This window comes from Faecalibacterium taiwanense (genome assembly GCF_036632915.2).
In the GTDB taxonomy this organism is placed as follows: Bacteria; Bacillota; Clostridia; order Oscillospirales; family Ruminococcaceae; genus Faecalibacterium; species Faecalibacterium taiwanense.
The window spans coordinates 1,201,938-1,314,823 of sequence record NZ_CP155552.1; the positions used below are offsets into that span (position 1 = coordinate 1,201,938).

At 56.3% G+C, this 112,886-nt stretch carries 115 protein-coding genes, 1 tRNA gene and 1 pseudogene (2 of these 117 cut by a window edge); 75 read left to right on the forward strand and 42 right to left on the reverse strand.

What is annotated here, in order from left to right; genetic code table 11:
• On the forward strand, positions 1-723 hold the 3' portion of the coding sequence (locus tag PXT33_RS06135) for a cyclase family protein (RefSeq protein ID WP_332376112.1). The gene continues 36 nt to the left of window position 1, outside the view; 723 of the gene's 759 nt are visible here — the last part of the coding sequence; its start codon lies off the left edge, out of view; the stop codon is at positions 721-723.
• 231 nt (positions 724-954) lie between these two features.
• Here PXT33_RS06135 and PXT33_RS06140 read toward each other — a convergent pair whose 3' ends face one another.
• The 4 genes from PXT33_RS06140 to PXT33_RS06155 form a co-directional block, all read right to left on the reverse strand.
• Positions 955-1,854, reverse strand: a complete 900-nt coding sequence (locus tag PXT33_RS06140; protein ID WP_332376113.1) for a 4Fe-4S binding protein — start codon at positions 1,852-1,854, stop codon at positions 955-957.
• Entirely contained in the window at positions 1,851-2,309 is a 459-nt protein-coding gene (locus PXT33_RS06145; protein WP_120080711.1) for an FMN-binding protein, read from the reverse strand. Before PXT33_RS06145 ends, PXT33_RS06140 begins: the two co-directional genes overlap by 4 nt.
• Positions 2,306-3,415, reverse strand: a complete 1,110-nt coding sequence (locus PXT33_RS06150; protein WP_332376114.1) for an FMN-binding protein — start codon at positions 3,413-3,415, stop codon at positions 2,306-2,308. Before PXT33_RS06150 ends, PXT33_RS06145 begins: the two co-directional genes overlap by 4 nt.
• 100 nt (positions 3,416-3,515) lie before the next feature.
• Positions 3,516-4,352, reverse strand: a complete 837-nt coding sequence (locus PXT33_RS06155; protein WP_332376115.1) for a hypothetical protein — start codon at positions 4,350-4,352, stop codon at positions 3,516-3,518.
• A gap of 288 nt (positions 4,353-4,640) precedes the next feature.
• Here PXT33_RS06155 and PXT33_RS06160 point away from each other — a divergent pair, with 288 nt between their 5' ends.
• From PXT33_RS06160 to PXT33_RS06170, 3 genes are all read left to right on the forward strand, one after another.
• A complete protein-coding gene (locus PXT33_RS06160; RefSeq protein WP_332376116.1) occupies positions 4,641-5,423 on the forward strand; it encodes a ZIP family metal transporter in 783 nt (260 codons plus the stop codon).
• A gap of 247 nt (positions 5,424-5,670) precedes the next feature.
• On the forward strand, positions 5,671-6,282 hold the full coding sequence (locus tag PXT33_RS06165) for a methyltransferase domain-containing protein (RefSeq protein ID WP_332376117.1): 612 nt from the start codon (positions 5,671-5,673) through the stop codon (positions 6,280-6,282).
• 22 nt (positions 6,283-6,304) lie between these two features.
• On the forward strand, positions 6,305-6,541 hold the full coding sequence (locus PXT33_RS06170) for a hypothetical protein (RefSeq protein ID WP_243139131.1): 237 nt from the start codon (positions 6,305-6,307) through the stop codon (positions 6,539-6,541).
• A gap of 87 nt (positions 6,542-6,628) precedes the next feature.
• Here PXT33_RS06170 and PXT33_RS06175 read toward each other — a convergent pair whose 3' ends face one another.
• The 3 genes from PXT33_RS06175 to PXT33_RS06185 all read right to left on the reverse strand — a co-directional run bounded on the left by PXT33_RS06175 (position 6,629) and on the right by PXT33_RS06185 (position 9,108).
• Entirely contained in the window at positions 6,629-7,759 is a 1,131-nt protein-coding gene (locus tag PXT33_RS06175) for an SLC13 family permease (RefSeq protein ID WP_332376118.1), read from the reverse strand.
• A 123-nt stretch (positions 7,760-7,882) separates the two neighbouring features.
• Complete coding sequence (locus tag PXT33_RS06180; RefSeq protein WP_332376119.1) at positions 7,883-8,341, reverse strand: threonine/serine exporter family protein; 459 nt, start codon at positions 8,339-8,341, stop codon at positions 7,883-7,885.
• Positions 8,338-9,108, reverse strand: a complete 771-nt coding sequence (locus PXT33_RS06185) for a threonine/serine exporter family protein (RefSeq protein ID WP_005939719.1) — start codon at positions 9,106-9,108, stop codon at positions 8,338-8,340. Before PXT33_RS06185 ends, PXT33_RS06180 begins: the two co-directional genes overlap by 4 nt.
• A 425-nt stretch (positions 9,109-9,533) precedes the next feature.
• Here PXT33_RS06185 and PXT33_RS06190 point away from each other — a divergent pair, with 425 nt between their 5' ends.
• Positions 9,534-10,004, forward strand: a complete 471-nt coding sequence (locus tag PXT33_RS06190; RefSeq protein WP_005939725.1) for an Hsp20/alpha crystallin family protein — start codon at positions 9,534-9,536, stop codon at positions 10,002-10,004.
• A gap of 342 nt (positions 10,005-10,346) precedes the next feature.
• Here the strand turns inward: PXT33_RS06190 and PXT33_RS06195 are convergent, their stop codons facing one another.
• Complete coding sequence (locus PXT33_RS06195) at positions 10,347-10,475, reverse strand: oxaloacetate decarboxylase (protein WP_097782029.1); 129 nt, start codon at positions 10,473-10,475, stop codon at positions 10,347-10,349.
• Positions 10,476-10,488: 13 nt separating this feature from the next.
• Complete coding sequence (locus PXT33_RS06200; RefSeq protein WP_005939727.1) at positions 10,489-11,619, reverse strand: sodium ion-translocating decarboxylase subunit beta; 1,131 nt, start codon at positions 11,617-11,619, stop codon at positions 10,489-10,491.
• Between the two features lie 464 nt (positions 11,620-12,083).
• Here PXT33_RS06200 and PXT33_RS06205 point away from each other — a divergent pair, with 464 nt between their 5' ends.
• Positions 12,084-12,566, forward strand: coding sequence for a peptide-methionine (S)-S-oxide reductase (locus PXT33_RS06205; protein WP_097774744.1), 483 nt, complete (start codon positions 12,084-12,086; stop codon positions 12,564-12,566).
• A 2-nt stretch (positions 12,567-12,568) separates the two neighbouring features.
• On the forward strand, positions 12,569-12,709 hold the full coding sequence (locus tag PXT33_RS06210; RefSeq protein WP_242959377.1) for a hypothetical protein: 141 nt from the start codon (positions 12,569-12,571) through the stop codon (positions 12,707-12,709).
• Positions 12,710-12,811: 102 nt separating this feature from the next.
• Here PXT33_RS06210 and fabZ read toward each other — a convergent pair whose 3' ends face one another.
• The 10 genes from fabZ to acpP (PXT33_RS06260) form a co-directional block, all read right to left on the reverse strand.
• Positions 12,812-13,282, reverse strand: a complete 471-nt coding sequence (gene fabZ, locus PXT33_RS06215; RefSeq protein ID WP_249235706.1) for a 3-hydroxyacyl-ACP dehydratase FabZ — start codon at positions 13,280-13,282, stop codon at positions 12,812-12,814.
• A gap of 3 nt (positions 13,283-13,285) precedes the next feature.
• Positions 13,286-14,524: a beta-ketoacyl-ACP synthase II gene (gene fabF / locus PXT33_RS06220; RefSeq protein WP_332376120.1), complete on the reverse strand. Its 1,239-nt coding sequence runs from the start codon at positions 14,522-14,524 to the stop codon at positions 13,286-13,288.
• Positions 14,525-14,539: 15 nt separating this feature from the next.
• Positions 14,540-15,289, reverse strand: coding sequence for a 3-oxoacyl-[acyl-carrier-protein] reductase (gene fabG / locus PXT33_RS06225; RefSeq protein ID WP_097774746.1), 750 nt, complete (start codon positions 15,287-15,289; stop codon positions 14,540-14,542).
• On the reverse strand, positions 15,286-16,218 hold the full coding sequence (fabD, locus tag PXT33_RS06230) for an ACP S-malonyltransferase (RefSeq protein ID WP_097782026.1): 933 nt from the start codon (positions 16,216-16,218) through the stop codon (positions 15,286-15,288). Before fabD ends, fabG begins: the two co-directional genes overlap by 4 nt.
• Entirely contained in the window at positions 16,215-17,282 is a 1,068-nt protein-coding gene (locus tag PXT33_RS06235) for a nitronate monooxygenase family protein (protein WP_332376677.1), read from the reverse strand. Before PXT33_RS06235 ends, fabD begins: the two co-directional genes overlap by 4 nt.
• On the reverse strand, positions 17,276-18,211 hold the full coding sequence (locus PXT33_RS06240) for a DUF561 domain-containing protein (protein WP_294648257.1): 936 nt from the start codon (positions 18,209-18,211) through the stop codon (positions 17,276-17,278). The genes PXT33_RS06235 and PXT33_RS06240 overlap by 7 nt, the downstream gene beginning before the upstream one ends.
• Positions 18,212-18,389: 178 nt before the next feature.
• The gene (locus PXT33_RS06245; RefSeq protein ID WP_005939758.1) at positions 18,390-19,334 is read right to left on the reverse strand and encodes a beta-ketoacyl-ACP synthase III; all 945 of its coding nucleotides are present in this window, start codon (positions 19,332-19,334) and stop codon (positions 18,390-18,392) included.
• Complete coding sequence (locus tag PXT33_RS06250) at positions 19,331-20,284, reverse strand: acetyl-CoA carboxylase carboxyltransferase subunit alpha (protein WP_005939761.1); 954 nt, start codon at positions 20,282-20,284, stop codon at positions 19,331-19,333. The genes PXT33_RS06245 and PXT33_RS06250 overlap by 4 nt, the downstream gene beginning before the upstream one ends.
• Positions 20,281-21,153, reverse strand: a complete 873-nt coding sequence (gene accD / locus PXT33_RS06255; protein WP_223387915.1) for an acetyl-CoA carboxylase, carboxyltransferase subunit beta — start codon at positions 21,151-21,153, stop codon at positions 20,281-20,283. The genes PXT33_RS06250 and accD overlap by 4 nt, the downstream gene beginning before the upstream one ends.
• A gap of 11 nt (positions 21,154-21,164) precedes the next feature.
• Positions 21,165-21,392 carry an acyl carrier protein gene (gene acpP / locus PXT33_RS06260; RefSeq protein ID WP_005939770.1) on the reverse strand — a complete coding sequence of 76 codons (228 nt, stop codon included), beginning with the start codon at positions 21,390-21,392 and terminating at the stop codon, positions 21,165-21,167.
• Positions 21,393-21,635: 243 nt separating this feature from the next.
• On the opposite strand from acpP (PXT33_RS06260), the gene PXT33_RS06265 reads away from it, so the two are divergent.
• From PXT33_RS06265 to PXT33_RS06420, 32 genes and pseudogenes are all read left to right on the forward strand, one after another.
• The gene (locus PXT33_RS06265; protein ID WP_097778254.1) at positions 21,636-22,316 is read left to right on the forward strand and encodes a GntR family transcriptional regulator; all 681 of its coding nucleotides are present in this window, start codon (positions 21,636-21,638) and stop codon (positions 22,314-22,316) included.
• Positions 22,317-22,489: 173 nt separating this feature from the next.
• Positions 22,490-23,530 carry an NAD(P)/FAD-dependent oxidoreductase gene (locus PXT33_RS06270; protein ID WP_347070528.1) on the forward strand — a complete coding sequence of 347 codons (1,041 nt, stop codon included), beginning with the start codon at positions 22,490-22,492 and terminating at the stop codon, positions 23,528-23,530.
• Positions 23,431-23,949 carry a (2Fe-2S)-binding protein gene (locus tag PXT33_RS06275; protein ID WP_347070529.1) on the forward strand — a complete coding sequence of 173 codons (519 nt, stop codon included), beginning with the start codon at positions 23,431-23,433 and terminating at the stop codon, positions 23,947-23,949. Before PXT33_RS06270 ends, PXT33_RS06275 begins: the two co-directional genes overlap by 100 nt.
• A gap of 3 nt (positions 23,950-23,952) precedes the next feature.
• A complete protein-coding gene (locus PXT33_RS06280; protein WP_291013907.1) occupies positions 23,953-25,185 on the forward strand; it encodes an NAD(P)/FAD-dependent oxidoreductase in 1,233 nt (410 codons plus the stop codon).
• A complete protein-coding gene (locus PXT33_RS06285) occupies positions 25,182-25,544 on the forward strand; it encodes a DUF1667 domain-containing protein (RefSeq protein WP_005939786.1) in 363 nt (120 codons plus the stop codon). Before PXT33_RS06280 ends, PXT33_RS06285 begins: the two co-directional genes overlap by 4 nt.
• A gap of 350 nt (positions 25,545-25,894) precedes the next feature.
• The gene (locus PXT33_RS06290; RefSeq protein ID WP_097774755.1) at positions 25,895-26,374 is read left to right on the forward strand and encodes a MarR family winged helix-turn-helix transcriptional regulator; all 480 of its coding nucleotides are present in this window, start codon (positions 25,895-25,897) and stop codon (positions 26,372-26,374) included.
• A complete protein-coding gene (locus PXT33_RS06295) occupies positions 26,361-28,106 on the forward strand; it encodes an ABC transporter ATP-binding protein (protein WP_332376123.1) in 1,746 nt (581 codons plus the stop codon). Before PXT33_RS06290 ends, PXT33_RS06295 begins: the two co-directional genes overlap by 14 nt.
• Positions 28,096-29,742: an ABC transporter ATP-binding protein gene (locus tag PXT33_RS06300; protein ID WP_332376124.1), complete on the forward strand. Its 1,647-nt coding sequence runs from the start codon at positions 28,096-28,098 to the stop codon at positions 29,740-29,742. The genes PXT33_RS06295 and PXT33_RS06300 overlap by 11 nt, the downstream gene beginning before the upstream one ends.
• Positions 29,743-30,112: 370 nt before the next feature.
• Entirely contained in the window at positions 30,113-31,024 is a 912-nt protein-coding gene (locus tag PXT33_RS06305) for a hypothetical protein (protein ID WP_332376125.1), read from the forward strand.
• A gap of 121 nt (positions 31,025-31,145) precedes the next feature.
• Positions 31,146-31,394 carry a hypothetical protein gene (locus PXT33_RS06310; RefSeq protein WP_044953420.1) on the forward strand — a complete coding sequence of 83 codons (249 nt, stop codon included), beginning with the start codon at positions 31,146-31,148 and terminating at the stop codon, positions 31,392-31,394.
• A 39-nt stretch (positions 31,395-31,433) separates the two neighbouring features.
• Positions 31,434-31,763: a TfoX/Sxy family protein gene (locus PXT33_RS06315; RefSeq protein WP_097782093.1), complete on the forward strand. Its 330-nt coding sequence runs from the start codon at positions 31,434-31,436 to the stop codon at positions 31,761-31,763.
• A 75-nt stretch (positions 31,764-31,838) separates the two neighbouring features.
• Complete coding sequence (locus tag PXT33_RS14770) at positions 31,839-31,922, forward strand: cysteine-rich KTR domain-containing protein (RefSeq protein WP_242959952.1); 84 nt, start codon at positions 31,839-31,841, stop codon at positions 31,920-31,922.
• Between the two features lie 20 nt (positions 31,923-31,942).
• Positions 31,943-32,683 (forward strand): N-acetyltransferase, encoded by a 741-nt coding sequence (locus PXT33_RS06320; protein WP_097782019.1) that lies wholly within the window; start codon positions 31,943-31,945, stop codon positions 32,681-32,683.
• Positions 32,684-33,215: 532 nt separating this feature from the next.
• Entirely contained in the window at positions 33,216-33,404 is a 189-nt protein-coding gene (locus tag PXT33_RS06325) for an antitoxin VbhA family protein (protein ID WP_005939815.1), read from the forward strand.
• A 2-nt stretch (positions 33,405-33,406) separates the two neighbouring features.
• Entirely contained in the window at positions 33,407-34,012 is a 606-nt protein-coding gene (locus PXT33_RS06330) for a Fic family protein (RefSeq protein ID WP_347070530.1), read from the forward strand.
• Positions 34,013-34,449: 437 nt separating this feature from the next.
• Positions 34,450-34,704 carry a hypothetical protein gene (locus PXT33_RS06335; RefSeq protein ID WP_117930362.1) on the forward strand — a complete coding sequence of 85 codons (255 nt, stop codon included), beginning with the start codon at positions 34,450-34,452 and terminating at the stop codon, positions 34,702-34,704.
• A 4-nt stretch (positions 34,705-34,708) separates the two neighbouring features.
• Positions 34,709-35,014 (forward strand): annotated as a pseudogene (locus PXT33_RS06340) (replication initiator protein A); the annotation flags it as partial.
• Positions 35,015-35,346: 332 nt separating this feature from the next.
• Positions 35,347-35,640, forward strand: a complete 294-nt coding sequence (locus tag PXT33_RS06345; protein ID WP_332376127.1) for a hypothetical protein — start codon at positions 35,347-35,349, stop codon at positions 35,638-35,640.
• Between the two features lie 7 nt (positions 35,641-35,647).
• A complete protein-coding gene (locus PXT33_RS06350; protein WP_332376128.1) occupies positions 35,648-36,265 on the forward strand; it encodes a DUF3846 domain-containing protein in 618 nt (205 codons plus the stop codon).
• A 29-nt stretch (positions 36,266-36,294) separates the two neighbouring features.
• Entirely contained in the window at positions 36,295-36,753 is a 459-nt protein-coding gene (locus PXT33_RS06355; protein WP_128117793.1) for a PcfB family protein, read from the forward strand.
• Positions 36,750-38,516: a VirD4-like conjugal transfer protein, CD1115 family gene (locus tag PXT33_RS06360; RefSeq protein WP_332376129.1), complete on the forward strand. Its 1,767-nt coding sequence runs from the start codon at positions 36,750-36,752 to the stop codon at positions 38,514-38,516. Before PXT33_RS06355 ends, PXT33_RS06360 begins: the two co-directional genes overlap by 4 nt.
• 140 nt (positions 38,517-38,656) lie before the next feature.
• Positions 38,657-38,797, forward strand: a complete 141-nt coding sequence (locus tag PXT33_RS06365; protein ID WP_044954258.1) for a Maff2 family mobile element protein — start codon at positions 38,657-38,659, stop codon at positions 38,795-38,797.
• Between the two features lie 641 nt (positions 38,798-39,438).
• Positions 39,439-41,358 carry a tetracycline resistance ribosomal protection protein Tet(W) gene (gene tet(W) / locus PXT33_RS06370; RefSeq protein WP_000691721.1) on the forward strand — a complete coding sequence of 640 codons (1,920 nt, stop codon included), beginning with the start codon at positions 39,439-39,441 and terminating at the stop codon, positions 41,356-41,358.
• A gap of 81 nt (positions 41,359-41,439) precedes the next feature.
• Positions 41,440-41,895 (forward strand): XRE family transcriptional regulator, encoded by a 456-nt coding sequence (locus tag PXT33_RS06375; protein ID WP_001071126.1) that lies wholly within the window; start codon positions 41,440-41,442, stop codon positions 41,893-41,895.
• 231 nt (positions 41,896-42,126) lie between these two features.
• Positions 42,127-42,894 (forward strand): class I SAM-dependent methyltransferase, encoded by a 768-nt coding sequence (locus PXT33_RS06380; protein ID WP_000456787.1) that lies wholly within the window; start codon positions 42,127-42,129, stop codon positions 42,892-42,894.
• Positions 42,895-43,065: 171 nt separating this feature from the next.
• Positions 43,066-43,245 carry a hypothetical protein gene (locus tag PXT33_RS14815; RefSeq protein WP_005924787.1) on the forward strand — a complete coding sequence of 60 codons (180 nt, stop codon included), beginning with the start codon at positions 43,066-43,068 and terminating at the stop codon, positions 43,243-43,245.
• A 1-nt stretch (position 43,246) separates the two neighbouring features.
• Positions 43,247-43,828 carry a hypothetical protein gene (locus PXT33_RS06390; RefSeq protein WP_405002401.1) on the forward strand — a complete coding sequence of 194 codons (582 nt, stop codon included), beginning with the start codon at positions 43,247-43,249 and terminating at the stop codon, positions 43,826-43,828.
• Between the two features lie 119 nt (positions 43,829-43,947).
• The gene (locus PXT33_RS06395) at positions 43,948-44,136 is read left to right on the forward strand and encodes a hypothetical protein (RefSeq protein ID WP_004611678.1); all 189 of its coding nucleotides are present in this window, start codon (positions 43,948-43,950) and stop codon (positions 44,134-44,136) included.
• Between the two features lie 79 nt (positions 44,137-44,215).
• A complete protein-coding gene (locus PXT33_RS06400) occupies positions 44,216-45,829 on the forward strand; it encodes a helicase C-terminal domain-containing protein (RefSeq protein WP_332376132.1) in 1,614 nt (537 codons plus the stop codon).
• The gene (locus PXT33_RS06405) at positions 45,826-46,158 is read left to right on the forward strand and encodes a plasmid mobilization protein (RefSeq protein WP_118554206.1); all 333 of its coding nucleotides are present in this window, start codon (positions 45,826-45,828) and stop codon (positions 46,156-46,158) included. The genes PXT33_RS06400 and PXT33_RS06405 overlap by 4 nt, the downstream gene beginning before the upstream one ends.
• A gap of 68 nt (positions 46,159-46,226) precedes the next feature.
• A complete protein-coding gene (locus tag PXT33_RS06410) occupies positions 46,227-47,267 on the forward strand; it encodes a relaxase/mobilization nuclease domain-containing protein (protein WP_332376133.1) in 1,041 nt (346 codons plus the stop codon).
• A gap of 139 nt (positions 47,268-47,406) precedes the next feature.
• Complete coding sequence (locus PXT33_RS06420; protein WP_113621230.1) at positions 47,407-47,625, forward strand: hypothetical protein; 219 nt, start codon at positions 47,407-47,409, stop codon at positions 47,623-47,625.
• 87 nt (positions 47,626-47,712) lie between these two features.
• On the opposite strand, the gene PXT33_RS06425 is transcribed toward PXT33_RS06420, so the two are convergent.
• A complete protein-coding gene (locus tag PXT33_RS06425; RefSeq protein WP_227612706.1) occupies positions 47,713-48,072 on the reverse strand; it encodes a helix-turn-helix domain-containing protein in 360 nt (119 codons plus the stop codon).
• 391 nt (positions 48,073-48,463) lie between these two features.
• Between PXT33_RS06425 and PXT33_RS06430 the strand changes: the two genes are divergently transcribed.
• Positions 48,464-50,077 carry a recombinase family protein gene (locus tag PXT33_RS06430; RefSeq protein ID WP_332376134.1) on the forward strand — a complete coding sequence of 538 codons (1,614 nt, stop codon included), beginning with the start codon at positions 48,464-48,466 and terminating at the stop codon, positions 50,075-50,077.
• Between the two features lie 187 nt (positions 50,078-50,264).
• Here the strand turns inward: PXT33_RS06430 and PXT33_RS06435 are convergent.
• Both PXT33_RS06435 and PXT33_RS06440 read right to left on the reverse strand, forming a co-directional pair.
• Positions 50,265-50,340 (reverse strand) — tRNA-Ala (locus PXT33_RS06435).
• Positions 50,341-50,646: 306 nt separating this feature from the next.
• Positions 50,647-51,474 (reverse strand): RNA methyltransferase, encoded by an 828-nt coding sequence (locus PXT33_RS06440; protein WP_005939817.1) that lies wholly within the window; start codon positions 51,472-51,474, stop codon positions 50,647-50,649.
• 186 nt (positions 51,475-51,660) lie between these two features.
• Between PXT33_RS06440 and PXT33_RS06445 the strand changes: the two genes are divergently transcribed.
• Complete coding sequence (locus PXT33_RS06445) at positions 51,661-52,461, forward strand: YoaK family protein (protein ID WP_332376135.1); 801 nt, start codon at positions 51,661-51,663, stop codon at positions 52,459-52,461.
• A 68-nt stretch (positions 52,462-52,529) separates the two neighbouring features.
• Here the strand turns inward: PXT33_RS06445 and PXT33_RS06450 are convergent, their stop codons facing one another.
• Positions 52,530-55,832 (reverse strand): ATP-binding cassette domain-containing protein, encoded by a 3,303-nt coding sequence (locus PXT33_RS06450; protein WP_332376136.1) that lies wholly within the window; start codon positions 55,830-55,832, stop codon positions 52,530-52,532.
• A gap of 223 nt (positions 55,833-56,055) precedes the next feature.
• Here PXT33_RS06450 and PXT33_RS06455 point away from each other — a divergent pair, with 223 nt between their 5' ends.
• From PXT33_RS06455 to PXT33_RS06480, 6 genes are all read left to right on the forward strand, one after another.
• Positions 56,056-56,283, forward strand: coding sequence for a hypothetical protein (locus PXT33_RS06455; RefSeq protein ID WP_332376139.1), 228 nt, complete (start codon positions 56,056-56,058; stop codon positions 56,281-56,283).
• 68 nt (positions 56,284-56,351) lie between these two features.
• Positions 56,352-56,657, forward strand: a complete 306-nt coding sequence (locus PXT33_RS06460; protein WP_101956483.1) for a hypothetical protein — start codon at positions 56,352-56,354, stop codon at positions 56,655-56,657.
• Entirely contained in the window at positions 56,647-57,384 is a 738-nt protein-coding gene (locus PXT33_RS06465) for a response regulator (RefSeq protein ID WP_332376140.1), read from the forward strand. The genes PXT33_RS06460 and PXT33_RS06465 overlap by 11 nt, the downstream gene beginning before the upstream one ends.
• A 26-nt stretch (positions 57,385-57,410) precedes the next feature.
• Positions 57,411-58,256 carry a HAMP domain-containing sensor histidine kinase gene (locus PXT33_RS06470; protein ID WP_294647774.1) on the forward strand — a complete coding sequence of 282 codons (846 nt, stop codon included), beginning with the start codon at positions 57,411-57,413 and terminating at the stop codon, positions 58,254-58,256.
• 352 nt (positions 58,257-58,608) lie between these two features.
• Positions 58,609-61,548, forward strand: a complete 2,940-nt coding sequence (locus PXT33_RS06475) for an acyl-CoA dehydratase activase (protein WP_207698282.1) — start codon at positions 58,609-58,611, stop codon at positions 61,546-61,548.
• Between the two features lie 50 nt (positions 61,549-61,598).
• Entirely contained in the window at positions 61,599-62,915 is a 1,317-nt protein-coding gene (locus PXT33_RS06480) for a 2-hydroxyacyl-CoA dehydratase (RefSeq protein WP_118528096.1), read from the forward strand.
• Between the two features lie 99 nt (positions 62,916-63,014).
• Here PXT33_RS06480 and PXT33_RS06485 read toward each other — a convergent pair whose 3' ends face one another.
• Positions 63,015-64,247: a 6-phosphofructokinase gene (locus PXT33_RS06485; RefSeq protein ID WP_097781973.1), complete on the reverse strand. Its 1,233-nt coding sequence runs from the start codon at positions 64,245-64,247 to the stop codon at positions 63,015-63,017.
• A gap of 83 nt (positions 64,248-64,330) precedes the next feature.
• Positions 64,331-65,554 (reverse strand): 6-phosphofructokinase, encoded by a 1,224-nt coding sequence (locus tag PXT33_RS06490; RefSeq protein ID WP_120079423.1) that lies wholly within the window; start codon positions 65,552-65,554, stop codon positions 64,331-64,333.
• 345 nt (positions 65,555-65,899) lie between these two features.
• On the opposite strand from PXT33_RS06490, the gene PXT33_RS06495 reads away from it, so the two are divergent.
• The gene (locus PXT33_RS06495) at positions 65,900-66,907 is read left to right on the forward strand and encodes a GDSL-type esterase/lipase family protein (RefSeq protein WP_097774767.1); all 1,008 of its coding nucleotides are present in this window, start codon (positions 65,900-65,902) and stop codon (positions 66,905-66,907) included.
• A 198-nt stretch (positions 66,908-67,105) separates the two neighbouring features.
• Here PXT33_RS06495 and PXT33_RS06500 read toward each other — a convergent pair whose 3' ends face one another.
• Positions 67,106-67,579, reverse strand: a complete 474-nt coding sequence (locus tag PXT33_RS06500; protein ID WP_332376147.1) for a methylated-DNA--[protein]-cysteine S-methyltransferase — start codon at positions 67,577-67,579, stop codon at positions 67,106-67,108.
• An 87-nt stretch (positions 67,580-67,666) separates the two neighbouring features.
• Here PXT33_RS06500 and PXT33_RS06505 point away from each other — a divergent pair, with 87 nt between their 5' ends.
• From PXT33_RS06505 to PXT33_RS06515, 3 genes are all read left to right on the forward strand, one after another.
• Positions 67,667-68,392, forward strand: coding sequence for an NAD-dependent protein deacylase (locus PXT33_RS06505; RefSeq protein WP_332376148.1), 726 nt, complete (start codon positions 67,667-67,669; stop codon positions 68,390-68,392).
• Positions 68,393-68,479: 87 nt separating this feature from the next.
• Positions 68,480-69,118 (forward strand): hypothetical protein, encoded by a 639-nt coding sequence (locus PXT33_RS06510; protein ID WP_207698277.1) that lies wholly within the window; start codon positions 68,480-68,482, stop codon positions 69,116-69,118.
• A gap of 21 nt (positions 69,119-69,139) precedes the next feature.
• Positions 69,140-70,102, forward strand: a complete 963-nt coding sequence (locus tag PXT33_RS06515) for a D-2-hydroxyacid dehydrogenase (protein ID WP_332376149.1) — start codon at positions 69,140-69,142, stop codon at positions 70,100-70,102.
• 37 nt (positions 70,103-70,139) lie between these two features.
• Here the strand turns inward: PXT33_RS06515 and PXT33_RS06520 are convergent, their stop codons facing one another.
• The 3 genes from PXT33_RS06520 to PXT33_RS06530 all read right to left on the reverse strand — a co-directional run bounded on the left by PXT33_RS06520 (position 70,140) and on the right by PXT33_RS06530 (position 74,385).
• Positions 70,140-71,303, reverse strand: coding sequence for a pyridoxal phosphate-dependent aminotransferase (locus tag PXT33_RS06520; RefSeq protein ID WP_223387891.1), 1,164 nt, complete (start codon positions 71,301-71,303; stop codon positions 70,140-70,142).
• A gap of 289 nt (positions 71,304-71,592) precedes the next feature.
• A complete protein-coding gene (locus PXT33_RS06525) occupies positions 71,593-72,285 on the reverse strand; it encodes a peptidoglycan-binding protein (RefSeq protein ID WP_005939873.1) in 693 nt (230 codons plus the stop codon).
• 3 nt (positions 72,286-72,288) lie between these two features.
• Positions 72,289-74,385 carry a peptidoglycan-binding protein gene (locus tag PXT33_RS06530; RefSeq protein ID WP_347070531.1) on the reverse strand — a complete coding sequence of 699 codons (2,097 nt, stop codon included), beginning with the start codon at positions 74,383-74,385 and terminating at the stop codon, positions 72,289-72,291.
• Positions 74,386-74,691: 306 nt separating this feature from the next.
• Between PXT33_RS06530 and PXT33_RS06535 the strand changes: the two genes are divergently transcribed.
• The 6 genes from PXT33_RS06535 to PXT33_RS06560 all read left to right on the forward strand — a co-directional run bounded on the left by PXT33_RS06535 (position 74,692) and on the right by PXT33_RS06560 (position 83,666).
• On the forward strand, positions 74,692-75,510 hold the full coding sequence (locus PXT33_RS06535) for a MerR family transcriptional regulator (RefSeq protein WP_120079433.1): 819 nt from the start codon (positions 74,692-74,694) through the stop codon (positions 75,508-75,510).
• Between the two features lie 180 nt (positions 75,511-75,690).
• On the forward strand, positions 75,691-77,754 hold the full coding sequence (locus tag PXT33_RS06540) for an FAD-binding protein (protein ID WP_298637965.1): 2,064 nt from the start codon (positions 75,691-75,693) through the stop codon (positions 77,752-77,754).
• Between the two features lie 663 nt (positions 77,755-78,417).
• Positions 78,418-79,266, forward strand: a complete 849-nt coding sequence (locus PXT33_RS06545) for a PRD domain-containing protein (protein WP_120121159.1) — start codon at positions 78,418-78,420, stop codon at positions 79,264-79,266.
• A gap of 88 nt (positions 79,267-79,354) precedes the next feature.
• On the forward strand, positions 79,355-81,454 hold the full coding sequence (locus tag PXT33_RS06550; protein WP_298637967.1) for a PTS transporter subunit IIABC: 2,100 nt from the start codon (positions 79,355-79,357) through the stop codon (positions 81,452-81,454).
• A gap of 427 nt (positions 81,455-81,881) precedes the next feature.
• Positions 81,882-82,022, forward strand: a complete 141-nt coding sequence (locus PXT33_RS06555) for a hypothetical protein (RefSeq protein ID WP_332376156.1) — start codon at positions 81,882-81,884, stop codon at positions 82,020-82,022.
• A gap of 78 nt (positions 82,023-82,100) precedes the next feature.
• Complete coding sequence (locus tag PXT33_RS06560) at positions 82,101-83,666, forward strand: recombinase family protein (RefSeq protein WP_332376157.1); 1,566 nt, start codon at positions 82,101-82,103, stop codon at positions 83,664-83,666.
• Here the strand turns inward: PXT33_RS06560 and PXT33_RS06565 are convergent.
• From PXT33_RS06565 to PXT33_RS06580, 4 genes are all read right to left on the reverse strand, one after another.
• Entirely contained in the window at positions 83,663-84,268 is a 606-nt protein-coding gene (locus PXT33_RS06565; protein WP_332376158.1) for a hypothetical protein, read from the reverse strand. The two genes, PXT33_RS06560 and PXT33_RS06565, sit on opposite strands and share 4 nt — an antisense overlap.
• Positions 84,269-84,396: 128 nt before the next feature.
• On the reverse strand, positions 84,397-85,296 hold the full coding sequence (locus tag PXT33_RS06570; RefSeq protein WP_332376159.1) for a TlpA disulfide reductase family protein: 900 nt from the start codon (positions 85,294-85,296) through the stop codon (positions 84,397-84,399).
• A 4-nt stretch (positions 85,297-85,300) separates the two neighbouring features.
• A complete protein-coding gene (locus PXT33_RS06575; RefSeq protein ID WP_180806616.1) occupies positions 85,301-86,191 on the reverse strand; it encodes a 4Fe-4S binding protein in 891 nt (296 codons plus the stop codon).
• Positions 86,184-86,321 carry a CD1871A family CXXC motif-containing protein gene (locus PXT33_RS06580; protein WP_242959926.1) on the reverse strand — a complete coding sequence of 46 codons (138 nt, stop codon included), beginning with the start codon at positions 86,319-86,321 and terminating at the stop codon, positions 86,184-86,186. The genes PXT33_RS06575 and PXT33_RS06580 overlap by 8 nt, the downstream gene beginning before the upstream one ends.
• 157 nt (positions 86,322-86,478) lie before the next feature.
• On the opposite strand from PXT33_RS06580, the gene PXT33_RS06585 reads away from it, so the two are divergent.
• The 3 genes from PXT33_RS06585 (at position 86,479) to PXT33_RS06595 (ending at position 89,273) form a co-directional block, all read left to right on the forward strand.
• Complete coding sequence (locus PXT33_RS06585) at positions 86,479-87,156, forward strand: response regulator transcription factor (RefSeq protein WP_044953424.1); 678 nt, start codon at positions 86,479-86,481, stop codon at positions 87,154-87,156.
• Positions 87,153-88,301, forward strand: coding sequence for a cell wall metabolism sensor histidine kinase WalK (locus PXT33_RS06590; RefSeq protein WP_097781961.1), 1,149 nt, complete (start codon positions 87,153-87,155; stop codon positions 88,299-88,301). The genes PXT33_RS06585 and PXT33_RS06590 overlap by 4 nt, the downstream gene beginning before the upstream one ends.
• Before the next feature lie 90 nt (positions 88,302-88,391).
• Entirely contained in the window at positions 88,392-89,273 is an 882-nt protein-coding gene (locus PXT33_RS06595; protein WP_332376161.1) for an aldose 1-epimerase family protein, read from the forward strand.
• A gap of 186 nt (positions 89,274-89,459) precedes the next feature.
• On the opposite strand, the gene proS is transcribed toward PXT33_RS06595, so the two are convergent.
• Together proS and acpP (PXT33_RS06605) are read right to left on the reverse strand one after the other, a co-directional pair.
• Entirely contained in the window at positions 89,460-90,899 is a 1,440-nt protein-coding gene (gene proS, locus PXT33_RS06600; protein WP_332376162.1) for a proline--tRNA ligase, read from the reverse strand.
• Between the two features lie 122 nt (positions 90,900-91,021).
• The gene (gene acpP, locus PXT33_RS06605) at positions 91,022-91,258 is read right to left on the reverse strand and encodes an acyl carrier protein (RefSeq protein ID WP_044953468.1); all 237 of its coding nucleotides are present in this window, start codon (positions 91,256-91,258) and stop codon (positions 91,022-91,024) included.
• A 299-nt stretch (positions 91,259-91,557) separates the two neighbouring features.
• Here acpP (PXT33_RS06605) and dapF point away from each other — a divergent pair, with 299 nt between their 5' ends.
• From dapF to PXT33_RS06635, 6 genes are all read left to right on the forward strand, one after another.
• A complete protein-coding gene (dapF, locus tag PXT33_RS06610; RefSeq protein ID WP_332376163.1) occupies positions 91,558-92,397 on the forward strand; it encodes a diaminopimelate epimerase in 840 nt (279 codons plus the stop codon).
• Positions 92,398-92,580: 183 nt separating this feature from the next.
• On the forward strand, positions 92,581-93,768 hold the full coding sequence (locus PXT33_RS06615; protein ID WP_097774778.1) for an LL-diaminopimelate aminotransferase: 1,188 nt from the start codon (positions 92,581-92,583) through the stop codon (positions 93,766-93,768).
• Between the two features lie 131 nt (positions 93,769-93,899).
• On the forward strand, positions 93,900-94,271 hold the full coding sequence (locus tag PXT33_RS06620) for a GntR family transcriptional regulator (RefSeq protein WP_005939906.1): 372 nt from the start codon (positions 93,900-93,902) through the stop codon (positions 94,269-94,271).
• A gap of 2 nt (positions 94,272-94,273) precedes the next feature.
• Positions 94,274-95,119 (forward strand): ABC transporter ATP-binding protein, encoded by an 846-nt coding sequence (locus PXT33_RS06625; protein WP_097781958.1) that lies wholly within the window; start codon positions 94,274-94,276, stop codon positions 95,117-95,119.
• Positions 95,116-95,760: an ABC-2 transporter permease gene (locus PXT33_RS06630; RefSeq protein ID WP_005939912.1), complete on the forward strand. Its 645-nt coding sequence runs from the start codon at positions 95,116-95,118 to the stop codon at positions 95,758-95,760. The genes PXT33_RS06625 and PXT33_RS06630 overlap by 4 nt, the downstream gene beginning before the upstream one ends.
• Before the next feature lies 1 nt (position 95,761).
• Positions 95,762-95,920 (forward strand): hypothetical protein, encoded by a 159-nt coding sequence (locus PXT33_RS06635; RefSeq protein ID WP_165852545.1) that lies wholly within the window; start codon positions 95,762-95,764, stop codon positions 95,918-95,920.
• Positions 95,921-95,979: 59 nt separating this feature from the next.
• Here the strand turns inward: PXT33_RS06635 and PXT33_RS06640 are convergent, their stop codons facing one another.
• From PXT33_RS06640 to PXT33_RS06665, 6 genes are all read right to left on the reverse strand, one after another.
• On the reverse strand, positions 95,980-96,219 hold the full coding sequence (locus PXT33_RS06640) for a hypothetical protein (protein ID WP_120079451.1): 240 nt from the start codon (positions 96,217-96,219) through the stop codon (positions 95,980-95,982).
• A 19-nt stretch (positions 96,220-96,238) separates the two neighbouring features.
• Entirely contained in the window at positions 96,239-96,718 is a 480-nt protein-coding gene (locus tag PXT33_RS06645; protein ID WP_120079453.1) for a YhcH/YjgK/YiaL family protein, read from the reverse strand.
• A gap of 76 nt (positions 96,719-96,794) precedes the next feature.
• Positions 96,795-97,700: an SPFH domain-containing protein gene (locus PXT33_RS06650; protein WP_005939926.1), complete on the reverse strand. Its 906-nt coding sequence runs from the start codon at positions 97,698-97,700 to the stop codon at positions 96,795-96,797.
• A 50-nt stretch (positions 97,701-97,750) separates the two neighbouring features.
• Complete coding sequence (locus tag PXT33_RS06655) at positions 97,751-98,200, reverse strand: NfeD family protein (protein WP_120079455.1); 450 nt, start codon at positions 98,198-98,200, stop codon at positions 97,751-97,753.
• 267 nt (positions 98,201-98,467) lie between these two features.
• A complete protein-coding gene (locus PXT33_RS06660; protein ID WP_332376164.1) occupies positions 98,468-100,324 on the reverse strand; it encodes a glycoside hydrolase family 13 protein in 1,857 nt (618 codons plus the stop codon).
• Positions 100,325-100,399: 75 nt separating this feature from the next.
• Positions 100,400-102,805 (reverse strand): glycogen/starch/alpha-glucan phosphorylase, encoded by a 2,406-nt coding sequence (locus PXT33_RS06665; RefSeq protein ID WP_332376167.1) that lies wholly within the window; start codon positions 102,803-102,805, stop codon positions 100,400-100,402.
• A 426-nt stretch (positions 102,806-103,231) separates the two neighbouring features.
• Between PXT33_RS06665 and PXT33_RS06670 the strand changes: the two genes are divergently transcribed.
• The 9 genes from PXT33_RS06670 (at position 103,232) to mgsA (ending at position 112,509) form a co-directional block, all read left to right on the forward strand.
• A complete protein-coding gene (locus PXT33_RS06670) occupies positions 103,232-103,663 on the forward strand; it encodes a cell division protein ZapA (protein WP_097774784.1) in 432 nt (143 codons plus the stop codon).
• Between the two features lie 25 nt (positions 103,664-103,688).
• Entirely contained in the window at positions 103,689-105,764 is a 2,076-nt protein-coding gene (locus PXT33_RS06675) for a DUF3656 domain-containing protein (protein ID WP_332376168.1), read from the forward strand.
• A 101-nt stretch (positions 105,765-105,865) separates the two neighbouring features.
• A complete protein-coding gene (gene dut / locus PXT33_RS06680; protein WP_332376171.1) occupies positions 105,866-106,312 on the forward strand; it encodes a dUTP diphosphatase in 447 nt (148 codons plus the stop codon).
• 9 nt (positions 106,313-106,321) lie between these two features.
• Positions 106,322-106,876 (forward strand): nucleoside triphosphate pyrophosphatase, encoded by a 555-nt coding sequence (locus PXT33_RS06685; RefSeq protein ID WP_005939951.1) that lies wholly within the window; start codon positions 106,322-106,324, stop codon positions 106,874-106,876.
• Positions 106,877-107,036: 160 nt separating this feature from the next.
• Entirely contained in the window at positions 107,037-108,059 is a 1,023-nt protein-coding gene (locus tag PXT33_RS06690) for a rod shape-determining protein (protein ID WP_005939954.1), read from the forward strand.
• Between the two features lie 149 nt (positions 108,060-108,208).
• A complete protein-coding gene (gene mreC / locus PXT33_RS06695; protein ID WP_101956484.1) occupies positions 108,209-109,039 on the forward strand; it encodes a rod shape-determining protein MreC in 831 nt (276 codons plus the stop codon).
• 14 nt (positions 109,040-109,053) lie between these two features.
• Positions 109,054-109,587 carry a rod shape-determining protein MreD gene (gene mreD / locus PXT33_RS06700; protein ID WP_223387866.1) on the forward strand — a complete coding sequence of 178 codons (534 nt, stop codon included), beginning with the start codon at positions 109,054-109,056 and terminating at the stop codon, positions 109,585-109,587.
• Between the two features lie 19 nt (positions 109,588-109,606).
• Positions 109,607-111,910: a penicillin-binding transpeptidase domain-containing protein gene (locus PXT33_RS06705; protein ID WP_332376172.1), complete on the forward strand. Its 2,304-nt coding sequence runs from the start codon at positions 109,607-109,609 to the stop codon at positions 111,908-111,910.
• Between the two features lie 194 nt (positions 111,911-112,104).
• A complete protein-coding gene (mgsA, locus tag PXT33_RS06710; protein ID WP_005939970.1) occupies positions 112,105-112,509 on the forward strand; it encodes a methylglyoxal synthase in 405 nt (134 codons plus the stop codon).
• Between the two features lie 317 nt (positions 112,510-112,826).
• On the opposite strand, the gene PXT33_RS06715 is transcribed toward mgsA, so the two are convergent.
• Positions 112,827-112,886: the final stretch of a hypothetical protein gene (locus tag PXT33_RS06715; protein ID WP_097778181.1), read on the reverse strand. It continues 471 nt past the right edge of the window; the window shows 60 of its 531 coding nt (coding positions 472-531); its start codon lies beyond the right edge, outside the window — the gene reads right to left on this strand; it ends in the stop codon at positions 112,827-112,829.

A 112,886-nucleotide genomic window follows, 5' to 3' on the forward strand; every position in this document is an offset into this window, starting at 1 on the left:
GCTAAAAAATATCGCTGGGTGGAACTTTCTCACTCGCTGAACAACGAAAGCCCCTACTGGTCCGGCATCCCGGAAGGCTCTGTGGAGCTGGCAAAGACCGTGTGGGACTGGGGCAAGCCGGAACTGGAATGCCTGATCCAGACTTTCAAATTCCCCGGACAGTTTGGTACCCATATCGACTTCCCGGGTCACTTCATCAAGGGCAAAGCACTGTCCGAAAAGTATGATGTGAACGACCTGATTTTCCCGCTGGTGGTCATCGATATTTCCCAGCAGGCCAAGAAAGACCCCCGCTATGCTGTGACGGTGGAGGACATCAAGGCCTATGAAGCAAAGTACGGTCCTATCCCGGATGGTGCGCTGGTGGCTCTGCGCAGCGACTGGTACAAGAAGTGGCCGGATATGGATGCGCTGTCCGGCATCGACGCAGAGGGCAAAGAAAATGCCCCCGGCTGGTCGCTGGAAGCATTGGAGTATATCTACAAGGTGCGCAATGCCGCCGCCAACGGCCACGAAACGCTGGATACCGATTCCTCTGCGGTGGCGGAGGAAAAGGGCGACCTTGCCTGCGAGCGCTATGTTCTGGACAACGACAAGCTGCAGGTGGAGGTGCTTGCAAATCTGGATAAAGTTCAGCCTGCCGGTGCGGTGGTCATCGTTTCTTATCCCCGCATTGAAGGTGCAACTGGTCTGCCTGCGCGGGTCTGGGCTGTTACCGAATAAGAGCGGAGAAGTGGGAAAATGTCCTTTCCCCTGCCACCAGCGCCATGCTGCATAACCTTTCCACCCTTGGCATCAGCCTGCGCAGCATGACAGACCTGTTGGAGCAGAAGTCTTCCCTGTAAAAATGGTACGCCGGAGCGTCCGCAGATGCTCCGGCGTATCGAAATGATAGATCTCCCAGCCAAAAGGAGGCTGCTGCACAAATACTGCGCAGCAGCCTCCTTTTTTAGTTCAGATGAATCGGCAAAAGCCCAGCCAGCAGCCCAGCAGGAAAAAGAGCAGCGCCTTGCCCAGCACCGGCAGCCACGGGTGCTTGCAAAGGGCCAAATCCCACCGGTGGATGTTCTGCTTGGGGCAGGTGCCAACGCAGGCTTCACAGGCGATGCATTCCCCGCTGCGCAGGCTGTTTTCCTCCAGCTTCAGGCACACCGGGCACTGCTGCTTGCAGGCATTGCAGCCCGGGATGCAGCCGTCGCTCTGCCGGTGCAGCCGCGCAAATGGCAGCACCGGCAGCAGGGCAAACACCGCTCCCATGGGGCAGAGGAACTGACAGAAGAACTGGGGCTGCACCGCCATACCCAGCAAAATGAGCACAAGCAGCCCGATGCCCACACCAAAGCCCTCCGGCGGCAGATGCAGGGCCGTCAGGCAGGAAAACACCTCCCACGGGCTTGCGCCGGTCAGCATCTTTTCCTGCCGGGTCACATACAGTGCTACCAGCCCTGCCAGCAGCAGATATTTGACCTTCTGCCCCAAAAGCACCGCTCGCTCCGGCAGACGGAGCTGCTTTTTGCGGTGGAACAGCTTTTTTTGAATAAGCCCGGAAAGCGCCCAGACGGCATCGCCCAAGCTGCCGAAGGCGCAGGCATACCCACAGAAAAAACGGTCGAAAAGCAGGGTGAAGCCGCACAGCCCCAGCAGGGAAAGTGTGAAGCTGTCCACAGAGAGCACCTCGCCTGCACCGATGTGCAGAAAGATCTGTTTTACCCCGGAAAACCCGGCCACGAATGCGCCCGGCATGGACACAAAGAAGAACAACTGCACCCCGGTGCGCAGCCATGTATGGCGCTTTTTGTCCCGCTGACGCTGCTGCGCCGCTGTTAAAGGCTTTGCCTGTGTTTTTTCCATCATCCTGCCGCCTTTCCCAGTGCGTTCTCTACCGCACCGATAAGTCCTTCTGCCGTGAGGGTAGCGCCGGAAACGGTATCCACCTCAGCAGACTGCACTGCCAGCATCTCGTCCAGCAAAGGCAGCGCCTGCTTATAGTAGGGCTTATCCTCGCCGGAAGCATCCAGCACCGCAATATCGGTCATTTTTCCGTTCTGGATAGTCACCGACACCTGAATGACATCGCCAAAACCATAGGCGCTGCCCTCATAGATGCCGTCCCGGTAGCCGCTCTGCTCTGCCTGTGCTGCGCTCTGCGCCTGCAAAACGGAAGCATTGTAGGCTTCAACTTCGGCAATTTCCTGCTTGCGCTGGCTTACCGCTGTCGCCCGAATCAGCGCCACCTGCTGGTATTGCCACAGTACCCCCAAAATGAGCAGCAGGTTCACCGCCCGGAGGAGAAAATTTTTGTATTTCATTCTGCTGCTCCTTCCGTTTCAGATTCAATCCCGGTCTCTTCCGGCGGCAGTGCCGGCTCGGATGTCGGCAGCACTTCCTCAGAAGATGCCGGTTCCGGTTCAGAGGATGCCGGTGCATCTGCCGGGAAAAGCTGCTGCCATACTTCCTTGAGCCACACGGGAACGGCGCTCTTTTCCTCCGGCTGCACCACCTCCACGGTGGGCGCGGTGACCGGCGTTTCCCCGGGCTCTGCTGCTTCAGACGGTGCGGTTCCCTCTGCCGTCTCTTCCGATGCAGTCTGCTCCGGAGCGGTTTTCTCTGCCGGGGCAACAGCGGCCTTTGCCAGTGCCAGCTTGACTGCGTTCAGAATTCCGGTGGAGGAGTAGGTGGCGCCGGAAACAGTATCCACGTTGGGGCTTTGTCCCTCCAGAATGGCGGGGATGACCTGTTTTGCCCGGGAGAGATATTCCTCCTCGTCCTCGGCGCTCAGGATCGTGATATCGGTAATTTTATCCTCTGCCACCGTGACCTGCACTGTGATCTGCCCCTCAAAGCCCATGGCTTCGGCAGTGTAGATGCCGTCCAAGTAGATGGAGGGAGCCGTAAATTCCTCCACCACAAGCGTTGCAGCGGGCTTTGGCTGGGGCGGCAGGGGATTGTTGACCACCTCGCCGGTCAGGGCGTTCTGCACTGCGCCCAGAATGCCCCGGCTGGTATAGGTGGCCTCGGAAACGGCATCCACCTCCCAGCTCTGAGTCTCCACCACGGTGGTCAAAAGCCGCTTGGCACGCCGCAGAAACTGCTTGGTCTCGTGGGATGCGTCCAAGATCTCCGCCTCCGTGATGCTGCCGTTTTCCATGGTGACCTGTACTCGGACGGCACCGCCGTAGCCCCGGGAAGAGCCGACGTAAACGCCGTCGGCATAGGGCAGCTTGGGCAGGGTTTCTTCCTCCGCTTCGGAGGAAGCGGCTTCCACAGGCTGCTCCACCACGGTTGTCAGCTTTTCCGGCACGGCGGCCAGCACCGGAACGGTGCGGGGCAGGGCAAAAAGTACAGCTGCCGCTGCCGCCACCGTCGGGAAAAGCTGCACCAGCGGCAGCAGTGTATGGCATCGTTTTTTGTTCATTCCCACTCCTCCTGACACGGAAAAGCAAGGCCGCCTGATGCCAAGCGACCTTGCCGTTTTGTGTTATATTTTACAATAAATTAGGCAGTTTCCCGTGTATTCACAGCGCCACATTGACCGGCAGGACATACACGCCGTCGGCGGCGTAGAAGGTGATCTGAGTAATCGTTTTGCCGATGATGGATGCAAAGTAAGGATCATCGGCATTGAAGCCCAGCTTGGTACCATGCCAGATGTTGGTCACATGATGCAGGCCGTACTCACTGCCATCGGCGGTGGTCAGAACTACGCCGTAGACCTTGTTGGCCTTGTAGTCCAGATCAAAGCCGGAGATTTTCATCTCGTAGGTGGCATGGTGACCGTTGGTATTCAGCTCCACAGTGGTGCCCTCTACGGTGGTCTCGGTGGCGTGGACCTTGCCAAACTCCCACTTGCCGCTCAGCAGGTTATACCATGCGGTGATGTAGTAGGCAGGGGTCTCACTGAGATTGTAGTAAGCGTAGCTCTCGTTCTCAAACAAGGCATCTGCGCCGGTGTAGGTGGTGGTGGATTCCTTGCCCTTCAGGGTAACGGTAATGTCGTAGCTGTCGGCATCGGTGACCTGCTTTGCATTCTTCAGCGCCCACGGGGTCAGCACCTTGACCGGGAAGGAAACGCCGGTGATGTCGGAGCCGTCCGCGTTGACGTGGTAGGAACCGGCGGCAAGGTTGCCTGCACGGGTCTTGTTCCTGGTGGCGCTGGTCACAGCGTCGATCTCAGATGCGTTGTCCACACCGGCGGCCTTGTAGAAGTCGGCGTAGGGGATGTTCATCTGGACATAGCTGGAGGTCAGGCAGTTTTCCTGTTCCACCTCTTCCGCAGCGAAGGCCGGGACTGCCACAGCGCATACCAGCATAGCGGCCGCAAGTGCACCTGCAAATACTTTTTTCAATCTCATGGTAACACACCTCTATCTCAGTTTTGAAAAAATAGTTAGCTTTGTCTAACAATTGGCGCAAAAAATACAGGGGAAAACCCCTCAGATGGTTAGGTAAAACAAATTCGCGAAGTAAAAATAGCACTCCCACAGGGCGTTGTCAAGTAGAAACCGGAAAGTTTGCAGGGGTGAATTTTTCGATGCAGGAAACGATCTGCATCCTCTATACCGCAAAGCCCTTGACCTTTTTGCCGGAGCGCAGTATACTTTTTGCGGAGTTAGTTGCGAATAACCGCAAGGAGGTACTACATGATACAAGACGCGTTCTGGGGGATCCTGATTCCATTTCTAGGCACAAGCCTTGGAGCGGGCTGTGTGTTCTTTTTGAAAAACTCTTTGCGCGACAGCGTCCAGCGGGCGTTGACCGGCTTTGCCGCCGGGGTCATGGTGGCGGCATCGGTATGGAGCTTGCTGATCCCGGCTATGGAGCAGGCCGCAGATCTGGGCAGGCTGGCGTTTTTCCCGGCGGTGGTGGGTTTCTGGCTGGGCATCCTGTTTTTGCTGCTGCTGGACCATCTCATCCCGCATCTGCACCAGAACAGCTTGCAGGCCGAAGGGCCAAAAAGCCAGCTCCAGCGCACCACCATGATGGTTCTGGCGGTGACGCTGCACAACATCCCGGAGGGTATGGCAGTGGGCGTGGTCTATGCCGGCTACCTTGCTGGAACGGCTCAGATCACCGCCGCCGGGGCGCTGGCACTTTCCCTTGGCATTGCCATCCAGAACTTCCCGGAGGGGGCTATCATCTCCATGCCACTGCGGGCGGAAGGAATGAAAAAAGGCCGGGCGTTCTGGGGCGGCGTACTGTCCGGCATCGTAGAGCCCATCGGGGCAGTGTTGACGATTCTGGCGGCAGGCATCGTGGTGCCCGCGTTGCCCTATCTGCTCAGCTTTGCCGCCGGAGCCATGCTGTATGTGGTGGTGGAGGAACTAATCCCGGAAATGTCGCAGAGGCAGCACTCCAACGTTGGCACGGTGTTTTTCGCGGTGGGCTTCAGCGTGATGATGGTGCTGGATGTGGCACTGGGGTGACGGTTGGGGGTTCCCAAAAGCGAAATCTCTTTCGGAATACCCGAAAATGCCTAAACTCCTTGACAGAGGAGACGGCAGGGCGTATTATTTTGGCAGAAGGACCGCTGAGAAGCGGCTTTTTATAGAATGAAAAGTTAGCATTGCCTAACTCACAGCACGAGGAATTGCGGGCCTGTCATCCGGTGCAGTGGGCGCATCTGGTAAAAAGCATTGCATTGTGAACGGTAAACAGAAAGAGGGTGGCGTTATGTCCTTTTTTGAAAATACCCGAAAGCCCGTAGGCCTTGGCGGGAAGATCATGGTTGCTATGATGAACTTTGGACACAGCGCAATGGCAGAATGGGGGCTGCGCTTTTTACAGCCTGCCCCGGATGCCATGGTGCTGGACTGCGGCTGCGGCGGTGGAGCGAACATTAAAACGTTGTTGAAACTGTGCCCCAACGGCAAGGTGCAGGGCATCGACTACTCAGCCGTCAGTGTGGAAAAAGCGCGAAAGGTCAATGCCAGAGCCATTGCAGCAGGACGGTGTACCGTGCAACAGGCAAGCGTGGCAGAACTGCCGTTTAAAGCGGAGCAGTTTGATGTGGTGACCGCCTTTGAAACGGTCTACTTCTGGCCGGAGCTTGCACAGAATTTCAGAGAGGTTTATCGAGTGCTGAAGCCCGGCGGGGTCTTTTTCATCTGTAACGAAGCGAACGGCGAAACGACAAAAGACGACAAATGGACGCAGATCATCAATGGCATGACCATCTATACGGATACTGCACTGAAAGCGTATCTGGAACAAGCAGGATTCTGTCAGATCCAAAGCCACAAAAATAAAAAGGGCTGGCTGTGCGTTACGGCGCAAAAGCGGTGAAAGAGTGTAAGGAGGACGGAGCATGGAACGAAAAGAAGCGATTCGCAGCGCCTATCGGCTGACGGGCGGCAACAATTTTTATGATGGTATGATCACCTGCTCCACCCTGAGCGGGAAAGCGGTGTGCCGTCTGGTGTGGGACATGAACAAGGTGGAAAACGATGCCTATCTGGAAAAGGCACTGTCCGGCATCCCGGAGCATTTTTCCGGCAAGCTGCTGGAGGTGCCGGTGGGCACCGGCATTCTGACCATACGATAAAACCAAAGGGAGTTCTGCCTGGACATTCGTCCGTGACGGAACTTCCCTTTTTAGCTTTATAGAAAAACCATAAGTCATCTGCCACGGTCAGCGGAGCAAAAACCACACACCCAGCAGGATCGCAAGGAAGATCAGGTTGGACAGGGTGAACAGCCCAAAATACTGCTTCTTCCCCTGTGGCAGCTCCCGTGCGATCTGTCGGTAGGAAATAAGACTGGCCATGGATGCGATCAAAGTGCCAAGACCTCCCAGATTGGTGCCGATGATGAGGGCTTGTGTCTCTGCCGTGAACCCGGACAGCAGCAGGGCGGCGGGAACATTACTGGTGACCTGCGAAGCAAGAACCGCCACAAGAACTTCCCGGCCGGTCAGAAACTCCTGCAGCCAGCCGGAAAAGGCCGGAATGCGCCCCAGATTGCCAATGAAGATGAAAAAAGCCACAAAGGTCAAAAGCAGGGAATAGTCCACTGCCCGTAAGGTGTGCGGGTCTGCAAAAAGGGCGCAGACGAGTACAGCGACAAAGGCAATGCCATAAGGCAACACCCGGATCACGGACAGCAGGCAAACGGCAAACAGAACCAGATACAGCAGGATGATCTTCTGATCTCCCTGAGATGCAGAAGAAGAAACAAGCTCGTCCACGGAGAGGGCGGCAGAGGCTTTCCGGCAGACCAGCGCTGCCCAAGCCAGCAGCAGGAGCAGAGAGACCAGGGTGTAGGGCAGCATAAGAAGAACAAATTCCCCGGTGCTCATGCCGCTTTTTCCGTAAAGATAGAGGTTCTGCGGGTTGCCGATGGGGGTCAGCATACTGCCAAGGTTTGCCGCAATGGTCTGCATACAGACCACCGGGATCAGAAGGGAGCGGCGGACATCCGCTCCCAGACGGCTCAGGACCACGAACGTAAAGGGAACGAAGGTCAGCAGGGAAACATCGTTGGTGATGAACATGCTTCCGAAAAAGCACAGCCCGACCAGTACCAGCGTCAGCTGAAAGGTGCTGTGGGTACGGGACAGCAATGCCCGGCCCAGTCCATCAAAAAAGCCCTGCCGCCGCAGCCCGGCCATGACCGTCATCAGGGAAAACAAAATCGCCAGCGTGCGCAGGTTGATGTAGCCGAGATACTGCGCATCCGGCAGAACAAAGAAGGCGGAGACAACGGCCAGCACAGCGGCTGCGGTGAGGACCGTTTCCTGCTGAATGAATTGTTTGAGTTTCATAGAGACACATCCTTGTAATTGTAAAGGCAGCCCTGCTGCGGTGCCGGACGGCCTTTTTCCGTATTTCAGAGCAGCAGCTCAAACGACCCGATCATCAGGGGCATTCTTCAATGTGGAAGATCGCTACTTTCCCGAAGAACGGATTGCAAGTGCGTGCAGCTTCCGGCTCAAATCGGCCAGGCACCATGCGATTGCCATACCGCCGGCAATTCCAAGAGCGGCCAGAAAGGTCTGCTCTCCGAAATGCTCTGCAGCAGACAAATCATTGGAGACGACTGCGTTCATGCAGTAGTAGAGGGTGCTTCCGGGAATGAGGGGAATGGCAGCAGTGATGAAGAAAGGCGTAGAGGGTGCATTGCAGCATCGGGCAAGAATTTCGGCATACAGAGCGGCACAGAAACCGGCCAACAGATTGGCAAGAAAGACGCTGTGCAGGGTGTTGGCGGCAAGAAGATAAGCCAGCCATGCCAGAAGTCCGCCTACACCGGCGGCGAGTAAGTAGCGCCGGTTCAGATTGAAGATCAGTCCGAAACCGACCGAACCAAGGGCAGCACTGAGCAACTGCGAAAAAACCTGTATCATGCGGAAATTCCTCCCATCAACCAGATGGCGGCCATCATGCCGAGTGCAAGGGTGGCGGCCATCAGAATGGCTTCCACCAGTCGAAGAGAGCCGGAAATAATGTCCCCAAGTAAGATGTCCCGGATGGAATTTGTCAGCATGATGCCGGGAATCAGCAGCATGATGATACCAATCAGAACTTTATCGGCATGAAACTGCATCCCAAAGCGGCAGAGCAGCAGAGTGGAGACACCGCTGAGAAATGATGCTATAAACTGAAATTCTACGCCATTCATACAAAAAGGCGAGAGATAGCGCTCCATCCAGCAAATCAGAACGGCAATGCCGCCGGCCAGCAGGCCGTCCCAGAGATTTCCACCAAAGAAGATGGCAAAACTGGAAGCAGCCAACACACTGCCGGCAAGATGCAGTCTTGGGTCCGGATGCTGTGCCAGAATGGCATTCAGCTGGCGCTGAAACTCTTCTATGGAAGGAGGCGCTGTGCAGATACGGCGGCTGAGCGCATTGAGCTTTTCCAATGTCAGCAGGTCATTGCTGGCAGCGTGACGCAGGCGGCGGGTCTCGGTCTGCGGCGGCAGCGAGGGCATGGTAAGCGTGACCACGATGCTGGATGTGATCACGAATACATTCACATCTTCTGCCCCATAGGCGATTGCGATCCGGTTCAAAGTGTCCTCAACGCGGAATACTTCTGCGCCGCTGTTTTGTAAAGCTTCGCCCATTCGGACCAGAATGTGGAGAAAATGACTGATCTCGGTCTCTTCCACAATATCACGCTCTTTTCATCTCGGTTTCTACATTATTATAGCGGGTGGACCGGCAGAACGCAAGACGCTGCAAGGACAGAGAGACTTTTTGATAACTGCATTGTTTACGCGGGCAATGGATCGCCTGGTTCTGAAAAAACGGCTTGCATCCGTTCTGTCACAGCGAAAGACTACGATTGGAGAAGAAAAAATTGAATCCAGTGCAAACGATTTTGCCGAGAATTGCATGAAATATTATAAAAGTATTATTCTTTTGTGAATTTTAGCACTCTACTATTGACACTGCTAATAAACAGTGTTATAACAGTGGCGTGCTCAGGAGAAAGGGGCATGAGGGAACCGCAAGGCTCCCGGGAAGACTCCGCTTCTGATGCACGATCTTGATTTTATGCCCGACCCGAACGCCGGGATTGGAGGGTTGTTTTATGTTTATGCCTGCTGTTTTCCATGAAAATCTGTTCGATGATTTCTTTGATCCGTTCTGGAACGACGGTGCGCTGGAGCGTGCAATGAATCGTGAAGAGCGTGAGACCTTCGGCAAGCGCGGCGCAAACATGATGAAAACCGATGTGAAGCAGACCGCCGATGGCAACTATGATGTGGCTGTTGACCTGCCCGGCTGCAAGAAGGAAGACGTTCAGATGGAGCTGAGTGACGGCTACCTGACCATTCAGGCCGTCCGCAACCACTCCAATGACGAGAAGGACAACAATGGCCGTTATCTGCGCCGTGAGACCTTCTCCGGTACCTGTGCCCGCAGCTTCTATGTGGGTGATGCCGTGAAGAAGGAGGACATCCACGCAAAGTTCGAGGATGGCATCCTGCACATCGTACTGCCCGCACCGCAGCAGCAGAAGGCTCTGCCTGCGAATCCCAATCTCATTGAAATCGAATAACGTTTGTGCATCGGTGTGAGGAACACCGGCGCATAGAACCAACCCTCGGAGAACCGTAAAAAGCTCTTCGGGGGTTTTTGTATTCTGACATCTTTTCGGAAGTGAAAAAGCGTGGTACCCACAACACCGACACGCAAGAGGACGCAGCAGTCAATCTTTTTGAAACCGCCGTCAAACACGCATAAAAGCGAAAAGAACCCGCTTTCAACATCAAATTGAAGTGAAAGCGGGTTCTTTATTGAAGTGACACCAAGTTGTCACAAAATCACAGTTTTAGAAGGCCTGTGCATCATATTTATAGCGATATTTCGCCGTAAATTCGTTTCTACTTGATGGGGTGAATTATTTCCGACTTGTCAGCCGGTTGAGCAGCATCACAGCCAGGACAATAACACCAATGACGAGAAGAATGCCGACCATGCCGATGAGCATCATGGGCAGGGTGGTCATCCACGAAGAAAGATGAAGCATAAGTGTACCTCCGTTAAGCCATCAGGGTCAGAATCAGGCCGCCTGCAATGACGGATGCGATCTGCCCCGAAACGTTGACGCTGATGGAGTACATCAGCAGGAAATTCTGGTTATCTTCTTCCAATCCCATCTTGTTGACCACACGGCCGCTCATGGGGAAGGCGGAGATGCCGGCTGCACCGATCATCGGGTTCAGTTTTTTGCCTTCGGGCAGGAACAGGTTCAGCAGCTTTGCAAACAGCACGCCGCCTGCGGTATCAAAAACGAAGGCTACCAGACCCAGTGCAAGGATGAGCAGGGTATCGGGCCGGACAAACTTGTCAGCGGTCATCTGTCCGGCCACGGTCAGGCCCAGCACGATGGTGATGAGGTTTGCCAGCACATTCTGCGCGGTTTCGCTGAGGGCGTTCAGTACGCCGCACTCCCGCAGCAGGTTGCCGAACATCAGAAAACCAACTAGAGCTACACTGGCAGGAGCTACCATACCGGCAATGATGGTTACCACAATGGGGAACAGAATCTTCGTCAGCTGGCTGACATTGCCCTTTTCATAGGGCATCCGGATGCGGCGGTCCTTCTGGGTGGTCAGCAGTTTAATGACCGGCGGCTGCACGATGGGCACCAGAGCCATGTAACTGTACGCTGCCACCATGATGGCACCAAGGTACTGGGAGTTGAGGGTGTTAGCTACAAAAATGGCGGTGGGACCGTCCGCTGCACCAATGACAGCGATGGAAGCAGCATCCTTCAAATCAAAGAAGAAGCCTGCCAGAAACAGGGTGAAGAAAATACCAAACTGCGCTGCGGCACCAAAGAGCATGAGCCACGGTTTTTCCAGCAGGGGGCCAAAGTCGATCATAGCACCAATGCCGATGAAAAGCAGCAGGGGAAACAGCTCGTTGGACATGCCTGCTTCAAACAGGGCAGAAATGGGGCCTACGGTATCGCCCTGCGTGATGGCACCGGACAGCGGAAGATTGACCAGAATGGCACCAAAGCCCATGGGTAAAAGCAGGCTCGGCTCCATTTTTTTGGCGATGGCAAGGTAGATGAGCAATGCACCAATGCCCCACATCACCACCATCTGCCAAGTCAGGTTTCCAAAATTGGAAAACAGACTTGCGAATGTGTTCAGAAAGTTCATAGTTTTCTTGCCTCCTATTGTGCTCCGGTACGGTGACAAGAAAAAGAGACTCCTGCCACAGCACCTTGTCTGTGACAAAAGTCTCAAGCGAACACATGACATCGGGCATTTCTGCCGTGATGACGCTGCCATGCAGCAGTCTCCCGAAGAATAAGCCGGAACACTGCCCTTTACTCCCTTTTATCAGATGTATTAAAACAGAATATGGGAAAACTGTCAAGAAAAATACAGAAATCTTTTCTGTATCTTATGAGGGTTCTTCCGCTGTGGTTCATGCAAGCTGATTACAGCAAAGCATTTCTGGAAGCCCATCGAGAGAAAATCACTCTGCATAAGGCGGCCCCGGAGAGCTGCGATAAGCCCTCCGGGGCCATTTTTGTTTTCCGATATCTTTCCGACAGTGGAAAAGCGTGGTAGAATAGGAGCAAAGCTGATATATGATCAACAGGAAGGGGAAAATCAAGATGGAAACGGTCTATATCGCAGGCGGATGCCTTTGGGGCGTACAGCATTTTTTTGACACAGTGCCTGGTGTACAGATGACTGAAGCCGGCAGAGCCAACGGAACAACGAGTTCTCTGGATGGCCCATACGATGGATATGCAGAATGCGTAAAAGTGGTCTATGATGAGAAAAACACAAGCATTTCAGAACTGATGGCACACCTGTTTGAGATCATCGACCCCTACAGCCTGAACAAACAGGGCGTGGACGTTGGAAAAAAGTACCGGACAGGGCTGTACAGTACAGATCCCAGACATCTGGAAGAAGCAAGAGCTTTTATAAACGGCCGGGAGGACCGGGACAAGATCATGCTGGAAGTGCTGCCGCTGACAAATTATGTCCGGAGCGCTGAGGAGCATCAGCACCATCTGGAACGGCACCCTGAAGACTGCAGTTACTGCCATATCCCGGATGCTGTCCTGAACAGATACAGAAATCAGTAAATATGCGATCCTACCATTGCAGTAACACCAATGGAAAGTATCAGGAGCAGGAGAGTGCCCCGCTGGTGCGGGAATTTCTGGCGGATACTGGCATGACGGCGGCGCAGATCGACCGGGTGGCCTATCTGGTGGGGCACCACTGATGGTTCTGGATGTGGCGCTTGGCTGAGAGAGCGAAGCGGCTTCTCAATGGTAAAATAACGGAAAACACCCCTGTGAGCTTTTTTAAACTCACAGGGGTGTTTTTAGGCGTTGGGGTCGGTCAGCACAAAGGTCAGCTCAGCGGTGGCGGCGCACTTGCCGTCCACCCACGCCGAGGCTTTGCCCACGCCCACCGGGCCGTGCTGCTCTACCAGTTCACAGTGCAGGGTGAGCACATCGCCGGGGGTGACCTGCTTGCGGAAGCGGGCATTCTTGATGCCGCCGAAGAGGGCCAGTTTGCCCTTGTTCTCCGGCAGGCTGAGCGCCGCAACGGCACCGGTCTGGGCCAGTGCTTCCAGAATGAGCACTCCCGGCATCACCGGCTGGCCGGGAAAATGTCCGCAGAAAAATTCCTCATTGCGGCTCACGCACTTGCGGCCGATGGCCCACTGGCCCGGCTCGTAGTCCAGAATGCGGTCCACAAGAGCAAAGGGATAGCGGTGCGGCAGAAGCGCCGCGATCTCCTCGCTGTTCAGGGTGTTTGCGTCTGCACGCACGGTGCGGGGTTCTGCCATGGGTCAGCCCTCCCATCTGCGCAGGGCGATGCAGGCGTTGTGCCCGCCAAAGCCCAGACTGTTGCTCAGTGCGTAGATCATGGCCTGCGCACGGCCAGTGTTCGGCACATAGTCCAGATCACATTCGGGATCGGGCTGCTCATAGTGGATGGTGGGCGGCGCAAACTGGTCATGCAGGGCCAGCGCTGTAAATACGGCTTCAATGCCGCCCGCACCGCCCAGCAGATGGCCGGTCATGCTCTTGGTGCTCACCACAGTCAGCTGCTTTGCGTGTTCGCCGAACACCGCATGGATGGCGGCGGTCTCGCAGGCATCGTTCATGTGGGTGCCGGTGCCGTGGGCGTTGATGTGGTCCACCTGCTCCGGTGCGATGCCTGCATCCGCCAGCGTCAGCGCCATGCAGTCGATGGCACCTGCGCCGCCGGGGGCGGGAGCGGTGAAGTGGTAGGCGTCGCAGTTGGCACCGTAGCCCACCACCTCAGCGTAGATGCGCGCACCACGGGCACGGGCATGCTCCAACTCTTCCAGCACCAGCACGCCGCTGCCTTCGCCCATCACGAAGCCGCCGCGCCGTGCGTCAAAGGGCAGGCTGGCTGCATCCGGATCGGTCGCAGTGGAAAGCGCTTTCATGCTGGTAAAGCCGCCGATGCCCAGAGGGCTGATGCAGCTCTCTGCACCGCCGCAGACCATGGCGGTCTCGTAGCCGTCACGGATGCGGTGGAAGGCATCGCCTACGGCATTGGTGCCGCCGGCGCAGGCCGTCACCGGGCAGGTGCACATGCCCTTCAGGCCAAAGCGGATGGCCACCTGTGCCGCTGCCATGTTGGCAATGGACATGGGCACGAAATAGGGGCTTACCTTTTCCATGCCCTTCTCTTCACCACGGGTGTGCTGCTCCTCAATGGTGGGCAGACCGCCGATGCCGCTGGAAAGGATGACACCGATCTGTTTGGCTTCCGCTTCGGTGTCCAGACCGCTGTCTGCAACTGCTTCAGCGGCGGCAGCAAGGGCCAGAACGGTAAAGCGGGCCATCTTGCGGGCTTCCTTTTTGTCCACGATGGTTTCCGGGTCAAAGCCCTTCACCTCGCCTGCCAGCTTACATTTAAAATCGGTGGTATCGAACTGGGTAATGGGGCCGATGCCGCATTTGCCCGCTTTGGCAGCGGCCCAGCTGTCGGCGGTGTTGTTGCCCAGCGGGTTCACGGTGCCAAGGCCGGTGATCACGACTCTGCGTTTTTCCATGAGAGTTTTCTCCTTTTACATTGCCATGCCGCCGTCTGCACAGAGCACCTGCCCGGTGAGATAGCTGCTTTGTTCTGCGGCAAAAAATGCCACTGCATTTGCCACATCCTCCGGCTTTCCTGCGCGGCCTGCGGGGATGCCCTTTGCCATTTCGGCACGGACGGCTTCCGGCAGGGCGGCGGTCATGTCGGTCTCGATAAAGCCCGGCGCGACCGCATTCACGGTCACATTGCGGCTTGCCAGCTCGCGGGCAAGGCTTTTGGTCAGGCCGATCAGGCCCGCCTTGCTGGCGGCGTAATTGGTCTGGCCGGCGTTGCCCCGCAGGGCCACCACACTGGAAAGGTTCACGATGCGGCCCCAGCGCTGGCGCACCATGCGGCGGGCGGCCTCCTTGCAGCAGAGGAACGCACCCTTGAGGTTTGCGTTCAGCACTGCATCGAAGTCCTCTTCGCTCATGCGCAGGATCAGATTATCGCGGGTAATGCCCGCGTTGTTCACAAGGATATCCACCCGGCCAAAGGCATTCACCGCCTGTTCAAAGAGCGCTTTGCAGCCCTCGGCAGTGGAAACATCGGCCTGCACAGCCACGGCATTTGCGTTTTCGGCCTTGCACAGAGCCACCGTCTCGGCAGCTGCAGCTTCGCCGTGGCAGTAATTCACCACGACATTGCAGCCCTGCTTTGCCAGCTGGATGCACACAGCCCGGCCAATGCCCCGGCTTCCGCCAGTAACAACGGCGGTGCGGATGATCGTTTCTTCGCTCATAGCTCTTCCTTCCATGCTGTCAGTGCGGCGCTCAGCTGCTCCGGGGTCTCCACCGAAGCGCAGACCACGCCGGGCAGGGTCTTTTTCACAAAGCCAGCCAGAGCACTGCCCGGGCCAACTTCCAGAATATGGTCTACGCCCAGCTCACCGAGGCGGTGGAGCGTATCTTCCATGTAAACGCTGCTCTGCACCTGCTTCACGAGCAGGGCGGGGATGCTGTCCTGCTCAGCTTTTTCACGGCCAAGGCAGTTGAACAGCACCGGCACCTGCATCTCGCCAAAGGGCTCAGACGCAAAACGCTTTGCCAGTGCATCCCCGGCGGGGGCCATGAGACGGGTGTGGAACGGGCCGCTCACCTTGAGCGGGATGCAGCGGCGGGCACCGGCTTCTTTGGCCAGTGCGGCGGCTTTGTCCACAGCGGCTTTCTCGCCGCCGATGACCAGCTGACCCGGGCAGTTGTAGTTGCAGATCTGCACACAGCCGAGCTGTGCAGCCTGCTCACAGCAGGCTGCAAGTGCCTGCCGGTCAAGGTTCAGCACGGCGGTCATGCCGCAGTCGATGCCCTTTGCAGCTTCGGCCATGGCTTTGCCGCGGTAAGCGGCCAGCTCGATAGCCTGCTTTGCGGTGAACACCCCGGCAGCTTCCAGCGCGGAGTATTCGCCCAGCGAAAGCCCGGCCACATAAGCGGGTTTCACGCCCTGCTGGGCCAGCACTGCGGTCACGCCGCAGGCAAAGGCCACCATGCAGGGCTGGGTGTATTCGGTCTGATTCAAAAGGCCGTCCGGGTCCTCAAAGCAGACGCGGTGCAGATCGAAGTCCAGCTCTGCACTGTCAAATGCCGCCCGGAACGCGGGAGAGCCTTCGTAAAATTCTTTGCCCATGCCGGGGTGCTGTGCCCCCTGACCGGCATATAAAACGGCAAGCTTCATTGATTTTGCCTCCATTCGGTCACAAGTTCATCCATCAGCTCCTGTACCGTGCGCATCCGGTCCAGCCTGCCCACGTTGGCCCCGCAGAAGAACAGGCCCTCCTCCACATTGCCCTTTACGGCTTCGATGAGCGCGTGGGTGATGCAGTAGGGCACCTTGGCGGGGTCGCAGGTCTTCAGGCAGCGGGCACAGTGCCGGGGAGGGAAGCGGGTCCCCTCTGCCAGCGCCTGCACCAGCGGGGTGTTCAGTGCACGGCCCGGCATTCCCACCGGGCTGTGGATGATCCGTACATCCTCGGGCCGGGCGTTCAGCAGAACGTCCTTGTAGCCCTGGGATGCGTCGCACTCGTAGGTGGTGATAAAGCGGGTGGCAAGCTGTACGCCCGCAGCGCCCATTGCGGTAAAGTGGGCCATATCGGCACCGGTATACACGCCGCCTGCCACAAACACGGGGATGCTGTGGCCAAACTGTGCTTCAAAGGGCTTTACCTCGGCCAGCACCTCGGGCAGGATGTCGTCGAGGGTCTGGCATTTGCCTGCCAGCAGATCATCTTCGGCAAAGCCGAGGTGTCCGCCTGCCTTGCAGCCTTCGATCACCACAAAATCAGCGGTGCGGCCAAACTCTTTGGCCCAGCGGCGCAGGATGAGCTTTGCGGCTCTTCCGCTGGAAACGATGGGCGCGATGGCAACATCCGTTGTGCCCACGATGCCGGGCAGCTCCAACGGCAGGCCCGCGCCGGACACCACCGCGTCCACGCCCGCTTCCACAGCGGTGCGGATCGCGGCCGCATAATCCTGCGTTGCCACCATGGCGTTGATGGCTACCATGCCCGCGCCCTTTGCGATCTCCTTTGCCTTCCGGATCTCGGCGGTCAGTGCACGGTGGTTGGCACTTGCCGGGTCGCGGGCAAAGTCCGGCTCCCGGTAGCCTGCATCGGCGGTGGAGATGCACCCCATGCCGCCGCAGGCTGCAACAGCACCGGCCAGCCCGCCAAGGGAAACGCCCACACCCATGCCGCCCTGTAAGATGGGCACAGACAGGGTCTTTCTGCCGAGGGTCAGCATTCGGTGCTCAGCGCGGCAATGCGCTGCCTCCCGCTGTTCCACAGGTCTGCAAGAATATCCGCCACCGGGCGCACCTCGTGCAGCATGCCTGCCACCTGACCGGCCATCAGGCTTCCGGTGGTGGTGTCGCCCTCAAACACGGCGCGGCGCAGGCTGCCAAGGGTGTACTTTTCCAGCTCCATCTTGTCGGCACCGGCGTTTTCCTGCCGGACATATTCGCGGCTCATTCGGTTTTTCAGCACTCGCACCGGCGCACCCACGCTTCGGCCGGTCACGATGGTATCGCTGTCCTTGGCCTTGAGCAGGGCGGCTTTGTAGTTTTCATGGATGGGGCACTCCTCGCTCACCAGCAGGCAGGTGCCTACCTGCACGCCGCAGGCACCCAGAGCCAGAGCTGCTGCCAGCTGGCGGCCATCGGCGATGCCGCCAGCCGCAATGACGGGTACATTTACGGCATCCACCACCTGCGGCACCAGCGCCATGGTAGCCATTTCGCCCACATGGCCGCCGCTCTCGGTGCCCTCAGCAATGACAGCATCGATGCCCAGCGGCTCCAGATGCTTTGCCAGAACGGCGGCGGCGACAACCGGGATCACCTTGATGCCTGCCGCTTTCCACGCGGGGATATATTTGCCCGGGTTGCCTGCACCGGTGGTTACAACGGGCACGCCCTCTTCCACCACGATCTTGGCAAACTCATCTGCCTGCGGATGCATGAGCATGATGTTCACGCCAAAAGGCTTGTCGGTCAGCTCTTTGCAGCGGCGGATGTTCTGGCGCAGGGTGTCGGCGTTCATGCCGCCCGCACCAATGATGCCCAGCGCACCCGCGTTGGAGCAGGCGGCGGCAAACTCGCCGGTGGCAATGTTGGCCATGCCGCCCTGAATGATGGGGTATTTTGTGCCTAGAATTTCATTTAAAAGTTTCATAGTTTTATCCTATCGGTAAGCGTCCTCGCCCTCTCAGTCTCGCTCTGCTCGACAGCTCTCCCAAGGGTAGAGCCCTTGGCAGTACGGTAAACTTTTCGGTTTTGCCAAAGGCTCCCACTTTGGGGGAGCTGTCACCGAAGGTGACTGAGAGGGCGAGCCCGTTTGCCGAACATGATTTTTACTCTTTGTATTGAAAAATTGCGCCGCCCCATGTCAGGCCGCCGCCAAAGCCGATGCAGGCCAGAAGCTGGCCCGGCTGCAGCTGCCCGTTCTCGGCAAGCTCGTTCAGGGCTACCGGGATGCTGGCGGCGCTGGTGTTGCCGTGGCGGTCCATGTTCTTGTAGAACTTTGCCGGGTCGGCCTTCAGCGCCCGCACGCAGTGGTCGATGATGCGGCTGTTGGCCTGATGGCAGACCACCCACTCAAGATCATCGAGGGTCAGCTGTGTTTCATCCAGCACAGTGTGCAGGCACTTGGGCAGGGCATCCACTGCAAAGCGGAATACGGCCTTGCCGTCCATGGTGATGGGCGCAGAACCTGTGCGGTTCGGCCCGCCCGCATGGAGAACATCGCTGCCGCGCGCGCCCAGCGTCAGAGCAAAGGGAGTGTCCGACAGCTGAAAAATGGCAGCACCGGCTCCATCCCCAAACAGTACACAGGTGGAGCGGTCGGCGGGGTCCATCAGGCGGGAAAGGGCTTCGCACCCAATGACGAGGGCATACTGTCCACCCAAAGTTGTCAGCAGTCCCCGCGCCACGGCTATGCCGTAGAGGAAGCCGGAACAGGCCGCGTTGACATCCAGCGCAGGCCGGTCCTCGGGAAGGCCCAGCGCCGCCTGCACCTGACAGGCTACACTGGGGGTCGCGTCTGGGGCGGACAGGGTGGCACAGATGCAGCACCCGATCTGCGCAGGGGCAAGGCCGCTGCGGGCCAAAGCCTGCTTTGCGGCGGAAATGGCCAGCGTGGCGGCAGATTCATCCTCCGTGCACCAGTGCCGGGTGCGGATGCCGGTGCGGCTGGTGATCCACTCGTCACTGGTATCCACCATGCGGCTCAGATCTTCGTTGGTGACCGTTCGGCCGGGGATGGCCCCGCCGGTGGCGATCAGCTGTAAACCACTCATGCGTTCCTCGTTTCTCCGATCTGGCGGTATTTTTTATAGCGCTGGTCGGCCAGCTGGCGGCCGCTCATGCGGCACAGCTCTTTCAGGTGCACCCGCAAAGCAACATCCAACTGTTCAAACAAGGCTGCGTGGCTGCGCTGTGCGCCGCCCAACGGTTCCGGGATCACCTGCTCCACGATGCCATCGCTGTACAGATCCTGCGCGGTCAGCTTCATCATCTCGCAGGCTTCGCCACTGCGGGAAGCATCCTTCCATAGAATGCTGGCAAAGCCCTCGGGGCTGAGCACCGAGTAAACGGCATTTTCCAGCATGAGGATGTGGTTTGCCACACCCAGTGCCAGCGCACCGCCGGAAGAGCCTTCGCCGGTGACAACGGCAATGACCGGCACGGTCAGGCCGCTCATTTCCATCAGGTTGCGTGCAATGGCTTCGCCCTGACCGCGCTCCTCGGCATCCTTGCCGGGGTAAGCGCCCGGCGTGTCAATGAAGGTGATGATGGGCCGGCCAAACTTTTCGGCCTGCTTCATCAGGCGCAGGGCCTTGCGGTAGCCCTCCGGCCCCGGCATACCAAAGTTACAGGCCAGATTTTCTTCCAGTGTGCTGCCCTTGCGGTGGCCGATGACCGTCACCGGCAATCCGTGAAAACGGGCGATGCCGCCCAGAATGGCAGGGTCTTCCTTGCACTGACGGTCGCCGCGCTGCTCAAAGAAGTCGGTGAACAGGGCAGAAACAGTCTCATCAATGTGGGGGCGCTCCGGGTGCCGGGCTAGAAATACCCGATCCTCGGCGGTCAGCGGGCCGCAGGTACGCAGGATCTCGTCCTCTTCCACAGCCAGCTCTGCCAGCTCGGAGGCATGGGCCGTGATGGCATCCATCTCGTTGCCGCTGCCTTTCAGCGCGGCGATCTGGGCATCCAGCGGAGCCAGCTGCTCTAAAATTTCCTTGATCATTCGTGTTTTCCTCCTGCATGGAGCTGCAAGACCTGGATCAGGGTATCCCGCAGCTGGCTGCGGGGCACCACCTGATCCACAAAGCCGTGCTCCATCTGGAACTCGCTGCGCTGGAATCCGGCAGGCAGCTTTTCGCCAATGGTCTGCTCAATGACCCGCGGACCTGCAAAGCCGATCAGCGCGCCAGGCTCTGCCAGCATGATGTCACCAAGGCTTGCAAAGCTGGCCGTCACACCGCCGGTGGTGGGGTGGGTGAGCACACTGATGTACAACCCGCCCTTTGCCGAAAAGCGCTGGATGGCGGCACTGGTCTTTGCCATCTGCATCAGGCTGAAAATGCCCTCCTGCATCCGCGCGCCGCCGCTGGCCGAAAAAATAACCAGCGGCAGGTGCTTTGCGGCGGCGTACTCGATGGCGCGGGTGATCTTGTCGCCCACGGCAGTGCTCATGCTGCCCATGAAAAAGCGGCTGTCCAGCACGGCAGCCACGCAGGCCACCCCGCCGATGCGGCCGGTGGCCGTTACAGCGGCTTCGCGCAGGCCGGTCTTGTTCTGGGCGGCGGCAAGCTTTTCAGGGTAGCCCGGAAAATGCAGCACATCCTGCGGAGCAAGGTCGGCATCCAGTTCCCGGAAGCTGCCGTGGTCCAGCACCAGACTGAGCCGGTAGTACCCGCCAATGGGCATGTGGTAGCCGCAGTTTGGGCAGACGTAAAGGCTTCTTGCCCACAGGGTGCGTGCGGCGCGGCGGCCGCACTGCTTGCACTCCACAAACTGCTGCTCGTGCCAGACGGCACCGGCATCCCGCTTGGCCTTCAGCTGGAAGGTGCGCTCCCGCATTCGGCCGGGGAAAAGATCTCGGATATCGTTCATTGCTTTTTGCCTCAGATATGTGCAGTGATGTAGTTGTAGATATCGCCCACGGTCTTGAGCTTTGCCAGCTCTTCGTCCGGGATGGACACGCCGCAGGCATCTTCCAGAGCCATGTTCAGCTCCACGGCATCCAGACTGTCGGCCTCCAGATCCTCGGTCAGGCTGGCCTCCATGGTCACCTTGTCCTCGTCGCAGTTCAGGGTATCAACAACAATCTTCTTCATTTCTTCAAACGTCATGGTAGTAGTCTCCTTTAATTTGTTTTGAATATCTAAATTTTTTGAAGCTTCTTGCGAACACGACCATTATAGCCGAATCGTTGGATAAGTCAAGAATAATAGTTAAAATATTTTATCTTTTACAATTCTGACACAGTTTTCTTCCTTTTATATATTGTCCTCTTTTACGCCGGTGTGCAGTGTGGTATACTTGACCCAGCAGTCTGAGAACAGTGTTTCCCTGTGAGGGAAAGGAGCCTTCCGATGATTACGATTTCAGAGCGCAGAGAGCATGAATCTGCAAAAAGTTTTGTTCTGCGGGTATTGATCGATAATATTATCAATACCCGTCTGGAGCCGGGTGAAAAACTGAACGAGCCGGAATTGTGCGAACAGCTGGGGGTGAGCCGCACCCCCTTCCGGGAAGCAGAGCTGGAGCTGGCGCAGCGGCGGCTCATTGAGATCCGGCCCAAGATCGGCACCTATGTTTCTCTCATCGATGCAGAGCTGGTGGAAGAAGTGCGCCATCTGCGCGCTGTGCTGGAAGCAGAGATCGCCCGCATGGCGTGCGAAAAGCTGACCCCGGCGGATATCGACCAGCTGTGGGAGAACGTGGCGCTCTGGCGCATGTACATTGAGCGTGCACAGGAAGAAAAGATCTTTGAGCTGGACAAGGGGTTCCACCGGCTGCTTTATGTGCAGTGCGGCTGCCCGTACTGGTACGATCTGGTGGAAAATCTGGCTCCGCATTTTGACCGCACCACCATCCTCAGCTTCCGCTGCAGGCCCGCAAAAACGATCTACGAAGATCACGTCAGCCTGCTGAAAGCCATTGAACAGAAGGATGCGGCGGCAGCACACCGCATTGCCGGGCAGCATATGCAGCGCTACACGGAGAACCTTTCTGCGATCCGGGAAGCATTCCCACACTATTTCAAAGCCTGAAACAACCGTATCACGTTCAGAAATGCCGTATCTATGCCAAAAGATGCGGCATATTTTTGTGCAGTTTTTTGCCGGAAACGGCTTGACAGAGATTATGAAATGTTATATATTTTAGTCAATGAAATATATAACACAAAAGCCGGATCTCCAAATCAGGAAGAAAGGTGGATACCATGAAAAAACAATACGATGTGGTCATCATCGGTGCGGGTGTCGTGGGCAGCGCCATTGCACGCGAACTTTCGCGCTACAAATTGAGCATTGCAGTGCTGGAAAAAAATCTGGATGTCTGCAACGAGACCAGCGGCCGCAACTCTGCGGTGGTGCACGGCGGCTTTGCCAACCCCATTGGAAGCCTGAAAGCAAAATGCTGCGTAGAAGGCAACCGCATCATGGATCAGCTGGCCGAAGAGCTGAACTTCCCGTTCAAGCGTTGCGGCAAGGTGCTGGTGGGCAACACCCCCGAGGACATGGAGCAGCTGGAGCGCACCATGAAGCAGGGCGCTGTCAACGGCTGCACCGGCCTTGAGATGATCGATGAAGCAAAGCTGCACGAGCTGGTGCCCGCCGTGGTGGGCAAGTTTGCCATGTGGTCCAAAAACAGCGGCATCATGGACCCGTTCCTGTACACGGTGGCTCTGGCCGAGAACGCACACGCCAACAGCGTGGACTTCTTCTTTGACCACAAGGTAGAGGCTATCACCCGGGAAAATGAGCTGTACTACCTGCATACTGCCCATGGCGATTTCTGCACCCGCTGGGTGGTCAACGCCGCTGGTCTGGGCGCAAAGCAGATCTCCGACCTGCTGGGCCTGACAGGCTACCGTGTCATCGGCTCCCGCAGCAACTACATCATCCTGCACAAGCGCATGGGCAAGCTGCTGCCCATGCCGGTGTACCCGGTGCCCAGCAACACCTATATGGGCATCCACATCACCCCCACCGTGGACGGCAACGTGACTGTTGGCCCGGACGCGGAGAACACCGATGTGCTGGACGACTACAGCGTGCCGCAGGCCAACATGGACAGTCTGGCCGTGGAGGGCGCAAAGCTGTGGCCCCACATCTTTAAAAGGATCAGATCCGCACCTTCGCCGGCATCCAGCCCAAGTGGGTGGATGAAAACGGTGCCATTCAGGACTGGAAGGTGGAGATCCGGGACGACGTGGCACCCAATGCCGTCAACCTCGTGGGCATTGAATCCCCGGGCCTGACCGGCAGCGTGCCGCTGGCCCGCTACGTCATCGGTCTGATGCAGGAGCGCGAAAAGTTTGAGGAAAACCCAGACTTTGACCCGCACCACAAGGGCATCGTCAAGTTTGCCGAGTGCACGCCGGAACAGCAGGCAGAGCTCATCGCGCAGGACCCCGATTACGGCGAGATGATCTGCAGCTGTGAGGAAGTGACCAAGGCCGAGATCCTGCAGGCCATCCACAACCCGCTGGGCGTTTCCACCATGACCGGCATCAAGTACCGCACCCGCGCCATGATGGGCGGCTGTCAGGGCGGCTTCTGCCAGATGAAGATCGAACACTTCATTGAGCAGGAGCTGGGCACCGAGCCGGAGAATGTGCGTTACAGCCGTCAGGGGTCATGGGTACTCACCGGCAATATGCGAAAGGAGGAGAACTGAGCGATGGAACAGAAAGACGTTGTGATTATCGGCGGCGGCCCTGCAGGTCTTGCCGCAGCGGTGGAGCTGCACAAGCAGGGCATTCGCAACATGATCATTCTGGAGCGCGAGGCGATGCTGGGCGGCATCCTGCGCCAGTGCATCCATGACGGTTTCGGTCTGGGCCGCTTCGGCGAGAGCCTGTCCGGCCCGGAATATGCACAGGCGTTCATGGATGAAGTGAACAAGCGCGAGATCCCTTACGAGACCAGCGCCACGGTGCTGAGCCTGACGGAGGATCGTGTCGTCACCGCCTCCACCCGCAGCGGCCTGCGCCAGTATCAGGCAAAGGCTGTGGTGCTTGCCATGGGCTGCAAGGAGCGCAGCCGCGGCGCACTGGGCATTCCCGGCGAGCGTCCGGCGGGCGTGTTCACCGCAGGCACCGCGCAGGCTTACATGAACCTCTACAACCGGATGCCCGGCAAGGAGGTCGTCATCCTCGGCTCCGGCGATATCGGCATGATCATGGCACGCCGCATGACGCTGGAAGGTGCTCATGTGCAGGCAGTGTTCGAGCTGATGCCTTACCCCTCCGGCCTGCCGCGCAACATCGTGCAGTGTCTGGATGACTACAATATCCCGCTCTATCTCAGCCACACCGTCACCGAGATCCATGGCCGTGACCGTCTGACCGGCGTGACCATCTCCGAGGTGGACGCGAACCGTCGGCCCATCCCCGGCACCGAGAAGGAGTACAAGTGTGATACGCTGATCCTCTCCGTGGGCCTGATCCCGGAGAACAAGCTGCTGGAGGATGCCGGCATCGCCATTGACCCCCACACCAACGGCGCTGTGGTGGACGAGAACCTGCAGACCAACGTGCCCGGCGTGTTCTCTGCCGGCAATGTGCTGCATGTGCATGATCTGGTGGACTTTGTTTCCATGGAGTCCGAGGCACTGGCACGCCACGCTGCCGCCTACGTTGAGGGCAAGGGCATCGACCCCTGCACGCTGGACGTGAAGTGCGGCGAGGGCGTGGGCCACACCATTCCGCAGAAGGTCAGCGGCAAGAACGACTTCAGCCTGTCGCTGCGCGTGCGGAACCACTACCGTGACTGCCGCATCGTGGTGCGCCAGAACGGTGTGGAAGTTGCTGCCAAGAAGATGAAGAAAGCCATTCCTGCGGAGATGATCCAGTTCAAGGTCTCTGCTGCCAAGCTGCAGGAAACGGGCGCACTGGAGGTGTCGGTGGAATGAAAAAGCAATTTACCTGTATCGTCTGCCCCAACGGCTGCGAGATCGAAGCCGAAGTTGAAAATGGTCAGGTGATCTCGGTCACCGGTCACACCTGCCCTCGCGGCGAACAGTATGTCCGTCAGGAGCTGACTGCGCCCCGCCGCACCATCGCCAGCTCAGTGCTGGTTAAGGGCGGCGAACTGCCTGTCACCAGCGTCCGCCTGACCAAGGCCATCCCCAAGGATATGATCTTTCCGGTGATGGACGAGATCCGCAAGGTGGTGCTGACCGCCCCCGTCAAGGCGGGCACCATCGTGCTGCACAACGTCTGCGGGCTGGACAGTGACGTGATGGTCACCAAGAATGTGGATGCCTGCTGACCGGCTGAAATAAAGAAATACGGAAAAACAGTCCTGATCGTCTGCCTGCTTTTACAGCGGACACGGTCAGGGCTGTTTTGATGCTATAAACCTGTTGACATGATATGGAAATGGGCTTGTGATGGCCCCGACGTGGGAAAGGACTGCGGCAAACGCCAAAAGCGGGCAATGCCGCAGCACATGGCTGGTCTGTACAGGCGCGGCCCATGCACTGGGTGTGGAGCCTGCCGGCATTGCAAAAATACGGGCACAAAAAGAACTGTTTGCATTTTGGAAACGAGATGCTATACTATTGATTGTACATACAACGATGTAGATACAACTTCCTGCAATGAAGCCCGGAGGAGCCTATGGATATTACGGAACGAAAAATCACAAAGATCGCACGCGAAGCGGAAAAACTGGTCCTGCTCACGATGCGGGAGGAAGGGGTCGGCACAGCAGAGATCGACCTGATCCATGCAGTGCGGCATCACCCCGGCTGTACGCAGGCGCAGCTGGCGGAACTGCTGCACGCAGATAAGGCTGCCATTGCGCGGCGGACAAAAAATCTGGAAGCAAAGGGTCTTCTGATCCGCAGAGATGCCCCCAGCGACCGGCGCAGCCAGCTACTGTACCCCACCAAAAAGGCGGAAAGCCTGAGATCCTCCAAGGCAGAGATCGAAGCGGCCTTTTACGAATACCTGACCAATGTGCTCACCGCCGAGGAAGCCGCTGCCTTTGCCGCTGCGCTGAACAAGCTGTACACAGCATCCAAGACCGAGAGCCGCGCGGGCTTCCCGCATTTCCGGAAAGCTGCAGGAGGTGAGGCTGCTCATGAAAAAGGATAAAACGTTCCGCCCGGACAGGGTGCTCTCCTATTTCAAAGCAGAGTGGCTCCCGCTGGTCTTTGTCACGCTGTCGGGCCTTGTGTATAACATCGGCCTGCTGGCAACGCCTTGGTTCGAGGGCCGGCTGGCCCAGTGCCTTGCCGACATTCTGGGCGGCAGCGAGACGGCGGCAAAAATGGCCATGCTGGTGCTGGCCTATATCGTGGTCACGCTGGCGGTGCAGGCGGCGCGCTTTATCAAGCGCTTTTATGTCCGCCGCTTTGCCAACAACATCAACCGCCGGATGAAGGGCATCCTGTATGCCAATCTGGTGCGGCAGAGCCGGGCGGCGCTGGAAAAAGAAGGTGCCGGTGAACTGATGACCAAGGCCATCTCGGATGTGGATGACTGCGTAGAGGGGATGCGCAAGTTCACCACCGAGATCTTTGATACCGGCGTGGCGCTGGTGGGCTATGCTGTGATGCTGCTGGTGTACGACTGGCGGCTGGCGCTGCTCAGCCTGCTGTTCACGCCGTTTTCCTACATGTGCGCGGCATGGATGAAAAAGCCGGTGCAGCGCGCCGGCGCGGCGTACAAAAAGGCGGCAAGTGCGCTGAGCGCTGCCACCCTCGACCGCGCCCGGAATGCTGTGACCTACCGCATTTACGGCTGTGAGGATGCCCGCGTAGAAAAGTACGAGGAAGCCCTGAACACCTACGAAAAAACAGCCGTGCGCAACAATGTGTGGCAGTCCGCTCTGCCGCCGCTGTATCTGGCAGCGTCTGAGGCAGGCGTGCTGTTCATTTTGTGGTTCGGCGCTAAAAATGTGCTCGGTTCCGGCTGGAGCACATGGGACATTGCGGCGTTCACCACCTTCCTTTCCTGCTTCACGAAACTGGTGGTCAAATCCTCCAAGGTGGCAAAGCTGTTCAACTCGGTGCAGAAAGCCGAGGTCTCGTGGAAGCGCATCAAGCCGCTGATGAAGCAGCCGGAACAGCTGGAAGCCCTGCATATCCCGGCGGCGCAGGACGTGACGCTGGAAAACCTCTCCTTTGCCTATGGCGAAGGACCCATCTTTTCCGGCCTGAGCCTGACGGCGCACCCCGGCGATATCATTGGCATCACCGGCCCGGTGGCCTGCGGCAAATCCACCTTTGGCAGGGTGTTCCTGTGCGAAGCACCCTACGGCGGCTCGGCAAAATTTGGCAAAACGGAATTTGCTGCCCTGACCCCGCGGCAGATCTCCGCCACCGTTGGTTACTTGGGCCATGATCCGGAGCTGAGCGCCGATACAGTGCAGAACAATGTTCTCTGCGGCAGTGAACAGGATGCCATGCCGTGGCTTGCTGCCGCCGCGTTGGACGGCGAAGTGCTGGCCATGGAAAACGGTGTGGATACCGTCATCGGCCCCAGCGGCACCCGCCTTTCCGGCGGTCAGGCCCAGCGCTTGGCACTGGCAAGAACGCTGGCCCACCCGCGCCCGGTGCTGATCCTGGACGACCCGTTCTCTGCGCTGGACCGCCATACCGAGGATACCGTGTTTGCCGATTTGCAGAGCGATGCAAAGGATAAGGTGGTCTTCCTCATCTCGCACCGGCTGTACCACTTCCCGCAGATGCAGAAGGTGATCTTTATGGACGGCGGTGAAACCACCGTTGGTACCCATGCCCAGCTGATGGAAACGGTTCCGCTGTACCGCCAGCTGTACGAGAGCCAGACGGTGCAGAAAGAAGGCGATCTGGATGAAGAGTAAAAAGGATAACGGTGTATTTGAAGCCATCCGCATGGCCGCCATGTCGCATCATCTGCTCACGGCGGGCACCATCCTGTGCGTGGCGGCATCGGTGGTGGCATCACTGCTGCCGCCGCTGCTGCTGGCCGGTATCATTGACCGGCTCACCGCAGGCATCCCGCTCACCTTTGCAGCAGTGCTGCTTTACTTTGGCAGTCTGGCGCTGGAAGGGGGGCTTTCCTCCGCGCAGGAAAGCCTGCTGGTGCTCTTTGGCCAGAAAATGACCCACGCGCTGCGGTCGGAAATGTCCCGGAAGCTTACCCGGCTGCCCGCAAGCACGCTGGCAGGCCAGAACCCCGGCGAGGTGGCGGCACGCTTTTCCGGCGATGTGGACACGGTGGAAGCGCTGTTCACCTCCGGCATCATCAGCATGGCAGCAGATGCCTGCCGCATCATTTCCATCATGGCGGTCATCGCGGTAAAAAACACCGGCATTGCGCTGGTGCTGCTGCTGGTGCTGCCGCTGTTTGCGGTGTTCACCCGCCATGTGCAAAAGCGGATGCTGGCCGCACAACTGGATAACCGCCGTGCCGTTGCGGCTGTCTCCGGTCAGGTGCCGGAGACGCTGCACAACATCCGTACCATCCGGGCGCTGGGGCTGGAAAGCTATAGGGAACGCCGCTATGACCGCTGCATCGGCGAGAGCTACGCCGCTATGGAGCGCACCAATTTTTACGATGCCATCTATTCGCCGGTGGTGCTGGCGCTGAACGCGGTGGTGGCAGGCATCGTGATGCTGCTTTCCGCTTCCGGCAATGCCATGGTGCTTACATTCTTTGGAATGTCGGTGGGTACCTCGGTGGCGATCATCAACTACATTTCCCGCATTTTTGCTCCCATTGAAAGCCTTGGCATGGAGATCCAGACCATCCAGTCGGCCATGGCGGGCGTCAAGCGCATCGATGCCTTTCTCGCTCAGCCGGAGCGCACGATCCCTGCCGAGCGCCGGACCGCTGCGCGCGGGGATGTGGAGCTTGCGCATGTGACCTTCGGCTATGGCGAAAAGCCCATCCTGAGTGATTTCTCCATGACGGTAAAGCAGGGCGGGCAGGTCACGCTGGTGGGCCGCACCGGTGCGGGCAAGAGCACGGTGTTCAAGCTTCTGCTGGGCCTGTACCAGCCGCAGGCGGGCACTGTTACCATTGGTGGCGTGGATGTGGCACGCATCACCGACCGCGAGCGCCGCACCTGCATCGGCTGCGTGGAGCAGCATTTCTCCCGTGTGCCGGGCACCGTGCTGGAGCAGATCACGCTGGGCGATCCGCAGATCACTGCAGAGATGGCACGGAATGCGGCAAAGCTTGCGGGCATTGACGAAGCCATTCAGGCCCTGCCGGAAGGCTGCGACACCGTTTGCAGCGATGGCATGTTTTCGCAGGGCGAGTGGCAGCTGCTGTCCATTGCCCGCGCTGCTGCGGCGGACCCGGCTGTGCTTTTGCTGGACGAGGTCACGGCAAATCTGGACGCTGAAACGGAAGCCCGTGTGCTGGAAGCACTGCGCCGCGCCTCTGCAGGCCGCACGGTGCTCTCAGTCTCCCACCGCATTTACGAAAACCTGGGCGGCAGAACGGTGAAGATCGAGCCGCAGAGCATGTGAACCGAAACATTTTTCGCAATGCACGAAAAACGTTTCATCTCTTGACAGAACAGGCGCTGTGATGTAAAGCAAGGCGCGAAAGCTGGGCAAAGCTCGTCTCATTCTTTCAGGAGTGGTAAGGAAGATCAAAATCTGTTTTTTCATGTCAGACATGAAGATACTTCTTGTTCTTTCGCAGAGAAAGGAATATAATGGGAGAGATAAGATCACCAGCATGCACATGATAAAACTTGGAGTGCGCGCAAAGTCAAGAGGAAGATGATTTCTTTCCCGGCAGGACTGTGCTATACTGGCAAAAAGATCTCCGGGTGCAGCGCAAAAGCTGCTGCAGGGAAGCTGAAACTTACAGAAATGAGGAACACACACGGCAATGGCACAGCACGAACGCGGCACGGCATATTATCATCTTCCGGGACTGTTTGAATTTTATGAACTGTACCGTGTGTTTCTGCCGCTGTTCCGTGAACACAGGGAATATTTTTACGACTGGTGCGAGATCGGTTCGGTCTACGGTGCACCGGCCGACTGCATCTGGGGCGGGGGCCGCACTGGCTTTGGCGATGCACAGCCGCACCGGGTGCTTGCACTGATGCAGGAATATGGCATATCGGCCCGGCTCACCTTCAGCAATTCGCTGCTCCGGGAAGAGCACCTTGCAGACCGGAAATGCAATGCCCTCTGTGCGCTGTTTGAAAAAGAAAACCGTGTGCAGAATGGTGTCATCGTCCATTCGGACCTGCTGCTGAACTACCTGAAAAGGCAGTATCCGGGCCTTTATTTCGTGTCCTCCACAACAAAAGTCCTTACAGATTTTCAGCAGCTCCGCAGAGAGACGGAACGGGAAGAGTTCCGCTATGTTGTGCCGGATTTCCGCCTGAACAAGTCGTTTGCAGAGCTGGATACCCTGCCGCAGGATCAGAAGGACAAGGTGGAATTTCTGTGCAACGAATGCTGCTGGTACGGCTGCCGGGACAGAAAGCACTGCTACGAGAATGTCAGCCGCAAAAATCTGGGCGAGGACTGCCCGGACCACCGTTGCACAGCGCCGGGCGCACAGCAGGGCTATCGTTTTTCAAAGGCAATGGAAAACCCCGGCTTCATCGGGGCCGGGGATATCCGCAAAATTTATCTGCCCGGCGGCTTTTCCAACTTCAAGATCGAGGGGCGGGGACTGGGCAGCGCGTTGATACTGGAATTTCTGCTTTACTACATGACAAAGCCTGAGTATCAGCTGCGCGTCCGGGAAGAAATTTATCTGGACAACATGCTGGATCTGTTCTGATGGCCCTGAGCCGCGTTCATATTTGCTTCCGTGATGTATCCTGCCGTCTTCGGGCGGCTTTTGTTTTAGGATGTACGGATTGACACCCTCAAAAGCATCCTGCAGGGAGGTGCAGCCTGCATTGTTCTCGGAACGCTATGTGGACCGTATGATCTCTTACCATGCAGGAATTTTCCGTTCCCTGATCGCAGGCGGCGAAATTCGGGATGAGGACCCGGATACATTGGCATGGATGTACGTTTCCCCGGTCATCACCCTGCTCAGCGTCTGCGACCGCCAGCCGGAACGAGAAGCCGAAAGCCTTGAAAAGTTGGACGCTCATGTAAAGCTGTTCTTCCGTACCTTTAACATTGAACGAGGTGAAAAATGAAATCATCCGATGAATCAATACGAAGGGTGGTGTGAAATAATGGCTTCCAGCAAAGAATATCTTCATTTTATTTTGGAACAGCTATCAGATTTGGATGATATCTCGTATCGGTCTATGATGGGAGAATACATCCTCTATTATCATGGCAAAATCGTCGGCGGAATCTATGATGACAGATTGCTTGTGAAGAAAACAAAATCTGCTTTGGAATGTATGCCTGCGGCGGTTTGTGATTTTCCGTATGCAGGAGCGAAAGAAATGCTGTTGGTGGAGGAGGTTGACAACAAAGAATTTCTCACAAAACTGGTTGAGGCAATGCACGATGAATTGCCGTCACCAAAACCAAGGCGAAGGAAGGAGGCTCGATAATATCAGTACACGTTAATCGAACCCCCAAAACCGAATTTTACCGTACAAAAATATACGATACTGGAAGATTTTCAGCTGTTCTGCCCCAAGTGCAGGTATACCTGCGTGATCCGCTTCAAAGACGGGAAAATGGAAGAAACTGTGCCGGAAAAGGCATAAGGATATAGGGGGACGCTTCGATGGAGTATATCCGAATCACAAAAGAAAACATCGACAAGGAACACATCTGTTGTGCCATGTCCGGCAAACAGAGCCTTGCCAAGAAGGAATGGCTTAAGCAGCGATTTGAGGAGGGGCTTGTCTTTTACCGCAGTGCGGAGCGCGGCAAATGCTTTATCGAGTACATCCCGGCAGAAAACGCATGGGTGCCCATTGAAGCGGCAGGATGGCTTTATATCAACTGTCTGTGGGTCTCCGGCTCCTTGAAAGGGCACGGCTATTCCAGCGAGCTGCTGGAAGAATGCCTTCGGGATGCCAAGGCGCAGGGCAAAAACGGCGTTTGTATTCTGTGTGCAGAGGGGCGCAAACGAGAATTCCTTGCTGACCCAAAGTTTTTGAACCATAAGGGCTTTAAGGTTTCGGACATCTCCGATTGCGGGATCAACCTCATGTGCCTGCCCCTTGCAGAGAATGCCCAGCCGCCAAAATTCAAGGCCTGCGCCAAGCATCCCAAGGTGGAGGAAAACGGCTTTGTCCTCTACTATACCGACCAGTGCCCCTACACCTATTATTGGGTGCCAAAGGTGCAGGAGGTTGCAAGGGAACACGGGATTCCGTTCAAAGCCATCCACATCACCGAGAAAGAGACGGCACAGAATGTGCCCGCACCCGTCACAACATACGCGTTGTTCCGGGATGGGAAGTTTGTGACCCAGAGCATCCAGTCGGACAAGAAATTTTTGAAATTGGCGGCAGAATAATTCCATCAAGCAAAACGCCAGACGCTCAGACGCAGTGCAGCCCATAGAATTGGGGTGCGCTGCGTTTTTTATTTTGGAAGATAAAGAATAGGAGACCCTGCAATGAAAAAAATAAGGACGGCTTCGCTTCTCCTGCTTATGGTTCTGGGAACCGGGCTGGTGCTGATGGCTCCAAGGTGAAGGAAAAGCGGTTCCGTTATAGCTGCCATTATAATGTACGGCATCCGGGTCAATGCGATGGACAGTCCGGCTACGGTGTAACAAAACTGGACGCAATCGTAGAGAGTATCGTATGCACCAAGTTTTCGGAGATTTTAGAGTGTTCCAAAAGCAAGCTGCTTCAGGATATGCTTCGCAGGGACATGGAAGTAGCGCAGAAAGAAGTATCACGTGCAAAGAGTGAACTCGACCTCAAGGGCGACGAACGGAATGCATGCACTTTTTATATTTGGCATCAAGTTATAGATTGACAAGAGTACGCATACACGATAAACTTTATATAGTACCATGTGGATTAAAAGGAGACTCAACCATGAGTGTCAAGTATACTACCCCTGCCCAGCACAAGAGCAACCTCCGCAATGTGTATGGAACCTTTGCCATTGAGGGCATGACCATCAGCAAAGATACACGCAGCAACCTTGACCGCATTGGCAGCGGTCAAGCCAGCTATCAGCAGGTCGTGAATGAACTGCGCGCAAAGTACGCGAAGAAGGGCTGATTATGTTCTCAAAGTATGATGTCTACACCACAGTGCAGTCCATGTACTGCTACCCGGATACGGATGTTCTGATCAACAAGTTGAACATTCATGATAAAGCCGAACTCAAACAGGCCGAAGAAGAATTTACGGCTGTAAAACAGATGGCTCTGTTACAGGAGCCAATCAAGGGACGTTTTACCAAAACTCACCTATTTCGGATTCACCGCTTCCTTTTTGAAGATGTGTACCCGTTTGCAGGGCACATCCGCAAGGAGCAAATCAGCAAGGGCGACACGATGTTCTACCCGCCAGACCTGATTGACCGAGAATTAGAGCGGGTGTTCAAAACCATTCACTCCAAGAAGCTGCTTGCCGAACAGGATAAAGAAAAGCAGATTCAAAATCTGTCGCAGACGATGGCCGAACTGAACATCATCCATCCATTCCGTGAGGGAAATGGCCGTAGCACCCGTGAATTGATTCGCTGCATGGCGTTGGAATATGGTCTACATATTAACTGGGGCAACACTGATCGAGAGACTTTGATCAACGCTGCAATCGCTGCTGTAGATGATGATATGGCGTGCTGTGATGTTCTAAGACAGTGCGTTGAAACGGAAAACTAGCGAAAAACGCCCTGCCGAGATACGGCAGGACGTTTTGTTTTTTATGGACCTAGAGGGATTCGAACCCTTGACCTCTCGGATGCGAACCGAACGCTCTCCCAACAGTCTCGCTTTTGTGCACACCTTATGCACCGTGAGAAAAGAAAAATCAACGTATATTCGTCCATATAAAACGACCTGCCATCCCAACGGCCTTTCTTGGTCGCAAGTATGGTTTCCAATCCGCTGATTTTCAAAAGGAAGCGATTTGGGATGTAATATGGTTGGCGGACAAGTGAGCTACAGGCCCTTGAGATGTAACTCACTTGGGGTTCAGATGTATCGCATCTCAATTTACAATAAAATACGATGTACCGTAAAAGCGCAACTTCTACTCGGAAAGAATGAAAGCTGCGCTTTTATTTTTACCCACAAAACATTTCAAAAGGAGAATGCCCATGGATAAAGACTTTATGCTGAACTACTACGACAAAATGGTACGTCCAATATGGACGGAGCTGATGAAGACACCTCGCTATCAGAGGGTGGCTTGCGAACACGACAAGCTCGAACGTGAGTTCCGGCGGCTGTTGGATGAAAAGCTGGGGCGGAAGTATCTTGAACTGGACGATGCACTGTTCCGAGTGATGGATGACATCGCAGAAGCTATGTATATGAAAGGTGCCGCAGACCGTGAGTTGATGATCCGTTAATACCATGAGTTACGACTACTTCTATGGGCAGTCGGGCGAACTGTTTTCCTACTTCCGTATTCCGAAAGCACTCTTTCAGGACAGCCGTTTCCGGCAGCTTTCCACGGACGCCCGAACACTGTATGGCATCCTGCTTGACCGTATGAGCCTTTCCGCAAAGAACAACTGGTTGGATGAGCAAGGGCGCGTGTATATCATCTACACTGTCCGGGAAGTGCAGGAATCTCTCTGCTGCGCCGAACACAAGGCGGTCAAGCTGTTCCGGGAACTGGAACAGGCCAATCTTATTGAGCGCAAACGGCGAGGGCTGGCCGTCAGCAATTTTTATCGTGACGTGCTTGGATATGATGCCTTTGGCGATGACAATAAGGCAGTGGCAATCGTTGCAAATGATCATAGAGGAGGTAAGGATTCGAATAATGCCTCAGCAGGTTATGGGAGAAGCAAGATTTTCACGCGAATTTCTGTTGGAGCAACCTGCTCGCCGACAATAGATACTTTAGGACACGAAGTCACACATGCAGTTGAGCAATCGACGATACGGTGTCCGGCTTCTTCTCTTTCATGCACATGGTCATGCAGAACGAACTTGGCAATGCAGAGCCATACTTTGCAGCAGTTTCTCCCGTTCTGGATTTGACCGTGATCCGGCCTGACGATGCGCCGCATATCCTGCCCTGCTTCGATGAAGCAGATGAGGGCATCGGCATTTCCGAAGATGAACCGCTGGGCTTCCGCTACAACCCCAAGCAGGTCATTAAGCTGATGGGCAAGCGGTATCTGGTCGGCCCGGTGATTTTCCACCGCTTCGATGATGAGAGGAATTTTGCATCTCTGACGATGAGCGATATGTACACCATCCAGAAATATCTGGAAAGCAACAGTGTTACTCTGATGATCGACCGCGACAAGCTGACCTGCATCTGCATCGACTGAGGTGTGCATGAAGAAGTTTGATGTGGAAATTACAGAAACGCTCCAACGCACGGTTTCTGTTGAAGCCGATTCGCGGGCAGAAGCAGAGCGGCTCGTTACAGAAGCGTGGAACAATGAGGACTATGTTCTCGATTCCACAGATTTTGTCGGTGTCGATTTCAAAACCGTGGGTGAGCAGGAGCTTTCCGAGAACAGAAAAATGGAGATTCTTTTGGTTCAGCCCGGTATGTATCCGCAGAAAGCCACCATTGGCACGGAACTGAAAGATTTTCAGGATGCTGTCGGTGGCACCATTGCGGCAAGCTATCCTTTCGATGATCCGGTTGCTATCGTGTATAACGATGAAGGTAAGCTGACGGGGCTGCCCTTGAATCGTGCCTTGCGTGATGAGCATGGTCAAATGTATGATGTTGTTGCCGGAACTTTTCTGGTTGTCGGAGAGGGTGCGGAGGATTTTGAATCGCTTTCCCCGGAACTGGCACAGAAGTATGAGAAGCATTTTCACCAGCCTGAAACCTTTTTGAAGTTAGGAAATCGTCTGTTGGTGATTCCTATCCCGGACGACGCTGTGAAGTCCGCCGAGAATAAAGCCGTGAACAAGCCCCCAGCGGAACATGACCGTTAAATCCAAACTTCTGCACGGGAGGTGGTAAAATGCAGGAAGAAGTCGAGCAGAAAACATTCAACATCGTGGTGTCTACTACAAAGTTGACCGCCCGGACAATTCTTAATGCCGGAAAAGCTGCCATTCAACAGCAGCAAGCGAAGATGGCTGGCGGCAAACAGAGCGTCCGAATGCTACTGCGGCAGAATCGTGGTGTTTCCAGTGTGGAAATCGACAAAACAAATATCCGTGGGTTTGAACGGTATGCAAAAAAATATGGCATTGACTATGCTATTCGCAAGGATAACTCTGAAATGCCGCCCCGGTATCTGGTCTTTTTCAAAGCCCCAGATGTGGAGGCATTTAATGCGGCTTTTAAAGAATATTCCGCATCCCTTCTGAGTAAAACCAAGCGACCCTCTGTACTGGAAAAGCTGCATGAGCTGGTGCAAGCCGCAGCAGAACTTCCCGGCAAGGTGCGCCGCAAGGAACAGGAGCGCGGACTATGACCACAAAAAAGCTGACGAAGCTGCTTGCTCTGTATCTACCCTATATCCTGCTGGGACTGGTGGCAACAAATTTCGGTGAAGCATGGCGGCTGGCCGAGGGCAAAGAACTGGGCGATAAAATCATGTCTATAGTGGGAACGCTGCCTTTAGCCTTTGCGAATCCGCTGCCCAGTTTGCACCCATTGGATTTGCTTATCGGCTTTTTCTGCGGCGCAGGGTTACGGCTTGCCGTATATTTGCGAAGCAAAAATGCAAAGAAATATCGGCACGGCATGGAATATGGCTCTGCCCGATGGGGTACACCCAAGGACATTGAACTTTTTCAAGCTCCGAAGTTTGCCGACAACATTATTTTAACCAAAACAGAGCGGTTAATGATGAGCAACCGCCCACCTGACCCCAAGAACGCGAGAAACAAAAACGTGCTGGTGGTCGGCGGCTCTGGCTCCGGCAAAACGAGATTTTGGCTCAAGCCCAACCTTTTACAATGTCACAGCTCCTATGTGGTCACTGACCCGAAAGGTAGTATCGTGGTCGAGTGCGGGAACGCACTTCTGAAAAACGGCTACAAGGTCAAGATCCTGAACACCATAAACTTCAAAAAGTCCATGCACTATAATCCGTTCAGCTACGTCCACAGCGAAAAGGACATTCTGAAACTCGTCACTACCCTGATGACCAACACGAAGGGCGAAGGCAGCGGTGGGGACCCTTTCTGGGAGAAAAGCGAACGTCTTTTGCTCACTGCCCTGATCGCCTATCTGCATTATGAAGCCCCGGTGGAGGAGCAGAATTTTGCGACCCTTCTGGAAATGCTGAACACCATGCAGGTGCTGGAGGATGACGAGGAATACCAGAACCCGGTGGATCTGCTGTTTGAGGAACTGGCAAAAAAGAAGCCCAACAGCTTTGCAGGGCGGCAGTACAAACTTTACAAGCTGGCCGCAGGTAAGACTGCAAAATCCATCCTGATTTCCTGCGGTGCCCGGCTCGCCCCCTTCGACATCCAAGAGCTGCGGGACCTCACCATGTACGATGAGCTGCAATTGGACACGTTGGGCGATAAGCAAACGGCGTTGTTCCTCATCATGTCGGACACGGATTCCACCTTCAACTTCCTCATCAGCATGGTGTACACCCAGCTTTTCAACCTCCTGTGCGACAAAGCAGACGATGTGTACGGCGGCAAGCTGCCCATCCATGTGCGGTGTCTCATTGACGAGTGCGCCAACATCGGGCAGATTCCCAATCTGGAAAAGCTGGTGGCGACTATCCGCAGCCGTGAGATCTCAGCTTGCCTTGTTTTGCAGGCGAGAAGCCAGCTAAAGGCTATCTACAAGGACAATGCGGACACCATCGTAGGCAACATGGACAGCCAGATATTTCTGGGCGGCAGCGAGCCTACCACTCTGAAAGACCTGTCCGAAATGCTGGGCAAAGAAACAATTGATTCGTTTAACACTTCGGACACCCGTGGCAACAGCCCCAGCTATGGCACTACGTTCCAAAAGATGGGACACGAATTATTGAGCCGGGACGAACTTGCGGTGCTGGACGGCGGCAAGTGCATCCTGCAACTGCGTGGTGTCAGACCGTTTCTTTCAGACAAGTACGACCTGACCCAGCACCCCAATTACAGGCTGACCTCCGACTATGACCCCAAAAACACCTTCGATATTGAAAAGTATCTGAACCGCAAAGAAAAAATCCACCCCGATGATGAGTTCATCGTGGTGGACGCTGATTCGCTCCCGTCTGCCTGATTCGGTAGGCGGCTTTATTTTTACCCGGCCAGAGAGGTACACCAGCAAGTCAACTCCCACCGCAGCTTGCGGCTCAACTATTATGGCTTCAGGTGTGTACGGACGGTCTACAAGTTTTCAATTATAAAGGAGAAACGACTATGGAATTCTTTAACTCTGCTATCGAAGTTCTTCAGACTCTGGTTGTCGCTCTGGGTGCTGGCCTCGGCGTTTGGGGTGCCATCAACCTGCTGGAAGGTTATGGCAACGATAACCCCGGCAGCAATGCTCATGTACGGTAAAGAAGCAAGCAACCGAAAACAATAGATAGACCGCCAGCACTACACTATTCCGAACCAAAGACCAAAAGATAAGCATTTTGAGAAAATCTAAACTTTTGGATTTTCCTACAATGCCGACTACGGCGGAATCCCTCCCACTCCTTATATCTTTCTGTATACATTGAATTTGTATTTAGTAAAATGCAGACAACACCACGGATCGGCTTTTGGCTGGACAATTCCAACCAAACACCGCAGCAGACAGTAGAAACCATTCTGAACGTTAGGAAGCCGGTATGATTGTTACATATAAGGGGAAGAAAAATTTCTTTTAGATACTTGTTTTCCTAAAACTGATGTGATATAATAATTCAATTCCAGAAAAGGAGTAAAAAATATGCGGCAAGGTATTCTTAAATAAAACTATAATCAAATAGTGGGAACAAAGGATTATGATAGTCCCTTTTGTAGGGGCTTAGTTTTTTGTACCCAATTTAAGAATACTTTTGCCTTATCAATTTTGACATATCCCCAAAAACAGCACTCACAAACAGGTGTATGCTGTATATGTGTATGTCCGCAAATTATCATCCCCAGTGGTAAAAGTATTTTACTGCTGGGGATTTTTATGCCCTTCGGGGCAGTAAAGGGAGGACAATCACATGAAAATAATCAATATTGGAATTCTTGCCCATGTAGACGCTGGAAAGACGACCTTGACGGAGAGCCTGCTATATGCCAGCGGAGCCATTTCAGAACCGGGGAGCGTCGAAAAAGGGACAACGAGGACGGACACCATGTTTTTGGAGCGGCAGCGTGGGATTACCATTCAAGCGGCAGTCACTTCCTTCCAGTGGCACAGATGTAAAGTCAACATTGTGGATACGCCCGGCCACATGGATTTTTTGGCGGAGGTGTACCGCTCTTTGGCTGTTTTAGATGGGGCCATCTTGGTGATCTCCGCTAAAGATGGCGTGCAGGCCCAGACCCGTATTCTGTTCCATGCCCTGCGGAAAATGAACATTCCCACCGTTATCTTTATCAACAAGATCGACCAGGCTGGCGTTGATTTGCAGAGCGTGGTTCAGTCTGTTCGGGATAAGCTCTCCGCCGATATTATCATCAAGCAGACGGTGTCGCTGTCCCCGGAAATAGTCCTGGAGGAAAATACCGACATAGAAGCATGGGATGCGGTCATCGAAAATAACGATAAATTATTGGAAAAGTATATCGCAGGAGAACCAATCAGCCGGGAAAAACTTGTGCGGGAGGAACAGCGGCGGGTTCAAGACGCCTCCCTGTTCCCGGTCTATTATGGCAGCGCCAAAAAGGGCCTTGGCATTCAACCGTTGATGGATGCGGTGACAGGGCTGTTCCAACCGATTGGGGAACAGGGGAGCGCCGCCCTATGCGGCAGCGTTTTCAAGGTGGAGTATACAGATTGCGGCCAGCGGCGTGTCTATCTACGGCTATACAGCGGAACGCTGCGCCTGCGGGATACGGTGGCCCTGGCCGGGAGAGAAAAGCTGAAAATCACAGAGATGCGTATTCCATCCAAAGGGGAAATTGTTCGGACAGACACCGCTTATCCGGGTGAAATTGTTATCCTTCCCAGCGACAGCGTGAGGTTAAACGATGTATTAGGGGACCCAACCCGGCTCCCTCGTAAAAGGTGGCGTGAGGACCCCCTCCCCATGCTGCGGACGTCGATTGCGCCGAAAACGGCAGCGCAAAGAGAACGGCTGCTGGACGCTCTTACGCAACTTGCGGATACTGACCCGCTTTTGCGCTGCGAGGTGGATTCCATCACCCATGAGATCATTCTTTCTTTTTTGGGCCGGGTGCAGTTGGAGGTTGTTTCCGCTTTGCTGTCGGAAAAATACAAGCTTGAAACAGTGGTAAAGGAACCCACCGTCATTTATATGGAGCGGCCGCTCAAAGCAGCCAGCCACACCATCCATATCGAGGTGCCGCCCAACCCGTTTTGGGCATCCATCGGACTGTCTGTTACACCACTCCCGCTTGGCTCCGGTGTACAATACGAGAGCCGGGTTTCGCTGGGATACTTGAACCAGAGTTTTCAAAACGCTGTCAGGGATGGTATCCGTTACGGGCTGGAGCAGGGCTTGTTCGGCTGGAACGTAACGGACTGTAAGATTTGCTTTGAATACGGGCTTTATTACAGTCCGGTCAGCACGCCGGCGGACTTCCGCTCATTGGCCCCGATTGTATTGGAACAGGCATTGAAGGAATCAGGGACGCAACTGCTGGAACCTTATCTCTCCTTCACCCTCTATGCGCCCCGGGAATATCTTTCCAGGGCTTATCATGATGCACCGAAATACTGTGCCACCATCGAAACGGTCCAGGTAAAAAAGGATGAAGTTGTCTTTACTGGCGAGATTCCCGCCCGCTGTATACAGGCATACCGTACTGATCTGGCCTTTTACACCAACGGGCAGAGCGTATGCCTTACAGAACTGAAAGGGTATCAGGCCGCTGTCGGCAAGCCAGTCATCCAGCCCCGCCGTCCAAACAGCCGCCTGGACAAGGTGCGCTATATGTTTCAGAAGATAATGTAACGTCTTGCGCAATGCAAGCGTTCATTGCTGGCTATTGCGAAATATCATTGATAAAATCAGTATCAGAGAGGAGAAACTATTTTGAACCAGGAACAGACGAATATTACAACAGGAAAGCAAATACGTCATCTGCGAACACAATTGGGAATGACACAGGAAGAACTAGCCGGGGAATTGAATGTTACCCGGCAGGCACTATCGAATTGGGAGAGAGATGTTAATGAACCCGATTTAAATATGTTGAAAAAAATTTGCTTTCTTTTTGGAGTCAACATGGACGATTTTGCGAAGGAGGTAATAACAAAGATGGAAACATATGAAAAAAAGGAGAAACGACAATTTAATAAGTACGATATGGCAATTGGACTTTTTTATGGTGTTGGTATATTTCTTGGCATTGGTATTTTCTTTGTTGGCGGTTTTATGACAATGTCAGGTGCAGGGTGGGGAGCATCACTATTTGGCGGTGGCTGTTTTTCTCTTGTATTTGGCTTGATATGCCATGCAGTTATTACATTGAGAAGAAATGACAAATGATGACATATCCTGCTTTCTATACTTTTCGGTAATACCGAGTAAAAAAAGCCGCTGCTTTTGGCTTTCCAATAGCGGCGGCTTAATGCAAGCGGCGGCAAAGGGAAATATCCTTTGAATACCTTACAGAAGAAAAGTTTTGCAGCATTACAAAAATAAAAGCCTATACCATTTTGGAAAGAAAAGATACATAATAGTCAAGACGACAACAATCAGAAGTTATGGAGGGTAACAATGGAATATAGTAAGGAAGATTTAATGGAAGCAAAAAAGCAAATTTTGGGAGTGGGAGAGAACATGGGAACAGAGGAAAGTAAAAAAATCTGGGAGGAGAACGCACAATTTTGGGATAATGCAATGGGTGACGAATCTAATGAATTTCACAGAGAGGTAGTGCGCCCCAAAGTAACGGAACTTCTATCTCCTAATCCTGCGGATTACATTTTGGATATTGCGTGTGGCAATGGAAATTATTCTTCGTATCTTGCACAAAGAGGTGCTTCGGTTGTCGCTTTTGATTACAGCAAAAAAATGATAGAATTGGCTAAAAGACGGCAATCACAATATGCAAAACAAATTGAATTTTGTGTGGCGGATGCGACCGATAGAAAAAGTATATTAGAATTAAAAAGAAATCGAGCCTTTACGAAAGCAGTTTCTAATATGGCAATTATGGATATTACGGACATTGAACCACTTCTTATGGCTGTTTATGAACTGTTGCAGGAAAGCGGAATTTTTGTCTTTGCAACGCAACACCCTTGTTTTGTCACGTTGACTGAAAAATATATGACACCGCACAGTTACTATGATATAGCGATTGAAGGGCAACCGAAAGAGCAGATTTATTATCATCGTTCCATACAAGATATTTTTAACCTTTGTTTTAGAGCTGGATTTGTCATTGATGGATTTTATGAAGAATGTTTCAAAACCAACAAAGAAATTCCTATGGTAATGATAGTAAGGCTTAAGAAGGTAAAACGTGATAGCTTAAAATAAATTCAAGTTTGTCGGGTAAATAGCAAACCCAGCCGAGCCAGTCAACGATCAAAATGAACGCCGCATTCGCGCCGTCGTTGACAGCCCCGCCCGTCTTTGCTGGTAGGCAATCAAGGGGCGACAGCAAGGAGTACTGCCGCCCCGCACTATTATTCAGAGAGGGGAATTTCCATGACCGAAGATGAAGCCTACAAGGTGCATATCCAGTACACATTCAATGCCTTTTGCAAGGTAGTCATTCGTCACGCAGCCATAGATAAAATCTTGAAGCTGCGCCGGAGGTGGGAACGGGAAGTTTCCCTTGATTATCTGATGAGTGAAAAGTTTGTCCAGCTTGCCGAGCCGGAGTAGCTTGAAGAATATCTTTTTACCGCCTGCGGCCAGACCGCCGTTCTGTATCATGCGGAGCTTGCCGCCGCCCTTGCCCTTTGCCGGAGCAGACGCAGGAAGAAATTTTTCGTTAGAGAAGTTGCAGAAGCGTATTCAGCGTGAACAGATAAAGTATGAGCCTGCCCGTAATGTTTCCAAAACCTATAACGAGATTGACCGTATGGGGCAGAAAACAATCACGGGGAAAATGGCAATCTCCAAAGAGGATTATTCTGAGCTTACTGCCCTTGCTAAAGAGGGCATTACCAGTCGTGCGGAAATCAGCGAATTAGAACAGAGTGCAAACTATTACCGACAGAAATATTTTGACAGTGCAAACGCACTTGAAAGAATGAAAACCAAATACGACGAACTGAAAGAAAAGTGCAGACCTTTTCTTCAAGCGTTGGAGCATTTCCCCGAAGTTGCTAAACTTTTTACCGAGAAAGTGAAGCAACTTTTTTCTTTTAAGGAAGCGCAGGAACGAGCCGAAAAAGAAGCAAGGGAAAAAGAACGACAGGAGCGTATCAAGGCTCGAAGAAACAAGCGTGGTATGGAAAGATAACCTTTTCCATTATACTCACGACTTAATGACTTGTTGATATATTGAAAATCTGCGGTTGATGGGTGTTCTAATGTGAATACCCATCAATCAAAATTTTATGAAAGAGAGGAACGGACTATATGAAAGAACAGAAACATTCTTATTCACAATGCATTGGAAAGACAACATTCATCGTAAATGTAAAGCAGTCTGAAAGTGCCAAAAAGCCTTTGAATACGGTGTTTCAAGACATCTGCAAGCACGAGGTTTTGGGCGATTTCTTTACGGACAAATCGTTTAATTTAGAAAATCCACAAAAAGTATCTTGACAAACTCGACCCCGAGGGTACGGGCTATCGTGCGCGCACCCGGTTTGCGAAGTTTTTCAACCTCCCGGAACTGATGTCGATGTTCAAAGAGGTTGCCGACATTAAAACCAGCGACCAGCTTCATCTACCTGTGCCGGATGCAAAGTTTGAAACCGTGGTGGCGAAACCGTCCGAAATTCAGAAAGAAATGGTGCAGGAACTGAGCAAGCGCGCTGCGAAAATCCACTCCGGCGCGGTGGATGCGTCCGAGGATAATATGCTCTGTGTCACCAACGATGGCCGAAAGATCGGTCTGGATGTTCGCCTGATGAATCCCTTGCTGCCGGATGACCCCAACAGCAAACTGAACACCTGCGTTCGGAACGTGCTGCAAATTTGGGAAGATGGCAAGGAGCAAAAGCTGACACAGCTTTTGTTCTGCGACCTCTCGACACCGAAGAATGATGGCAATTTCAATGTCTACGATGATATTCGCAAAAAACTGGTCGCCGCCGGGGTGCCGGAAAGCGAAATTGAGTTCATCCACGATGCCGATACCGAAGCAAAAAAGGCTGCATTATTCTCCAAAGTGCGCTCCGGCGATGTGCGGATTCTGCTCGGAAGCACGGCAAAAATGGGGGCAGGAACGAACGTGCAATCGCGGCTTGTGGCGGTGCATCACTTGGATGTTGGCTGGAAGCCCAGCGACATGACCCAGCGCAATGGACGCATTATCCGGCAGGGTAACCAAAATAAGCAAGTCCGGATTTATAACTATGTCACGGAGGGTACGTTTGATTCGTACTTGTTCCAGACCCTTGAGAATAAACAGCGATTTATCAGCCAAATCATGACCTCCAAATCCCCGGTGCGTTCCTGCGATGATGTGGACGAACAGGCTCTTTCCTATGCAGAAATCAAGGCATTGTGCGCAGGAAATCCGCTCATCAAGGAAAAGATGGATTTGGATGTTCAGGTCGCAAAACTCAAGGTGCTGAAAGCCGACCATCAGAGCCAGAAGTTCCGTCTGGAAGATAAGCTGCTCACAAAGTTCCCGGCTGACATTCAGGAAACCACCGCCTATATTGCTGGCGTGAAATCGGATGCCGAACTTGCCGCCGCACACCCACAGGTGCAAGAGGGATTCTGCGGCATGACCATCAGGGGCGTGGCCTACGATGAAAAAAAGACTGCTGGCGAGCGGCTTCTTCTCGCTTGCTCCGAGCTGCCTAACAGTGAGGAAAAAGTGATCGGCAGTTATCGCGGCTTTGAACTGTCGTTGCGGTTCGACACCTACCACAGCGAATATCAGGCTCTTTTGAAAGGTCAGCGGAAATACCCGGTAGCACTGGGCAAAGACCCTCTTGGCTGTATCATCCGTCTGGATCATTCTCTGAACGATTTCCCGGAACGCATCACTTCTGCTGAATATGAACTGGCCACGCTGAAACAGCAGCAAGCGGCGGCGCAGATCGAAGTGGAAAAGCCGTTCCCGCAGGAAGAAGAACTGGCTGAAAAGTCGGCTCGTCTTGCCGAACTGAATGCCCAGTTAGATGTGGACGAAAAGCACCATGAGCCGGAGCAGGATGAGGAAGAAAGGGAGGATGAACCTCGCCGCCCCTCGGTGCTGGCAGCTCTGGAAGAAAAGGCAGACAAAACAGAAATCGTCAAGCCGTTCAAGAGCTATCTCGACAAGGATGGTGATGCCCGATGAATGACCGCCGCGACCAGCAGCTTCATTTCCGGGTCAGCAAGCAGGAGCTGGAACGGATTCGGAAGAAGATGGAATCCAGCGGCATTTTAAGCATCGGTTCTTATCTGCGCAAGATGGCACTGGATGGCTACTGTTTGCATCTCGATTTGCAGGAGCTGCGCCGCATGGCCTATCTCCTGCAAATGTGCAGCAACAATCTCAACCAGTATGCCAAAGCCGCCAATGAAAACGGTCAGGTCTATGCCGCCGATTTGGAGGATTTGCGCACTCGGTTGGATGAACTGATTGATATTGGCAAGCAGATTCTTTCCCGGCTGGCTGACCTCTGATTTTTTGCCCTGCGGCTTCGGCTGTGGGGCTACATATTATAAAGATAAAACTGTGGGAGGTGGTGGACATGGCCGCAACACGTTTGATTGCGCTGCACAAAAATAAGGGGAAAACCGTTGTGGCCTGCTTGAAAAGCCGCACGGACTATGCGCAGAATCCAGACAAAACCAAGCGGGGCGAATTGGTCAGCAGCTACGAGTGCAGCCCTCTAACAGTAGATGAAGAATTTATGCTGTCCAAGCGGCAGTATGAACTTGCCACGGGTCGTAGGCAGAAAAGTGATGTGATCGCCTATCAGATTCGGCAATCTTTCAAGCCCGGTGAGATCACCGCCGAGGAAGCCAACAAGGTGGGCTACGAACTTGCGATGCGGTTTACCAAAGGCAAATATGCTTTTATCGTTGCCACCCATACAGACCGGGAGCATATTCATAACCACATTATCTACAACTCCACTGCACTGGACAGCACCCGGAAATTCCGGGATTTTTTATTGTCCGGGCTGGCCGTGCAGCGATTGAGCGACTTGATCTGCTTGGAGCATCAGCTTTCTGTCATTGAAACAAAGCCCTACCGGGAACGGCAAAAGCGGACACTCTACCCGCCCAAAGAAAGCAATCGTGACCGTCTATGCAGCGTGATCGACACCATTCTGGCCGGCAAGCCTAAAGGCTACGAAGATTTTCTGCAAAAGCTGGAGCAGCAGGGCTATGAAGTCAAACGCGGAAAATATACTTCCGTCAAGGGAAAGCGGCAGAAACGCTTCATCCGCTTCAAAACGCTGGGTGCAGGATACAGCGAAGAAGAAATGAAAGCTGTGATTGCTGGAGAAGCCGAACATCGTCCGCGCCAGAAGCAGACGGTGAAAGAAAAACCGTTCAATCTTCTGGTGGATCCGGGCAAACTGTTTACAAAGGAGCAGATCTTTGAAGCAGTCTGGCATAAGGACAGCGAAAGCTATTTGAGAGCCGTCACCAGCACGATCGGTCGAATCCGCCAGAAAATAGAGGATGACAAAGATCACCCCCGTTATATTAAAACGGTTTCCAACATTGGATATCAATTTGTCCCATCATCGGAATCGGTGCGATTGAATCGCAATCTGTAATAAAAGCCATACCGTGAGATCCTAGTAGGATTCTTCGGTATGGCTTTTATCGTTTTCTGTGCTGTACAAAATCGGCATCCTTGCATAGATGACCAAGAATATTCTAAAATAGAGATAGCTTAATTCAGGAGGTCGAACCATGCGAACATTTGAAGAAGTATTGACCCACTTCCATAGCTTTTTAGAGTCTGCGACCTATTTGGACGTTGTTCCATGCCGCTGGGGATATGTAAGGCTTTTCAATGAGGGCGACCCTATCAATTTCAATGCAATTCTTTGCCGCACACCACAAGAACTATATACGGCATTGGCAAATGATTTGGAAACAGAGATTCAGGTCAGCTTGGGAATCGACTGAATTGGTATAAAATTGGTTTGCTTTTGGGTTCGTTTTGGTATAGTGACTTTGAAAAATATGCTATACTGTACCACAAGCAAAACATTTTCAGGGATTTTCAATTTTACTGTAAAACTCTGTCAGGTGCTTTGCCAGTGTGCGGATCGAGTCCATTAAGGTTTCCCGCACTGCTTCTGGACAGGAAAGATAGATTCGATTGAACTCTTTTAACTCTATTTCCGTTTTGCCCATCCCCGGAGTGATCAGCGCATCAAGCGAAACCGGCAAAACACGAGCAATCGCCAAAAGAATTTCGTAAGATGGATTCATGCTGCCTTTTTCAATGTTGGCGATATGCTTCGTTGAAACATGGCAGCGTTCAGCAAGTTGTTCTTGTGTTAAACCTGCCAGCTTGCGCTCCTTGCGAACCTTTTCTCCAAGTACTTTCAAGTCAGAATTCGGCATCATCGTTCACCTCAATAGTATTGTATCGTTCTGGTGAATGACGCGGTATAACCTTGTATTTCCTGTGAGTAGGAAGTATAGTGCCGATTTTTGCGTTTCCCGGTCGAGTTATAAAAAAACGGTAACTCGTCCGGGCGATTTCACGCGCTATCCAATCACAGTTGCCGTTTGTGGAGGTAACTGTGATTTTTTATTGGGGTAACGCATCAAAAAAAGCCTGTCTGCTGCCGTAGACCAGACCGCTCCGAAACAGGCACAATCGTTCCGTTTTGCCACCCACAATCGTGCCGATATGCTGTACTGCGCCAGCTTCCCTCAATGGGAACCTTGAAAACAAAATATGGACGAAGCACGTTTGATTTTTCCTTTCTCACTCAAAGAAAGAGAGATTGAAATGAAAAAACGTGTTTATACCTTATACCGTGTTTCGACCAAGGGACAGGTCGAGAAAGACGACATCCCCATGCAGAAAGAAGCCTGCCGCAACTTTGCAGAAAGTCAGGGCTGGGAGATCGTCAAGGAATTTTCCGAAAAAGGCGTTTCCGGCTTCAAAAAATCTGCCAAAGAGCGTGACGAACTCCAGAAAATTCAACAGGCCGCGATGGAGGGCAAGTTTGACATCCTGCTGGTGTTCATGTTTGACCGTCTCGGTCGCCGTGATGATGAAACGCCCTTTATCGTGGAATGGTTCACGAAGCAGGGCATCGAGGTCTGGAGCGTGAACGAGGGACAGCAGCGGTTCGACACCCATGTGGACAAGCTGATGAACTACATCCGCTACTGGCAGGCATCCGGCGAAAGTCTGAAAACCTCTGTCCGTACCCGGACAAGGCTGGAACAGCTCACCGGGGAAGGTCACTACACGGGCGGCACCGTGGCTTTTGGCTACAAGCGTGTCCGCCTTGGTCGGGTGAACAAGAAAAACCAAGAGGTCTGCGACCTTGTGATTGATGAAGCGGAAGCTGAGATCGTCCGGCTGATTTTCCACAAGTACGTTTACGAGGGCTACGGCGCACAGAAGCTGAGCCACTATCTTTATGAACAGGGAGTCGTAGGACGGAACAACAAAAATATCCCCAACACCAGCATCGTTCGGATGATCAAGAATAAAGGATACACGGGGTACCTCATCAACGGTGCGGTGGAGACGGAGTGCCCACAGCTCCGCATCATCGAACCAGAGCTGTTCGAGCAGGCACAGGAACTGCGGCAGGCACGCACCTGTGAGCGTGGCGGCACTTCACTGGGCACCAGCTCCAAAGCCCTGTTGACCGGGCTGGTTTACTGCGGTCACTGCGGCAACCGCTTGAGCCTGACCAGCAGCGGACGGACACACACCTACGCAGATGGGCATACGGTGAAAGAAGTCCGGCCCCGGTATAGCTGCTTTTATAAGATCCGGCATCCGGGTGACTGCGATGGGCAGTCCGGCTATGGTGTTTCCAAGCTGGATTCCATTGTGGAAGAAGTTGTCCGGCAGATCTTCGCACAGTTCCGGGAGGTTTCCCGGAAGAAGCTGCTGGAATCGGTCAAGACCAACGATGCCGCCCGCATCCAGAAGAAAATCAAGAAAATCCAGAAAGACTTGGAAGCCAAGCAGAAAGAGCTGGACGACCTGAAAGCCGAAACCATTCTGGTCATTCGGGGCGTAAGTGCCTTGGACAAAGAACTGCTCGGCACACTGGTGGCCGAAGCAAAAGATGCACTGGAAACTCTGGAAAAGCAACTCGTGCAGGCACAGGAAGAATACGAAGAAGCCACCAAAACAGCAAAGCGTAGCAACTACATCTGCAACGAGCTGTTTACATGGGCGGATGTTTACGACACCGCCAACCACGATGAACGCCGCGCCATTTTGCAGCAGTTCATTAAGGAGATTCGCGTCCGAAAAGACTATGAAATCTCGATCACCCTGAATGCCAGCTTCAATCAAGTGGAGCAGCTCAAGTCTGTATCAATCTACGATGGTGCGGAAATTTTTGAAGAAATTTCCGAGAAGGGGGCATAAAAGCGATGCGCTTGCCCGCAGCACTCTGCAAAACGCAAAGAAAGAAGCGTGAAACCGATGGATTTTCAAAAAGTACATGGATGACCCCGCCCGGTTCGCATCCGACTTCAGGGTTCGGAGCCCGGCACGGTCCGCCAAAGTTTTTGGGCATAAAAAACGCCGCATCGTACAAAACGATGCGGCAAATTGGTGGACCTAGAGGGATTCGAACCCTTGACCTCTCGGATGCGAACCGAACGCTCTCCCAGCTGAGCTATAGGCCCATATTTAGGGGCGTGACGCGGTTGGGCGACCAACCGACATACTCCCTATTCTAAAGCCCACAACTCTGTGGGGCACAAAAGCGATACGCTTGCACTCCCAGCTGAGCTATAGGCCCATATTTAGGGGCGTGACGCGGTTGGGCGACCAACCGACATACTCCCTATTCTAAAGCCCACAACTCTGTGGGGCACAAAAGCGATACGCTTGCACTCCCAACTGAGCTATAGGCCCATGTGATGACCCTGTAAGTGTAACTCTGTTCGGGAAATTTGTCAAGTATTTTGGGCAGGGCCAAAAAGCATCGCTCAGCGGTTGCCTAGCTGCCAGAAAGCAACAGCGCTGGCAGCGGCAACGTTCAGGGAATCCACACCGTGGGACATAGGGATTTTTACGGTGTAGTCACAGGCGGCAATGGTGCTGTGGGCAAGGCCGTCACCCTCTGTGCCCAGCACGATGGCGAGCTTCGGCTCGGCGGAAAGAGCGCTGTCGTCAATGCTTACGGAACGGTCGCTCAGAGCCATGGCAGCAGTCTTGAAGCCAAGACTGTGCAGCTGAGCAATGCCGTTTTCCGGCCAGTCGGCAGGGCAGGTGCCGATCTGCGCCCAGGGCACCTGAAACACGGTGCCCATGCTCACACGCACGGCACGGCGGCACAGCGGGTCGCAGCAGGAAGGAGTAACGAGCACGGCATCCATGTTCAGTGCAGCGGCGCTGCGGAAGATCGCTCCCACATTGGTGGAGTCCACAATGCCCTCCAGAACGGCCACCCGGCGGGCATTGCGGCAGACCTCTTCCACGCTGCGCGGCAGCGGGCGGCGGAAGGCGCACAGCACGCCGCGGGTCAGCTCGAAGCCGGTCAGGCTGGCAAGGGTCTCGCGGTCGGCTGTGTACACCGGGGCATCCCCGCAACGGGTCAGGATATCGGCAGCCGGGCCGGTGATCTGTTTACGCTCCATGAGCAGGGAGAGCGGTGTGTATCCGGCATCCAGCGCGCGGGCGATCACCTTGGGGCTTTCGGCAATAAAGATGCCTTTTTCCGGTTCCAGACGATTGCGCAGCTGCGCCTGCGTCAGGCGGGCATAGACATCCAGCTCCGGTGCGGAAAGGTCTGTGATCTCGACAATATTCGGCATAAGGAAGTTCTCCTTTGGAAAAGCTTTTTTCTTATTCTAACACAACCTGTGAGGGAATGCAAAGTGCGGGCCGTATTTTTGGCGCTGGCAGAGCGCAAGGATACACATGCCGGATATGTAAAACTGATATGGACCAAGCTGTAAAAATATATTATAATAGGGTACGAAAAGAGGGGAAAAGGTAATATGAAAACAAAACATCATGGGCAGATGTCAGAGTCCTTCCTGACGGCGGTGTTCCTTTCGCTTTCGGGCGGGCTGCAGGATGCCTATACGTATCTGTTCCGCGGTAAGGTGTTTGCAAATGCACAGACCGGCAACATCGTGCTGCTGAGTTCCAACATCATGGATGGTCAGTGGGATCGGGTGCTGCACTATCTGGTTCCTCTGTGTGCTTTTGCGCTGGGCGTACTGGTGGCAGAAAAGATGCGGGAGAGCTTTTGCAACATGCAGCGGCTTCACTGGCGGCAGCTGGTGGTGCTGGGCGAAGTGCTTCTGCTGTTCATTGTTGGCTTTCTGCCACAGGAGCAAAACCTGCTGGCAAACGCCACCGTTTCCTTCTCCTGCGCAATGCAGGTGCAGGCGTTCCGCAAGGTGAACGGCTATGCATTTGCCAGCACCATGTGCATTGGTGACCTGCGCAGCGGTGTGGAAGCATTCTGCATCTGGAGCAAGACCCATGAACCGAAAGTTAAGGACCGGATGATGCGTTATTTTGGCATCATTCTGTTGTTCGCGGTGGGTGCCGGTATTGGAAGCATGGGCGCAGCGCGGCTGGCAGGAAAGACCATCTGGATCTCCTGCGGGCTGCTGCTGGTAAGCTTTGCGCTCATGTTCATCCGGGAAGAAATCGAAGAAAACCCTGCGATCGAAAAGGATCTGGCTGAGATCCGGCAGGAGACACGGGAGATCGACCGGACTCTCAAGCAGGAACTGAAGGAAGAGCGCGAGGAACTGCATGAGGAATTACACGAGAAATTGAGATAAAGCACCGGACATCAAAAAAGGAGCCGCTGCGTGATGCAGCGACTCCTTTTGCTTGTCGAGAAAGAAAATTACTCAGAACGCAGGGCGGTGACGGGGTTGCACTTGGCTGCGCTGCGGGCGGGAATCAGACCGCCAAGGATCGTGAGCAGGGTAGCCAGAACGATCAGGACCAGTGCAGCCTTGGGCGGCAGCACAGCGGTGACGCTGGTGGTTCCTGCAATGGAGTGGATGAGCATGTTGCCGGGGATCAGCAGCAGCAGGCACAGGCCCACGCCGATCACGCCGGAGCACATTCCGATAATGAAGGTCTCGGCATTGAACACCTCGGAGACATTGTGCTTGGATGCACCGATGGCACGCAGAATACCGATCTCCTTGCGGCGTTCCAGCACGCTGATATAGGTGATGACACCGATCATGATGGAAGAAACCGCCAGCGAGATGGCAACAAAGGCCACCAGCACATTGCTGACCATATCCACGATCTTGGTCACGGCGCTCATCAGGGTGCCGACCGTATCCGAGAATACGATCACCTTGTCCTCTTCGCCCTGCGCACGCATGGCGGCGTTGTAGGCGTTCAGGCTGTCCACGATGCGGTTCTTGGCCTCAAAGCTCTTGGGGTAGATCCAGATGCTGCCGGGCTTTGCATAATCCGAATAGCCCAGTGCACCAAGAACACTGCTGTAGGAGGTGGTGCTGGACTGCAGGTTCATCTTGACCAGATCCACAAGGTCGTCGGTGCTCATGTTCACCTGCACGGCACTCTGGAACACGGTGGGGTCGATCTTCAGGGCATCTTCCACCTGACTGCTGAGCTGAGCGATGTTGTTCTGGATGGCGGACTGGATCTGCTGGCTGAACTGAGTGGTCAGCTGGGTCATCAGCTGCTGCATCACGGTGCTCATCTGGGTCTGAATGGCAGCGGTGAGTTTGGTCTGCAGAGCTTCGCCCAGCTTCTGGCTCAGCTGTTCCGAGTAGCTTTGCAGATAGCTCGTCATGATGCCCTGCAGGTTCTGCTGCAGCGAAGCGGTGAACTGCTCCTGCAGGCCGGTGGTGTCCAGCAGGTCGCCCATGGATTCGGACAGAAGCTGTTTGAACTGGTCGCTCTCCATATAGGAAGAGAAACCAATCTTATCCAGATTCAAGATGCCGTTGCCGATGATATAGCGCTTATAGCCATTCATGATCTTCTTCATCAGGCTCTGCAGCGCATCCTCCGAGACGGACAGGTCCATATCGGCAAACAACTGGCTCAGATCCAGCGCGTCCATGTCCGGAAGCTCCACATCGCTCATGTCGATGTCGCTCAGGTCCAGATCGCTCAGATCCAGCTGGAATGCGGACGGATCAAGGATGGAGGAAAAGTCAAAGCTGCCATCCTGCAGATCAAATGCACCGCTCAGGTCGAACTGCAGCTTGCTTGCATCGAACTGGAAGGCATCCTTCAGCATATCGGTATCCACCGAGAACAGGGAAGAAATGTCAAGATCGGTTTCGCGCTGGTCGGCATCAAAGCGCTCGCCGGTCAGCACGTTCACTTCCGGGTCGGCAAGCTGCTGCTTTACCACTTCACTTTCGGCTGCATGGTCGATGGCGTAGTAGGTGAGTGCATGGGTATAGGCAACGCCTATGGGCAGAATGGTGGAGCTGGCATCTGCGCGGGGCTGCACCACGCCCACGATGGTCAGATCCGGACTGTTTTCCACAAGCTGCTCCACATACGCTTCATCGTCGGAGCGGTTGCGCCAGATTTGGCGTTCTTCGTCATAAACGTAATAGTCCGAGCTGGTAACGATCTTATATTTCAGGCCCACAAAGGTATCGTAGGGGTAGGTGCCGTAGCCGGTGGGAGCCTGTGTGTTCTTGTTTTTTGCGTACTCCTGCAGAAAACGCATCATCACGCTGTCGTCCTCAATGCCCAGAATATAAAGAGCGTAATCGCTGATGCTGCCATCCGAATTCAGCACAAGAACGGCCTCGTTGTAGCTTTCCGGCCAGCGGCCTGCCTTGACATCGTACTGATCTTCGTACAGCGAAGGCTCTTCGGCCATCTCGGTAAACACGCTCTGATTGGTCATGGAAGAGACGATGCCGGCGGCAGAGGTGGTGTTGTTCAGCGCAGAAAGGCTGCTGTCCGGGAAGATCTGGCGCACGGTGCCGTCCTTGTTCTGGCGGTAGATCAGCGGTGCGATGCCGTAGGAATACTCGATGGAAGCAGCATCCTCCGAGATGGTGCACTCGTCGCTGTCCAGATATTTTTTCAGGGAGGCAAGGTCATTGACGGAGGAATTATCCTCGGTCAGCTGGCTCAGCAGTTCACGCACCGTGACCATGCCCTCCGGGGTGGAAGAAGCGCTGGTGGCACCCACATTGGTGTTGTTGGCAACGGCGCTGGTGTAGCTTCCCGGGTCCAGCAGGGCGGCAAGGTCTACGCCGGTGGTCGAGATCTGCAGCGGATATTCCGAAAGGGTGGAGCGTTCCATCTCCTGGATATAATTGCTCACACCGGCCGAGAGCGAAAGGATGAGCGCAATGCCGATAATGCCGATGGAACCCGCAAATGCGGTGAGCAGGGTGCGGGTCTTTTTGGTGAGCAGATTGTTGAAGCTCAGCGCGAGAGCGGTGAGCGGCGACATGGAAGAATGGCCCAGATTTTTGTGCACCGGCGGCACCTGAGCGGAATCATCCGGCGCAAACGGTGCGGTGTCCGATTGGATCACGCCGTCCCGCAGGCGGACGATGCGGGTAGCATACTGCTCTGCAAGCTCCGGGTTATGAGTGACCATGACCACAAGGCGGTCTTTGGCCACCTCCTTCAGCAGCTCCATCACCTGAATGCTGGTGTCGCTGTCCAGTGCGCCGGTCGGCTCGTCGGCCAGCAGGATGTCGGGGTTGTTGACCAGTGCGCGGGCAATGGCCACACGCTGCATCTGGCCGCCGGACATTTCGCTGGGGTGCTTGTGCAGCTGGTCGCCCAGACCTACCTGCTCCAGCGCCTTGGTGGCCCGGTTGCGGCGCTCGGCACCGGAAATGCCAGAGATGGTCAGCGCCAGCTCCACATTGGAAAGCACTGTCTGGTGCGGGATGAGGTTATAGCTCTGGAACACAAAGCCAATGGTGTGGTTGCGGTAAGAGTCCCAGTCGCGGTCGGTATATTTTTTGGTGGAGATGCCGTTGATGATCAGATCACCGCTGTCGTAGCGGTCCAGACCGCCAATGACGTTCAGCAGGGTGGTCTTACCGGAACCGCTGGGGCCGAGAATGGCGACGAATTCGTTGTCCCGCAGGTTCAGGCTGACATCATCCAGTGCTTTCTGCACCAGATCGCCGGTTTTGTATTCTTTCTTGATGTGGTTGAGTTGGAGCATGTGTGAGCCTTTCCGGCGCATCCTCGCAGGAACGCTGCCGCTGTACATTATAATAAACTGCCCGGATACAGGACCCGCAGCAAGGCGTTATACACTTCTATTTTACCGAAATAATATGAAAAAACTGTGTATATTTCAACGTAAATTTTGACCGGACCGGTATTTTTGGCTTTTGAGGCAGAAAAACAGGAAAATAAAGGAAAAATTGACGTGGAGGTTGAATTTGCGTCGCCGTCGTGCTATTTTAATAGCGGAAGATCCTGATAAAACAGAAAAGCATCGCGAAAGCAGAATTACACTGCCAATACGACGCAAAAAATCTGCGATGAACCGCAAGTACAAAATAAAATGTGTCGAAGCACAGAAAAACACGACAAAAAAATGCAACGAATGTGATTTTGACATTTTTAGACGCTTTTTCAGGATTGAACCAGCCCTCTCTGCTCTTTAAAATAAGATAAGAAAAACAAGGAATGCCTTGAAAACGTCGCAGGACCTTGTAGCAAGGGAGGAAAAATTATGGAACGTACATTTTCACCTATGATCCGTCAGTTTTCGGCAATCGACGGGTTGCAGAAAGCATATACGCTGGTATACTCAATGGATACAGGCAACGAAAACGGCTGCTGCCTGACGCTTTGCCGTACCGGGAACCGGCAGTACATGCAAAGCTGCTACATTGCAGCTGCACCAGAGTTCTGCTACCGGATCCTGCGCTATCTGTGTGAGAATGGCGTCCAGCCGGAGATCTGGCAGGATGTGGTAGAAGAACTGACCGATACAGAACAGCTCAGGCAGAAAGGCGGCGCGTTGCGTGGAGAGTGAGCACACAGCAAAAACGCTGCAGATCGCCCTTGGAAGCTACGACCGCAAGGAGCTGCGGGTGGAAAAGAACTACCTGCAGGAGCAAAGCCCTGCGTTGGAGTGCACCTGCTTCCAGAACGGCGGCCGTCTGCTGGAACAGCTGCGTCAGGGCCGTCAGTTTGATGTTGTGATCCTCTGCAGCCAGCTGGAAGATATGAGCGGGCTGGAGTTTTTAATGAATATCCGCAGCATGGATCCCAAACAGAATGTTGTTCTGTTTGATGAGGGCAGGCGGCAGAATACGAGTGCCATTTGTCTGGAATCGGGCGATGGATTCTGCTATGTGGGCCATGCCGAACTGAAGAACCTGCTGTGGGAGCTGTACCGCCTGCCGGGACGGCAGAGCCAGCGCATGGAACGCAAGTGTCAGGAACTGTACGAGGGCTGGGGCATCCAGCTGCCGGACGTGAACTGCAACTATCTTTCCTGTGCGGTGGGCGTGGTGTACGGCACCAGCCAGAAGCTGGCCATCCGCAAGGAAATCCTGCAGGCGGTGAGCGAGCAGTACGATGTGTCGGTCTCTGCTGTGGACAGCGGCATCCGGCGTATGATCGACCAGCTGGAAGCAAAGCCCTCGGCCAAGTGGCTGCGCTTCAAGGACGAAAGCGGATTTGCGGACGAGAAACCTACCACTGGTAAACTGATCTACACTGTCAAGAATTATCTTCAGCGTCAGAAGGACGACTGAGCATAAAACACAGGAGGCGCAAGGGTATGGAGCAGATGCGGCAGAACGAGGCGGGTGCACTGACCGCGCAGGCGATCCCGCAGAAGGATGTGGAACAGGCATGCTTCCATGCACTGGGCCTGATCGGACGCAATTGCGAATATCTGGACCAGCACCTTGCGCATGTGGGTGCCGACCAGCAGACCCGGCAGGCGGTGAACGATATCAGCGCTGCGTCGGCAAGGCTGGACCGCACTGTGAACGAAGTGATGTCGCTGCTGGATTTTCTGCGCACCGAGGAAGACCCGCGGCTCTATCCGCTGGACCTGTGCCAGCTGCTGCAGCAGGTCGCCGCACAGGCCGATATGGTGCAGGCACAGCTTGGGGTGGAACTGACGCTGGACTATGGCGGCTGGACAGCCTGCCGGGTCATGGCGGACCGCAATGATGCAGAACTGCTGTGCCTGCATCTGCTCTCGAATGCCTTGCGGGCCTGCAGTGCGGGCGGCAAAGTGCGGCTGATGCTGCGCCGCAGCGAAAGCTTCTGGCAGCTGACGGTGATGGATAATGGCTGCGGCCTGCCGGAAGCAGGCGAGGATACATGGCTGGAGAACCGGCGCTGCTTTCTGGGCGGCGCAAAGCTGGGCCTGCTGCTCTGCCGCGAGTGCTGCCGCCGCATGGGCTGGGGCCTGCGGGTGGAGCGCGCACCGGAAAAGGGCACACAGGCAGTGGTGACCATTCCGCTGTGCACCGACCGCATAATGGAGCCGACGGTAGAGCTGCATACGGGCGGCGATACGGCACAGGCACAGCAGCATCAGTACCAGCTGCGCAATATGCTGGTGCGGGAGCTGCGTACCATGCCGGAGCGCGGCGACCCGGACGAGCTGTGATGCATGCTGCATGATTGCATTATAATAATGAATAAGGACTGCTGCGGGGGAGATACTCCTGTGCGGCAGTCCTTTTTTGTTGGCAAAGGTTAAAAAACTTTGCCGAGACACCGGTGCAGCCGCATAAAAAGCGACAAGTTCACAAAATGTTTAACTTTTTGAGCGGAAAATACTATTTTTTCTGTGTAAAATAAGGGACGCTGATTGATTGTGCCGCAAAATTGGATTATAATACATTTGTATGCGAATTGACAAAATGATTCGTTAACAAACTAATTTTTGGCAAAGAAATTGATTTTGCCGTCCACCGGGGGCTTTGCCTCCGGCATTTGTCCTTAGGAGGAAAAACAACGTGAGAGTAGGTCTTGACATCGGCAGTACCACCATCAAGTGTGTGGTGCTGGATGAACATGATGCGCTGCTGTATTCTACATACGAACGGCATTACAGCCATATTCTGGAAAAGGCGCAGGAGCTGCTGCGCCGCATCGATGCCGAGCAGCTGCACGGTCAGAAGGCGTTGCTGAGCATTTCCGGTTCGGCGGGCATGGGTCTGGCCGACAGCTGCGGCGTGCCCTTTGTGCAGGAGGTGTTCTCCACCCGCGTAGCGGTCAAGCGCTTTGTGCCTGCCACCGACTGCGTGATCGAGCTGGGCGGTGAGGATGCCAAGATCCTGTTTCTGACCAACGGTACCGAGGTGCGCATGAACGGCAGCTGTGCCGGCGGCACCGGTGCCTTTATCGACCAGATGGCCACCCTGCTGAAAATGGGTGCCGACGAGATGAACAAGGCAGCAGAGAACGCACAGCGCACCTACACCATTGCGTCCCGTTGCGGCGTGTTTGCCAAGAGCGACGTGCAGCCCCTGATCAATCAGGGTGCCCGCACCGAGGACATTGCTGCCAGCATTTATAAGGCTGTGGTCAACCAGACCATTGCAGGCCTTGCACAGGGCCGTCCCATCAAGGGCAATATCCTGTATCTGGGCGGCCCGCTCACCTTCAGCAGCGTGCTGCGCAAGAGCTTTGACGAAGCGCTGAACGTGACCGGCATCTGCCCGGAGAACAGCCTGCTGTATGTGGCACTGGGCGCTGCCCTCTATGCCGACAAGGCTTTCGTTCTGTCCGAGGTGGCCGATGCGCTGGATCAGTATGCTGCCACTGCCACCTACGCCAGCGAGCCACCGCTGTTCGCCAGCAAGGAGGAGTATGAGGCGTTCCACGCCCGCCACATGTCCCACAGTGTGCCGCGTGTGCCGTTCAGCGCGCAGTGCGGGCCGGTGCATATCGGCATCGACTCCGGCTCCACCACCGTCAAGCTGGTGGTGGTGGACGAGAAGAGCCAGATCCTTTACACCAACTATCAACCGAACCTCGGCAACCCGCTGCCCCTCATCCGGGAGCAGCTGCTCAAAATTTACAAGGAGCACCCGGGCCTGCAGGTGGCCAGCGTGACCACCACCGGCTACGGCGAAGAGCTGGTGAAGAACGCATTCCGCTGCGATTACGGTCTGGTGGAAACGGTGGCGCACTTTACCGCTGCAAAATACTTTATGCCGGATGTGGATTTCATCATCGACATCGGCGGTCAGGACATGAAGTGCTTCAAGATCGAAGATGGTGCCATCAGCAACATCTTCCTGAACGAAGCCTGCTCCTCCGGCTGTGGCAGCTTTTTGCAGACCTTTGCACAGGCACTGGGCTATGACGTGAAGAAATTTGCAAGCCTTGGCCTGTTCGCAGACCGTCCGGTGGATCTGGGCAGCCGCTGCACCGTGTTCATGAACAGCTCGGTCAAGCAGGCCCAGAAGGACGGTGCCAGCATCGAGAACATCTCGGCAGGCCTGTCCATCAGCGTGGTCAAGAACGCACTGTACAAGGTCATCCGCGCTTCCAGCCCGGAAGAGCTGGGCCGCAAGATCGTGGTGCAGGGCGGTACCTTTTATAATGAAGCCGTGCTGCGCGCCTTTGAAAAGGAGATGGGCGTGGAGGTCATCCGCCCGGACATTGCCGGCTTGATGGGCGCTTACGGTGCGGCTCTGTTCGGCCTGCGCCAGAGCCAGAAGGCCCACAAGACTGCTTCTGCCATGATGAACGAGCAGGAGCTGGAAGCCTTTGCGCAGAAGGTGGTCAGCGTCAAGTGCGGCGGCTGCGGCAACCACTGCCAGCTCACCGTCAACACCTTTGCGGATGGCCGCAAGTACATCTCCGGCAACCGCTGCGACAAGCCCGTGACCGGCAAGAGTGCCGACGACAGCCTGAACCTCTACGCCTACAAGCAGCAGCTGCTGGCCGAGTATAAGCCGGTGGCCGGCAAGCGCGGCTCCATCGGCATCCCGCTGTGTCTGGGCTTCTACGAGCTGCTGCCCTTCTGGTGGGCCTTCTGGACAAAGCTTGGCTTTGCCGTGCACACCAGCCCGGTGTCCAGCCGCGGCCTGTACCTCGCCGGTCAGGCTACTATCCCCAGCGATACCGCCTGCTTCCCGGCAAAGCTGAGCCACGGCCACATCAAGGCCCTGAGCCAGATGCAGCTGGACGCTATTTTCTACCCCTGCCTGACCTACAATGTGGACGAGGGCCTGGGCGACAACCATTATAACTGCCCGGTGGTGGCCTACTACCCCGAGGTTCTGGCAGGCAACTGCCCGGAGCTGGAGGGCACCAAGTTCATCTATGACTATGTGGGCATCCACCGCCCTAAGGACTTTGTGCACAAGATGGCAAAGAACATCCTGCCCAAGTACTTCGGCGGCATCTCTGAAAAAGAGGTGCAGGCCGCAGCAGATGCCGCCTATGCGGAATACGAGTCCCACATGGCAAAGATCCGCGTGAAGGGCAGCGAGATCATCGATGAAGCCCGCCGTCAGGGCAAGCGCATCATCGTGCTGGCAGGCCGCCCCTACCATGTGGACCCCGAGGTGAACCACGGCATCGACCGCCTCATCACCCGCCACGGTGCTGCCGTTGTTACCGAGGACAGCATTTCCAACCGGGTGCAGAAGTTCCCTACCAGCGTACTGAACCAGTGGACCTACCACAGCCGCCTGTATGCCGCCGCCAAGTACTGCACCACCCAGAAAGATATGGATCTGGTGCAGCTGGTGTCCTTCGGCTGCGGCGTGGATGCCATCACCACCGACGAGACCCGCGAAATTCTGCAGGAGGGCGGCAAGCTCTACACCCAGCTCAAGATCGACGAGATCACCAATCTGGGTGCCGTGAATATCCGTCTGCGCAGCCTGTTTGCCGCTCTGGATGAGCGGGACGAGGTGGCCGCAGAAAAGGCAGAATAAAATAGAGATAGAGCAAAAAGCTTTTTAAGAAAGCAACATAGGAGGAACCTATGGAATACAATTATCCCAAATTTACTCCGGAGATGAAGAAGACCCACACCATCCTCATCCCCAACATGGCCATTACCCAGTTCCGCCTGCTGGAGTACGCTCTGCGTTACGACGGCTACAAGTGCGAAATTCTGGGCAACTGCGGCAGTGCCGTGGCACAGCTGGGCCTGAAATACGTCCACAACGACACCTGCTACCCGGCTCTGCTGGTCATCGGTCAGTTTCTGGACGCGCTGAACAGCGGCAAGTACGATCTGGAGCATACTGCGCTGCTCATCACCCAGACCGGCGGTGGCTGCCGTGCTTCCAACTACATTCATCTGCTGCGCAAGGCACTGGTCAAGGCGGGCTATCCGCAGATCCCGGTGGCCAGCCTGAACTTCTCGGGTCTGGAAAAGGACAGCGGCTTCCAGATGACCCTGCCGCTGGCCCGCCGTGCGCTGGCCTGCATCTTCTACGGCGATATGCTGTGCGCTTTGCGCAATCAGGTGGCACCTTACGAGAACGAGAAGGGGGCTGCCGATAAGATGGTAGACCTGTGGGTGGAACGCTTGGGCCGCGTGCTGCTGGCAGGCAAGGGCTACACCTCCAAGGAGATGAAGCACACCTTCCCCCTCATCGCAAAGGACTTTGCTGCCATCCCCGTTACCCGGGTGCCCAAGGTCAAGGTGGGCGTGGTTGGCGAAATTTACGTCAAGTACAGCCCGCTGGGCAACAACGACCTGCAGAAGTTCCTGGAAAGTCAGGACTGCGAGGTGAACTTCCCGGGCCTGATGGGCTTTGTGCAGTACTGCGCCTTTAACATGGGCGAGGACCACGTCCTGTACGGCGGCAAACTGGCGGTGAAGATCGGCATTGACCAGTTCCTGAACTGGCTGGACAGCATCGAGCGCGCCATGCTCAAGGCTGAGGCCGATGCCGGCTTCTACGCCCCCGGCCCCTTCAAGGAGCTGGTGGAAAAGCCCAAGGGCATCATTTCGCTGGGTGCCAAGATGGGCGAGGGCTGGCTGCTGACTGCCGAGATGATCGAGCTGGTGCAGGGCGGCTACGGCAACATCGTGTGTGCCCAGCCCTTCGGCTGCCTGCCCAACCACATCGTGGGCAAGGGCATGGTGAACAAGATCCGCGCCCTGTACCCCAGTGCCAACATCACCCCCATCGATTACGACCCCAGCGCCACCAAGGTCAATCAGGAGAACCGCATCAAGCTGATGCTGGCAGTGGCCAAAGAGCGCCTGAATGCCCCGGTGGAGGCAAAGCCTCTGACGGCAGAGGAGATCGCAGGCGGCGCACCCAAAGTCGGCGCAGCGGTCTGATGTTCTAAAGCGGAGAATACCGAAATGCAAAAAGCCCGTCCGGGCGTAAAACTCGGACGGGCTTTCATCATGCCTTGAGAAAAATCAATGCAGGAGAGATCACTTCTGATTCTTCATGTAGATGTGGTGGGGCAGACCGGCAATGTACAGCGGGGTCAGCTCGGCCTGGATCAGCGGGCGGGCATAAGCCAGAAACTCATCGGTCATCTGGGTGTGGTTGGCGTTCATCCAGCTCAGCGGCACCTTCTTTTCGAGATTTGCAACCTCGCTGATGGGGTGCAGCTCGGTGGTGCACTGGTACGGGCTGTTGGAGATGCGCTTCAGGGCCACCATCTGGCCGGTAACGCCCTCAAAGGCCGCCTTGGCGGCAGCACCGCCCACCTGATAGGCTTCGGTGATGTCGGTGCGGCTGGTCAGATGGCCTGCGCAGCGCTGCAGGGTGGAAAGCTCGATGCAGCGGGTCTTTGTGTCCAGATTGCGGGCCACCACATTTGCCAGATACCGTGCGGTGCCGGTCAGGGCCTTATGGCCGAAAGCGTCCACTGCGTGCACATCGTCGGCCAGCTCACAGACGTAGCGGCCATCTTCCAGCTTCACGCCTTCGGAAACGGCGATCACGATGCTGGGCTTCTTCTCCTGCATCACGCGCACCTTCTCAATGAAGTGTTCCACATTGAAGGGCACTTCGGGCAGGCAGATCATGTCCACACCCTCGCAGTCGTCACTCTTTGCCAGAGCGGCGGCAGCGGTCAGCCAGCCGGCGTTGCGGCCCATGATCTCCACCACGGTGACGTACTTGGTGCCGTACACGGTGGCGTCGCGGATGATCTCCTTCATCACCACGCCGATGTACTTGGCAGCAGAGCCGTAGCCGGGGGTGTGGTCGGTGACCATCAGGTCGTTGTCGATGGTCTTGGGCACGCCCATAAAGCGAATGTCGCTCTGGATGCGCTCGCCGTACTCGGCCAGCTTGCCGATGGTGTCCATGGAGTCGTTGCCGCCGATGTAGAAGAAGTAGCCGATGTTCAGCTTTTCCAGAATGGCGAACAGCTTTTTGTAGACGGTCTCGTCCTCATGCCAGTCCGGCAGCTTGTAGCGGCAGCTGCCGAGGAAGCTGGACGGGGTGCGCTTGAGCAGCTCGATGTCCAGATCGTCCGTCAGCACGGTGGAAAGATCCACCACCCGCTCCTCCAGCAAACCGGCAACGCCATTGCACATACCGTAAACGATCTCTGCGCCGCGGTTCTTGCAGCTCTCAAAGACGCCTGCAAGGCTTGCATTGATGACGGAAGTAGGACCGCCAGACTGACCAACGATTGCATTTTTACCCATGATGATTTCTCCTTTTTTGTTTTTCTGTTTCGGCAATATAATATTACGTGCAGGATGCACGAAAACAGACGCGGGAAAAGGGGTTACAGACGGATATGGCGCGGGGTGCCGTTGACATAGACGGGCGTTACCTCGTCCAGGATCAGCGGGCGGGCGTACTCCTCAAAGGCAGCAGTCACCTGCATCCCGTCGGGGCTGATCCAGTCCAGCGGCACCTTCTTTTCAAGGTTTGCCACCTGCTGCACATCCACCGACTCGGTGATGCACTGGTAGGGATAAGCGGAAATGCGCTTGAGCGCGATCATGCGGCCGGTCTCGCCCGCAAAGGCTGCTGCTGCTGCGGCACCGCCCACAGCGTAGGCTTCGTTCACATCCGTGCGGCTGGCCAGATGGCTGGCGCAGCGCTGCAGGGTGGAAAACTCGATGGCACGGCTCTTGCAGTTCAGCTTGTCGTGGATGAGGTCGGAGAGATAACGGCTGGTGCCGCTGAGCACGGCCTTGTGGCCAAAGGCATCCAGCTGGCCTGCGGTGGACACCAGATCGCACAGATAGGTGCCGTCGGCGGTCTTTACGCCCTCGCTGGCCGCAATGATCACATTGGACTTGCGGCGCTGCAGCTCGTCCACCTTGGCAAGGAACTTGTCCTGATCGAAGGGCACCTCCGGCAGCAGGATCAGATCCGGGCCTTCGCAGTCGTCGCCGCCCGCAAGGCAGGCCGCACCGGCAAGCCAGCCCGCATGTCGGCCCATGATCTCGGCCACGGTCACGCTGCGGATGTCATACACGGAGGAATCCCGGATGACTTCCTTTAAAATAGTGGCAATGTACTTGGCGGCAGAGCCGTAGCCGGGGGTGTGGTCGGTCAGGCACAGGTCGTTGTCGATGGTTTTGGGCACACCGATGAACCGCACGCTGCTGCCCACGCGCTCACCGTAGCGGGAAAGCTTTGCGATGGTGTCCATGGAGTCGTTACCGCCAATGTAGAACACCGCGCAGATGTCGTACTTGTCAAACAGGGTGAACAGTTTGATGAAGGGTGCGGAGTCCACATCCGGGTCCGGCAGCTTGTAACGGCAGCTGCCAAGGTAGCTGGAAGGCGTGCGCTTGAGCAGTTCAATGCTCATGCGGTCGTCCAGCAGGACGTTCAGCTCCAGCATTTCTTCCTTGAGCAGACCTTCGATGCCGTATTTCATGCCGTACACCTTGTCTGCACCCAGGCTGCAGGCGGCTTTGTACACGCCTGCCAGACTGGAGTTGATCACGGCGGTAGGGCCGCCGCTCTGACCAATGATCACATTCTTGGCCATGAGTACCTCCTTTTGCAAATTTCATTCTTATCATTTGTACATCGCTGCAGGTTCCGGCTTCCGCGCCGCCAGAGTGGGGTTTGGTCTAAAGGCCCTGCACTGCCCGCAGACCGTGCGGCAAACAAACCGGATGCTGCAAGTGATACAAAAAAGTTTGCGGCATGTGCACACCCTTTTTGTAAAATGTGCAAAATTACCACATCCTTATTGTACCTGTTTTGCCTGTTGTATGCAAGACCTAATTGGTTGCACAGGCAAAAAAATTATGATAAAATAAAAAACGCACAGCCCCGGGCGGATAAAACCCCCTTCTGTGCGGGAAAAATGGAGAAAGCTGGAAAAACCATGGGCATTTCACACGAGTATCATTCTGCGCCGCGCCGGGCACGGCGCGGTACAGTCAGCGGCAAGCTGCGCTTTCTGGGCGCAGTGGTCGCCATTTTGCTGGTATCCTACGCCATCACGGCCATTCTGGAAAAGGGCGCAGAGGGCGCGGACGATACCCCGTCTACCAACGCCAGCGGCATTGCCGAGAACATTCTGGCACCGCTGCCCATGCAGGGCGAAGCGGATAGCAGCAGTGCTGCACAGGATGGCAGCACCGGTGGGCAGGCCGTCACACTGGAGAACTTTGGCCCTGCAAAGCAGAGCGCTGGGGCCTACACCGTCAAAGCCTATGATGCCAGCGTCATCCGCCAGCCCAGCTGCGGGCAGGTGGACCTGAGCTACTTCGCGGACGCAGCCTTTCTGGGTGACAGTCTGACGGTGGGCTTCTCGGATTACCAGATCAATCTGGACGGGGCACTCATCTGCGGCTATACCGGCGTTGGCCCGGATGCCATTGTGAACCGCAGCGCAGTCAAAAGCCCCACCCGCGGGCAGGAGGTAGCGCTGGATGTGCTGGCCGCTGCCCGGCCCAAGAAGCTGTATATCCTGCTGGGCACTAACACCCTCACCACGCTGGGCGCTTCGGATCGCTTCCTTGCCTACTATGGCCAGATGCTGGATATGCTGCGCGAGGCTTTGGGCGAGGACTGCGTGATCTACGTGCAGTCTATCCCGCCGGTGCGACCCTCGGCAGCTGCCGAAAAGCCCGGCCTTGCATCGGATGTGCTGCGCGGTGTGAACGAGCAGCTGGCTCAGCTGGCCGCCAGCAAGGGATGCGTTTACCTTGACCTGTGGGAGACCCTTGCCGACGGCGAGGGCAACCTGAAGGAGATGCTTGCAGCGCCGGATGGCGTGCATCTCTCTGCAGGCAACGGCTACGGCGCATGGGTCACCTACCTGCGCAACCACGCCAAGTACAGCGCGGATAATTCCTGGACGATGGGCAGCATTTACAGTGCACAGTAAAACGGAGTGAAAAATAAAGAGCCGTTGCACAAAATGGATGTGCAATGGCTCTTTTGTGTATGATGCAGTTTCCCACAGCGACCCTACGGTGAAAAAGTGTTTCAGAAAAGCCCGCAGGCTTTTCTGAAACACAAATATAAAATAAATTTTCCGCTGAAAATGCCCAGAGCGAACGCGGAGGGCATTCCGATCATAAAATTACTCCTGCTGTTCCAACTCCAGCAAATATTGCTTCATCTCCACGCCATAGGCGTAGCCGGTGAGCCTGCCGGTGCTGCCCACCACCCGGTGGCAGGGCTGAAGGATGGCGATGGGGTTGCAGTGGCAGGCACCGCCCACGGCACGGCTGGCCTTGGGCTTGCCAACAGCGGCGGCCAGCTGGCCGTAGGTGCGGGTCTCACCGTAGGGGATGCGGCACATCTCGGCCCAGACGGCCTTCTGGAAGGGGGTGCCCTTGGGGGCCAGCGGCAGATCGAATTCCCTGCGCGCCCCGGCAAAATATTCGTTCAGCTGCTCCTCGGCTTCCTGTAAAAGCGGTGTCTCGCACACCTTGCGGGGCAGCGGTTCCAGTTCCGGTACGCCGTCCGGGCAGAGGGTCAGCCCGCAGATGGCATCGTTTTCCTCTTCCAGCCGGAAGGTTCCCAGAATGCTGTTCACATACCAGACGTTCAAAAGTTGCGCTTCCTTTCCTGTGAGTTTGTGTTATACTGAAGTTATCTTAACACAAATGTACATCCGGCGAAAGGGGCGTTTTTTGTTATGGTACAGGCATTGGAAGAAATCATTGCCAAAAGCAGCAGCGTCGTGTTCTTTGGCGGGGCGGGCGTTTCCACCGAGAGCGGCATCCCGGACTTCCGCAGTGTGGACGGACTTTACCATCAGAAGTACGCCTACCCGCCGGAAACGATCCTGAGCCATACCTTCTGGGAGGAGAATCCGGAGGAGTTTTACCGTTTTTACCGCGATAAGCTCATCGTGAAGGGGGCAAAGCCCAACGCGGCCCACCTGCGGCTGGCAAAGCTGGAAGGGGAGGGCAGGCTGAAAGCGGTCGTCACCCAGAACATCGACGGCCTGCATCAGGCGGCGGGCAGCCGCACGGTGTACGAGCTGCACGGCAGCACCCTGCGCAACTACTGCACCCGCTGCGGTAAGTTCTATGATGTGGATTTCATTGCCAACAGCACCGGTGTGCCCCGCTGCACCGAGTGCGGCGGCATCGTCAAGCCGGATGTGGTGCTGTATGAAGAAGGGCTGGACGAGGAGGTGCTGTCCGGCGCGGTGAACGCCATCCGCCATGCGGATACCCTGATCATCGGCGGCACAAGCCTTGTGGTGTACCCGGCGGCAGGACTGACCCGGTACTTCCGGGGCGACCATCTGGTGGTCATCAATATGCAGCCCACCGGGGCAGATGCGGAAGCCGACCTGTGCATTGCAAAGCCCATTGGTCAGGTGCTGAGCGAGGATGTAACGCTGGATCTGTAAAACAAAAAGAGCGGCCCTGTTTCGCGCCGATTCTCGCCCCCGGTCCGGTATGCTGGATGCATACTGAAAAAGAATGGGGGAAACCAAATGATCCAGGTTTGTGACCCGCCGCGCACGCGGCAGGTAAGGCGGCTTTCGGCGGAGGAATTCTGCCAGCTGGCGCAGAGCGAAGTGAGCAGTGTGTACCGTCCGCGCAGCGAGGTGCTGCGGATGCTGACGGTAGGCGAGGTGTGGGGCGTGTACAGTACACGCGGTGTGCCGGGAGCCGGGTGCATCCTGCTGCCCATGGATGCCGATGTGGCAGCGGCGGCTGCGCTGCGCCGATTTCTGGGCTGGAACCGCACGTCAGGCGGATATTTTTTGACCCCGGCAGCCGGGCCGGACGGCCATGCCGCCGAGACTCTTGCGCCGCTGCTGGCTGCGGCTGCTGCCCGGCAGGAGTTTCTTGCCCGGCAGCGGGCACGGTGGGCCGTGGTGGAATGTGCGGCAGAAGAGCTGATCCCGCTGTATCTGCGTCAGGGGTTTGCTTTGCGGGCTATCCGCCCGCTGGACAGTCTGGCACCGTGTTTTCTGCTGCAGGCCGGGTGCCTTGCGCAGAATGTGCCGCCGGTATGGCTCCCGCTGGCCGACCGGGTGCACATTGCCATCCTGCTGGCTCGAGGCTATGCCGCGCTGGAAAGCCGCGAAAGCCCGCAGGGCACCGTGCTGGCACTGTATCCCGTATGATGTGAAAGTGAGGAAGTTGAAATGAAAGCAGTTGTTCTGGAAGATTATGCCATACAGCAGGGAGATCTGGACTGGTCGGGTGTGAAGGCGCTTGTGCCGGACATCACCCGCTATGGGCGCACCGCGCAGGAAGAGGTGGTGCCGCGCATCGGGGATGCGGAGATCGTGTTCCTGAATAAGTGCCGCATCGACGAAGCCGTTCTGGCCCAGTGCCCGAAGCTCAGGTGGGTGGGCATCATTGCCACCGGAACGGATAACCTTGATCTGAAGGCCTGCCGCCGCCATGGCGTGCCGGTAGCCAACGTGCCGGGCTATTCTACTTACAGTGTGGCACAGATGACCTTCAGCCTGCTGCTGGCCATCTGCCAGTGCGCCGACCGTTACCATCGCCTTGTGCAGGACGGCCATTGGCGCACCAAGGAGCCTGCGGCCTACGGTCTGCTGCCGCAGGTGGAACTGCTGGGCAAGACCTTTGGCATCTATGGCTACGGCAGCATTGGCCGGCAGACCGCCCGCATTGCCAAGGCCTTTGGCATGGAGGTGTTGGTGTGCACCCGCACCGTTCGGCCGGAGTATGAAGCCGACGGTGTGGAGTTCGTGGATCTTGACACCCTGCTTGCCCGCAGCGATGTGCTCAGCCTGCACTGCCCGGCAACACCTGCAACACGGGGGCTGATCAACGCGGCCACCCTTGCAAAGGCAAAGCCCGGCATGATCTTGCTGAACACCGCCCGCGGTGCGCTGGTGGACGAGCAGGCCGTGGCCGATGCGCTGAAAAACGGGAAGCTTGGCTTTTACGGTGCCGATGCCTTTGGCACTGAACCGCTGCCGCAGGCAAGCCCTTTGCGCGGCCTGCCGAATGCCCTGCTGACACCGCACATCGCGTGGGCCACCAACGAAGCCCTGCAGCGGCTGATGGATATTACTGCCAACAACCTGCGCACATGGCTGGATGGCGCGGGAGAGAATATTGTGAACGCATAAAAATAACGGGAACGCCGCATGGACGTTCCCGTTATTTTTAGTTCAGGATACCGCTTGCCTTGATGGACTGCACCGCCTCGGCAATGCGCTCCGGCGGCAGGGTGAGGGCAAAGCGCACGTAGCCTTCGCCCAAGGGGCCAAAGCTGGAACCCGGCGTGCACAGCACACCGCTCTTTTCCACAAGGTCAAGACAGAAGTCCATGCTCTTTGCGTACTTTGCCGGGATGGGTGCCCACACGAACATGCTGCCGTGACTGTCCGGCACATTCCAGCCAATGGAACGCAGGCCGCCGCACAGAGCGTCGCGGCGCTGCTGGTACAGGCCGCACTGCGTTTTTACCATGTCCAGCGGGCCGGTCAGGGCGGCGATGGCCGCTTTCTGCACCGGCAGGAACATGCCGAAATCGATCTGGCCGCGCAGTTTCTTGAAGGCAGCCACCACGTCCCTCCGGCCCACAAGAAAGCTGATGCGGGCACCGGTGACGTTGAAGCTTTTGGACAGGCTGAAGAACTCCACGCCCACATCCATGGCACCCGGCGTATTGAAGAAGCTGTTGCCCACGGCCCCGTCAAAGATAATGTCGCTGTAGGCGTTGTCGTGGATGATGAGAATGTCATACTTTTTGGCAAAGGCCACCAGCTCGGCGTACAGCTCCGGGGAGCCGACGCTGCCCACTGGGTTTGCGGGCAGGGAGACGATCATATACTTTGCCTTGCGGGCCACATCCTCCGGGATGTCCTTCACATAAGGCAGGAAGCCGTGCTCCTTGGTCAGCGGGTAATACCACGGCTTTGCGCCGCCCAGCAGACTGCCCGCAATGAACACCGGGTAGCAGGGAGTGGGCAGCAGCACGGTGTCGCCCTCGTCGCACAGCACCATACCAATGTGGCCCACGCCCTCCTGACTGCCCGCACAGCTGGCCACCTGATCCGGCGTGATCTCTATGCCGAAGCGGCGCTTGTAGTAGCCGCACACAGCATCCAGCAGCTCAGGCAGGTCGCGCAGGCTGTACTTCCAGTTCTGCGGGTCGGCAGCGGCATCCATCATGGCCTTGCGGATGTGCTCGGCAGGCGCGAAGTCCGGCGTGCCGACGCTCAGATTATAAATGGTGCGGCCCTGTGCTTCCAGAGCTACCTTGCGTTCGTTCAGTGCGGCGAAGATCTCGTCGCCGAACAAGTCCAGTCGTTTGGAAAATTCCATGATACAATACCCCTCAAATCCTCTTGTTTTCAACATGAACCATTTTAATAATAGAGCTATTTTAGCACGTTTTTCCAAACCGCGCAACGAAAAGGGCAGATGCGGGAGAAAGTTTCAACTTTCGGTGATGGGAAGCGAAGGATGTTTCACGGGAAGAAAACCCTCTCAGTCACGGCTGACGCCGTGCCAGCTCTCCCGAAGGGCGAGCTTTATGAGTGCAAACCATCAGATGCAAAAGAGCTCCCCCTTTCGGGGGAGCTGGCGAGCGAAGCGAGACTGAGAGGGTTTATCAATCGATCGTCGTTTTTGTCCGTCCCACGCCGATGACGGCGGTGCTGATCTTTTTCCAGCTGCTGCAGCCGCACACACCGTCCACACGCAGGCTCGTGCGCCGCTGGAAGCCTTTCAGCGCTTCCTCCGTCCGGGCACCAAAGATGCCGTCGATGCGGCTCCCGGTCTGGTAGCCCAGCGTGGAAAGCGCGTCCTGCAGAATCATCACATAGCAGCCGCGGCTTCCGCGCCGCAGGGTGGGGTAGCCTGCTGTGGTGCCGCTGCAGGCGGGCGTGCCGTAGCGGCGGTCCATGTGCACCCATGTGGGGGTCTGGCTCAGCGGCTCCACATAGCCCCATGCCCCGGTGCCCCGGGCTGCGTTGTAGATGGCCGTGCGGGCGGTCTGGGTCAGGCTTTGGCCCACGTCAAAGGATACGCCCGCGTAGTGCTGGCTGCGGGTGCCGTGGCCGCCCTCCCAGATGCGGCGGAAGGCATACCCCACCGGGATGCCCTTGCCGTACTTGCGGCGGGTCAGGTTCCACGCTTCCATGGCCGCAATGGTGGTCCACAGGGTGGGGCTGGCGGATTTGCCACGGAATTCCCGCACCCGCAGGGTGGTGCCGGTGCTGTAGGGCATGGGGTCGTTCTCGTTTAGGTTTGCATAGGTGTATACCTTGTTCTCGTAGGCATCGTAGATCAGAAGTCGTGCCATCGCTCATTCCTCCTTGCTGCAGTGTGGGCAGCTCTGGGCCTGCAGCGCAGCCCATGTTCCGCGGTCCACGGTGCCGGTCACCAGCAGCCCGGCCCGCTGCTGTGCCAGCCGGACGGCGGCAGTCTCTTCCGGGCCGAAGCAGCGGTTCTCGGTCACATAGCCCTCGGTGCAGTACAGGCAGGAACGTCCGTTCAGCCATGTCTCCACCTGCGCCACGTCCGGCCCCACGCTGCCCGCGCCGATGGCCCGGCCCGGGTAGACCGGGCCATGCCCGATGCTGCGGTCGGGGTTGGGCATTTCGGCGGCGAGCTGCAGGCTCAGCGCTTCCACAGCTGTCCATGTGTCGGCATCCGCAATGCCGGTCTCGGGCAGGCCCAGCAGCTCCTGTGCGCTGCGGGCGGCGACGGCAGTCTCGTCGGTGTACTGGTCGGAGAGGGGCGGGGCCTCCACGCTGGTAAAGTAGTAGGCAATGCGCTGCAAAAGCAGGCTGTAGTAGAGCACTGCACTGCCGGAAGACCCCACTGTGAGCGGGGTACCGGGGTAGGGCAGGCGTTTCAGGGTGACCACCGGCCCGGATGTCCGCAGAGTGGACGCCTTGTCGTACAGGCTGTTCCATGTGGTACGTCCCACGATGCCATCTACAATCAGCCTCGCAAAGCGCTGGTAGGCCCGCACGGCAGCTTCGGTGGAAGCACCGAACTGTCCGTCGATGCCAATGGCCGGGATGCTGCTCTCGTAGGCGCTCATGAGGTAGAGGTAGAACTGCAGCTCCCGCACCGCTGTGCCGGAAGAGCCTTTGCGCAGCACGCCCGGGTACTCGCCGGGGCGCAGGCTGGACGACAGCAGCTTGTTGGCGATGTCGTTGTACACCTCGTATAGCTTGTTCCATGTCGTGCGGCCCACCACACCGTCGCTGGTCAGGCCAAAGTAGGTCTGGAACCGCTTGACTGCCGCTGTGGTGGCACTGCCGAACTTGCCGTCCACCGTGATGTTGGTCAGGTTCGAGTACACCGTGCGCGCGATCTTGAGCCAGAACTGCACCAGCCGCACATTCTGTCCGCTTGCACCCTCCCGCAGGGCGGTGCCGGGGTAGGCATTGGGGGTGCCGTTGTCGGACTGGATGCTGCGGAACTGGTCGTACAGTGCGGTCCATGTGTCACGGCCCACCACGCCGTCCACGGTCAGGCCGTATTTGCGCTGGAAGGCCCGCACCGTGTTGGCCGTTCCAGTGCCGTAAACGCCGTCCACTGTTAACGATGGGATGGAAGGCTCATACTGTGCCAGCGTATTCAGCCAGAACTGCAGCTGTTCCACGGCGCTGCCGGTGGAGCCGGTGCGCAGTACGGTGCCGCCCCATGTGCCGTCCGAGAGAGTGCCGCTGGACACCTCGCCCTCGCTGGTCAGCTCCGCAAGATCCTTGACCGACACATAGATATAGCTGATCTTGTACCATGTCTGTCGTCCGACTACGCCGTCGGCGGTCAGGTTGAACTGCCTCTGGAACGCCCTGACCGTGGCGGCCATCTTGGCCCCGAACACGCCGTCCACAGTCAGCAGGCCGAGGAAGGGATAGTCCTTGGTGATGCGGTTCAGCTGGCGCTGCAGGGTGAACACCGCTGTGCCGCTGTCGCCCTGCCGGATGGGCGAACCGGGGTAGCTCTGGGGGATGGACTGGATGTTCGAGGTGCGGATGATCTCGATGTCGTTGCCGTAGTAATACTTCAGGATCTGCAAGGCGTTACGGCCCTGATTGGCCAGCGTCACGGTGCCCCACTGCTTGAGACCCGGGCAGGTGACCGATTTACCGTCGCAGTATTCAGAGTAGTAGGGGTTTACGGTGCCGGTCTTGCGGATATAGGTGTTGAAGATGTCGTCGGTGATGCGCACCATCACATCGAACACGGTGCGTCCGTGAACGTAATACTGGTCGTAGCTGGTGGAGTTGGTAATGTTGAAGGTGTAGCCCTTGCTGGGGTACCACTCGGTGTAGATGCGGTTGAGTGCCAGCGAGATCTGGCAGTGGATGTTGGCCCGCAGGGCCTGCTCCGGCCACGGGGAGCAAAATAACCAAACTGGAAAAATAATCGTACAATAGTCCAAAATGTGCCAATTTGGAACGTTCGAGAACTGATTTTTGCGCCGAATAAGTCATACTTATAATAGGCGGATTTTTGTTTATGCAGCAGGTTTAAGATGTTGGATTTATTCTGTTAAAACTCAGTCCTACTCTCTGCCGGTCACGGCATCCAAGCCAACGCCCTGTTTTTGCTGCCCGGTATTTTCCGGCAGAGAACGGCAAAGTTTTTTTACTTGAAACGGTGCGCGGATACGATATAATAAGGATGGATAGAAAAATAACATTCGAGCAGCTCTAAGGTTCTGCTGCCCGGAAAGGAGCTTACTGTTATGCGCTATACCATCAGTGAGATGGCATCTCTGCTTGGTGTCACAACCCATACTTTGCGCTACTATGAAAAAATGGGCCTGATCCACCCCGAGGTCAACGAGGATACCGGCTATCGTTACTATACAGTCACTGATACCCGGCGGTTCAACCTGTGCAGGGAACTGCGGGCGGCAGAGCTCTCGCTGGAAGAATGCCGGGAGCTGATCGGCGCACCCACGGTGGAGCAGAGCGACGCCATGTTCAACCATCAGATCGCCCAGCTGCGGCGCAGGCAGGTGCTGGACGAACTGGCCATCCGTTTTTTGGAACACAAGCGGGAGCAGTACCGTACACTGGAACAGAATGCCGGGCGCATCTGGGTGCAGAATTTCCCGGAAATGTGGCGACTGACCTTCTCACAGGAAGAAGCAGCAGACCGGGATAAAGAATTGCAGCAGGAAAAGGCTGAATGGCTGGAATGTATGCCTGCGACCCGCTGGGTGAGCCGCCTGCCCCGGCGGGTGATGGAGCAGTTTCGGGTGGGACGCAACGAGTACGACTACGGCCTTATGATTGAGGCCGATGCCGCTCGCAGGCTGGGGCTGAAGCGCACAAAGCATGTGGAGGTGGTGTGCGGCGGAGACTATCTGACTACCATTTGGAAAAAGGATTATCGCGGGTCCTTTGGGTGGGACTCACTGGACGACCTGCATGCGGAGATCGTGCAGCGCGGGTTCCGTGCGGTGGGCGAGACCTTCAGCAGCATCGCTGCTAGCCGGGAGCAGCCCGATGGGAGCATCGTGAATTACCATCTGACGCGGACAAAAATATATACATAAAATTGCAATATCACGAGAATTTGTTATATCAGACAAATTCTTGTGATATTTTTGTCAAAATGGCCCTTGACCTTCGCGCTGCTCTAACGTGTAAGCTTTGTTTATCCAGTAACAAAGTCTGCGGACTTTGCTGCCAAACACGGATCACACGAAGAAAAAGAAAAGGCAAGGAGAACGATTATGAGCGAAAAGATTTCCCGCCGCAACTTCCTGCGCACTGCTACCTTGGGTGCAGCTGCCGCAGGCCTGCTGGCCGGCTGCGGCAACAGCGCAGCTTCTGGCAGCACCGCTGCCAGCACTGCTGCCGGTACCTATACCGCAGGCACCTACAGCGCCACCGCCACCGGCATCAACACCACCACCCCGGTCACCGTGACCATGACCTTCAGCGCCGATGCCATCACCGACGTGCAGATCGACGTGGCAAACGAGACCAAGGGCTACGGTGCCGACATCGCCGACGAGATGGTGAAGAAGATCCTGGACGCACAGTCCAGCGAGGTGGATGGCCACTCCGGTGCCACCATCACCTCCGGTGCCATCAAGAAGGCTGCCGAGAGCTGCATCAACCAGGCCAAGGGCGTGGCCGTGGCCCCCACCGAGGCCAGCAAGGCCGAGACCGTGGTGCCCGACGGCCTGACCACCGAGGAAGTGGAGTCCTCTGTGGTGGAGCTGGGCGACATCACCCCGGACGAGACCAAGGACTTTGACGTGGTCGTTGTGGGTGCCGGTGCAGCCGGTGTGCCCGCAGCAGGCTGGGCAGCCGAGCTGGGCGGCCATGTGGCCCTGCTGCAGAAGCAGAGCATCGTGGTGAGCCAGGGCAACTGCGGCTCCGCCATCATCAAGTCCAAGTCCACCGAGGCCGGCAAGAAGATGTGGGTGCACATGACCAACGGCCTGTGCGACTGGCGCGCCGACACCAGTCTGCTGAACGCCTACGTCGAGAACTCCGAAGAGGCCCTGATGTGGTATCTGAACCGCGCCGGTCTGACCGACCAGACCAAGTACGGCGACGGCAGCCTTGTGGACAGCGTGAAGGATCCCTCCAGCCTGCTGCACAACGACGAGAAGGAGATCTTTGCCTACATGTGCACCAGCCAGGACCTGACCGGTGTGTGGAAGGACCGCATGGACACCTACGACTTCGGCGATGAGCACTGCTACTTCTTTGCACCGTGGATCGGCCCCAAGCCCAAGAACGTGGGCGACGTGCTGGCCACCGTGCTGGAGAATGTGCAGGCCAAGAACTCCAATCTGGAGACCTTCTTCAACACCCCCGCCGTCAAGCTGGTGCACGCCGACGGCAAGGTGACCGGCGTCATCGCCAAGGATGAGAGCGGCAAGTACATCCAGTTCAACGCCTCCAAGGGCGTTATCCTGGCCACCGGCGACTACATGAACAACGAGGCCATGGTCAAGCGCTGGTGCCCGGACGTGGACGGCTACGACAAGAAGCAGTACCAGAAGACCGGCGACGGTCACATCATGGCCATCGACGCAGGCGCCAAGATGGAGAACCTGGGCCACACCAAGATGATGCATGACTTCGACTCCGGCCTGATGTACGAGGAACCCTTCCTGTACGTCAACATGGAGGGCAAGCGCTTCTGCAACGAGGACACCGGCTTTGTCTACATGGGCAACATCACCAAGTATCTGCCCCGCTACAACGGTGCCAACGTGGATGCCAACCACCCGGACGGCTCTCTGGGCTGGTACTGCCAGATCTACGACAGCGACTACATGAGCTACGCCAACAGCCCCGTGCCGGAGCAGGTGATGACCAAGTACATCCCCGGTGCCGTGGAGAACCCGCAGGGCGTGTTCACCAACCTGATCGACACCTATAAGGCCGACACCATCGAGGAGCTGGCTGCTCTGCTGGACGTGCCCGCCGATGAGCTGCAAAAGACCATTGACCGCTACAACGAGCTGTGCGATCAGGGGACCGATGCGGACTTCGGCAAGAAGAGCGCCTACATGCACAAGATCGAGAAGGCTCCCTTCTGGGGCGTGCGCAAGCACATCCGCGTGTCCTCCATCGACAGCGGCGTGAACACCAACGCCAACGGCCAGGCTCTGGACGCTGACGGCAAGGTCATCGACGGCCTGTACTGCGTGGGCAACGTAGGCGGCGTGTTCTACGGCGGCGCGGACTATCCGTTCCACCAGACCGGCCTGTCCCTGGGCCGCTGCTACACCTTCGGCATGCTGGCCGCAAAGCATGCTATGGGCCAGCTGTAATTAAGAAAAAGCTGATTTTGGGGCTGTTGCAAAATAGCATCCCTTTATCGCAAAGCTGATCAATCTGAATATTTTTGTACCGCCCATCCGAAAATATCGTTGATGCGGATAGAGAGCTGTACAGAAGGACGTTCTCAGACCGCAGCATACCCGATAAGCGAATACCGTCGAGGACTCTTCCCATTTTGGGAAGATGTCCTCGGCGGCTTTTTTGTATATAGGGCAGCAATTCTTGACCGTTTTTTTGTGAAGGTGATGAGTTACGAGATGGAGCACAGCTTTCTCCGCAATGATCTCGATTGAAAACAACTGCACATATAAAGCAAAAAAGGAATATTCTTACTTGTCGATTTGCTGTAGAAAATCACCTGAGTTTGGGCAAAATTGATAAAGTGAAAAAGAAACTCGTTCCCATCTTGACACTCCGCAAAGAATATGGTATTGTAATCAAGCATAGAATAAATTTCCATTCAAGTGCTTAATTTGTTCGTGCCTTACAAAAAAGAAAATTGTACGTGAGCAGCGTCGTTGGATTGTTACCGTTTGGCGGGCTAGACCAACTCTGCATAGCACAAGCCGAAAGCGTGTTTCAGCCTTCGGTATGTTTGCTGTGTCGAGGATGGTCTTTTTTTATTGCCTTTTTCAACTTGAGGAGGAGAAACAATGCAATATACCGTCAAAAAACCGATCAACAACAACATTCTGCGCGTGGTGGACCCCACGGGCTGTGAGCTGATCGTCACCGGGCGCGGTTTGGGCTTTGGCGTTAAGCCGGGCTATAAAATCGAGGCTGAAACCGTGGAGCGCAGCTACCGCATGACCAGCCCTGCCGTGCAGCAGAAGTTGGTGGAACTTCTGGAACAGATCCCGTATGAGCATCTGCTGCTCACCGATGAGCTGGTGGCAATGATCCGCAGCCGGGTGAACTACCCGCTGAACGAAAGCCTGCTCATCACGCTGGCCGACCACATCAGCTTTGCCATCCAGCGCAGTGAGCAGGGGATTCGCTTTTCCAACCCGCTGATGGCTCCCATTCGGGAATTCTACCCGGAAGAGTATCGCCTTGGTATGGAGTGCCTTGCCACTATCCGCCAGCGCTGCCATGCAGACCTTTCGGACGACGAGGGCGGCTTCATTGCGCTGCACATCGTCAACGCAGAGCTCAACACCACCATGAGCGTGGTGAACGATGTCACCCGCTTTGTGGATGGCTGCGTGCAGGTGGTGGAATACTTTTACAACTGCCATTTTGACCGGGATGCACTGGATTTCAGCCGCTTTACAGTACATTTGCGCTTTTTTGCGCAACGCGTATTTCAAGGAAAACAGGAGCAGGAAAACGATACCCACGACGAAGTGTTCCGCGCCCTGATCGCCCGCAATTGCAGCGAACACTACAAATGCGCCTGCTGCATTGCGGAGTATGTCCGCAACACCTGGCACAAGGAGCTTTCGGACGAGGAACTGGTGTTCCTTACGATCCATCTGAAACGGATTCGGATGGGGAAGTAAGCTTTCTTGCTTCACCTTTGATTCTCCACAGGTCTTTCCTGTGTGGATATATATGCTGGATACGTACTTGAGAAAAGGAGAACTGAAGATGAAAGACAAGATCTTTGGCGTGCTGCAGCGCGTGGGACGCAGCTTTATGCTGCCCATTGCACTGCTGCCTGTAGCGGGCCTGCTGCTGGGTATCGGCAGCTCGTTCACCAACGAAACCATGCTGGCGGCCTATGGCCTGAACAGCGTCATCCACCCCGGTACCCTGATCTACACCATTCTGGACGTGATGAGCCAGACCGGCAGCGCCGTGTTCAACAATCTGGCGCTGCTGTTCGCCATGGGCGTGGCCATCGGCATGGCCCGCAAGGAAAAAGAGGTGGCCGCCCTGTCCGGTGCAGTGGCTTATATCATTATGAATACAGCCATTCAGGCAATGATCAATGCGGCAGGCGGCGTAGAAGCGATGCCTGCCAACTCCACCACCACCATGCTGGGCATCACCACCCTGCAGATGGGTGTGTTCGGCGGCATCGTGGTCGGTCTGGGCGTGGCGGCGCTGCACAACAAGTTCTATAAGATCGAGCTGCCGCAGGTGCTGGCCTTCTTTGGCGGTACACGCTTTGTGCCCATCATCAGCTCCATCGTGTATCTGGTGGTCGGCATCGCCATGTTCTACATCTGGCCGGTGGTGCAAAGCGGCATTGCTGCGCTGGGCGCACTGGTGCTGGCTTCCGGCTATGCAGGCACCTTTATCTACGGCCTGCTGGAGCGTGCACTGATCCCCTTCGGCCTGCACCATGTGTTTTACATGCCGTTCTGGCAGACCGCTGTGGGCGGCACCGCCATCATCGATGGCGTCACCGTGACCGGCGCACAGAACATCTTCTTTGCCGAGCTGGCTTCCAAGTCCACCACTGTGTTCTCGGTCAGCGCTACCCGTTTCATGGCCGGTAAGTTCCCCTTTATGATGTTCGGTCTGCCCGGCGCGGCGCTGGCGATGTACCAGTGCGCCAAGCCGGAAAAGAAAAAGGCGGCAGGCGGCCTGCTGCTTTCTGCCGCCTTGACGGCTTTCCTCACCGGCATTACCGAGCCGCTGGAATTTACCTTTATCTTTGTGGCACTGCCCATGTACGCGGTGCACTGCGTGCTGGCCGGTCTGTCCTTCATGCTGATGCACATTCTGAATGTGGGTGTGGGCATGACCTTCTCTGGCGGTCTCATCGACCTGGTGCTGTTCGGTGTGATGCAGGGCAACGCCAAGACCCACTGGATCTGGGTGGTCGTGGTCGGTGCGGTGTACTTTGTACTGTACTACATCATTTTCCGCTTTATGATTTCCAAGTTTGACTACAAGACCCCGGGCCGCGACGATGCGGAGGAAGTCAAGCTGTACACCCGTGCGGACGTGAACGCCCGCAGCGCCGCTTCCGGCAGCACCGCCCCCGCAGGGGATGACCCGGTCAGCGCCCTGATCGTAGAAGGTCTGGGCGGCGCCGCTAATCTGTCCGACGTGGACTGCTGCGCCACCCGCCTGCGCTGCACCGTCAAGGACGCTGCGCTGGTCCGGCAGGATGTGCTCAAAGCCTCCGGTGCCTCCGGCGTGATCTGCAAGGGCAACGGTGTGCAGGTGGTATACGGCCCCAAGGTGGCCGTCATCAAGGCAAAGCTGGAAGATTATCTGGAAAATGCACCTAAGACCCCGGCGGCGACCGCAACACCCGCCCCGGCGGCCCCCGCAGCAAAGGATACCGTGCTGTCTGCCTGCCTGAACGGCACTGTAGTGCCGCTGGCCGATGTGAAGGATGAAGCCTTTGCCAGCGGTGCACTGGGGGACGGCATTGCCATTGAGCCCACCGATGGTGAACTGGTGGCACCTGCTGACGGTGAGATCTCCTCCACCTTTGAGACCCACCATGCCGTGGGCATGACCACGGCTGACGGTGCCGAACTGCTGATGCACATCGGCATCGATACGGTCAAGCTGGGTGGCAAGCACTTTACCTACCTCGTCAACGAGGGTGACAAGGTGAAGAAAGGTCAGCCGTTGATCCGCTTTGAACTGGAAGCCATTAAGGCCGAAGGCTATCCCGTGACCACACCGCTCATTGTCTGCAATACTGATGACTATGCCGCTGTCGCGGCTAAAGCCAGTGGTGCCGTAAAGCAGGGCGATGCGCTGCTGGAACTGAAGCACTAAGCGTTTCTCCCAAACTGTAAGGCAGGGTTGTTATAAAGGGGGGCTGTTGCAAAATAGCCCCAACAAAAAAATGAGATAGACTTCCCCCAAAGGGGTTGCCTATCTCATTTTTTGTTGTAAGCTGAAACTGCAATGAACCAACTACAACATGAACAGTATCGCAAAGTTGATCAATCGGAATATCCTTGTTCCGACCATCCGAAAATATCTTTGATGCGGACAGAAAGCTGTGCGGAAGGACGCTCGCAGACAGCAGAACACCCGCTAAACGAATACCTCCGAGGACTCTTCCCATTTGGGAGTCGTCCTCAGAGGCTTTTTTAGTTTATAAGCCATATTGACTGGTTGAAAAGTTCTGAATTTCGCCGACTGGAAATAGACTGAAGTGACACATATCACAATCAAGTGAACCGAAAAGGGGGATTCGATGGAAAAAACTCCTTTTATTCTGCACGAAAAATTTCGTTCGGACAACAACGAACAGCGCAAAGAACATTTTCAAAAGAAATTTGAACGATATATCGTCGATGAACTGTCCAATACCGCTCTTTCAAAATCCTGCGCCTGATTTGGCATCCTTGAATTTGAGGGGAGAATGCGGTATGTTTCGCATGGACGATTGTGCACAAAAAGAAAGGTGCAAATCATGAAAGCGGCAATTTATTGCCGCCTGAGCAAAGAAGATGAATATAAAATTGGCGAATCGGAAAGTATTCAGAACCAGAAATCGATGCTGATTCAGTACGCCATTGAGAAAGGATTTGATATTTACCAGATTTATTCGGATGAGGATTATTCCGGCATCGATCGGAACCGTCCGGCTTTCAATTCGATGATACAAGCTGCAAGCGAACATAAATTTGATGTGGTGCTGGCCAAGACGCAATCCCGTTTTACCCGCGATATGGAACTCGTGGAAAAATACCTGCACGGAAAGTTTATTGAGTGGGGCATTCGGTTCATTGCTGTCGTTGACCATGTGGACACAAACGATACTGCGAATAAAAAATCTCGTCAGATCAATGGCCTGATCAACGAGTGGTATCTGGAAGACTTGTCTACCAATGTCCGCTCGGTGCTTGACCACAAGAGGAAAGAGGGTTTGTTCATCGGCTCTTTTGCGCGGTATGGGTATTGCAAAGACCCGAATGCAAAAGGAAAACTTATCATTGATCCGGAAGCTGCCGAAGTGGTAAGGCGGATTTTCTCTATGGCTCTTAGTGGAATCGGTGCGCATAAGATTGCACGGATTCTGAATGATGAGAAAGTTCCAAGCCCAACTGCTTATAAACAGCAGCATGGCATCCATTACCATATTGCAGCGAAAAATCCCAATGCAGACCTTTGGAGTAGCCCCACGGTATACCAGATGCTGCACAATCAGCTTTATGTCGGAGATATGGTGCAGGGGCGGCATAAAAAGGTGAGTTATAAGTCCGAAAAGACGATTTGGCTTCCCCAGTCGCAGTGGATCGTTGTAGAAAACACCCATGAAGCCATCATTGACCGGGGGACGTTTGAAACAGTTCAGATGATGCTGAAAGAACGTACCCGGAGTGGTGGAAAAGGAACGATTCATCCGCTGGCGAAAAAAGTGGTTTGCGGATGCTGCGGCAGCTACATGGAACAAACTGGCCGTCAGCCAAAGGCGGATGGGACTCAAAGACGCTATGTTCGCTGCCGGATGCACCAGCGCGCACCGGAAGTGTGTGGCAACAAGACCTGTACAGATATGAACGCATTGGAGAATGCTGTGCTGGAACGTATCCGGGCGTATGTGACAGATTATTTTGACCCTGAAAAAGTTACCCTTCCAGAACAGGATGACCCAATCCAGCAGCGAGAGCATGCAAAGCGTGACGAGCTGAAACGGTTGAAAAGCGAAGTAGACCGGCGGCGCAAAGCTATGCAGGAACTGTATCTGGATAAGGTGTCTGGTCTGATTGATACCGTCCAGTTTTCTGAAATGAACCAGACTTTTCTGGAAGATGTAAAAAACGCAGAAACGCGAATCAATATTTTGGAAGCGGAATTGGAACAACAGCAGGAAGAAACCAGCGTGGTTCAGACGCAGATGCAGCGTGTGCGGGAACTGGCACAGGTTTCCCATCTGACCCGTGAACTTGCTGTACTGCTGGTTCATCGTGTCGTTGTCGGAACGAAAGACCCACTCACCGGAGAGCAAAAAATCACGATTGAATGGAATTTCTAAGTGGTAGAGCAGTTTGATGGCCCCGTTGGGTTATTTTCGTCAGCCCAGGTAGGGTAGACTTCGCTGGATGCAACATTGGCGATATAATCCCGGAAGGAGACAGTCACATTGCGGGCGGATGCCGCAGGCTTGCCCAGATGCACCGTGATGTTTTTGGGAATGATGACTCTGTCCAGCACCCGGGGCACGCAGTTCTCCATGGGGTCCGGGCCGCTGCCGCCGTCGCCGGTGAACAGTGAATGCTCCGGGATGACTATGGGCGGGTTTACCACGTCGCGATCCTCTTCGGTCTCAGGGATCATCTCCGGCTGGGCCAGTGTGACCTGCCCGGCGAAGATCTGCACACCCTGAATGCGCACGGTGCGGAAGCCTGCCTTTGCGGCAGTCAGGTCCACAACGGCATAGGGCCGGATGGTGTTGTCCTCCTGCAGGGACAGCGCACAGGAGGGGGCTTCAATGGAGAGGTCGGCAGCGGTGCCGGTCTCGTCGGTGATACGCTGAGCGGTAAAGCCGTTGCCGGACACGGTGACGAGAACACCCTCGATGGGCGAGGACTGACGGGCACCGAAAGCCTGAATGCGTAGAATGCCGGTGTTTTTCATAGGCGGATGCTCCTTTGCTGTGAGAATGGAATGCTTCTCTCACAGCGTATTCCGCTGCGCCGCCGGACGTGCATGGCAATGCACACCGCAAATAAAAAAGCCGCCCGAAGGCGGCAGGGGAGAAAGGTTTATTTGGCGCTGTCCTTGGCAAGGGCGGCGTCGATATTTTTTTGCAGAGCGGCAAGGTTTTCTTCCTTGTCGATGCCGCCAAGCAGGGGCTGCCCCACAACGTTGCCGTCCCGGTCAAAAACGTAAGTGGTGGGGAAGGCCATGATGTTCAGTGCAAACTTGCCGGCCTCACTGCCGGAGGCAAAGTAGATGTTGCGGTAGCTTGCGCCCGTTGTCTCCAGCAGTTTTTTGGCGGCATCAATGCCCTGCTGGTTGCCGTCCAGCGTCTCGGTGTTGATGCCGATGACCTCACCGCCCTGTGCCTTGACCTTCTCGTTCAGGGCGTTCAGGTCGTCCAACTCCTCCACGCAGGGCTTGCAGCCGTTGAACCAGAAATTCACCACCGTAAAGGCGTTGCCCGCAAACAGGCTGTTGTCCACCGGGTTGCCCTCTAAATCGCTGCCCTCAAACTTGGGGAAGGCGGTGCCCTGTGCGGCGGCACTGGAAGCGGCATCCTCTGCGGGGGCAAGAGCGGCGATCTGCTCCTCGATGGCACGAATCTTTTCGGCATCTGCGGTCAGGGTCTTGTACTCCTCGTCCGAGAACTGATCTTTGGCCTTTTCCACAGCGCTGAGCAGAAAATCGCCGTAGTTGGCGCTGATCGTGGTTTCGGTCACGTTTTTGTCCATGGATGAGAACACTTTCTCCCACAGAGCATCGTTTGCAGAAAGGATCTCGTTTTCCTCGGCCAGCAGCTGCTCCTCGGTTTTGCTTTCTGCTGCCGCAGAGGAAGCGGCAGAAGAGGATGCAGAAGATGCAGAAGATGCAGAAGATGCAGAAGATGCGCCCTGCCCGCAGGCGGCAAGGCTGAAAGCCAGCACAAGGCTGAGAAAAAGTGCGGCGATACGATGGATCTTCATGGTTTTACTCCTTTGTTGTTTCGGTATTTGATTGGTCCCCCAGCCCGAACTTGTACTGAATGGCGTCCGTGGGGCAGGCTTTCATGCACATCCCGCAGCGGATGCATTCGGCGTGGTTGGGGGTCTTGGTAATGTCTACGTCCATCTTGCAAGCCTTTGCACAGGCTCCGCAGGAGACGCATTTGTGGGTGTCTACGCGCATCTGGAACAGCGAGACCTTGTTCAGCAGCGCATAGAACGCGCCCAGCGGGCACAGCCACTTGCAGAAGGGGCGGTAGAACACCACGCTGCCCACGATGACCGCCAGCAGGATGCAGGCCTTCCATGTGAACAGCTTGCCCAGCGCAGCGCGGATGCCCGCATTGGTCAGGGAGAGGGGAATGGCACCCTCCAGCACGCCCTGCGGGCAGAGATACTTGCAGAAGAAGGGGTCGCCCATGCCCAGCTCATTGACCGCCAGCAAAGGCAGCAACACCACCATGACCAGCAGCACCGCATACTTTAAATAGCGCAGCGGCTTCAGCTTTTTGGTGGAAAGCTTGGGGGATGGGATCTTGTGCAAAAGCTCCTGAAACCACCCGAATGGGCAGAGGAAACCGCAGATGAACCGCCCCAGCAGCACTCCAAAGAGGATGAGGATGCCGGTAATGTAGTAGGAAAAGCGGAACTTGGAAGAGCCCACCACCGCCTGGAATGCTCCCACCGGACAGGCACCGGCCGCGCCCGGGCAGGAATAGCAGTTCAGCCCCGGCACGCAGACGTATTTTCCGCCGCCCTGATACAGCGCTCCTTTTGCAAAATTGGGTAGGTGGAGATTGGTCAGCAGGGTAGCCCCGGCTTGTATAAAGCCCCGGAAGCGGGCAAGGGGAGAAAGCTTTTTCTTTTTCCTATCCAATGCCCACACACTCCATACACAGCCGGATGGCTTTTGACAATACGGTGTCTGCCTCGCCCCGCCATAAGCCGAACAGCAGCATCAGAACCCCGGCGGCAAGCAAAAGCAGCTGCGCCTGTTTTTTTGTCATGAACATCATAGCCTCCTGTTGTTTGATGGCATCAGTATACACCATGCGTGATAAAATCTCTGCTAAGAAAATCTTAACACGAATCTTAACACCGTCTGCTATAATCTGTTATAATGAAGAAAAAACGCAATTTTTATGGGAAAGGTGGAAAACAAAGATGCGCCTTTTGGTGGTAGAGGACGAGCACTCCCTGCGGGAGGATATTGCCCGAAAGCTGCGGCTGTCCGGGTACGAGGTGGATGCCTGTGCAGACGGCGAGGCCGCGCTGGAGGCACTGGCAGCAGAGCGGTACGACCTTGTACTGCTGGACCTCAACCTGCCCAAGGTGGACGGAATGCAGGTGCTGCGCACTCTGCGCCGGCACGACCTTGAGACCTGTGTGCTGATCTTGTCGGCACGCAGTGAAATCGCAGATAAAGTGGAGGGGCTGGATGCCGGGGCGAACGATTACCTTTCCAAGCCCTTTCACCTTGCAGAGCTGGAAGCCCGGGTGCGCAGCCTGACCCGGCGCAAATTTATTCAGCAAGACGTCTGTCTGTGCTGCGGACGGCTGAGCTTCAACACCCGTAGCCGCGTTGCTGCTGTGGACGGTCAGACCCTTGCTTTGACGCGGAAGGAGAGCGGCGTACTGGAATATCTGCTGCTGCATCAGGGACGCCCGGTCAGTCAGGAAGAACTCATCGAGCACGTCTGGGATGGCAGTGTAGACAGCTTCAGCAACTCCATCCGGGTGCATATCTCTGCCCTGCGCAAAAAGCTGCGGGCGGCGCTGGGCTACGACCCCATCCGCAACCGCATCGGGGAAGGCTACGAGATCGGAGGCGAGGTACAATGAAACATTTGTCCCTGCAATGGCGCATCACCCTGCTGACCGCGCTGCTCATCGCCTGCGCCTGCGTGTGCATGAACCTGCTTTTATACCGCACCGGCGTTACCGGCATGGATGCCCTCAACGGCTTTATGATGCAGTACCAGCCCGGCAGTGCGGATCCGTTGACCATCGAGATCCCGCAGGAGGAAATGTCCAGTCTGCTGGCGCATTTTTCGCAGGAAGTCTACGATGCAAAGGTGGTCTTTGGCCGCAAGGGCTGGTGCATCACCGTCGTGGTCACCATCGTCAGCGCTGCCATTGCTTATTTTGTCAGCGGCAGAGCGCTGAAACCGTTACAGCAGCTTGCGCAGCAGGCGCAGCAGGTCGATCAGGACAGCATCGCCACCACCCGTCTGGACGAAAACACTGTGCAGGAATTCGGGCAGTTGAGCCGGTCGGTGAACCGGATGCTGGATGGTCTGGCGCAGTCCTTTGAGTTGCAGCGGCAGTTTGCGGGCAATGCCGCCCACGAGCTGCGCACCCCGCTGGCTATTTTGCAGACGAAGCTGGAACTGTTTGCAGAGGAGCACCCGGCCATGGACGCCGAAACTGCCGGGCTGATCCGCTCTCTGCGGGAGCAGCTGGACCGCCTGACCGCTCTTGTGCGCACTTTATTAGAGATGAGCAATCTGCAATCAGTCTCCCGCACCGACCAGATCGCCCTTGCGCCGCTGGTGGAGGAGATCCTGACCGACCTGACCCCCCTTGCCCAGAAAAACAATATCTCTTTGCAGCAGGACTGCGAGGAACTTGGCATGGTGGGCAGCGATGCGCTGATCTACCGGCTGGTGTTCAATCTGGTGGAAAACGGCATCAAGTATAACCGCCCCGGCGGTGCGGTGCGCGTCACCCTGCAACAGGAAAAGCAGACCGCTGTACTGCGCGTTGCAGATACCGGCCCGGGTATCCCCGCAGACTGCCGGGAGAGCATCTTCCAGCCCTTTTTCCGGGTGGATAAGTCCCGCAGCCGGGAGATGGGCGGCGTTGGGCTTGGCCTTGCCCTTGTGCGGGAGATCGCCGTGCTGCATGGCGGCAGTGTGACCGTGGAACGCAGCAGCGAAAACGGCACTACCTTTGCAGTCACCCTGCCGCTGGCACAGCCCTGCTGAAACTGGGCGGGACTTTATTTTTGGCACACGGGGGAGTATACTGGAAGCAGAAGACCCCGGAAAATAAGAAGGACAAAGGAGATACTGAAAATGCAGGCAACCATTCACAACGAATTTCTGACCCTGACCGTGGACACCCACGGTGCAGAGGCTGTCAGCCTGAAGAACGCCGCAGGCGAAGAGCTGCTTTGGCAGGCCGACCCGGCTGTGTGGAAGCGCCACGCACCCATTCTGTTCCCGTGGACGGGCAAGCTGCCCGGCGGTACCTTTGAGGTGGACGGCAAAACGTACAAGGGCGGTCAGCACGGCTTTGCCCGCGATGTGGAGCACACCCTGCTCAAGGCCGAGGGCGATACCATCCAGTTGGAGCTGCGCTCGGATGACGCCATCAAAGCCGAACGCTTCCCCTTCGACTTTGTGCTCACCAGCACCTTCCGTCTGGACGGCAAGACCGTGCACCATACGCTGACGGTGCGCAACCCCGGCACCGAAGAGCTGCGCTTTGGCATCGGCTATCACCCGGCGTTCAACATCCCCTTTGATGCACAGCACACCACCACGGATTACGAGTTCCGGTTCGACCAGCCGGAAAGCCCGGTCATTCTGGATGCCCGTCCGAACGGCCTGCTGTCTGGCAAGTGCTATTATCAGTGGAAGAACCAGCAGGCCATCCAGCTGACGGATGATCTGTTCGCAAACGACAGCTTCTGCATGGCGGGCCTGCGCACCAAGACCATTGGCATCTATGAGAAGGGCACCGGCCGCAAGATCACCTGCAATGTGGAAGGCTACCCCTACGCGCTCATCTGGTCGGCCCCTGCAAAGCCGGTGCGGTTTGTGTGCATTGAGCCGTGGCACAGCCTGCCCGCCGCCGAGACTGACCCGCAGCAGTGGAGCCAGCGTGCAGCCGCCGCCTGCCTTGCCCCGGGTGAATGCTGGGAGACCACGTTGAGCACCACATTTGAGCGGTAAAACTCCCTCAGTCTCGTTTCGCTCGCCAGCTCCCTCAGAGAGGAAGCCTGTCTGCGCGGTCAAGCCTCCCTCGTTGAGGGCGGTGGCATCGCGCCGGCGATGACGGAAGGAATTCTGCAAACAAGAAAAAGCTCCCGGAACATCGAAATGCTCCGGGAGCTTTTATGCTGTTATCAAAAGAAAAGCTTAGTACGCCACGCCCCAGTAGACCATGGTCTTGGCGGGCTTGCCGCAGCAGGGGCATACATCGCTCAGGTGTTCCTGCTCAAACGGCATGCAGCGGCTGGACAGGCCGACTTCTTCCTTCATCTTCATCTCGCAGGCAAGGTCGCCACACCACATGGTCTTGATGTAGCCGGTGTTTGCCTTGGCCAGCTCCTTCACCTGGTCCATGGTGGTGGCAGCCCAGGTGCGCTTCTCGCGGTTGGCAAGAGCACGCTCGTACAGGTCCTTGCGCAGGGCTTCCAGCTGTGCGGGGATCGCAGTCTCCAGCTCGTCCAGGGAGACGAAGACTTTTTCGCGGGTATCGCGGCGCACCAGCACGCACTGGTTCTTTTCCAGATCCTTGGGGCCGATCTCCAGACGCAGAGGCACGCCCTTCATCTCCCACTGGGAGAACTTCCAGCCCGGGGCATTGTCGCTGTCGTCCAGCTTCACGCGGGCATACTTGCTGATCTTCTCGGCCAGCTCGGCAGCCTTCTCGGAAACACCGGGCTTGTGGGCTGCGATGGGCACTACGACCACCTGAATGGGGGCCACTGCCGGGGGCAGGATCAGGCCGTCGTCGTCGCCGTGGGTCATGATGATAGCGCCCACCAGACGGGTGGAAACGCCCCAGCTGGTCTGGAACGGATGATGCAGCTGGTTGTCGCGGCCGGTAAAGGTCACGTCATAAGCCTTGCTGAACTTATCGCCAAAGTAGTGGCTGGTGCCGCTCTGCAGGGCCTTGCCGTCCTTCATCATGGCCTCGATGGTATAGGTAGCCTCGGCACCGGCAAACTTTTCCTTGTCGGTCTTGCGGCCTTTCACCACGGGGATGGCCAGATCCTGCTCGCAGACATCTGCGTAGCAGTTCAGCTGCTGCTGGGTCTCAGCCTCAGCCTCGGCGGCAGTCTCGTGGATGGTGTGGCCTTCCTGCCACCAGAACTCGCGGCTGCGCAGGAAGGGGCGGGTGGTCTTTTCCCAGCGGACAACGCTGCACCACTGGTTGTACTTCATGGGAAGCTCACGGTAGCTGTGCAGCACGCGGGACCAGTGGTCGCAGAACATGGTCTCGCTGGTGGGACGCACGGCCAGACGCTCTTCCAGCTTGTCGGAACCGCCCATCGTGACCCACGCCACCTCCGGCGCGAAGCCATTGACCAGTTCGCCTTCCTTCTGCAGCAGGCTTTCCGGGATCAGCACGGGCATTGCCACGTTCTCATGGCCGGTGGCCTTGAAGCGGGCATCCATGTCCTTCTGGATCAGCTCCCAGATGGCCTGACCGTAGGGGCGCAGGATGATGAAACCCTTCACGCTGGAGTACTCCACCAGCTCTGCCTTCACGCAGATATCGGTGTACCACTGTGCGAAGTTCTCTTCCTGGCTGGTGATCGCCTGTACGAGCTTCTTTGAATCTTTTGCCATTTTTGCTTTTTCCTCCTAAGGCCGTGCGCCAAACGGCTTGCGTTCCGCACGAACCATATTAAAAGCCCCGTCCATGCAGTGCGGCCGGGTGCCGCACCAGAAGGCAGGGCTTTTTGACTGAATCAGTTCTGCGCGTGGCTGTCCACAAAGTTTACCACATCGCCCACGGTGCGCAGGGACTCGATGGCATCGTCCGGCACCTCAATGCCAAACTCATCCTCCAGCGTCATCACCATATCCACGATATCCAGACTGTCGGCCTCAAAATCGCTCATGATGTCACTGTCCATCGTGATCTTTGCCGGGTCAACATCCAGCTGCTCCGCCAGCAATGCACGGATTTTTTCAAAAGTATCCATTCCTGTGGTCTCCTTTTTGCAGTTGTTTTGCCTGTCCTGTACACCGGTGCCGTGCGTGCGGCTGCCGTGACGGATGCACCCGCAGATGCTGCGCGGCCCCGGACTGTACAAAACTCTCTCTTTTTTTATATCCCATGCCATGCGTATTGTCAAGCCCTGTTTTCCATTCTGACAGATTCCTTTGCGAAAAATTGCCGGAAAGGTGCATTTTCGCTTGACAGGAGCGCCCCGGTTTCTTATCATTATAGAGTAGCGAGTTTATAGGGACTGACCACAAGTCCCATGAAGGAGTTTTGAGCATGAAGCTTTCATTTACCAAAATGCAGGGCTGCGCCAACGATTATATCTATCTGGACTGCCGCAAAAGCGGTGTGCCGGAGAACATTGCAGCCCTTTCCGAAAAATTGTCCCGGCGGCATTTTTCCATTGGTGCAGACGGCATCATCTGCATCTGCGCTGCGCAGACGGCGGGTGCGGACGGCATGATGCGCATCTTCAACGCAGACGGCAGCGAGGGCAGAATGTGTGGCAACGGCATCCGCTGCGTGGCTGAATGGCTGTACACCCACGGCATTGCCAAAGCGACCCTTGCCATTGATACCCTCAGCGGCCTGAAGACCGTCACCCACAAGGGTGCGGGCCTGTGGCAGGTGGAGATGGGCGCTTACAGTGCCATGCCTGCCAGCCTGCCTGCTGTGAACATGGGCGAGGAACCGCTTGTGGACAAAGAACTGACTGTGGACGGCAAAACGTGGCATGTGACCTGCATCAGTGTGGGCAACCCCCACTGTGTGACCGTGGTGGAGGATGTGGACAGCCTGAAGCTGGAAGAGATCGGCCCGGCCTTTGAGCACCACGCAAACTTCCCGGAGCGCATCAACACCGAGTTCGTGCAGGTGGTGGATCCCACCCACCTGAAGATGCGGGTGTGGGAGCGCGGCAGCGGCGAGACATGGGCCTGCGGCACCGGCACCTGTGCCACCGTGGCGGCCCTGACCGAGCTTGGCATCTGCCCGGCAGGCGAGGACATCCATGTGCAGCTGCGCGGCGGTGTGCTGACCATCCGGGTGTTGCCCGGCAGACAGCTGCTGATGACCGGCGCCGCCGAGACCGTGTGCGAGGGCACGACAGAAGTGTAAGGAAAACGAAAACCCTCTCAGTCGCCTGACGGCGACAGCTCTCCCGAAGGGCGAGCTTTTCCACATCAAGAGGAAAAGTTTTTCTTCACAACAAAAAAGCTCCCCCACTCGGGGGAGCTGGCATCGAGCGGACGCGAGATGACTGAGAGGGTCATACCAAAACAGAAGCGAGGGAAAGTAACCATGAAGATGAACAAGCATTACAACGAGCTGAAGGCAAGCTATCTGTTTGTGGACATTGCCCACAAGGTGGCCGCTTATCAGGAGGCACACCCGGAGAAGGAGATCATCCGTCTGGGCATTGGCGATGTGACCCAGCCGCTGGCAAAGTGTGTGGTCAAGGCCATGCACGATGCAGCCGATGAGATGGGCACCAAGGAAGGCTTCCACGGCTATGGCCCGGAGCAGGGCTACCCCTTCCTCAAGCAGGCCATTCAGGGCTACTACGCAGGCCGCGGCACCCAGCTGGCAGAGGATGAAATTTTCATCTCTGATGGTGCAAAGAGCGATCTGGCCAACGTACTGGGCCTGTTCGATGTGGACAACACCGTGCTGGTGCCGGACCCCGTTTATCCCACCTACGTGGACGATAACGTGACCGATGGCCGCAAGATCATCTACAGCCGCACCAGTCAGGAGAACGGCTTCCTGGGAATGCCGGATGAGAATGTGAAGGCTGACATCATCTATATCTGCAGCCCCAATAACCCCACCGGTGCCGCCTACACCCGCGACCAGCTCAAGGCATGGGTGGACTACGCCAAGAAGAACGATGCCATCATCCTGTACGATGCTGCATACGAGTGCTTCATCTCCGACGAGAACCTCGCCCGCAGCATCTTCGAGATCGAGGGTGCACGCGAGTGTGCCATTGAAATCTGCTCCTTCTCCAAGATCGCAGGCTTCACCGGCACCCGCTGCGGCTACACTGTGGTGCCCAAGGAGCTGGAGCGCGAGGGAATGAACATCAATAAGCTGTGGCTGCGCCGCCAGACCACCAAGTTCAACGGTGTGCCTTACGTGGTGCAGCGCGCCGCCGCTGCGGTGTTCACCGAGAGCGGCATGGCCGAAATCCAGCAGAATTTGGACTACTACCGCAAGAATGCCAAGGTCATCGCGGACGCTCTGGACGAGTGCGGCGTGTGGTACTGCGGCGGCAAGAACAGCCCCTACATCTGGCTGCGCTGCCCCGGTAACATGAAGAGCTGGGAGTTCTTCGACTGGCTGCTGGAAAACTGCGGCGTGGTCGGTACCCCGGGCGTGGGCTTCGGCGAGTGCGGCGAGGGCTACTTCCGCCTGACCGCTTTCGGTGACGCCGAAAAGACCAAGATGGCCGCCGAGCGCATTAAGACCGCCATCAAGGCACTGTAAAACCTAAAAAATGCACCTGCTGTCCGTTTTGGACGGCGGGTGTATTTTTTTGCGCATTCTCTTGACAAATCCGTATCTACTGTATATACTGTACATATACAGATAAAACGCAAGAACCAAAGGAGCAGCCGATGGAACTGTTTATCAACAACAAAAGCGGCGCGCCTATCTATGACCAGATCTACAACCAGATCAAGCAGCAGATCATCAGCGGGGCTTTGCAGCCGGACGAGGCCATGCCCTCCATCCGGGGGCTGGCACGGGATCTGCGCATCAGCGTCATTACCACCAAGCGCGCCTACGATGAACTGGAAAAAGAGGGCTTCCTTTACGCAGTACCGGCAAAGGGCTTTTTTGTAGCCCCTAAAAACACCGAGCTGCTGCGGGAAGAGAACCTGAAAAAAATTGAAGCGCACCTTACCGAAGCTGTGAAGCTGTCCGCATCCTGCGGGCTGAGCAGGGAAGAGCTGCGGGAGATGCTGGAACTGCTGTGGGAGGGCTGAACATGAACGCACTGGAACTGCGGGGACTTACAAAGCACTATAAGGACTTTACCCTCGGACCGCTGGATCTGACACTGCCCGGCGGCACCATCTGCGGCCTGATCGGCGAGAACGGCGCAGGCAAAAGCACCACCATCAAATTGATTCTGGACATGCTGCAGAGGGACGGCGGTACCGTGACCATTTTGGACAGGGACAACCGCACCGACCTTGTACACACCAAGGAAGAAATCGGTGTGGTGCTGGGCAGCGATGGCATTCCCCTGTGCCTGAACGCTGTGGAGGTGGGCAAGGTGATGGCGGGCATCTACCGCAACTGGGACGCTGGTGACTACACGGCGTTTTGCCGGAAATTTGACCTGCCGCCGGACAAAAAGTATAAGGATTACTCCGCTGGAATGCAGAGGAAGCTGTGCATTGCGGTGGCGCTTTCCCACCACGCAAAGCTGCTGCTGCTGGATGAAGCCACCAATGGGCTGGACCCGGTGGTGCGGGATGAAGTGGTGGATATCCTGCTGGATTTTGCCCGGGACGAAGAACGCTCCATCCTCATTTCCTCCCACATTGTCAGCGACCTGGAAAAGCTGTGCGATACCATCGCCTTCCTGCACAAGGGCAGGCTGCTGCTCTGTGAGGAAAAGGACGCCCTGCGAGAGGAATACGCCTTGTGGCACGGTACGGCGGCGCAGCTGGCGGCACTGGATGTACGGGTGTACGGCAAGCGGGTCACCCCCTACGGGGCAGAGGCGCTTGTGCGCCGGGACGCCCTGCCTGCCGGGGCAGAGCTTACCCCGGTGAGCATTGAGGAATTGTTTGTACTGATGGTGAAAGGGGAGTGTGCAGAATGAAAGGCTTGCTGCTAAAGGATGCTTATCAGATATGGCACTATGCCAAAGGTGTCATTGTGGCCGCCGTGGTCATGATGGGCGCAGGCGTGGTTACCATCATGAATGGGGCCAATTTCTTTATTGTATATGCGGGCTTTCTGATGGGCATGATGCCCATGACCCTGCTGGCCTATGATCAGGCCAGCAAATTCAGCGAATACAGTGCCGCGCTTCCGGTCACAAAAGAGCAGCTGGTGGGCAGCAAATACATCGTTGGTCTGTGCGGGCTGGTGCTGGCGGAACTCTTCGCCGCCGCAGCCCTTGGCGTGGCAAGCCTGCACTGGACAGCTGTGGACCATGCGCTTGTGGTTTCCACGCTGGTGCAGGTAGGCATGACAACGCTGCTGAACAGTGCCGTTCTGCTGCCGTTGAATTACCGTTTTGGCTACGAAAAGGCAAAATATGCGTTTTATTTTATGGTCGGCCTGGTTGCGGCTCTGATGGGGTTTGGCGTGTCCGCCAATGAGGACGGCCTGGCCCGGAACCTTCTGCCGCAGGGCGTTCCGCCACTGGCTCTGCTGGGCATTGTACTGATCGTTCTGGGGCTGTACTCCCTCTCTTGGCGGCTGTCGGTGGCCTGGTACGGAAAGGCAGAGCAGTAAAATGAAGAAAAGTCAGATCGCGGGTATCCTGTTCGGTGTTGCTATGGGCGTTTTGTTCAGTGTGTCGATGGGGACAGTGGGTTTTGTGCTGGGTGCCAGCTTTGCAATTCTGGGCATGGTGATGTTCAAAGGATTGGATGACCCACAGGATAAAAAGTAAGGTGTAAAAAGAGCGACGCCCCTGCAGGAAAAGCTTTTTCTGCAGGGGCGTCGCTGTATTTATTTCTCGGACTCTTCGGCGTTTTTCTGTGCGGCTTCCAGTTCCTCCACCTGCTTTTGCAGGGCGGTGATTTTGTCGTCCATTTTCAGGAACGTCCACACCAGAACAGCCAGCACCACCGCAGGCGGAACCACCATCAGCAGGGACTGCTGGCACCAGAGCAGCAGCGAATAGCCGCCGAACACGGTAAAGAGGAACACGGCAAACAGGCTTGCAGCCAGTACAGCAAAAAATCCCATATAAATGCCCTCTCTCGGCTTATTCCTCGGTCTCGTCCTCTTCGTCCGGGTCCAGCTCGATGCTGAACACGGCTTTCCTCAGTTTGCCGCAGCCCTGCGCCTTCAGGCCGGATTTATAGGGCTCTCCGGCCAGATACAGGGCAAACCGCCCCTCGCACAGCATTCCGGCAATGCTGGTGCCTGCGGTACCCACGGTGGTGTCGGTGGATTCGTCGGTGGGCTTTGTCGGGGTCAGCTCTGCAAGGCTCACCTCAAACAGCTCGCTGCCGTCCAGATCGGTCTCCAGCGTGATGTGGCTGTCGTGGCGCTGGAACAGCGCTTTATCGGAAGTCAGCGGTGTGACGGTGCTCACAGTGACCACAGCCTTTTCGCCGTCGATGCGGGTACGTCCGGCGGGCAGGGTGGTGATGTCCCGCGCCATGATATACTCAATGACGGTGTCGAGGTTGTCGCTCACGCCCAGATAGTTGGGCAGGTTGTTCAGGGTATCGTAGATCATAGAAGAACTCCTTTATCGTGCAAAACAAGGTTCACCGCCTGCATATAGCACAGACGGTGAACCGGAATTTTAAATTTTATTCTGCGTCCTTCGGGTCGGTCATCAGCTCTTTGATGCTGGGCACCACGCCGCCCAGATTCTGAAGCTCCGAAGGAATGATGATCTTGGTTGCCTTGCCGTTGGCCACCTTGGCCAGAGCTTCCAGACTGCGGATGGCCAGAACCTTATCGCTGGGCATGGCCTCGTTCAACAGGCGGATGGCGTCGGCATTGGCCTTCTGCACGGCCAGAATGGCCTGTGCTTCGCCCTCGGCTTCCAGAATGCGCTGCTGCTTCACAGCATCCGCGCGCAGGATGGCGGCTTCCTTTTCGCCCTCAGCGGCGGTAATGGCGGCCTGCTTTTCACCGTCGGCTTTCAGGATGACGGCGCGCTTCTCGCGCTCAGCCTTCATCTGTTTCTCCATGGCTTCCTGAATTTCACGCGGCGGGATGATGTTCTTCACTTCCACGCGGTTCACCTTGATGCCCCACTTGTCGGTGGCTTCGTCCAGGATGGCGGTGATCTTGCCGTTGATGACATCGCGGCTGGTCAGGGTGTGGTCCAGCTCCATTTCGCCGATGATGTTGCGCAGGGTGGTGGCGGACAGGCTTTCGATTGCCGCAATGGGCTGGTTGACACCGTAGGTGTAGAGCTTGGCATCCATCACCTGAAAGAACACCACGGTATCGATCTGCATGGTAACGTTATCGCGGGTGATGACCGGCTGAGGGGGAAAGTCTGCCACCTGCTCTTTCAGGCTCACCTTTTTGGCGATGCGCTCGATGAAGGGAATCTTAATGTGCAGGCCTGCCGACCATGTGTCGGAGTAGCTGCCCAGCCGCTCAACGACATACACCTTGGACTGGGGCACGATGACGATATTGGTGATGATCACCAGCAGGACGACAAAGACCAGCGCGAGGATCAGAAAAAACATGACCATAGTGGTTCTCCTTTTTCAGATGGGTGCAACGTTTCAGCGCAGAACGCAGATCACGCTCTGCGGCTTTCGGTCAATACGGGCTCCACGATGAGCAGGGTGCTGTGCAGTTCGGTCACACGGCAGCGCTGCCCGGGGGTGAGAATGTCGCCGGGAGTGGCGCAGCGGGCATTCCAGTCCACGCCGTCCAGTCGCACACGGCCCGGCAGGTCGGCGGTGACGGTGGTCAGCACGGTGGCCTCCCGGCCAAGGTTCCGGTCGCCATTGGTGGGGGTGATTTTCTGGCGCAGCTTTGCAGCCAGCGGCCGGAACGCCAGCAGGCACAGAATGCTTACCACGATGAACACCAGGGCCTGCGCCCGGAACGAATCCGTGAACAGGCAGGTGAGCAGGGCGGCAGCTGCGCCGACGGCGAACCAGACGGAGGTCATGCTGAAGGTGGAAGCCTCCAACAGCAAAAAGCCCACCACGGCAGCCAGCCAGAGAAATGGAACAGGGTTCATGGTTCTCCCTCCTTATGCCCCTATTATAGAGTATCCCCGGGTGGAAGGTCAAGCGTTTTTTACTGGAACGTTGCGCAGAAAACGAAATAAAGAACAAAAACTCCCTCAGTCACGGCTTTGCCGTGCCAGCTCCCTCAGAGAGGGAGCCTTTTGCGTAACCGGGAAGGTGAATTAGCCTCCCTCTTTGAGGGAGGTGGCATCGCGTCAGCGATGACGGAAGGAGTGAAAAAGCCGCTGCACAAAATATGTGCAACGGCTTTTCTCAAATCAGGTGATATCGTAATAGCTGTGGTTCGGATTGTGGCCGTTCTCCTCCACCACGATGGTAAAGCCCATGGGGTTCACCTCCGTGTGCTTGCCGGAAGCCAGCGGCTCCACGATGATGTGCTCCGAGCGGTTCACGATGACCTCGGCAGTTTCCGCTTCGCCTACGCGCTGGTAGTGCAGGATGCCGTCCTGCGCCCGGAGCACCCGCAGCTCACCGGTGCGGAAGGCCTCGCAGGTGTGGCGCAGCTGCGCCAGCTGTGCCAGCACCGGCTTCAGGCGCTTTTCGTGGCTGTCCCAGCAGAAGAAGGCACGGTTGAAGGGGTCGCGGTAGCCCTGCATCCCGATCTCATCGCCGTAGTACAGGCAGGGCACGCCGGGCAGCGTGTAGATGATGGCATAGGCCATGCGCAGGCGCAGCATCCCTTCCTCGTAGGCTTCGCCGGTCACACAGCGGCCGCTCTGCCACTCGCGGCCACGGCCGTTGGCGGGCTCGTCCGCAATCACGGTGAGGGCGCGTTCGGTGTCGTGGGTGGAGAGAAAGTTCAGCGCAGTGTCCATGGCAGGGGCGGGGTAGTGCTCACAGATGGACAGAATTTCGCCCATGGCCTGCTCGGCGGGCTTACCCTTTACAAAGTCCAGCACAGCGTTTTTGAAGGGGTAATTCATCACGCTGTCCAGCCCCTTGCCCAGCAGATAGGTGCGGCGCTGGCCAAAGCCGTATTTGGTGGTGGCATCCTCCCACACCTCGCCCAGCAGGAACTTCTCCGGGCTGACCCGCTTGACAGCGGCGCGGATCTTTTCAATAAAGTCGTCCGGCAGCTCGTCGGCTACATCCAGACGGAAGCCTGCGGCACCGCGCCGCAGCCATGTGTCAATGACACCGCCCTCGCCGGTGATGAACTCCACATAGGAGGGGTTCTCTTCGTTCACCTCGGGCAGGGTCTCGAAGCCCCACCAGCTGCGGTAGCCGCCCTTATACTTGGGGTCAAAATCGTACCAGCTGCGGTAGGGGGAGTTGGGGTCGCGGTAAGCGCCGCCATCCCCATAGCGTCCTTCGCGGTTGAAATAGCGGCTGTCGGAACCGGTGTGGCTGAACACACCGTCCAGCACGATGCCAATGCCGTACTTGGCGGCCTCGCGGCAGAGCACCTCGAACTCCTCGTTGGTGCCCAGCAGCGGGTCTACGTTGAGATAGTCGGCGGTGTTGTAGCGGTGGTTGGAGTGCGCCTCAAAGATGGGGTTGAGGTAAAGGTAGTCCACCCCCATCTCCCGCAGATAGGGCAGTTTGATACGGATGCCTTCCAAGTCGCCGCCGAAATAGTCCTCGTTCAGGTGGCCGCCGGTCTCGTTGGGCTGCCAGAAGGGTTCGGCGTGTTTGTCGGCCTGATACAGCCGGTCCGGGAAAGGCATGGGCTTGTTCTCAATGCCCTCGCAGAACCGGTCCGGAAAGATCTGATAGAACACCTTGCCCTTGATGCACTCCGGGGTCTGGAAACCGGCATCGTAGACGGTGATCTGCCACTTTTCGCCTTCCTGCCAGCTGACAACGCCGCAGTTGTCCGGCCCGCGGTAGATACGGCGAAAGTCGGTGTAGAGGTCGAAGTAGTAGAAGTACAGGCCCGGGTCGTTCAGCGGCAGCTCCACGGAAAAGTGGTTCTGCTGGGGGGTCTGGCCGTCGAACTTCATGCGGTAGTGCACCGGCACGTCGTATTTTCCCTCTTTCTGGAGCACCAGATGAGGATCGACATAGCCCAGCTCTTCCGGGATGCACAGGGTCAGGCGCACGGTCTGACCGGCCCGCAGCGCACCAAATGGCTGCTTGAAATAGGGGTCGTAGCTATTGAACAGACAAGACAAAGCAGGGTCGTCCTTTCTCAAAAAAGCCCCGGCGGGCCAAACGCCGCCGGGGCAAATGGATTTTTTAAGGGAAAATTACTTGCCCATGGGCACCGGGGAAGCGTACCAGATGTCGTGTGCGTAATCCAGCACAGAGCGGTCGGCGCTGAAGATGCCGCTGTTGGCAATGTTCTTCAGGCTCATGTGTGCCCACTTCTCGCGGTCGGCATACAGCTTCTGCAGGTCGGCCTGTGCGCGGCGGTAATCCTTGAAGTCGGCCATGACCATATACGGGTCGCTGCTGCGCAGGTTCTCGGTCACTTCGTGGAAGTTCTCGCCGTTCCAGCCGCGCTCCAGAAAGTTCAGAGCGTTGTTGGCAACATCGTCGCCCATGATGAAAGCGTTGGGATGGTAGCCCACCTGCTTGAGGTTGTTCACCTCGGGGGTCAGCATACCGAAGATCAGCTCGTTCTCCTTGCCGGCAGCGTCTGCGATCTCCACGTTTGCGCCGTCCAGAGTGCCCAGAGTGATAGCGCCGTTCAGCATGAACTTCATGTTGCCGGTACCGGAAGCCTCGGTGCCGGCCAGAGAGATCTGCTCAGAGACCTCGGCGGCGGGCATCAGGTGCTCGCTCAGAGAGACGCAGTACTCTTCCAGATAGACCACGCGCAGCTTGTCGCGCACAGCGGGGTCGTTGTTAATGAGGTCGCCCAGCTTGCAGATCATGCGGATCATCTGCTTTGCCATGTAGTAACCGGGAGCAGCCTTTGCACCGAAAATATAGGTCTTGGGGATGAAGTCGGCGTTGGGGTTCTCTTTCAGGTACAGGTACTGGGCAGCGATGTTCAGCGCGTTCAGGTGCTGGCGCTTGTACTCGTGCATACGCTTGACCTGACAGTCAAAGATGGAGTTCGGGTCGATGATCTGACCGGTGCTCTTTGCCAGATAGTTGGCAAAGCTGGTCTTGTTCTCCAGCTTGATCTCGTTCAGGCGCTTGAGAATGGTCTTGTCGTTCTCAAACTTGTTCAGCTTGGACAGATCGGAAGCATCATGCTTGTAGCCGTCGCCGATGGTCTCGTCCAGCAGCTTGCACAGGCCGGGGTTAGAGGCCAGCAGCCAGCGGCGGTAAGCGATGCCGTTGGTCACGTTCTTGAAGGCCTGCGGCTTGAACAGGTAGTAATCGTGGAAGACGCTGTCCTTGATGATCTGGCTGTGCAGCTTGGACACGCCGTTGATGCTGTTGGCGGTGTAGGCGCAGATGTTTGCCATGCGCACCTGATTGTCGCCGATCAGTGCCATATAGTCGATCTTGCCCTTGTCGCCGGGGAAGACCTTCTCCAGCTCTGCGCGGGCGCGGCGGTCCATCTCCACCACGATCTGGTAGATGCGGGGCAGGGTCATCTTGAAGATGTCCACGTTCCACTTTTCCAGAGCCTCAGCCATGACGGTGTGGTTGGTATAGGAGAAGACCTTCTGGCAGATGTCGAATGCCTTGTCCCAGCCAAAGCCGCACTCATCCAGCAGAATGCGCATCATCTCGGGGATGGCGAGGGTGGGGTGGGTGTCGTTCAGTTGGATGGCCACCTTGTCGGGCAGGTTCTCGAGGGTCGCATAGCTGGACAGATGGTTCTGGACGATATCGCCGATGGATGCGGCAGACAGGAAGTACTGCTGGCGCAGGCGCAGGATCTTGCCCTCAACATGGTTATCGTTGGGGTACAGCACCTTGGAGATCAGCTCTGCATTGGCGTTCTTGCTCATTGCAGTGTTGTAGTTGCCCAGAGAGAAGCTGGACATATCAAAGTCCGGGGCCTTTGCCTGCCACAGGCGCAGCTTTGCAACGCCCTTGCCGTCGTAGCCCTGCACATACATATCAGAGGGAACAGCCATGACGCTGTTGTAGTTGGTGTGCTGGATATAGTGGAAGCCGTTGTCCCAGTTCTCGTGGATCTCGCCGTCAAAGCGCACTTCCACAGCCTGATCGGGGCGGCTCTTCAGCCAGACCTGACCGCCGGGCAGCCAGTTGTCGGCACGCTCCTGCTGCCAGCCGTCCACGATCTTCTGCTTGAAGATGCCGTACTCGTACAGGATGGAGTAGCCGGTGCCGCAGATGCCGGTGGTGGCCATGCCGTCCAGATAGCAGGCAGCCAGACGGCCCAGACCGCCGTTGCCCAGACCTGCATCCGGCTCTTCCTCAAAGATGCTGTCAATGCTGATATCAGCGTCGGACAGGGCCTTTTTTGCCACCTCGTCCAGACCCAGGTTCAGCAGGCTGGTCTTCAGGCTGCGGCCCATCAGGAACTCCATGCACAGATAATACACCTGCTTGGTGCCGGTGCCAATGGCCTTGGACTGGAACTTCTTGTGGTTCTCACTCATCATCTGGCGGCAGATCAGAGCCAGAGAGCGGTAGATCTGCTGGTTGGAAGCAACGCTCAGCTCCACGCCGTACTCGCTGGTGAGCTTGTCCTGAAGAAGTTTACCGAATTCTTTCGATGTCATAAAGGTACTCCTATCCGCATAAGTTTTCAGCTTTGCTAAAATAATTGAAATAATTGGCGCCTGCAGGCACTTTCCCTCACTTGCTCTGCCGCCAACATAACAAAGATATTATAATATGGCAGAATGACAAATGCAAGGAATCAGGGGATTTTTTCCGTAACTGACATTTTTTTATTGAACTTTCTGATAAATATGCCAAAATTTCAAAAAATACACTTTTTCTTGATGCTTATTTATATTATAATAGGGAAAGAAAGCTGTGTTCCGAAACATTTTCGGGGACAAACTCCGGGAGAAATGTGCCGGGTAACTCGCCCGGCGGGTGACAAGACACCAAAACGGTACCGGGAACGGTACCGTTTCCCGGCAAAAATCAGAAGATCACTGCCCGCTGCGGGCAAAAAAGGATAAAAAGGGGAAACAGATATGGTCAACAAGGTACGGGTGAACATTGCAGGTACGCCGTATGCCATTGCTACGACGGACCCGGAAAAATATATTTTGTCGCTGGCGAAAAAGCTGGATGAAGACATTACCAAGCTTTTGGACGATAATGCGAATCTTTCGGTGACGAAGGCGGCGGTGTTCTGCGCCATGGATTATCTGGACGAATACCGCAAGAGCACCGGCAGCGCGGAGAATATGCGCAGCCAGATCCAGGATTACATTGCGGATGCCACCCGCGCAAAGCTGGCGGAAGATAAGGTCAAAGCAGAGAATGAGGTGCTGCGGCGGGAAGCTGCCGCCCTGCGCGAACAACTGGAAAAGATGCGCAATAAGGAAGCCCGGCGCGAGGAGCGCGCCCAGCAGGCGGCACAGCAGTCTGCTGCCGAGGGCGAAGCGGACAAGGCGGAATAAGCCGTTTACAGGATAAAGGAGAAGTATGTCAAAGATCGAGATCCTTGCCCCGGTGGGCAATGAAGAAATGCTGCGTGCCGCTGTATTCAGCGGTGCCGACGCAGTGTATCTGGGTTTTTCGGGTTTCAATGCCCGCACCAGTGCCAACAATTTTAACGCGGATACGCTGAAAGATGCGGTCACCTTCTGCCATGCGCGGGGCGTGGCTGTGCATGTGGCGCTGAACACCACCGTCTATGGCGGCGAGCTGCCCGCGCTGGAACAGGCCATCCGTGCCGTTGCAGCCAGCGGTGCCGATGCGGTCATCTGTCAGGATCTGGCAGTGGCAACGCTGATCGGTAAAATTGCACCGCAGCTGCCGCGCCACGGCTCCACCCAGATGAGCGTGCACAGCCTGCAGGGTGCGCTGGAGCTCAAGGAGCTGGGCTTCACCCGCGTGGTGCTGGCCCGTGAGCTGAGCATGCCCGAGGTGGAGCATATCACAAAGCACTGCGGCATCGAGACCGAGTGCTTCGTGCACGGCGCGCTGTGCATGTGCGTCAGCGGCCAGTGCTACATGTCGGCCTTTCTGGGCGGACGCAGCGGCAACCGCGGTTCCTGTGCCGGCCCGTGCCGCCTGCCGTTTGAGGCAAATACCCTGCCGGAGGGCAAGCCGGGCCGCCTGCACCACCTGTCCTTAAAGGATAATTCGGTCATTGATAAGCTGGACAAGCTGCAGGCGCTTGGCGTGGCATCGGCAAAAATCGAGGGCCGTCTGCGCACGCCGGAGTATGTGGCGGCGGCAGTCAGCGCCTGTCTTGCAGGCCGCGAGGGCCGCGCCTACGACCGCGATCTGTTGAAGAATGCTTTCAGCCGTTCCGGCTTCACCTCCGGCTATCTGGATGGAAAGATCGACGGCACCATGTTCGGCGTGCGCAGTGAAGCAGACGCAGAGCAGACCAAAAAGACCCTGCCCATGCTGCGGGAGCTTTACCGCCGTGAGCGCAGCCGCGTGCCGGTAAAGATGAAGCTGGAAATTGAAGAGGGTGGCGAAAAGCTCACTGTCACCGATGCAGACGGCAGCAAGGCCTTTGCCTATGGGGATGCAGAGCCGCAGCCTGCCCGTACTGATCCCACCGAAAGCCTGCACCGCAGCCTTGCCAAGACCGGCGGCACGCCTTTTGCGGTGGAAGATCAGGACATTGCCGTGGAAATGGACGGTGGGCCGTGGTTTATCCCGGGCAGTGCGGTGAACGAGCTGCGCCGCGAAGCGCTGGATGCCCTGCTCAAAAAGCGGGAAGTGCTGCGCCCATGGCCCACCACCGAGGAGCATGTGCCTGCCCTGCCGCTGCGCACCCTGCCGCCTCACCGTACCCTGCGTGCCCGGTTTGAGAGCTGGGAGCAGGTGCCGGAGCGGGCGCTTGACGGCGTCGAGTATCTCATCCTGCCCATTGCGCAGGCCGACCGCGTGCCCCGGGAATGGCGGGCAAAGACCCTTTTGGAACTACCCCGGGTCATGTTTGGCAAGCTGGAAGAGGATACCGCCCGCCGCATCGCGGCCACGCAGGACTCCGGTTTTGCAGGCTATGAGGTGAGCAATATCGCCCACCTGCGCCTGTGCCGGGGCCTGCCCATGAGCGGCAGCTTTGGCCTGAACATCACGAACCAGCTGGCCGCGCAGTTCTACGCGGACAACGGCCTTGGCTCCATGCTCATCCTGCCCGAGGTGAAGGACAGCGACATCAGCACCATTGCGCCCACCCATAACGGCAGGCCGGTGCCCACCGGCGTGCTGGTGTACGGCCATATGCCGCTGATGATCACCCGTGCCTGCCCGCTGCAGAACATCCACGACTGCGCCCACTGCGACAAGACCGGCGTGCTGACCGACCGCAAGGCCAAGAAGTTCCCAGTGCGGTGCGGCCTTGGTGTGCGCACCATCTATAACCCTGTACCTATTTATATGGGGGATAAGCCGGGCGCTTTGACGGTGGACTACGGTGTGGCTTACTTCACGCTGGAAAGCCGGGAGGAAGCGGCCAAAATTCTGGAGATGATCCGCACCCATGCACCCTTTGAAGGTGATTTTACCCGTGGGTTGTATTTTAAAGGTACGAACTGAAACTCCTTCCGTCATTGCTGACGCAATGCCACCTCCCTGAGGGAGCTGTCGAGCGTATGCGAGACTGAAGGAGTTGCTATAAAATCAAAACGAGGTATACTATGGAACCCATCACAGTAAAATATAAGGTATTGGACACCCGTGCCAAGGTGCCCTCTTACGCAACCCCCGGCTCTGCTGCCGCCGACCTGTGCGCCGTACTGGACGCGCCGCTCACCCTTGCCCCCATGGAGCGGGCACTGGTGCCCACCGGCCTTGCCATCGAGCTGCCCGGCCCCCACAGCGTGGCACTGGTGTACGCACGCAGCGGCCTTTCCATCAAGTACGGCCTGTGCATGGCCAACGGCGTGGGCGTGGTGGACAGCGATTACCGCGGCGAGCTGAAGGTGCCCATGGTCAATCTGGGCAGGGAAGCCTACACCATCCAGCCCGGTGAGCGTGTGGCCCAGCTGTGCATCGCACCGGTGTACACCGCTGCCTTTGTGCCTGCCGAAGAGCTGGGCGATACCCAGCGCGGCGAGGGCGGCTTTGGCTCTACCGGAAAGTGAGATGGAATAATGAACCTGATCTTAGCTTCCGGCAGCCCGCGCAGGCGGGAGCTGCTCTCCTTATATACCACCAATTTCACCGTCTGCGTCAGTGACTTTGACGAAAGTGCGGTGCAGGCCGCTACGCCTGCCCATCTGGTGGAACAGCTGGCCCGGGGCAAGTGCCTTGCTGTTTCGGCCCAGCATCCGGGCGCTGTGGTCATCGGCTGTGATACGGTGGTGGATGTGAATGGCGAGGTGTTCGGCAAGCCCCACAGCGAAGAGGACGCAAAGCGGATGCTGCGCGCCCTTTCCGGTGCCACCCACGAGGTGCACACCGGTGTGTGCATCTCGGACGGTGCGCGTACTGAAAGCTTTGTGGACAGCTGCCGCGTTACCTTCTTCCCGCTGGGTGAAGAGGAGATCGACTTCTACGCTTCCACCGCCGAACCCTACGATAAAGCCGGTGCCTATGCCATTCAGGGGCGGGCGGCCCTCTGGCTGGACCGTATTGAGGGCGACTACTACACCATCATGGGTCTGCCGGTGAGCCGCACCGTACAGCTGCTGGCACATTTTGTGTGATAAAACTGGAAAAAACGAAGAAAATTTGCACAAACGCTTGAGAAATCATTGCCTTGCGGCTATAATAGAACCGTGTTATTCTGCGCAAAGGCGGCACAAAAGGGCTGCCGGATGTTCTGGCGCTATAGATAAAATGGGAAGCATAAGGAGAATTTTTACAATGGGCCTGTTTTCTAAAGATGTAGGTATCGATCTGGGTACCGCAAATACTCTGGTATATATGAAGGGCAAGGGCATCATCATGCGGGAGCCTTCGGTCGTGGCTGTGGATACCAAGACCGACGAGGTACGCTGTGTGGGTGCCGAGGCAAAGGCTGTCATTGGCCGTACCCCCGGCAGCATCGTGGCTGTGCGTCCGCTGAAGGATGGCGTGATCGCTGACTTTGACATCACCACCAACATGCTGGAAAATTTCCTCAAGAAGGCATGCGGCAACAGCATGTTCTCCCGCCCCCGCGTGGTCATCTGCATCCCGTCCGGCGTTACCGAGGTGGAGCGCCGCGCTGTGCGCGAGGCTACCCTGAAGGCCGGTGCCCGTCAGGTGTCCGTCATTGAGGAACCCATGGCAGCAGCCATCGGTGCGGGCCTGCCCATCAGCGAGCCTACCGGCAGCATGATCGTGGATATCGGCGGCGGCACGGCTGAGATCGCTGTGATCTCTCTGGGCGGCATCGTGGCCTCCCGCAGCGTGCGCATGGCAGGTGATATGTTCGATCAGGCCATCATCGCCTTCATCAAGCGCAAGTACAACCTGCTGATCGGTGAGCGCACCGCAGAGCAGATCAAGATCGAGATCGGCTCCGCCTATGCGCTGGACCCCGAAATGACCATGGAGATCAAGGGCCGTAACCTCGTGGACGGCCTGCCCAAGAACATCGTCGTCCACTCGGAGGATGTGCGCGAAGCTCTGCTGGAGTGTCTGGTCAAGATCACCAGCGCCATCAAGGAAACGCTGGAGCGCACCCCGCCGGAGCTGAGTGCGGATATCATCGACCGCGGCATCACCCTGACCGGCGGCGGCGCACTGCTGCGCGGTCTGGATCAGCTGATCCAAAGCGAGACCGGCATCGACGTACACATTGCGGAAGACCCGCTGGACTGCGTGGCCAAGGGTGCCGGTGCGGTGCTGGATCATGTGGATGTCCTGCATGACGTGCTGGACACCGACGGCGGCCACATGTAACACGGGCAAGGCCCACACTTGCGGAAAAAGGCTCTTTTGCGCAGCGTCTGCGCTGATTTCCGCTGCAAACAATGTCTCTTGCGCGGATGGCAGGGCTGTCCGCGCTTTTCTTATGGCATGGCATCCACCCGAAACAGGAGGGTACTCCCTTGAAGGACTTTTTTGACACATGGAAATTTAAGATATTGGTAGCCGTGGCGGTGTTTCTGGTGGGCATCATGGCCTATGCCGGTGCCAACGGACGGCTGACTGCTGCCCCGCAGGAACTGCTGGGCGTGGTGCTGATGCCGCTCCAGAAGGTCACATCGGCACTGAGCGGCGGCATTGGCTCGGTGTGGGAAAAATACACCAGCATCGATGAGGTCATGGAACAGAACGAACAGCTGGAAGCGGAGAATGCTGAGCTGCGCCAGCAGATCGTGGACTATGACCGCATCAAGGCGGAAAACGAAGCCTACAAGGCGCTGGCCCGCATTCAGGATTCCAACACCGAAGCAAGCTATATTTCTGCCTTTGTGATCGGTCGCGACCCGCTGGATGAGTTCGGAGGCTTTACGCTGGACTGCGGCACGGTGAACGGCGCAGCCGTGAACGATGCCGTGATCAGCGATAAGGGCTATCTGATCGGCATGGTGGTGGAAGCCGATACCACCAGCTGCAAGGTGATGACCATTCTGCACCCCAGCTTCAGCGCTGCGGGCGTGGTATCCCGCACGCGGGAAAACGGCATTATCAATGGCAGCACCGATTATGCCGGTGACGGCCTGTGCGTGCTGACCAATCTGGAACGCGCCACTGAGACGAAGATGGGCGATCAGGTGATCACCACCGGTCTTGGCGGAGTGTTCCCGCCGGATCTGCTGGTGGGAACCGTGCAGAAGGTGGAGCCGGAAGTCAGCGGCAAATCTTCCATTGCAGTGGTGCGCCCGGGTGCAGACCCGCGCACGGTCAAGCACGTATTCGTTATTACCGACTATTAAGGGGGTACATTTGTATGGAATCACGCCGCATGCGCAGCCGCAGCCAGATCCTGAAATGGGTCTGCTATGCGGTGGCACTGTTTGTGTGCGCGGCACTGCAGACGACCCCCGGCCTGCTCCAGCTGGGGCAGGCAAAGCCGCTGTTCATTCTGCCGCTGTGTCTGGCTGTGGCTGTGTATGAAGGCGAGTTTGCAGGTGCGCTGTTTGGTGCCGTGAGCGGCCTTTTGTGGGACTACACCGCCGGGCGCACCGTGGGTATGCTGGCGCTGGAACTGCTGTTGCTCTGCTTTGCGCTTTCGGTGCTGGTTCAGGTGTATCTGCAGGGCAGCACATGGAACTTTGCGCTCATCAGCACCGGCACGGCCCTTGTGGTGCTCTCGCTGGACTGGCTATTCTTCTACTACATGCCCGGCTACAGCTGGGCGCTGAGCCGCTGGCTGACCTTTGTGCTGCCTTCGGCCATGATGACGCTGGTGCCGTCGCTGGTGCTGTTCAGTCTGGTGCGGCACATTTACAGCGCATTCAAAATCGACAACGGCGTAGTCTGAACCGCCGGAGGAAACGCGGATGAACCAAAACGAACGAAAAACCGTTGCGCGCCGGATGATCCTGCTCATTGCAGTGGCATGTGTTATCATGGGCCTGTACGTGATGCGGCTGATCTTTCTGCAGCTGGTCAACGGCGACGACTTCAAGGCCAAGGCCACCAACACCACCGACTATAACTTTACGGTCACGGCGGCCCGCGGCGATATCGTGGACAGCGCCGGGCGGCGCATTGCCACCACAACCACCAGCTACAATGTGGTTCTCAACAAACTGCTGATGGGCGACCGGGATCTGGACACCATGCTGCAGCAGATCGTGGAGCTGCTGCGTGCGAACGGCGAGAGCTGGAATGATACGCTGCTGATCGGTCAGGCGGACGCAGCAGGCAATTACGCCTTTACGGACGATGACACGTCCACCAGCGACCAGAAGCAGCTGGCAGACATGAAGGAAACGCTTGGTCTGCAGCAGTACGCCACCGCCAACGATGTAATGGAAATGCTGGTGGAAAAGAACGATCTGCAGGATTTTTCGCCGGAATGGCAGCGTGTGCTGGCCGGCATCCACTACGAGATGGACCGGCAGGCGTTCTCCAATGTGAACAATTTTGTCATGGCGGAGAACGTGAGCACCCTCGCGGTGGCCACCATCAAGGAGCACAGCCTGCAGCTGCCAGGTGTGGAGATCGTGGAGACCAGCGCCCGCAGCTACGACCAGAGCGATATCGTCCCGGCGGTGCTGGGCCGTGTGGGCAAGATCACGGCGGAAAAGTGGAAGGTGACCGATTCCAACGGTCAGGTGACCTATCCGCTGCGGGAAAAAGGCTATAACATGAACGATGTTCTGGGCATTTCCGGTCTGGAATCCGTTTATGAGGACGAGCTGCGCGGCAAGGACGGCGTGGAGACCATCACCCGCAATTCGGACGGCGTGATCGTGGATACAAAGCTCACCACTGTGCCGGAGCCGGGCCATACCGTGCAGCTGACCATTGACAGCAACTTCCAGCGTGCCGTGGACAAGGCACTGGCGGACAACATTGATATGATCAACCGCGTGTACAATACCGGCACCATGAAAGCTGCCGCCGGTGCGGTGGTGGTGCTGGACGTGAAGAACGGCAGTGTGCTGGCTGCTTCCAACTATCCCAGCTATGACCAGAACCTGTATGCCGCTAACTACAGCGAGTACAGCTCCGACCCGAGCCTGCCGCTGTTCAACCGCGCATTGCAGGGCCTATATACACCGGGTTCTACCTTCAAGCCCGCCGTGGCGGTGGCTGCACTGGACAGCGGCCTCATCAACCAGTATTCTACCGTTTACTGCAACGGCGTGTACAACTACTTCAAGGATTACCACCCCCGCTGTACCCGCCACGGCCACAGCGGCAACATCGATGTGGTCACAGCCATCAAGTGGAGCTGCAACATCTTCTTCTATGATGTTGGCCGCCGCCTGACCAGCGATGTGTACGATGCCTATGCCTACAAGCTGGGTCTTGGCCAGCGCACCGGTGTGGAGGTGGGCGAGGCCGTGGGCCGTCTGACCACCAAGAGCGACTCCAACTATATGGCATCGCTGGATGTGCAGGCCGCCATCGGTCAGGGCAACACGGTGGTCTCGCCCATCCAGCTGGCTACCTACGCGGCAACGCTGGCCAACAACGGCACCCGTTACCGCACCCATTTCGTCAAGGCCATTCTGGACACCAACACCGGCGAGGTGCTCAGCGAGACCAAGCCCGAGGTCATGGATGTGATCGAAGGCACCGGCAACACCTTTGAGCTGGTGCGGCAGGGCATGAAGCAGGTGCCCAGCACCATCAGCGACAAAATTTCCAGCTATCCGGTGCCGATCGCCTGCAAGACCGGTACACCTCAGCGCAGTGAGACCTATGCGCCCGGTAAGCACTATCTGAACGCCATGATGGTGGCTTACCTCCCGGCGGATGATCCGCAGATCGCCATTGGCCTTAGCATTGAGTACGGAGGCTATGGTGCCCGTACCGGTGATCTGGTGGTGGACATTGCAAATGCCTATTTTGCCCTGAAGGATGGCAGCCTTGCCCAGCAGGCCGAAGCGGAAAAGGAAGCCGAGCAGGCCCAGCAGGAAGATCAGGCGCAGACCACTGACCCAGCACAGGCCGCTGCAGGCCAGACCACTGGCAATGCCGCAGCCCAGCCTGCACAGATGACACCCGCCGCAGACACCACTGCGCCGGAAACGGCAGCAGAAGGGGAAGCCCAGCCTGCCGTGCAGGACGAGCAGCAGCCCGCCGCAGACACCGAGCAGAACCCCGATGCCATTGCGCCGGAGAACTGAAAACGGGAGACAAAACCGACACGGGAAAGGGCACTGCAGCGGGATTTTGAATGGAAACATCCCTGAAAAGAAAACAAAATTGAATATTCTGTATAAAAACCAGTTGTAAAAGATTGGATTTTGTGATATCATTTCAGGCGAAGGACTTTTTTACAAAAGCGTTCCAATCGTTTAGGAAGAGGAGAGGGTAACGGATGACGATTGCACTCATTGCGCATGACTCCAAAAAGGAGCTGATGGTTCAGTTTTGTACGGCGTACTGCCGCATCCTGAGCCAGCATAAACTGGTAGCGACCGGCACCACCGGTAAACTGATCGCAGAAGCTACCGGCTTACAGGTGCAACGCTTTCTGGCCGGTGTGCAGGGCGGCGACCAGCAGATCGCATCCCGCATCGCCTGCAATGAGATCGACCTGTTGCTGTTCTTCCGTGATCCCATCAACGCAAAGCCCAGCGAACCCAACGAAATGACGCTGCTGCGCCTGTGCGATGTGCACAACATCCCCATGGCCACCAACATTGCCACTGCCGAGGTACTGATCCACGGCTTGGAGCGCGGCGATCTGGATTGGCGCGATATCGTGCATCCCCAGAACTGACAAAACGATTTGGAATGGCTCCGCGTGTGCTGCGCCATATTCAGCGGAAATTATATTGATAATGCGAAAATCGGGAACATCTGCGGATGTTCCCGATTTTCATTTTCACGGGAATGGGGTCCGAACCGCAGAATGCATTTCTGCCGCCGTGCGGCTGTTTCCGCAGGAAGCAAAAACAGCAGATGCCGTGTGCCGCAGCGGCCTTGCCTGTAAAAAAGAATTCCGGAAAATCCGCAGATTTTCCGGAATTCTAATATAAAAATAATGTTTCCGCTGAATATGGCCAGAGTGCAACGGAGGCCATTTGAAACGTACGGTTAAACTTTAAAATCCTCGGCCATCTCCGCCACATCTTCCGGGGCAAAATCGCCAAGCGG

What these genes read in the sequence shown, in the direction of transcription:
- PXT33_RS06140 (WP_332376113.1), bottom strand. Translation starts at nt 1,854, where the DNA reads ATGATGGAAAAAACACAGGCAAAGCCTTTAACAGCGGCGCAGCAGCGT.
- PXT33_RS06145 (WP_120080711.1), bottom strand. Translation starts at nt 2,309, where the DNA reads ATGAAATACAAAAATTTTCTCCTCCGGGCGGTGAACCTGCTGCTCATT.
- PXT33_RS06150 (WP_332376114.1), bottom strand. Translation starts at nt 3,415, where the DNA reads ATGAACAAAAAACGATGCCATACACTGCTGCCGCTGGTGCAGCTTTTC.
- PXT33_RS06155 (WP_332376115.1), bottom strand. Translation starts at nt 4,352, where the DNA reads ATGAGATTGAAAAAAGTATTTGCAGGTGCACTTGCGGCCGCTATGCTG.
- PXT33_RS06160 (WP_332376116.1), top strand. Translation starts at nt 4,641, where the DNA reads ATGATACAAGACGCGTTCTGGGGGATCCTGATTCCATTTCTAGGCACA.
- PXT33_RS06165 (WP_332376117.1), top strand. Translation starts at nt 5,671, where the DNA reads ATGTCCTTTTTTGAAAATACCCGAAAGCCCGTAGGCCTTGGCGGGAAG.
- PXT33_RS06170 (WP_243139131.1), top strand. Translation starts at nt 6,305, where the DNA reads ATGGAACGAAAAGAAGCGATTCGCAGCGCCTATCGGCTGACGGGCGGC.
- PXT33_RS06175 (WP_332376118.1), bottom strand. Translation starts at nt 7,759, where the DNA reads ATGAAACTCAAACAATTCATTCAGCAGGAAACGGTCCTCACCGCAGCC.
- PXT33_RS06180 (WP_332376119.1), bottom strand. Translation starts at nt 8,341, where the DNA reads ATGATACAGGTTTTTTCGCAGTTGCTCAGTGCTGCCCTTGGTTCGGTC.
- PXT33_RS06190 (WP_005939725.1), top strand. Translation starts at nt 9,534, where the DNA reads ATGTTTATGCCTGCTGTTTTCCATGAAAATCTGTTCGATGATTTCTTT.
- PXT33_RS06195 (WP_097782029.1), bottom strand. Translation starts at nt 10,475, where the DNA reads ATGCTTCATCTTTCTTCGTGGATGACCACCCTGCCCATGATGCTCATC.
- PXT33_RS06200 (WP_005939727.1), bottom strand. Translation starts at nt 11,619, where the DNA reads ATGAACTTTCTGAACACATTCGCAAGTCTGTTTTCCAATTTTGGAAAC.
- PXT33_RS06205 (WP_097774744.1), top strand. Translation starts at nt 12,084, where the DNA reads ATGGAAACGGTCTATATCGCAGGCGGATGCCTTTGGGGCGTACAGCAT.
- PXT33_RS06210 (WP_242959377.1), top strand. Translation starts at nt 12,569, where the DNA reads ATGCGATCCTACCATTGCAGTAACACCAATGGAAAGTATCAGGAGCAG.
- fabZ (WP_249235706.1), bottom strand. Translation starts at nt 13,282, where the DNA reads ATGGCAGAACCCCGCACCGTGCGTGCAGACGCAAACACCCTGAACAGC.
- fabF (WP_332376120.1), bottom strand. Translation starts at nt 14,524, where the DNA reads ATGGAAAAACGCAGAGTCGTGATCACCGGCCTTGGCACCGTGAACCCG.
- fabG (WP_097774746.1), bottom strand. Translation starts at nt 15,289, where the DNA reads ATGAGCGAAGAAACGATCATCCGCACCGCCGTTGTTACTGGCGGAAGC.
- fabD (WP_097782026.1), bottom strand. Translation starts at nt 16,218, where the DNA reads ATGAAGCTTGCCGTTTTATATGCCGGTCAGGGGGCACAGCACCCCGGC.
- PXT33_RS06235 (WP_332376677.1), bottom strand. Translation starts at nt 17,282, where the DNA reads ATGCTGACCCTCGGCAGAAAGACCCTGTCTGTGCCCATCTTACAGGGC.
- PXT33_RS06240 (WP_294648257.1), bottom strand. Translation starts at nt 18,211, where the DNA reads ATGAAACTTTTAAATGAAATTCTAGGCACAAAATACCCCATCATTCAG.
- PXT33_RS06245 (WP_005939758.1), bottom strand. Translation starts at nt 19,334, where the DNA reads ATGAGTGGTTTACAGCTGATCGCCACCGGCGGGGCCATCCCCGGCCGA.
- PXT33_RS06250 (WP_005939761.1), bottom strand. Translation starts at nt 20,284, where the DNA reads ATGATCAAGGAAATTTTAGAGCAGCTGGCTCCGCTGGATGCCCAGATC.
- accD (WP_223387915.1), bottom strand. Translation starts at nt 21,153, where the DNA reads ATGAACGATATCCGAGATCTTTTCCCCGGCCGAATGCGGGAGCGCACC.
- acpP (WP_005939770.1), bottom strand. Translation starts at nt 21,392, where the DNA reads ATGACGTTTGAAGAAATGAAGAAGATTGTTGTTGATACCCTGAACTGC.
- PXT33_RS06265 (WP_097778254.1), top strand. Translation starts at nt 21,636, where the DNA reads ATGATTACGATTTCAGAGCGCAGAGAGCATGAATCTGCAAAAAGTTTT.
- PXT33_RS06270 (WP_347070528.1), top strand. Translation starts at nt 22,490, where the DNA reads ATGAAAAAACAATACGATGTGGTCATCATCGGTGCGGGTGTCGTGGGC.
- PXT33_RS06280 (WP_291013907.1), top strand. Translation starts at nt 23,953, where the DNA reads ATGGAACAGAAAGACGTTGTGATTATCGGCGGCGGCCCTGCAGGTCTT.
- PXT33_RS06285 (WP_005939786.1), top strand. Translation starts at nt 25,182, where the DNA reads ATGAAAAAGCAATTTACCTGTATCGTCTGCCCCAACGGCTGCGAGATC.
- PXT33_RS06290 (WP_097774755.1), top strand. Translation starts at nt 25,895, where the DNA reads ATGGATATTACGGAACGAAAAATCACAAAGATCGCACGCGAAGCGGAA.
- PXT33_RS06295 (WP_332376123.1), top strand. Translation starts at nt 26,361, where the DNA reads ATGAAAAAGGATAAAACGTTCCGCCCGGACAGGGTGCTCTCCTATTTC.
- PXT33_RS06300 (WP_332376124.1), top strand. Translation starts at nt 28,096, where the DNA reads ATGAAGAGTAAAAAGGATAACGGTGTATTTGAAGCCATCCGCATGGCC.
- PXT33_RS06305 (WP_332376125.1), top strand. Translation starts at nt 30,113, where the DNA reads ATGGCACAGCACGAACGCGGCACGGCATATTATCATCTTCCGGGACTG.
- PXT33_RS06315 (WP_097782093.1), top strand. Translation starts at nt 31,434, where the DNA reads ATGGCTTCCAGCAAAGAATATCTTCATTTTATTTTGGAACAGCTATCA.
- PXT33_RS06320 (WP_097782019.1), top strand. Translation starts at nt 31,943, where the DNA reads ATGGAGTATATCCGAATCACAAAAGAAAACATCGACAAGGAACACATC.
- PXT33_RS06325 (WP_005939815.1), top strand. Translation starts at nt 33,216, where the DNA reads ATGAGTGTCAAGTATACTACCCCTGCCCAGCACAAGAGCAACCTCCGC.
- PXT33_RS06330 (WP_347070530.1), top strand. Translation starts at nt 33,407, where the DNA reads ATGTTCTCAAAGTATGATGTCTACACCACAGTGCAGTCCATGTACTGC.
- PXT33_RS06335 (WP_117930362.1), top strand. Translation starts at nt 34,450, where the DNA reads ATGGATAAAGACTTTATGCTGAACTACTACGACAAAATGGTACGTCCA.
- PXT33_RS06350 (WP_332376128.1), top strand. Translation starts at nt 35,648, where the DNA reads ATGAAGAAGTTTGATGTGGAAATTACAGAAACGCTCCAACGCACGGTT.
- PXT33_RS06355 (WP_128117793.1), top strand. Translation starts at nt 36,295, where the DNA reads ATGCAGGAAGAAGTCGAGCAGAAAACATTCAACATCGTGGTGTCTACT.
- PXT33_RS06360 (WP_332376129.1), top strand. Translation starts at nt 36,750, where the DNA reads ATGACCACAAAAAAGCTGACGAAGCTGCTTGCTCTGTATCTACCCTAT.
- PXT33_RS06365 (WP_044954258.1), top strand. Translation starts at nt 38,657, where the DNA reads ATGGAATTCTTTAACTCTGCTATCGAAGTTCTTCAGACTCTGGTTGTC.
- PXT33_RS06380 (WP_000456787.1), top strand. Translation starts at nt 42,127, where the DNA reads ATGGAATATAGTAAGGAAGATTTAATGGAAGCAAAAAAGCAAATTTTG.
- PXT33_RS14815 (WP_005924787.1), top strand. Translation starts at nt 43,066, where the DNA reads ATGACCGAAGATGAAGCCTACAAGGTGCATATCCAGTACACATTCAAT.
- PXT33_RS06395 (WP_004611678.1), top strand. Translation starts at nt 43,948, where the DNA reads ATGAAAGAACAGAAACATTCTTATTCACAATGCATTGGAAAGACAACA.
- PXT33_RS06400 (WP_332376132.1), top strand. Translation starts at nt 44,216, where the DNA reads ATGTTCAAAGAGGTTGCCGACATTAAAACCAGCGACCAGCTTCATCTA.
- PXT33_RS06405 (WP_118554206.1), top strand. Translation starts at nt 45,826, where the DNA reads ATGAATGACCGCCGCGACCAGCAGCTTCATTTCCGGGTCAGCAAGCAG.
- PXT33_RS06410 (WP_332376133.1), top strand. Translation starts at nt 46,227, where the DNA reads ATGGCCGCAACACGTTTGATTGCGCTGCACAAAAATAAGGGGAAAACC.
- PXT33_RS06420 (WP_113621230.1), top strand. Translation starts at nt 47,407, where the DNA reads ATGCGAACATTTGAAGAAGTATTGACCCACTTCCATAGCTTTTTAGAG.
- PXT33_RS06425 (WP_227612706.1), bottom strand. Translation starts at nt 48,072, where the DNA reads ATGATGCCGAATTCTGACTTGAAAGTACTTGGAGAAAAGGTTCGCAAG.
- PXT33_RS06430 (WP_332376134.1), top strand. Translation starts at nt 48,464, where the DNA reads ATGAAAAAACGTGTTTATACCTTATACCGTGTTTCGACCAAGGGACAG.
- PXT33_RS06440 (WP_005939817.1), bottom strand. Translation starts at nt 51,474, where the DNA reads ATGCCGAATATTGTCGAGATCACAGACCTTTCCGCACCGGAGCTGGAT.
- PXT33_RS06445 (WP_332376135.1), top strand. Translation starts at nt 51,661, where the DNA reads ATGAAAACAAAACATCATGGGCAGATGTCAGAGTCCTTCCTGACGGCG.
- PXT33_RS06450 (WP_332376136.1), bottom strand. Translation starts at nt 55,832, where the DNA reads ATGCTCCAACTCAACCACATCAAGAAAGAATACAAAACCGGCGATCTG.
- PXT33_RS06460 (WP_101956483.1), top strand. Translation starts at nt 56,352, where the DNA reads ATGGAACGTACATTTTCACCTATGATCCGTCAGTTTTCGGCAATCGAC.
- PXT33_RS06470 (WP_294647774.1), top strand. Translation starts at nt 57,411, where the DNA reads ATGGAGCAGATGCGGCAGAACGAGGCGGGTGCACTGACCGCGCAGGCG.
- PXT33_RS06480 (WP_118528096.1), top strand. Translation starts at nt 61,599, where the DNA reads ATGGAATACAATTATCCCAAATTTACTCCGGAGATGAAGAAGACCCAC.
- PXT33_RS06485 (WP_097781973.1), bottom strand. Translation starts at nt 64,247, where the DNA reads ATGGGTAAAAATGCAATCGTTGGTCAGTCTGGCGGTCCTACTTCCGTC.
- PXT33_RS06490 (WP_120079423.1), bottom strand. Translation starts at nt 65,554, where the DNA reads ATGGCCAAGAATGTGATCATTGGTCAGAGCGGCGGCCCTACCGCCGTG.
- PXT33_RS06495 (WP_097774767.1), top strand. Translation starts at nt 65,900, where the DNA reads ATGGGCATTTCACACGAGTATCATTCTGCGCCGCGCCGGGCACGGCGC.
- PXT33_RS06505 (WP_332376148.1), top strand. Translation starts at nt 67,667, where the DNA reads ATGGTACAGGCATTGGAAGAAATCATTGCCAAAAGCAGCAGCGTCGTG.
- PXT33_RS06510 (WP_207698277.1), top strand. Translation starts at nt 68,480, where the DNA reads ATGATCCAGGTTTGTGACCCGCCGCGCACGCGGCAGGTAAGGCGGCTT.
- PXT33_RS06515 (WP_332376149.1), top strand. Translation starts at nt 69,140, where the DNA reads ATGAAAGCAGTTGTTCTGGAAGATTATGCCATACAGCAGGGAGATCTG.
- PXT33_RS06520 (WP_223387891.1), bottom strand. Translation starts at nt 71,303, where the DNA reads ATGGAATTTTCCAAACGACTGGACTTGTTCGGCGACGAGATCTTCGCC.
- PXT33_RS06525 (WP_005939873.1), bottom strand. Translation starts at nt 72,285, where the DNA reads ATGGCACGACTTCTGATCTACGATGCCTACGAGAACAAGGTATACACC.
- PXT33_RS06535 (WP_120079433.1), top strand. Translation starts at nt 74,692, where the DNA reads ATGCGCTATACCATCAGTGAGATGGCATCTCTGCTTGGTGTCACAACC.
- PXT33_RS06540 (WP_298637965.1), top strand. Translation starts at nt 75,691, where the DNA reads ATGAGCGAAAAGATTTCCCGCCGCAACTTCCTGCGCACTGCTACCTTG.
- PXT33_RS06545 (WP_120121159.1), top strand. Translation starts at nt 78,418, where the DNA reads ATGCAATATACCGTCAAAAAACCGATCAACAACAACATTCTGCGCGTG.
- PXT33_RS06550 (WP_298637967.1), top strand. Translation starts at nt 79,355, where the DNA reads ATGAAAGACAAGATCTTTGGCGTGCTGCAGCGCGTGGGACGCAGCTTT.
- PXT33_RS06555 (WP_332376156.1), top strand. Translation starts at nt 81,882, where the DNA reads ATGGAAAAAACTCCTTTTATTCTGCACGAAAAATTTCGTTCGGACAAC.
- PXT33_RS06560 (WP_332376157.1), top strand. Translation starts at nt 82,101, where the DNA reads ATGAAAGCGGCAATTTATTGCCGCCTGAGCAAAGAAGATGAATATAAA.
- PXT33_RS06565 (WP_332376158.1), bottom strand. Translation starts at nt 84,268, where the DNA reads ATGAAAAACACCGGCATTCTACGCATTCAGGCTTTCGGTGCCCGTCAG.
- PXT33_RS06570 (WP_332376159.1), bottom strand. Translation starts at nt 85,296, where the DNA reads ATGAAGATCCATCGTATCGCCGCACTTTTTCTCAGCCTTGTGCTGGCT.
- PXT33_RS06580 (WP_242959926.1), bottom strand. Translation starts at nt 86,321, where the DNA reads ATGACAAAAAAACAGGCGCAGCTGCTTTTGCTTGCCGCCGGGGTTCTG.
- PXT33_RS06585 (WP_044953424.1), top strand. Translation starts at nt 86,479, where the DNA reads ATGCGCCTTTTGGTGGTAGAGGACGAGCACTCCCTGCGGGAGGATATT.
- PXT33_RS06590 (WP_097781961.1), top strand. Translation starts at nt 87,153, where the DNA reads ATGAAACATTTGTCCCTGCAATGGCGCATCACCCTGCTGACCGCGCTG.
- PXT33_RS06595 (WP_332376161.1), top strand. Translation starts at nt 88,392, where the DNA reads ATGCAGGCAACCATTCACAACGAATTTCTGACCCTGACCGTGGACACC.
- proS (WP_332376162.1), bottom strand. Translation starts at nt 90,899, where the DNA reads ATGGCAAAAGATTCAAAGAAGCTCGTACAGGCGATCACCAGCCAGGAA.
- acpP (WP_044953468.1), bottom strand. Translation starts at nt 91,258, where the DNA reads ATGGATACTTTTGAAAAAATCCGTGCATTGCTGGCGGAGCAGCTGGAT.
- dapF (WP_332376163.1), top strand. Translation starts at nt 91,558, where the DNA reads ATGAAGCTTTCATTTACCAAAATGCAGGGCTGCGCCAACGATTATATC.
- PXT33_RS06615 (WP_097774778.1), top strand. Translation starts at nt 92,581, where the DNA reads ATGAAGATGAACAAGCATTACAACGAGCTGAAGGCAAGCTATCTGTTT.
- PXT33_RS06620 (WP_005939906.1), top strand. Translation starts at nt 93,900, where the DNA reads ATGGAACTGTTTATCAACAACAAAAGCGGCGCGCCTATCTATGACCAG.
- PXT33_RS06625 (WP_097781958.1), top strand. Translation starts at nt 94,274, where the DNA reads ATGAACGCACTGGAACTGCGGGGACTTACAAAGCACTATAAGGACTTT.
- PXT33_RS06630 (WP_005939912.1), top strand. Translation starts at nt 95,116, where the DNA reads ATGAAAGGCTTGCTGCTAAAGGATGCTTATCAGATATGGCACTATGCC.
- PXT33_RS06635 (WP_165852545.1), top strand. Translation starts at nt 95,762, where the DNA reads ATGAAGAAAAGTCAGATCGCGGGTATCCTGTTCGGTGTTGCTATGGGC.
- PXT33_RS06640 (WP_120079451.1), bottom strand. Translation starts at nt 96,219, where the DNA reads ATGGGATTTTTTGCTGTACTGGCTGCAAGCCTGTTTGCCGTGTTCCTC.
- PXT33_RS06645 (WP_120079453.1), bottom strand. Translation starts at nt 96,718, where the DNA reads ATGATCTACGATACCCTGAACAACCTGCCCAACTATCTGGGCGTGAGC.
- PXT33_RS06650 (WP_005939926.1), bottom strand. Translation starts at nt 97,700, where the DNA reads ATGGTCATGTTTTTTCTGATCCTCGCGCTGGTCTTTGTCGTCCTGCTG.
- PXT33_RS06655 (WP_120079455.1), bottom strand. Translation starts at nt 98,200, where the DNA reads ATGAACCCTGTTCCATTTCTCTGGCTGGCTGCCGTGGTGGGCTTTTTG.
- PXT33_RS06665 (WP_332376167.1), bottom strand. Translation starts at nt 102,805, where the DNA reads ATGACATCGAAAGAATTCGGTAAACTTCTTCAGGACAAGCTCACCAGC.
- PXT33_RS06670 (WP_097774784.1), top strand. Translation starts at nt 103,232, where the DNA reads ATGGTCAACAAGGTACGGGTGAACATTGCAGGTACGCCGTATGCCATT.
- PXT33_RS06675 (WP_332376168.1), top strand. Translation starts at nt 103,689, where the DNA reads ATGTCAAAGATCGAGATCCTTGCCCCGGTGGGCAATGAAGAAATGCTG.
- dut (WP_332376171.1), top strand. Translation starts at nt 105,866, where the DNA reads ATGGAACCCATCACAGTAAAATATAAGGTATTGGACACCCGTGCCAAG.
- PXT33_RS06685 (WP_005939951.1), top strand. Translation starts at nt 106,322, where the DNA reads ATGAACCTGATCTTAGCTTCCGGCAGCCCGCGCAGGCGGGAGCTGCTC.
- PXT33_RS06690 (WP_005939954.1), top strand. Translation starts at nt 107,037, where the DNA reads ATGGGCCTGTTTTCTAAAGATGTAGGTATCGATCTGGGTACCGCAAAT.
- mreD (WP_223387866.1), top strand. Translation starts at nt 109,054, where the DNA reads ATGGAATCACGCCGCATGCGCAGCCGCAGCCAGATCCTGAAATGGGTC.
- PXT33_RS06705 (WP_332376172.1), top strand. Translation starts at nt 109,607, where the DNA reads ATGAACCAAAACGAACGAAAAACCGTTGCGCGCCGGATGATCCTGCTC.
- mgsA (WP_005939970.1), top strand. Translation starts at nt 112,105, where the DNA reads ATGACGATTGCACTCATTGCGCATGACTCCAAAAAGGAGCTGATGGTT.